This window comes from Sulfitobacter sp. EE-36, from assembly GCF_000152605.1.
GTDB lineage: Bacteria > Pseudomonadota > Alphaproteobacteria > Rhodobacterales > Rhodobacteraceae > Sulfitobacter > Sulfitobacter pontiacus.
Map to the genome: position 1 here is coordinate 1,525,810 of NZ_CH959310.1, position 115,343 is coordinate 1,641,152.

Consider the following 115,343-nt stretch of genomic DNA (forward strand, 5'->3'; position numbering starts at 1 on the left):
GTGTGGTTTAGAACTTCATGCTGACAGAGATGGAGGCAGAGCGACCCGGTGCCACGTAGACGAACGGCGTGCCGGAGCGGTACAGCGCGTCATAGTAGGTTTCGTCCAGCACGTTATCGATGCGGAAGTTGACCGAGGCATCATCCGTGATGTGGTAATCCGCCATCAGGTCAAAGCGCCAGTAGCTGGGCAGCTCGTTGCCGTTGGTGGCCGCGAATGTGCCGCCCTGAACGCTGCCGCGCCATGTGGCTTGGCCGCCAAAGCTCCACTGGTCGTTATAGTCGTAACGGGCCAGTACGTTGAACTGTTCGTGCGCGATATTCGCGAACTCTTCGCCAACGTTGTCGGGGTTGCTGCTTTTCAGCACTTCGCTGTCCATCAGGGTCGCACCGCCGAACAGGCTCAGCTTTTCGGTGATGTTGCCGCCAAAGCCCAGTTCGATCCCGCGGACGCGGTATTCGCCGGTCGCGGTGGTCACAACAGGTGCGCCGCGGCCGCCTGTGCTTTCACGGGCGTTGTCCTTGGTGGTCTGGAACAGCGCAGCGGTGGCGGTCAGATTGCCGAACTGCCATTTGGTGCCCAGTTCAATCGCGGTGTTTTCTTCAGGCTCAAGCAGCAGGTTCGAGGAATCGATCCCGTTGTAGCTGCCGCCGCCTGCGTCCAGTTCATCCCCGACAGGATTGGTTGAGGTGGCATAGGACAGGTAGATCGACCCGTTGTCGCGGGGTTTCCAGACAACACCGGCATTCCAGTTGAACATGGTGTCATCGCGCGACAGCGTATCGGCACCGGCTTCCGTGGTGGTCCGGCTGACGCTGTAGTCATCCAGACGGGCACCAAGGTTCAACTGCCACTGCGGATTAAAGGTGATCGTGTCGTTCAGATACAGCGACCGTGTGGTGACATCGGTCAGCGTCGCATCTGCGCTGCGGACAGGTGTCGCTGTGGAACATCCGCTGACATCGGGGTTGTAGATCGCGACGGAGCACCCTTCGAGACGGTCCTCGGCAGTGCCGCCCCCCACTTCGGAGGATAGGCCGACATAGCCACGCTGGCTGATCTCTTCACGCGAAAGCGCGAAGCCCGCAATCATGTCATGGCGCGCCGACCCGGTGTTGAAACCAAAGGAAAGCTCGCTGGTGTTCGACGCCACTTCGTTGACCTGATACCGGCTTTTGGGGGAGGCCGTCAGCGTCCAGTTCTGCGGATCGGCATCCGAGGTGTCAGGGCGCTCAGGTGCCGACACGATATAGTCGTTCTCGGTCCGGCTGAGACGGGAGCGGTTGGTGAATGTCATGCCCGGTGTGATTTCAAAGGTCGCGCCGAAGGTGGCAACGCTTTGTGTCGCATCGTGGAAATCGCGGTCTGGGTTGCCGTAGAAGGTGTCACGGTCCAGCGTTGGACGGCCTGCAGCGGATTCGGTGAAGGGCACGCCGTTGGTGCCATCCCATGGCACACCCCAGTCTGGCATCTGTTTCATCTGCAGCTGGTAGGCTTCGAAATCCAGTGTCAGACGGTCGGTCGCTTCGTATTCGGCAGCGATGGACAGACCCAGACGGTCGTCTTTGCTCCCGTCGCGGCCGGCAACGTCGCTGACTTGGGCGACGGCACCGATGCGGGTCTTGAAGCGGTCGTTCCAGACCTTGTTCCAGTCGACTTCCTGACGCGCCAGATCGGCGGTGCCAAAGGTCGTGGTGGTTTTGACAAAGTCCGTATCCTGCGCCTTTTTGGTCACCAGATTGACCGCGCCGCCGGTGGTCGAGCGGCCACCGATGGAGCCCGACGGGCCTTTGGTGATCTCGACCTGTTCGGCCATGAATGTTTCGCGCACGGCGACACCGGAATCACGCACGCCGTCGATGAAGACGTCGTTGGAGGACCGGAAGCCGCGGATGAACAGAACGTCGCCGAATGCGTTGCCGCCTTCGCCGGTGCCCAATGTGATGCCGGGGGTGGTGCGGGCGAGCTCACGCACCGATGTCGCGTTCTTGTCGCGCAGCACTTCCTGGGTGACTGCGGTAACGGTGCGTGGTGTATCGACCAGCGGTTGCGTCAGCAGCGAGTTGCCCGATTGAACGGCCTGATATCCGGCTTCGGGGTTGGCGTAGGGCGACAGACCGTTCTCGCCAGCGACGGGCGCGGCGGGGGCAGCAGCAACGGGGGCCTCGGCCACGACGGGTGCAGGGGCGGGTGCCGGTGTCGCGCGGGGGGCAGGGGCCGCCGCGGCGCGTTTCTTGGCGGGTTGTGGCTTGGGCTTCGCGGCCTGCGGCTCGGAGGTTTCAACCTCGATGCCGGGAAGCAGCAGCGGCTCGTCGCTGGATTGCGCATAAAGTGCTGCAGGAGACGTCGCGCCGATGGCGGCGGCCGTCATCATGCCGATGCTGCGGCTGGCCGTGTGGCCACGCAAGCTGTGTGGTGTTTTCGTCTGAGTCATATCGCCCTCGTCATTGCCCATTCGGGCTGTTTTTAGGGGGCTGGTCTGGACGATTGGCTACCTATTCACGGGCGGGTTACTAAGGCTGATAAAAACAATCAAGTATTAAACTTCGGCAACCTTACAAAAATTTCAATGGGTTGTAGCGTTGCACATAAGGCGTCAATCGGGCGCGGGAAACGCCCGTTAATGGAGTGTCGGTGCTGCTTCCATTTGCGCGACCTCGCTTGGTGCGCTCAGGCGCATCCGTTTGAGCGCCAGCCCGAAATCCGCAGCAAGCGATGCCACCAGCGGGGCCATATCGGCGCGTACCAGCAGGGTCGCGATCAGCATCGCGTCTTCGCGCTGTCCGTCCGTGGCTGTCGCGATGAAGTTCGCAAAGCAGGATTCGTCCGATCCCAGACATTTGCACGTGACCGAATGGCGCATCAAAGGCCGCCGCCCGAACCGTGCACAAAGCGAGCATAGCTGTTCAAATGTAGCGAGCGCCTTGCTCCCGTTGGTGTGGCCGAGGACGCTGGCGAAATCGCTGCTGACTTTTTCCTGTGCGTCAGGCCCGTCACACCACATCCGCAAATAGATGACCGACGCGGCCTGAAGGCTGTCCAGCTCTGTGATGAACCCTACCGGGGCACCGCCGGGGTGCTGATGTGCGTCATTCATTTGGTCAGGATCAATTTGCCAGCGCGTGTGATTCGCAAGGTGTAGGTCTGGGTATCCAGCACGATTTGCGCCAGATCTCCGCCTTCGGTCAGGTCACGGGCAGAGTAGGTCGGCAGCGCGTTCATCGGGGCTTGGGTCTTTGGGGGGGCATGAAATGTCATAGGGCTGCTCTATCAATGGTCATGGAAAAGGAACGTTGCACGCGGCACCGATCATCAGGCAGCCCTGCGGCTTGGTCCTGACGGTGAACGGCAGTCTGCGTTCTGGGGAATGGTCTCATCGTGGGACTCCTCACATCATATGTGTCGGGCGTCCCCGTGATCGCATGCGGGGTGGCTAGACGTTTCCATAAACCTGATTGAAATTATAGGGTATGTCAATCCGACAGTTTTAGTCGGAATACTTTGGGCAACTTTTTGTTTGTCTGTGCCGTGCAAAAGAATACCCCCCGCAGCACCGGGCGGCGGGGGGTATGAGGCGCTTTGACCGGCAAAGCACAAAGGTCGGTTAGGGGTGCGTTATTGCGTCTTCATCTCGGCGCGCAGGCCGCGGAAGATCGCGTAGCACATGAACAGCAGCACCACAGTAAACGGCAATCCGGTAGAGATAACCATCGACTGAAGCGACTTGAGCCCGCCTGCAGACAGCAGCAGCACAATCGCTACGGCACCTTCGAAGATGCACCAGAACACGCGCTGTGGCGCAGGTGCATCGACCTTGCCGCCTGCCGTGATCGTATCGATCACCAGCGAGCCGGAGTCAGACGAGGTCACGAAGAACACGATGACCAATACGATACCGATCAGCGATGTGATCCCGGCGAGCGGAAGCGCATCCAGCATGGCGAACAGCTGGCGTGGCAGCTCGGCTTCTTGCGCGGCGGTGTAGCCGTCGCTGATCACCTGATCGATTGCCATGCCACCAAAGACGCTCATCCACAGGACGCAAACGAGGCTCGGGATCAGCAGAACGCAGGTCAGGAACTCACGTACGGAACGGCCACGGCTGACGCGGGCGATGAACATGCCGACGAAAGGCGACCAGCTGATCCACCATGCCCAGTAGAACGATGTCCAGCCTTGCATAAAGTTCACGTCTTCACGGCCGATCGGATTGGACAGACCGGGCAGATATTCCACATAGGCCAGCAGCGATGACCCGAAGGTCGACAGGATCGCCAGCGTCGGTCCGACCAGCAGCACGAAGGCCAGCAGCAAGAACGCCAGACCCATGTTGATCTCTGACAGGACTTTGACGCCGCCATCAAGGCCGCGCAGCACGGACACGGTCGCAATCGCGGTGATGCCGGTGATCAGCAGAACCTGAGTTGTTGGACCAACCGCCACACCAAAGAGCTCGTTCAAGCCCGCGTTGGCTTGCGTGGCACCCAGACCAAGCGATGTCGCCAGACCAAAGAGCGTTGCAAATACGGCGAGAATGTCGATCACGTGACCGGGCCAACCCCAGACGCGTTCCCCCAGGATCGGGTAAAAGGCAGAGCGGATGGTCAGGGGAAGACCCTTGTTATAGCTGAACAGCGCCAGCGCCAGACCCACAACGGCATATATCGCCCAGGGGTGCAGGCCCCAGTGGTAGATCGTGGCCGCCATACCCAAACGAACCGCTTCGGCCTGATCGCCCGCGGCCGCGCCCAAAGGTGCCCAATCGGTGCGCAGGCCGTCTTCGCCAACAGCAGTGCCACCCATGGAGCTCGAGAAATGCGATAGTGGTTCAGAGACGCCATAGAACATCAGACCGATGCCCATGCCCGCCGCGAACAGCATCGAGAACCATCCAAGGTAGGTATAGTCGGGGCTTGCTTCGGCCCCGCCAAGACGCACACGGCCCAAAGGCGTGACGATCAGGAACAGGCAGAACAGCACAAAGATGTTGCCGGCAGAGATAAAGAACCAGTCAAAGCCCTTTGTCACCGACGAGAACAGCCATGTGAACAGCGCGCCAGACTGTTCGGGCAGCGCGAGTGTATAGAATACAAAGGCAACAATACACACACCCGAGATCGCGAAGACCGGGTTGTGAATGTCGAAGCCGAAGGGCCCCACGCTGCCTTCTTTGTTGTCTTGGCCGATCTCGTAATCCGTGTCGATTACGGCAGCGGCCCCGTCGGGTGTCGGGATACCCGGCGACGTTTCATCTGTCATTAGATGCTCTCCATTTTATGTATTTGCGACTAATCATAGCGCAACTCCGACAAAACGACCACCGCTGCGCGGGAAATAAGTAAATGAATATCATGGCTTAGCCCCCGGAAGCGGGCTTGACGCCCCGTTTGCGGGTCGCGGGCTATGCGTTTTTTCCGTGGTTTACCGCGAATCCCCTCTTTGGATTCGCGTGAAACACCGGGGCCGTTCCGCGTGCCACACTGCCCACGCCCGTCTGAACGGAGGGGGCAACCGCACCGCAGAATAGCGCCCTATCCCAAAAGATATGCCGGCCTATCCGTCCATGGCCCCGACCCACCTGCTTGCGCGAATGAAAGCGCGAGCGTCTGCGGTCACCATGGTCCCATGACAAATTTTTTCATCATGGGGGATGATATGAAAGTTACTTGCACACTACCAATTATCGCAACCGCGGCACTTCTGGCCGCTACCACTGTCAGCGCCGAAGGGTTCAGCCTGTCCGGTGCGCGCTCTGCCATGCAAAGCGACATCTCGTTCAACGTCATGCAATCCGCAGGGCAGGGTCAGATCAAGCTGCGCCATAAGGTCCAGCCCAAAGCGCAGGTCCGGTCCAAAACCGTGAGCAGCCGCAGCCGGTCTTTCCAAGAGCTCAGCGGGGTCAGCACGGCCGCGGACCTCAAAAGCCTCATCGCTTGGGCCGAGGCGGGTCCAAAGGGCTATGACGCCGTGCAGTACGGGGCCAAACGGCTGCCGCCACAGCGTCCGACGCAAATGACCATCGGCGAGATCTACCGCTGGATCGACCGCACGCCGGGCCAACCGCATGCCATCGGTCGATACCAATTCATTCCATCCACGCTGCGCAGTCTGGTGCGACAGGCGGGGCTAAGCAAGAATGACCGCTTTACCTCGGCGGTGCAGGACGGGCTGGCGGATATCCTTTTGGTCGATGCGGGGTTTAACGCGTTCAAGAAGGGCAAGATCAGCCGCCACCGCTTTATGGAAAACCTCGCACGTATCTGGGCCGGTTTCCCGACCTCTAACGGGCGGTCCTATTATCACGGCTATGCAGGCAACAAGGCCGTCATCTCGTGGAACGAGTTCGACGCCGTGATGAAGAAGATTTTCGCAACCAAACGCGGCTGATCCCCGCGTTAGGGCTTGTTCCGGGCGGACAGCCGTGGCCCAATGGCCGGGTCTGGTGTCCGCCTCGCGGAAGAATCGGGAAGCTGGTGAAACTCCGGCACGTGCCCAACGCTGTAATGGGGATGGTTTGCGCATAGGCCACTGGAATATTCCGGGAAGGCGCGCGGACCAGACGACCCTAAGTCAGAAGACCGGCCAGACAGTACAGCTTGCCCCGCATGGACAGCGGGATTGGCGCATAAACGTATTGTTGGGGACTGAACAATGCCGATACCCTCTGCGCTGGCACCCGCCGCGCCTTTTTCAGATGCTGAACGCGACGCCGTCTACAAGGCGATCTTTACCCGCCGCGATGTACGCGATCAGTTTTTACCCGATCCAGTGGCCGAGGATGTGTTGCACCGAATACTGACCGCCGCGCATCACGCACCGTCCGTCGGGTTGTCACAGCCGTGGAATTTCATCGTCATCCGCGATCAGGCCGCACGCGATCAGGTCTGGCACGCCTTCAACCGCGCAAATGAAGAAGCCGCACAGATGTTCGAGGGCGCCCGCCAGACAACCTACAGGTCGTTGAAGCTCGAAGGCATCCGCAAGGCACCGGTCAATATCTGCGTGACCTGTGACCGCAGCCGTGGCGGTAAGGTCGTGCTGGGGCGCACCCATAATCAAAGCATGGATCTGTATAGCACCGTCTGCGCGATCCAGAACCTCTGGCTTGCCGCCCGCGCCGAGGGTATCGGAATGGGCTGGGTCAGCGTGTTCCGCGATGCCGATCTGCGTGACCTGCTGAAGATCCCCGACCGGATAGAAATCGTCGGCTACCTGTGTCTGGGCCACGTGGACGAGCTTTACCAGACGCCCGAACTTGAGGTGAAAGGCTGGAGCAAACGGCTCCCCGTGGACGAGATGATCTTTGACGGTACGTGGCAGGGCGACCCGTAGTCACTGCCCGTCCCGCGCACGTTGTCATCTCCCGCAGTGCGGGTAATTTGCGCGGTCAGCGGAACTATGCCGGTTCCCTGACGTTGCCTTTGTGAAGCCAGTGCATCCCGCGTCTGGCACGCAAAGAGGAAGTATTCAAAATGGGCGGTATCATTTATCTCGTTGGTCTTGTGGTCGTGGTTATGGCGGTGCTGTCGCTGGTCGGCTTGGCGTAAGCAAACGCCGGGGAGGCATTTACATGAACACGACACTCACTGAAAAAACTGCCGATGGATCCTATGTCGACTGGCCCGCAATTTTCGCGGGTACCGTTGTCGCTGTGGCGATCGGCCTTTTGCTGACCACCTTCGGCGCGGCACTTGGCCTGTCGTCGATCACGCTGGACGGAACCGACAACTCATCGACGCTTGAACTGGTGCTCACCGCGCTGTGGATGGTGATCACGCTGGTCGCCTCTTATCTGGCCGGTGGTTATATCGCGGGCCGCATGCGCCGCCGCGTCGAGAGCGCTACGGATGATGAAGTCACTGCACGTGACGGGATCAACGGTCTGGTTGTTTGGGGCCTCGGCTCTGTGATCACCGCCGTAATGCTATCAAGCGCGCTGAGCTTTGCAGCCAATACCGCGGGCAATGTTGCTGCGGGTGCAGGCAAAGCAGCTGGTACGGTCGTCGAAGCTGCGGGCTCTGCCGTGGGAGGTGCTGCCTCCGGACTGGCCGATGCGGCGGGTGCTGCAATCCCGGATGAGGCCAAGAATGATCCGACAGATTACCTGTCGAACCAGCTTTTGCGCCCCAATCAGGTCGACCCCCTGACAGCCGATCCCGAGCAACTGGCAGAGCAGACCGCCAGCATCGTCGCCAATATTTACCGCACGGGTGAGGTCAGCGAGGAAGACCGGACCTATCTTGCCGGCGCTGTTGCCGCTCGCACCGATCTGACCCAGGCTCAGGCGAAAGAGCGTGTGGACCAGATCGTGACCCAAGCGCAGGAAGCGCGTCAGGAAGTCGAAGACGCTGTAGCCGCCGCCAAGGCCGAGGCTGAACAGGCCGCAGCAGAAGCGAAAGAAGCAGCGGTTGAGGCTGCGCAAACCGCGCGTAACGCCGGTATCCTGACCGCCTTTGTGCTGGCCGCTGCGTCGCTGATTGCCGGTGTGGCATCCGTTGCAGGGTCGGTCCACGGGGGTCGCCACCGCGATCAGGGCCGTCTGTTTGCCGGTCTGACATATCGCGGCTAAATTGCTTCACGTGAAAATCGAAACCCCGGCGGCGCAAGCGGTCGGGGTTTTCTTCTGCCATCGTGATTCGGGATGTTTCGGGGCAGGGGGCGCTGCGACGCCTTCAGGCGCATCCATGGCACATGCCAAAACCGCAACGCCAGATAAATAAGGCATCAGGGCGAAACGATATGCTTAAAGGGGGGATCTGGTGCTGAAGGGGAGGATTGAACTCCCGACCTCGTCATTACCAATGACGCGCTCTACCACTGAGCTACTCCAGCACTGTGGGCGGGTGATTAGACCCATTCGCAATATGGTGCAAGCGTAATCTGGACCATATCGGTCCGCTGCGCTAGACAATCGACATGTCAAAGGATACCGCCCCACAAAAGCCGCCAAAACCCAATGTATTGCGGGAAGACAGGCTGAAAGCCGCGCTGAAAGCCAATATGGGCCGACGCAAGGCGCAAGCGCGTGCGCGCAGCGACAAAAGCCAAAGCGACGACACGCAAAATAATAACGCGCAGACAGATAACGGGCCGACCGGCCAAACCAAGGAAGGCTGAAGGATGGATTCGATTGTGGTCAAAGGCGGCGGTGCGCTGTCGGGACAAATTCCGATTGCGGGGGCCAAGAACGCCTGTCTGACGCTTATGCCCGCGACCCTGCTGTCCGAAGAGCCGCTGACGCTGACCAACGCGCCGCGCCTGTCCGACATCCGCACCATGACCGAATTGCTGCGGTCCCTGGGGGCAGAGGTGACATCGATGCAGGACGGTCAGGTTCTGGCGATGTCGTGTCATGGCGAGATCAACACGCGCGCCGAATATGACATCGTGCGCAAGATGCGCGCGTCGAACCTTGTGCTGGGGCCGCTGCTGGCCCGCGAAGGGCACGCGCAGGTATCACTGCCGGGCGGCTGCGCGATTGGTGCGCGTCCGATGGATATTCACACCGATGGTCTGGCTCTGATGGGCGCAGAGATCGACTTGCGTGACGGTTATCTGCACGCCAAGGCGCAAGGCGGGGCATTGAAAGGTGCGGTCATCGACTTCCCCTTTGCCTCTGTCGGCGCGACCGAGAACATTATGATGGCTGCGACCTTGGCCAAGGGGACGACGGTGATCAACAACGCCGCGCGCGAGCCCGAGATCGTAGACCTCGCGGATTGCTTGCGTGCTATGGGCGCGCAGATTGATGGCGACGGCACCAGCCGGATCGAGATTCAGGGCGTTGACCGCCTGCATGGGGCCACCCACCGTGTTGTGACCGACCGGATCGAACTGGGCACCTATATGCTCGCCCCTGCGATGTGTGGTGGCGAGGTTGAATTGCTGGGCGGGCGCATCGACCTGCTGTGGGCTTTCTGCGAAAAGCTTGACGCGGCAGGGATCGACGTGACCGAGACGGACAAGGGTCTGAAAGTCGCGCGGCGCAATGGCGTGATCAACGCGGTGAATGTCACGACCGAACCTTTCCCCGGTTTCCCCACCGACCTGCAAGCCCAGATGATGGCGCTGCTGTGTACGGCGGACGGTACCTCGGTGCTGGAAGAAAAAATCTTCGAGAACCGCTTTATGCACGCGCCCGAGCTGATCCGCATGGGGGCCGATATCGAGGTCCACGGCGGCACCGCGACGGTTCACGGCGTCAAAAAGCTGAAAGGTGCGCCGGTCATGGCGACCGATCTGCGCGCATCGATTTCCTTGATCCTTGCCGGTATGGCCGCCGAAGGCGAAACACGCGTCAGCCGTGTCTACCATCTGGATCGCGGGTACGAACATGTGGTGGCGAAACTGCGCGGCGTGGGCGCAAATATTGAACGGATCAAAGACCAATGACCGAAGATGCACGTTTCGAAGACGGGCGCGAAGCCCCGCTGAACCTCGGCGCGCTGGATGCCGATGACCTCAAGGTGATCTCCTCGCTGGCGCAGGATGCTGTATTTCCAGGATCGGAAATGCGCTGGCTGCAAAAAGAGGGGCGCTTTGCCCTGTTGCTGAACCGCGTGCGGTGGGAAGACGCGGGCAAATCGCGCCACGCCCCGGAACGCGTGCAAACAATCTTGATGTTCAGCAACGTGCAGCGCGTGTCCAGCCAGGGCGTGAACAAGGGGGATGCGGATACCATCCTGTCGCTGTTGCAGATCGAATTTACCGAAACCGATGCGCCCTCGGGCGACGTGCTGCTGACCCTCGCGGGGGACGGTGTGATCCGGCTGACGGTCGAAGCGCTGGATGTGACCTTGAAGGATGTGACGCGCCCCTATGTGGCCCCGTCGCGCAAGCTGCCGGAACATCCGGCCTAAGCGTTCTTCCACATACTGTGCCGTGCGGGTCGCCCGTGTGGCATCCCTTCTCAGCCCATTGCACGTTGCAAAGGACATCCGATGCCTCAATTCCTAGACTTCGATCAGCCCGATTTCGAACAGGCGTTCACCGCGCTGCTTTCTGCCAAGCGTGAAGACAGCCCCGACGTGGACGACACGGTGGCCAAGATCATCGCACAGGTGCGGTCCAAGGGCGATGCCGCGGTGATCGAGCTGACCCAGAAGTTCGACCGCATCGCGCTGACCCCCGACACCCTGCGCATCAATGCTGCTGAAGTTGACGCCGCGGTTGCCGAAGTCTCGGACGCGGATCGCACAGCGCTTGAACTCGCTGCGGCGCGTATCCGTGCCTATCACGAGCGGCAGCTGCCCGAGGATGCGCAGTGGCAGGACGACGCCGGTGCCACGCTCGGCTGGCGGTGGAGCGCGGTATCCGCCGCAGGGCTTTATGTGCCCGGTGGTCTGGCAAGCTATCCTTCCTCTGTCTTGATGAACGCGATCCCGGCCAAGGTCGCGGGGGTAGAACGGCTTGCGATGGTCGTGCCCACGCCGGACGGGGTGTTGAACCCGCTGGTGTTGCTGGCTGCGCGGCTGGCGGGCGTTGACGAGATTTACCGCATCGGTGGGGCGCAGGCGGTGGCCGCACTGGCCTATGGCACCGACACGATCCCCCCCGTCGACAAGATCACCGGCCCCGGCAATGCCTATGTCGCTGCCGCGAAACGGCGGGTGTTTGGCAAGGTGGGCATCGACATGATCGCGGGCCCGTCCGAAATTCTCGTGATCGCGGATGGGGACAACGATGCTGACTGGATCGCGCTTGATCTGCTCAGCCAGGCCGAACACGACGAAAGCGCCCAATCGATCCTGATCACCACGGACAAGGCGTTTGGCCGCGCGGTGTCGGATGCTGTGGGTGCGCGGCTGGAAACGCTGGAACGGCGCGCGATTGCGGGCACCAGCTGGCGCGAGAACGGGGCGATCATTACCGTGCCGGATCTGGCGACAGCCGCCAAGCTGAGCAACCGTATCGCGCCTGAACACCTTGAACTTTGCGTCGCGGATGTGGATGCGCTAAGCGCGCAGATCACGCACGCGGGGGCGATCTTCCTTGGTCAATGGACCCCCGAGGCGATTGGCGATTACGTGGGCGGGCCGAACCACGTGCTGCCCACGGCACGCTCTGCACGGTTTTCCAGCGGGCTGTCGGTGCTGGACTTTATGAAGCGCACGACACTGGCACGGATGACGCCGGACGCGCTGCGCGCAATCGGCCCGTCGGCGGAACGTCTGGCGCGATCCGAAAGCCTTGAGGCGCATGGTCTGTCGGTCACCGCAAGGCTGCGCAAACTGAACGACTGACGCAACGGCCCTTTGTCCGGCCCGCCGATGTCAATTGTAGAACCCCGCCGCCCGGTCTAAGGTCGGCGGGATAGACACTAAATGAGACGTCCCCATGTCCCGGATCACGCATATCGCGCTTGACGACGCGAACCTGCCCCCGCCCACGCCCGAGATAGAGCAAGAGCGCAAAGTCGCCATGTTTGATCTGCTGGAGGACAACGTTTTTACCCTGCCGTCGCGCGATGATCGGTCGGTGCCACAAGGGCCGTACCATCTGGGCCTGTCGATCCGTGACAAACGGCTGGTCTTCGATGTGAACACCGAAAGCGCTGAAAAGGCGGCGGAATTCCATCTGTCGCTGGGGCCGTTCCGGCAGGTTGTCAAAGACTATTTCCAGATTTGCGAATCCTATTTCGAGGCGGTCAAGAAATCCGCCCCCTCGCAGATCGAGACCATCGATATGGCACGGCGCGGGATTCACAACGAAGGGTCTCGGGTGTTGCAAGAGCGGCTTGAAGGCAAGGCCGAGATCGATACAGATACGGCCCGCCGCCTGTTCACCCTCATCTGCGTTCTGCACTACGGCGGCTAGATGACCCAGAAACTGCCCCAATCGGTGCTGTTTTGCTGCGATCACAACGCGGTGCGGTCGCCTATGGCCGAAGGGTTGATGAAAAAGTTCTACGGCACGGGCACCTATGTGCAATCCGTCGGCGTTATGAACGATCTGGAAATCGACGGTTTCTCTATCGCGGTGTGCCAAGAGCTGGACGTGGAATTATCCCGCCACCGGTCCCGCAGTTTCGACGAGATGGAGAATTGGGGCGATGATCTGAGCTCTTTCGATCTGATCATCGCGCTGAGCCCCGCCAGCCAACGCCGCGCGCTGGAACTGACGCGGTTCTATCATCTGACTGTGGAATATTGGCCGATCCTCGACCCGACAGGGTTGGGGGAAACGCGCGATGCCAAGATCGCGCAATACCGCGCCGCCCGTGATCAGATCAAAGACCGTCTAATTGACCGTTTCGGCCCGCCCTCGCGGCCACAGATCTAGGGCAGGGGCGTGCCCCTGCCGCCGGTGTCACGGTCTTAGGTGGCGCTGCACAGGGTCGATGCTGTCTGGCCATAGGCTTTCCATACAGCCCAGAAATCATTGTCGCTTTTGCGGTTGGACTGGCGTGCCTCTTGCAGGCTGTGAGGGTCCGAGAAAACGCGTACGCCACGGCGCTGTTCTGACGAAGAAAGCTCTTTGTCGGCAACGGCTTGGATACAGCCGCAGCGCGCCGCGCTCGCCTGTTTGCGCCCCGATTTCATGCAGGCGTTGTGGATCGGCCCGGTGGCGAACAAGACAGCGCCCCGGCCAAAGCCGCCGCTGGGGTTATAGCCGCGCGGTCCGCCGCAAGCGGCCAGCGTGCCAACAACACAGATCATCGTGAAAAGTCGTACCATCGTTTTGCCTCATCTCTCGGACGCCGGGTTGATCCCGAGGCTGCCCTAACTGCTGCTGGCATTTATGCCGGAAAACTGCAGATTGAGCAATTCACGATTGAGGGGGCAAAACGGAAATGCCTTTGCCCGAACAGGTCGGGCAAAGGCGTGTGTTGCTTAGAACTTCCAGCGCGCACCAACGAAGGTCACGTCCAGATCCTGATAGGATGCCGACGGATCGTCGAAGTCATAGGTCCGGTGTGTTGCGTAAAGCTCGGTGTTGTATGCGTCGAGGCGCTGAACAACGGCGACACCTACGGAAGAGGTGCTGGATCCTGCAACAACAAAGTCGTTCCCGTCGTAGTAATCAACGGAGAAGGATGTCGAACCCGCCGCGATGTAATCACGGGTGATGCCCGCTTTGATGTAGGCGTAGTCTGCGTCACCCGCAACGCGGCGACCTGCGGAAACCGCGAGGTTCAGACCGGTTGGTTGGTGCAGAACAGCGGCGGAGCCCATGACGAGATCGTTGCTGGTGTCGCGGAACGAATAGCCCAAGCGCGCGTCGACCGAATAGTCGCCGTAGTCTTGAACGTAGCGTGTGCCGACATCGGTGTAGTCGTTGTCATCGCCCGAGCTCAGGACTTCCTGACCGTAGGAAACCGATGCGGAGAAGCCGTTGAACACAGGTGTGTCATAGCGCACGCGGAAACGGCGGCTGCCGTCGAAAGAGCCGTTGGTGTTCCCGATTGTGACGGTGGACAGGGTGCCATCCGCGAAACGCAGTTGCTGGCTGCCCGCGATGTCGCTGATGCCCACATAGGCGGCAACACCGGTGCCCGAGAAGTCAGCTTCGGCCGAGCCATCTGTCGACGTGCTGCCTTGACCAAACGAGAAGATACCCGCGTTTGGCGTGCGGTATGTCAGGTCCAGTTTGCGCAGTTCGGTGCGGTGGTAGTCGAAATCCAGGCTGTCGTCGTCGCCATTGATGGCGGAGGACCCGGTCAGGCCAAGGCCTGCTTCGAAGGTCAGACGCAGTTCGGACCCGTTTTGCAGCGCTTGGGTCATGGTCAGACCAACGCGGCTGTTGGAGTTGTCGTTGTCGATAAACGTGGTGTTTGTGTCTTCACCATCGTCAACGCTCAGAACGCCAAAGTTCAGTTGGCCGTAAACGTCCCAGACGGGGCCTTCTTGGGCCTGTGCCAGCGCGGGAAGCGACGCCAGACCAAGGGCTGCAACGGTCACTGTGCCAAGCGAGTGTTTCATCTTCATCTCAAAATTCCTTATTCGCCCGATCTGCAAGGGTGCAGACCATTTGAGAAGGCCGATCTAACGCCGCCGCCCGCGGGATAAAACCATAAGGCAGCCATACGAAATGTCGGTGTTGCAACATTGCTAAAGAGGTCGGTACCGCACAGTACTGCCAAGCGCCTTGATACATTGGCGTTGGCGGCGGTATGCGGTTTCTGCATGGCAGGTGACCGCGAAAAAATCACATCCCCCCTTTGACGTTTGCGATCAGAATGCAGGTAAATCCGCCGACGCGCGTCAAATGCCCTAAGGATCAAGGGGAACAGGCGATCCAGCCCATTGACCAGCGCTTGAATCCGCACCATATCCTTGCCTCATGACACCACTTTCACATATCCGCAATTTCTCCATCGTCGCGCACATCGATCATGGTAAATCCACGCTCGCCGATCGCCTGATCCAAGAGACGAACACCGTTTCCCTGCGCGATATGAAAGCGCAGATGCTCGACTCGATGGATATCGAGCGCGAGCGCGGGATCACGATCAAGGCCCAGACGGTGCGGATCAACTACACCGCCCAGAACGGCGAGGAATATATCCTCAATCTGATCGACACCCCCGGTCACGTCGACTTTGCCTACGAGGTTTCTCGCTCCATGCGCGCGGTCGAAGGATCGCTGCTGGTCGTGGATAGCACCCAAGGCGTAGAGGCGCAGACGCTCGCCAACGTGTATCACGCGATTGATGCGGATCACGAGATCGTGCCGGTTCTCAACAAGATCGACCTGCCTGCGTCCGACTGCGACCGCGTGGCGGAACAGATCGAGGATGTGATCGGGATCGATGCTTCCGAAGCGATCCGTGTTTCGGCCAAGACAGGTCAGGGCATTGTCGAAACGCTTGAAGCCATCGTGCATAAGCTGCCCGCGCCAAAGGGCACGCAGGACGCGCCGTTGAAGGCGATGCTGGTCGATTCATGGTACGACAGCTATCTGGGCGTCATCGTTCTGGTGCGGATCATGGATGGTCAGCTGAAAAAAGGCGACCGTATCCGCATGATGCAGAACGGGTCGGTGCACCATGTTGACCGTATCGGCGTCTTCCGCCCCGCCATGACCGAGATCGACAGCCTCAACCCCGGCGAGATCGGGTTTCTCACCGCATCGATCAAACAGGTCCGCGATACACGGGTCGGGGATACAATCACGCACGAGAAAAAGGGCACCGAAACCCCGTTGCCGGGCTTTAAGCCAGCGCAGCCCGTGGTCTTCTGTGGCCTGTTCCCGGTGGACGCCGCCGAGTTCGAAGACCTGCGCGACAGTATTGAAAAGCTGGCGCTGAACGATGCGTCTTTCAGCTTCGAGATGGAAACATCCGCCGCACTGGGTTTCGGTTTCCGCTGCGGCTTCCTTGGCCTGCTGCACCTTGAAGTCATTCGTGACCGGATCGAGCGCGAGTATGATATCGACCTGATCACCACCGCGCCGTCGGTTATCTATGACATCCACATGAAAGACGGCACGGTCGAGCAGCTGCACAACCCCGCCGACATGCCCGACCTGACCTTCGTGGACCACATCGAAGAACCCCGCATCAAGGCGACCATCCTTGTGCCGGATGAATATCTTGGTGACGTGCTCAAGCTGTGCCAGGACCGCCGCGGCATCCAGATGGACCTGACCTATGCGGGCAGCCGCGCGATGGTTGTCTATGATCTGCCGTTGAACGAAGTCGTTTTCGACTTCTATGACCGGTTGAAGTCGGTGACCAAGGGCTATGCCTCGTTCGACTATCAGATGATCGGCTACCGTCAGGATGCGCTGGTCAAGATGTCTATTCTGGTTAACGACGAACCTGTCGATGCGCTCAGCACTATGGTGCACCGCGACCGCGCCGAAATGCGCGGCCGTGCCATGGTTGAAAAGCTTAAAGATCTGATCCCGCGTCACATGTTCAAAATCCCGATTCAGGCGGCCATCGGCGGCAAGGTGATCGCGCGCGAAACCCTATCGGCGATGCGCAAGGATGTGACCGCGAAATGCTACGGCGGCGACGCCTCGCGGAAACGCAAGCTGTTGGATAAACAGAAGGCGGGTAAGAAGAAAATGCGCCAGTTCGGCAAGGTCGACATCCCGCAAGAGGCATTTATCTCTGCCTTGAAGATGGACAGCTAAGACGATTGTTGAAAGGGGCGCTTCATGCGCCCCTTTTTCGTTGGAACGACACCAAAGGTCAGGGCAGCCTTGTCATCTGTGCAGGCACCGCCCCACCGTCCAGCAGCCGCGCAAGACAAGCGTGGGTGAACCCCCAGATATCTTCGTCATGTACCAGGTGGTGGGTCAAAAACCCCAAGGGTTCCTGCGGGTCAGTCAGCCCCTTGCGGCGGTCCTGCAGCAGTTTGGTGATATCCGCAATCAGCGTGTCCGGTGGGACAAGGCTGCGGGTGCCGCGCCAGAAAATCGGGTCGATATGGGTGTTGATCTGCACCAACCCGGGGGCGGCAATCCGGTTATCCCGCGGCAGATAGGTCGACACCCCGACATAGCCTGCGTCTGCCAGCACCGGCAGCAACCCATCGTCCAACCGGTTCCACGGCGGCACAAAGATCGGCAGCAGGTCGTCGCCGAAAAGCCGTCGCATCCGGTTCAGCGCTTGGGCGAGCTCGTGGGCCGCATCGGGGCGCGGGTGTCCGAACTCTGCCTTTTTGGCCCCGTCGGGCGCGTGGCTGATATGCTGCCAGCCATGCACCAGCGGACGGATCAGCGGACGGTCCTTGCTATAGGCGGCAAGCGCGGGGTCTGCATGTTTAGGGATCACGGCGATATGCACGGGCAGGGACAGATCCTCCGCCAGTGCGGCAAGGCGATCCAGCGCGGGGGTTGGGGCGATGGCATCATCATCGCGCCACCAGATCGGCAGATGCAATCCTTCTGCGCGCCATATTGCAAGCTCGGCGTCAAGAGCGGTCCAATCCACGGTCATCGCGTGCCCTTTCGCATCGCCTCGGTCAGGGTGACCGTCCTCGCGGCCCCGTCAAACCCGTCTGTCTGTGCAGGTCGGGTCGGGGCGGCGTGCAGGGTTGCCAAGGCGGATAGCAACCTGTCTGGTGTCAGATCGGCGCTGCGCAGCACCTCGATCCCCGGTAGCGCGGACAGCGCATCGGCGCGCAGCCCTTGTTCCACCTCGTTGCCGGCGTCAAAGGGGACAAACAGCGCGCGCACCCCGCTTTGCAGCACATCCAGCGCGGTATTGTAGCCGCACAAAGAGACAGAGGCGGCGGCGTGATACAGCATCTGGCGGAATTCGGGGCGCGCCGGTTCGATCACCACATTCGCGGGAGCATCCTGCATCAGCGCGGCACTACGTGCGGCCGCATCCTGCCCCCCTAGCAGCAAGCGCCAGACCTGTCCCGCATCACGCGCGGCCGCGGCGCGGCAGGTGTCGAACACATGCGCGCCCACATCGCCGCCCCCTGCGCTGACGATAATCTCGCCCGCGCCAAGCCGGTCGGGATGGGGGCTGGCGGGGGGCGGTGCAACGAAACCGGTATAGCGCAGCTTGCCCTGCATCGCGCCGGACACCGGCCAGCTGAGCGAGAGCGGCGTCACGGCCTCGTCCGCATGGACCAGCACCGCATCGTAATACTGCGCAACCAGATCATCGGCCAGCTGCGCCTTGGCGGGTTTGGATGGCGGCGCGAGGATATCGCGTACCGATGCGCAGATCAGTGGGCGCGTGGGCAGGGCATCTGCGGCGTCAAGCAGGGCCAGGAACTCTGCCTTGAGGGTGCGGCGCCCAAAGGGGAACAGTTCGGTGATCAGCAGATCGGGCGCGCGGGTCTGGATGTGGGCGATCAGCATCTCGCGCCGCGCGGCCTTCAACGCTTCAGACGCGACCGCACCATGTTCATCCAGCAGCCGTGCGAAATCCACACCGTCAGAGCGCAGCGGCGGCAGTTGCACCATGTCAACGCCGTCGCTGTTCAACTGCGGTGCGGGCATCCCGCCCGAGACGACCTGCACATCATGCCCCGCCGCCCCATAGGCGCGGCCAAGGGTCAAGGCGCGGGCCAGATGGCCGGTGCCCAGCAGATGTGTGACGACGATGCTGACCTTCATAAGCGCGGTTCCAGTCGGATGGGATCAGGGTGGGCGGTCCAACCCTTGGGTGAAATATCCAGTAGATATAAGCGGTTGCGCTTGATCTGAAAGGGGGCGGGGCCAGCGAAACCCCAGCCGGTCGCATGGGCCAGCAAAACACGCATCACGCCGATATGGCAGACGGCGACAGTATCGCGCGTCAAGCTGTTGGCCCAAGGGATCAGCCGTTCGCGCAGGCTGTCGGGGCTTTCGCCGCCGGGTGGGGTGTAGCCCCAGCCCCAATCCTCGATATCGCGGAACCCGCTGGCGGGGTCTGCCTTAAGATCCACGCCGTGCAGCCCTTCCCACTTGCCCCAGTCCATCTCCATCAGCGCGGGCGCGGTTTTCGGCGCGCGGTCTGCGACCAGTCGGGCGGTTTCAGCGGCGCGAGACAGGGGGCTTGATACAAGATCGGCACGGTCCCAAGGCGCGGGCAATGCCAGCGCCGCCAGACCGGCGCGGGCGTCATCATCCAGCGGGATATCCGTGCGCCCTTGAATGCGGCCCGCACGGTTCCAGCCTGTATGCCCGTGGCGGAGCAGGGCAAGCCGGATCACGGGCGCACCCCGCAGCTTTCCAACCCCGCCAGCAAGGTCGCGGTGGCAGTGGGAAGCAGATGATGTTGCGCAACAAAGTCGCGGGCGTCATGGGCGCGTGTGTGGCGTAGGGTGGTATCCGCCAGCAGCGCTGTGATCTGTGCGGCAAGCGGGGCGGTGCCGCTTTCCGGCGCGGGATAGGGGCCGGGGGCCAGCACATCGCGCACGCCGGGGCGGTCTTGGGCCACGACGGGCAGGCCCGCGGCCTGCGCCTCCAGATAGGCGAGGCCAAAGGCTTCGTTCACCCCGGGCCAGAACAGCAGCGATGCATGGCGATAGGCGGCGGCCATGGCGGTCGTATCAAGTTCCCCAAGAAACCGAACCGCGTCGCCAAAGGGGGCCATCATCGTCTCTATCTCGGTGCGGGCGGGGCCGTTACCCGCGATATCCAACCGCCAGCTGTCTGTTGGCAGCAGCGCCAGCGTCTCCGCGATGATCTGATACGAGGCGCGTTTATCCCCGTCGCGCAGCATACCGACAGCCAGCATCGGGCCATCCAGCGCGGACGGCAGAGGCAAAGCGTCCTGTGCGAGAAACGGCGGCAGATGCACCAGCCGCTGCCCCGCGGTTTGATCGCGGCGCAGCGTTTCGGCATCGCGGTGCGTGAGGTAAAAGATTACATCCGCCGCGTCGCTTGCGGCCTCGGCGGCTAGGGCGAAACCGGCCCACGGGCCTGTCAGCCGTTTGCGCGCACGGCTGGATTCGACCAGCAGATAGGGGATCCCAAGGGCGCGGGCAACGGCGGGGCCGATCAGGTCGGGGGCCTTGTAATAGTTGTGATAGGTGATCCACGCCTGCCAGCCTTCGGTGCGACCGCGGGCGATGGCTTGGGTCACTTCGGTCTTGGCAGCATTTAACAGCATGGCCTGCGCCGCGCTGTCGCCCGCCCCGTCGCGGCTGCGCAGGGTGCTGGCGACTGTAACCGTCGCGCCCCCCCGTTGCATGGCAGTCATCAACCCACGCGCCATCGCCCGATCCCCCGAGGGTACCGGATGATCAGGCGACTTTAACGGAGCGTAGAACGCAAGCCGCATCAGCCGCCCTGTGCCAGCATCGCCGTCAGCCGTTTGTGTAGCTGACGAATGCCGGGGGCCATGGTGAACTCTGCATGCAGCCGGTCGTGGGCGGCTTCGGCCAGCCGAGGGCCAAGCGATGGATCCTCCGCAAAGCGCTGCATCGCCTCGGCAAGGGCGGCGGGGGCATCGTCGCTTAGTACGCCGGTGGTTCCGCTGGTGATGAACTCGGGGATGGCGGATACGGGCGTGCTGAGCAGCGGAAGCTTCTGGCTTGCCGCTTCCATCAGCACATTGGGCAGCCCGTCACGGTCACCGTCCTTGGCAATGCGCGAGGGCAGCACGAACAGATCGGCGGCGCGCATGGCGGCGATCACCTCTGGCTGGTCGCAGGCCCCGCGCCATGTGATCCGGTCGTTGATCCCGTGCGTTTCAGCGCGTGCTTTCATCGGTTCCGACAGGTCCCCGCCGCCGATATGGGTCCAGTGCCAGTCAAACTCATTCGGCAGCAGCGCCAGCGCGTCGATCAGGTTGTCAAAGCCCTTCTTCTCGACCATGCGCCCGACAGACATCATCTGGAACGGATCGCTTTTGGCCCGTTGGACCCGGGTTGGCGGTTCGGGGAAACGCGCCAGATCCAGCCCGTGGTAGACCAGATCAATCCGGCCCGGGGCGGTGGTTAGCTTACGCAGATGTTGCGCGTTAAAGTCCGTGCAGGTGGCGCCAAAGGCGGCACCGTGGCTGGCGGGGTCCAGCTTTTCGCGCAACTCCCATTCGGGCGAGGTCCAGATGTCCTTGGCGTGGGCAGAAAAGCTCCACGGTAGTCCGCGCAGGATCGCGGCATAGCGCGCGACCGAGGACGGGGTGTGCAGGAAATGCGCATAGATGCCGCGGGTCTCGGCGGGGAGCTCATGTGCCATGACGCAGGCCTGCCCAAAGCGGCGACGGCGGTTAGGGGTGTCATCGCGGGCAAGGTCTTGTTGGAAAACCTCCCATGCCGCGTCGTAACCGGGCATGGCTTTCGCGGCCTCTTGTGCTGCGGTCACACGTTCGGGATCGTCGCGCAGGTATTCCGGCAAATAACGCACGCGCGCTTGCAGCCGGTCGTGCAACGGGTGGGTTTTCGTATCGGTCGGGTGGCGCAGCGACCAGATGTCGAACCGCAGGCCGGCTTCTTCAAGGGCGACAAGTTCTTGTGCGATGAAGGTCTCGGACAGGCGCGGCCAGCCTTTGACCACAATGGCGAGAGGGGCAGGGGTGTCGGTCATGCGCCACCGCCCATCAGGGCGCGGCCCCGTTCAACCACCACGTCAAGCCCGTCCAGCAGCCCGTCTGCACCGGCTTGCGAGGGTTTGTTCTGATGCGGCAGGTTGCGGATTGCGGCGATCATCGCCTGCGGTGTCATGCCATCACGGGTTTCTTCCAGCATGCGGACGAGCCCGAGCTCTTCGGCGCGGCTGGCGCGGATCCATTGTTCCAACCGGGGCACGGTGCGCGGCACGATGACGGCGCGTTTGTCAAAAGACAGCACCTCGCAGAAGGTGTTGTAACCACCCATGCAAACCACGCCTTCAGCCCCGACATAAAGCTGTTCGATCCGGCTATCAAAGCCAAGCGCGGTCACCCGCCCGCCCAGCTTGGCCACCCGCGCGTCAAAGGCGTCGCGGACGTCGCCGGACAGGAAGGGGCCGTAGATCAGCTTGGCATTTGGCGTCAGGTCGGGGTCTTGCTCGTAGGCGTCCAGCACCAGTGACACCATCGCGGCACCGTCCCCGCCGCCGCCGGGGGTAATCAGCACATAGGGCTCTTCGGCGGGGGGCGTCTCGTCCGGGGCCTCGCGGCGCAGGTAGCCGGTCCAATGCATCCGGTCGTGGGCCGCCTGCGACAGGGGCAGCCCCTTGGTCGGATCATACACATCGCGCATGCCGTAGACCCAAATCTCGTCATAGTATGTCTCGGTCGCTTCAACCGCGCCCTTGCGTTCCCATTCGGCGGCCAGCACCTCGGGTTCGTCCAGCACGTCGCGCAGGCCCAGCACGACTTTGGTGGTGCCATTCTCGCGCAGCCAGTCAAGGCTGGGCAGCAGTTCCCCGCGAAAGCCCGTCGGCTCTTTATCCACGATCAGCAGATCGGGGGTGTATTCCTCGATCGCGGTGCGGATCAGACCGGCCCGCAGAGAGGTGACTTCGTCAATATCAAGGCCAAGCGTTTGCGCCACATAGCTGCCGTCGGCAAGCTTCGTCACGCCCGGAAGGCGGATGTGGTCGACGCCTTTGGGAAAGGTGAAACGCCCCGCGACGGGCGATCCGGTCAGGATGATGGCCGAGGCATCTTCGTCCCCGTCCATCAAGGCGGCAGCCAGCGCGCGCGACCGCCTTAAGTGGCCCAATCCAAAGGTGTCGTGGCTATAGAAAAGCACCCGCCGCGCTGGTTTGCCATTGCGGGCGTTGTTCGAGACCGTTTGGCGCATGGGCCGATCCTAACTTAGTCAAATATCCTTGGCCGCAGCTATCAGTCCGGCGGCTAGAAAGCGTTTATTGTCGAAGGCAGGTGAACCCGTCCCGCCCGATGCACCCAGAAACCGAATACACTCACATCACCTTGGTCTGCCGGTCGAACAGCCCAATAAGAATACCTTAGGCATCTATGGTGAACATGTCATGCATTTCAGCACCTTCCGCTGTCGCCGCCCCTGAATGGGCTGCGAAAACCGGCGTTTGAGGGGGCCAAGCCCGTGGGAAGATGCGGCGCGTGTCATATTCGGCGTCCTTCGCGGTTCATCGTCAGGGGGAGTAGGTGGGGCCGGGGGGTAAAGATTGCAATGGCACGGGGGGCGCCTTAGCGTCTCAAGACTGCTCCCCAAGGCCATGAGCGAGGACACATGCGGCATTTCATCTTCACCCTTCTTTTGTCGCTGTGGGTCTTGCCCTTTGCCAACGCCGCGACGGCGCAAGGGGTTCTGTCCCTTTTGCCAACAGCGCAGGAAACTGCCGTCAGCGATGCAGAAGGCGACGCCGCGCGACTGCAAGAGGTCATCAGGCAAGCCGCTGAAAGCGGGGTGAGCGTGGTGGTGGTCGATAGCGCGGGCCAGTTGTTGAACCAGCCCGCATCTGCCCAACCGACCGAGGGCGACCGGCAAGAGGCGGCGCTGGCCAAGGAAACCTCTGCGTTGATGCACCTGCAAGAACGGGGCAACCAGTTCCGCACTGCCCTGATCGAACGCATCGTGCAGTTGCCCGACGCGATCAACGAGGTGATCTATATCCTGCGGGCCGCCAGCCCGGACGGCACGCTTTGGGCCTTTGGTGAGACGCTGCTGGTGGCGCTCGCGCTGTTTGCCGTCGGGGCCGTGGTCGAGGTAGAGCTGTTCGGCAAGCGAATGGCACGCGGCTTCGTCACCGCCAAAGTGCAGGCGAACCCCGTTGGCTATACCGAAAAGATGCCGTTTCTGGTGTTTCGGTTCTTCATGGGGATCATCGGCGTTCTGGTGTCGATGGTGGTGGCCTATATTCTGGGCGCGCTGTTGTTTGGACCGCTTGAAGACACGGCGATCCAGTTCACTGTCACGCTGATCAACATCGGCTATTTCGTCTGTCGCGTGGCCGCGGGCCTGTGGCGGATGATCCTGTCACCCTTCCTGTCGCAATACCGCATCCCTGTGTTCAGCGACCGCGACGCCAAACGTCTGCACCGCTGGCTGTGGATGATGGCAAGCCTTGATACCGTCGCGATCCTGTTCGGCATCTGGATCGCTGAACTGGGGCTGAACTATGATGTCTATGCTTTCATCGCCTCCCTGATGTCGGCGGCGATCGTCGTGGCGAATATTCTGATGATCTGGGTCAACCGCCGCCCCATTTCAAACGCGCTGCGGCAGGGCAAGCCCGCGTCGGAATGCAGCGCCGTGGGGCGTTTTATGTCGCGGGCCTGGGCACCGCTGGTGGTGGCCTACGCGATTTTTGCCTGGTTCGAACTGACCTATGATCTGGTGCTCGAGAACCCGAGCTCCGTGCCTCTGATCGCGGGGGCCTATGGTATTCTGGTGTCGATCATCGTGGTCTACGGTGTGATCAACTATGCTATTGAACGCGGCTTTGCCCGCGCGCGCATGATGCGCCGCCTGAACGAGCTGCGCCGCGAAAAGCGCGCTGATGCCGCCCTGGACGAGGATGCGCACGAGGCCGCCGGCACAGCGCAAGCGGATGATACCATGTCGCTGGACGAGGCTGACAGACAGGCGGCAATGGTGCCACGCCAAAGTCTCACCAGCTTTGAAGGTCTGGCGCGGCGCGTGGCCGGTATCCTCGCCTTTGTTACGGGGGCCTATGCGTTCTTCTATATCTGGGACACAGAAGCAACGTTGATGGTCGAAAGCCACGCGGACAAGCTGCTGGACGTGATGGTGATCCTGTTTATCGGCTACGTCGTCTATCACGCCTTCCGCATCTGGATCGACAGCAAGATCGAGGCCGAAACCGCCGACCAGCCCGAGGCGGAACTGGGCGACGAAGGCAGCGGCGCGTCCTCTGCCAGCCGATTGGCAACGCTGCTGCCGTTGTTTCGCAACTTTGTCCTGATCGTTCTGATCGTGACCATCGCCCTCATCGTGTTGATGGAATTCGGGATCAATGTCGGCCCGCTGTTCGCCGGTGCAGGGATCGTCGGTGTTGCCGTCGGCTTTGGCAGTCAGGCGCTGGTGCGCGATATCTTTGCCGGCGCGTTCTTTCTGTTCGACGATGCCTTCCGCAAGGGGGAATACCTTGATGTGGGCGGCGTGAAGGGCACGGTCGAGAAAATCTCGGTCCGGTCGTTCCAGCTGCGCCACCATCTGGGCGCGCTGCACACCATTCCCTTTGGCGAGCTGCAGGTGATGACCAACTACAGCCGCGACTGGGTGATCATGAAGCTGCCGTTGCGGGTGACCTATGACACCGATGTCGAACGCGTTCGCAAGCTGATCAAAAAGCTCGGCATCGCGCTGCTGGATGATCCGGTGATCGGCGACAACTTTATCCAGCCGCTGAAATCGCAGGGCGTGATTGAAATGCAGGATTCCGCCATGATCATCCGGGTCAAGTTCATGACCAAACCCGGGGATCAATGGCTGGTGCGCAAGAAGGTCTATGAAGAAATCCGAGCCTTGTTCGAGCGCGAAGGAATCCGTTTTGCCCATCGGGAGGTCACTGTGCGTCTGGCCGACGGTAAGGTCAAAGACCTGAGCGACGAGGAACGCGACGCGGTGACCGCAGCGGCGCAGGCATCGCTGGAAGAAGAGGCACAAACCGGCCCGGAACCGGGCGGGGACGACCGATAGCCACGTCTCGCGCAGTTGTGACATTGAAACGGCGGCGGCGGGCGCTAGCATCATCTTCACCTGCAACAGGAGAATTCCCATGAAACAGTCCAGACGCCAATTCCTGACGACCACCGCCGCCACTGCCGGGGTTGTGACGCTACTGCCTTATGCCGCGCAAGCCGCGGCGCACGGTGGTAATATGTTCCCCATGACCGGCGGCGAGGTCAAAGTGCACCCCATCGACCACGCGTCCTTTGTGATGGAGACGCCAGCCGGCGTGATCTACTGCGATCCCGTGGGCGACGTCGCCAATTACAGCGATTTTGCCACCCCCGATCTGATCCTGATCACCCACGAGCACGGCGATCACTATAACGCCGAAACACTGGCCGGAGTGGTGGGCGAAAACACGCAGATCCTTACCAATCCTGCGGTCTACGACATGCTGCCCGAGGCACTGAAGGCAAAAGCGAATGCGCTGGCCAATGGCGAGCAGGCGATGTTCAACGAGGTCTCGATCGAGGCGATCCCCGCCTATAACACCACCGAAGAACGCAAGCAGTTCCACCCGCAGGGGCGTGACAACGGCTATATCGTGAACCTCAGCGATTTCCGCGTGTATATCTCTGGCGATACCGAAGCGACGCCGGAGATGCTGGCGCTAGAGAATATCGATCTGGCGTTTGTCTGTATGAACCTGCCGTTTACCATGGACGCGACCTCGGCCGCGGCTGCGGTGTCGACGTTCAAACCCTCCTTTGTCTACCCCTACCATTACCGTGGGCGCGACGACGGCACGCAGGACCCCGCCGCCTTTGCCGCCATGGTCGGCGAGGGGATCGAAGTCAAAATGGGCGACTGGTACTGATCCGGCGCAGCGGGGTTCAGCCCCCCGCATCCCCCGGGATTTAGACCATTTGGAACTGAAGGCCCCAGCGGGTCAGGATTTATACGGATCAAGACTTGCGCGCAGACCATTTCCCAGGAAGTTGAACGCCAGCACCACGACGATGATCGGCAGCATGGGAATGGCGGTCCACCAGTAGATTTCGATGCTCGCCAGATTTTGCGCGTCATTCAGCATGACGCCCCAGCTGACGGCGGGCGCGCGTAGGCCCAACCCGAGGAAACTAAGCGCGGTTTCCCCAAGGATCATCGCCGGGATCGATAGGGTCGCGCTGGCGATCAGATGCGACATGAAATTTGGCAACAGGTGTTTGCGGATCACCCGTGCGGGCGACGCGCCCATCATCTCGGCCGCTTTGACGTATTCCTCTTCACGCAGGCTCAGGAATTTTGACCGCACCGCCCGCGCCAGCCCGGGCCAGTCCAGAATGCCGAGGATGATCGAGATGATAAAGAACACCGACACCGGCCCCCAGTTCGACGGCACCGCCGCCGAAAGCGCGAGCCAGAGCGGGAGCTCTGGCAAGGACCGCAAAATCTCGATCGCGCGGTTGACCAGCCAGTCGGTCTTGCCGCCGAAGTAGCCGGCCAGCGATCCAAAGAAGATCCCCAGCACAAAGCTGACCGTGATGCCGATCAACCCCACCGTCAAGGACAGCTGCGCGCCATAGAGGATGCGGCTGAATACATCGCGCCCCAACCGATCAGATCCCCAGAGAAACACCGTCGCCCCGTCAGGCGCGCAGAACAGATGGGTGTCGCTGGGGATGACAGCGAAGAGGTGGTAGGTTTCACCCTTACAAAAATACTCAATCTTGCGCGGGTTGCTGGTATCGGTGTCGTATTCCCAGCGGAAATTCACCAGATCCGCAGTGCCCGTCGTCTCGTAGACAAAGGGGCCGATGAAACTGCCCTCGTGCCAAAGGTTGATGCTTTGGGGTGGCGCGTAGATGTGTTCGGCATTGCGCTCGTTTGGTGTGTAGGGCGCGATGAACCCCGCCACTGGCAAGATCAGATAGCAGAAGGCCAGAAACAGCCCGGATACCAGCGCCAGCTTGTGCCGCCGGAACTTGCGCCACATGAGCCGCGCGACAGAGGCGTCCATCTCGGCCCGCTCAAGCGCGGAAAGATCGGCGTCGTCGGTCCAGGGGGCGGTGTCGACAAAGCGGTTGTCCGGCTGGATGCTCATGAGCTGCGTGCCCCGTAACGGATGCGCGGATCAAGCAGGACCAGCAGCATGTCAGAGATCATCGTGCCGATCAGTGTCAGCAGAGCCACGAACATCAGGATGAACGCCGCGAGGAACTGGTCTTGGGACTTCAGTGCCACCAGCAGATAGGGCCCGATGGTTTGCAGGCCCAGCACCACCGATACCAGCACAGAGCCCGAGACCATCGCAGGCAACAGGTTCCCGATATCCGCGACAAAGGGGTTGAAGGCCACGCGCAACGGGTATTTCGACAGCAGACGCGCGGGGCCCATACCCTTGGCCTTGGCGGTCTCCACATAGGGTTTATCAAGCTCGTCGAGCATATTCGCCCGCAACCTCTGCATCATCGCGGCGGCTCCGGCGGTGCCGATCACGAAGGTCGGGACGATCAGGTGCAGCAGGACGGAGCGTACTTTTTCCCATGACATGGGCTGGCCCTCAAGCTCGGGGGCCATAAGCCCGCCAATCGGCAGGTCAAAGTATTTATGCCCATAGTAAAACAGGATCAGGGCCAGCAGGAAGTTCGGTGTCGCGAGCCCGAGGTAGCCCAGAAAGCCAGCGGTATAATCGACCCAAGTCTCGGATTTGGCTGCGGCGAGTACCCCAAGCGGCAAGGCAATAAGATAAACGAATAATACGGCGGCGAGATTGACCAGCACCGTCATCCAAAGCGCATCGCCGACGATTTCGCCCACGGGGCGGTCAAATTCGAACGACCAGCCGAAATTGCCTTGGATCAAGCCGGCAAACCCCTGCGGCCCCGGCACCATGCCGACCCAGATCAGGTACTGCTTCCAGATCGGTTCATCCAGCGCGTATTCGTGGCGCAGAAACTCGGCCTTGGCGACGCCTTCGGCCTGACCCGTCGCGCGCAACTCGGCGATCTGGTTCGACAGGTAGTCGCCGGGGGGCAGGTTGATGATGACGAAGACCAGAAGCGAGACCACCCAGAGGGTCAGTAGCATGGTGATGAAACGCCACACGGCGTATCGGAGGAAGATCATCGGCTTACCTGCACATGGGGGTCTTGGAAGTAGAATTCGTCGATGCGGTGAATGCCGAAATGCGCGCCGGGATCAAAGGCCCAGATTCCATGCTCCGGTACATTCATCAGATCGTTTGAGACGACGACGGGTTGCGGGGCCTCGGCCAGCACGCCGATGGCGAATTGCTGTTCGGCGTGGATCGCGAGCATCCGCTTCCAGATGTCTTCGCGCACCTGTGGGTCGTCGGTGTGGTTCCAGTCATTCGCCAGCAGCATCAGCCGTTTCGCGGGCTGCATATCGGGGGGCGACCCGGCCTGTCCGACTGTTTGGTAGTATTGTCCCCACATCGGCCAGGCAAAGAATTCCTGATTGGTGGGTGCCAGATAGGACGGAGAGGTCGACGGCCCCGGAAGCCCGTTGTCCCAGCCGAACCAGACCGAGGCCATGGTCCGCCCCGCATAGATCCGGTTGCGCAGGATATCGCGGTCCAGCGGGCGCATGATCAGGCGGATGCCCAGATCACGCCATGTGTCCGCGATGATCGCCAGCGCGTTTTCTTCCTCGCTGCGTTCGCCGGCGGTTTCGATCACGAATTCCATCGGGCGGCCATCGGGAAGCTTGCGGAGCCCTGCGGGGGTGCGGTCGGTCAGACCCATATCATCCAGCAACGCGTTGGCGTGGGCGAGGTTCATCATGGACCACGCATGTGTGTTGTCGTCGTTGTAAAGTGCGCTTTGCGACAGGGCGGACATGCCGCCTTCGCTGGCGAGGCCGAAATAGAGCGCGCGGTTGATCATGCGTCGATCGATGCCGAGGCTCAGGGCGCGACGAAACCGCACGTCGCGCATGACCTCGCGCCACACGAGGTCGGCGAAGTTCAGGTTGGGATAGATGGCGATCTGGCTGGCGGCGCCGTTGGCCCAAAGCAGGGTGCGGTATTTGCCGCCGTCCGCCTCGCCTTTCTTGAGGATCGCGACATCGGGGAAATCAAGCCCGCGCGCCTGCAGGTCGACCTCGCCCGCGTTGGCCTTGGCCGCGATCAGCCCACCGCCGACCACGGTCATCTGCACCACATCGATATAGGGCAGCTGCACGCCCCGGCTGTCGATACGGTGGAAATAGGGGTTACGCACAAAGAGCTTGCGCGAACTGTCCTTGTCCGAGGTGTTGATCCACGGCTGCAGGGTCGGCAGCGCGGGGTTGTCGAACTTGTACATATCGTCGCGCTTGTTGTGCAGCGCGGCCCAGCTTTTGACCCGCGCGGCTTTGACCTTTTCGACCAGCGCATCGGGATCGGCGAACTTCTTATGGAACTGCGACAGGTAGTGGGCGGGGCGATAGATGAACGGTGGGCTTGCTTGCGCCAGCAGCGGCAGGAAATTCGGATTGGGGATCTGCCATTCGAAGACGACCGTATGTTCATCGGGGAAGGTGACCTTTCCCAGGCGGTTGTCAACGATCATGAAGTCCGGCGGCCCGCTGGGGGTGATGTCCGGGTCGTTGGCAACATTTTCCCACCAATAGCGGAAATCATCCGAGGTAAAGGGCATGCCGTCCGACCAGCGGTGACCGGGGCGCAGGTGAAGCGTAAATTTGCGCCCTTCTTCCACGTCCACCGCGGCGAGGATATCGGGGGCAAGCGTGTAGTCAGGCTGATACCCCACCAGCCGCGCGTAGCCGTAAACGACCATCTGCCGCACGTCCTTGGTGCGCGAGATCAACGTGCGTAGCGTCCCGCCCTGACGCCCAAAGCTGCGGCCCTTGGCTTCGAGGTCGACGACCAGAGGCTCTGACGGGATGCGGTCCTGAACGTGGGGCAGGCTGCCGGCGTTGACCTCTTGCGCCCAAAAGCTGCTTTCTTGCAGCACGGGGCCGTCGCTATGCGCAGCAAGGGGCGCAAAGCTGAGGGTCGCGGCGAGGGCAAGGAGGAACTTACGCATGACAACGTACCTTATGGCCGGGCTCAAGCTCGCGCAGGGCGGGGGCGTGATGGCCTTCAAAGCGAAACTGTTCGGGCCAGAGCGTGGGAGAACCCGCGCCCTTGGCGACCAGATCAAGATCGATGGGCCGGCTGATGTCGGGTTCGGGCTGTGCCGCGATCAAGGCGCGGGTGTAGGGGTGTTGCGGATTGTAGAACAATGTGTCGGGCGGGGCCTGTTCGACGATCACGCCAGCGCGCATAACCGCGACCTCGTCCGCGATGCGGGCAACGACCGCCAGATCGTGGCTGATGAACAGGTAGCTCAGGTTGGCGCGGTCGCGGATGTCTTCGAGCAGGGTCAGAATTTGCTCTTGGACCGAGACATCCAGCGCGGAGGTGGGTTCGTCGCAGATCAGCAGTTTCGGATCGAGCGTCAGCGCGCGGGCAATGGACAGCCGTTGGCGCTGGCCGCCTGAAAACGCATGCGGGAAACGGCCAAGCATATCAGGGTTCAATCCGACCCACCGCAGCATTTCGGCCGCCTTTTCGCGGCGGTCGCGGGCGGTGCCAATGTTGTGCACCTCCATCGGTTCGGTCAGGGCTTGCTGCACGCGCATCCGCGGGCTGAGCGAGGAATACGGGTCTTGAAACACCATCTGCGCTTGCCGTTGAAATGCGGTGCGTTCAGTGGGCGACAGATCATGCACGGCCAGCGGTGCGGCGGCGGGGTCGGGGCGAAACAGCACTTCGCCGCCGGCATCGGGACGTTCGGCCCCCATGGCGATACGGGCGCAGGTGGTCTTGCCCGATCCGCTTTCGCCAACAATCGCCAGTGTCTTGCCACGGGGCAGGTGCAGGTCAACGTGCTGGCAGGCGGATACAGACACCGGCTTGCGCCAGCCGCCCGCCCGCATGGTGTAGGTCTTGGACACGTCGCGCAGATCAAGGATCACATCGTCTGCGGGCTTCGTGGATGCGGGGGCGGGGGCGGCCACGGCGGGGATCATCGGGGCGGCAGCGAAAAGCTTGGCGGTGTAGGGGTGGGCGGGGCTGCCCAACACCTCTTGCGCATCGCCCCGTTCCATCACGCGGCCCTTGTTCATCACCACGACCCGCTGCGCCATATTCGCCACGACGCCCAGATCATGGGTCACAAGGATCACACCCATACCGGTTTCTGCCTGAAGCGACCGGATCAGCCCGAGCACCTGCGCCTGGGTCGTCACATCCAAGGCGGTCGTCGGTTCGTCCGCGATCAACAGCTCGGGCTTGGCGACCATGGCCATAGCGATCATCGCGCGCTGGCGCATCCCGCCGGACATCTCGAACGGATAGCTTTTCCAAGCGCGCAGTGGATCGACAAAGCCGACCTTCTCAAACTGTTCGAGCACGGCACGCTTGGCTGCCCTTCGTCCCATATTGCGGTGCAAGCGCAGCACTTCGGCGACCTGATCCCCAAGCCGGTGCAGCGGCGATAGCGACCGCATGGGCTCTTGAAAGATCATCGAGATGCGATCCCCCCGAATGGCGCGCATCTTCTTTTCGGGGAGGGACAGCAGGTTGACGGCACCCTCGGCCCCGTTGAACCGGATCGACCCGCCGCGCATCTGTGCCGCATCGGGCAGCAGGCGCAAAACCGACCGGCAGGACAGCGTTTTGCCGGACCCGCTTTCGCCCACCAGCGCGAGGGTCTCGCCCGCGTTCAACGCAAAGCTGACGCCGTCCACGACCGACGGGCCGTTGCCGAAACCGATCGATAGATCATTTACTTCAAGAAGGGGGGCCATTGTCATCCCAAGCGGGTCAGAGCGATCATTACCTATCGAGTGAAGCCGATAAACACCCAAGCGTCTAGGGGGCAGCGCAAAAACCAAGCGTCAGCGGTACACAAAGGGGGGCGGCGTCCCCATGTTGCATCAGTACGACCCAACCCGAAGGAGAACCGCGATGAGCCGCCTGGACATTTTTATCAACCGTATGGTGTCACAGCGTGCGTGTATCGACCATGCCGCCGCCCTGACGCAGACAATGACGGGGCCGGTGTTCGAGCTGGGATTGGGCAATGGCCGTACCTTTCACCACATCCGTGAAACGATGCCCGACCGCGATATCTTTGTGTTTGAGCGCGCGGTTGCATCGAATCCCGATAGCACGCCCGAGGACCATCAACTGATCCTGGGCGATGTGCACGAAACCCTGCCTGCGGCACTGACGCGCTTTGGCGCGAATGCGGCTCTGATTCACGCGGATCTTGGCGGGCATAACCTTGCAAAAAACGATGCTTTCGCGCGTGAAATCTCGCCTTTGATTGAGCCGTTATTGGCCGTCGGGGGCATCATGGTGTCCAGTGACCGGATGTATTTCGACAATTTGATCGAAATCCCCTTACCACCTGAAGCTGTGGAGGGACGCTGCTTCATGTACCGCCGCGAGAAGTCGTGATCTGAATTAAGTACTTGATACGTAATGGTTAAATAGTAAGCGGCGTCGGTATTCCGGCGCCGCTTTAAGTTTCGCTTGCACGTTCCAAATCCCCTCCCTAGTGTGCGCCCGAGACATAGTGAAACGATGTTTCGCATGGTAAAACAATTCTTGGGAGGGAATTACATGTCCTTTTTGAAAAACCTATCTTTCGCTGCTGCAATGACTGTGGCTGCTTCCGTTGCCGGTGCTGAAACCGTGCTGATCCACGGCGAAGCAGGCCCGAATCGCGGTGCCCGTGCAGACGCGTTGCAGTGGTTCGCCGATCAGGTTGCCGAGCGGTCGGAAAACGATCTGCGCCTCGACATCCAGTGGGGCGGCGCGCTGTTCAAGGCGAACGCGGCCGTACAGTCCATCGGTGACGGTGTGGCGGATATGGGGTCGGTGATCGCGGTGTATTACCCGCAGGAAATGGCCGCCTATGGCATCGCTGACCTGCCCGTAAACAACCCAGACGCCTGGGTCGGTATGCGCGCCACGGACGAACTGATGCGGTCGAACCCCGCGATTGCGGAAAATCTGGCTGAAAAGAACCTCGTGTATATCGGGACATGGACCACCAGCCAGGTGAACATCGGCTGTAAGGGTGACGCGATCCGTTCGGTTGCCGATATCGCGGGCAAGAAAGTACGCGGCACAGGGGCCTATGGTAAGGTCTTTGGCGACGAAGGCGCGAACATGGTCAACATGTCGATCTATGACGCGTACCAAGGGCTCGACACCGGTCTGATCGACTGTAGCCAAGGGTATTCCTACGCTGTTGCCGCGCTGAAGCAGGCCGAAGTCATGGACAACTACACCCTGTTGAACTGGGGCCAGGTTGGCGGCGTCGGCATCTTCATGAACAAAGACATGTTCGATGCGCTGTCCGAAGATCAGCAAGCTGTGCTGTTGGAAACCGGTGCTGATCTATCCGATGAATTCGGCCGCATGATCACCACCGCGAACGACAACGCCATTGCCGCGATGAAAGAGCAAGGCGTCGAGGTGTTCGAACTGCCCGCGGAAGAGCGCGCCAAGCTGGTCGAAGGCGGCGAGAAGTATCTGGCCGAGTGGGTCGAGACAGCCAACCGCACCGGTCTGCCGGGCGAGCAACTGCTGGAAGACTACAAGGCGCTGATCGCCAAATACACGCAAGAGCGCGACGAGAACGGTTACCCTTGGGCAGCTGACAACAACTAAACACAAGCTTTGGGAGGAGCAGGGACCATGTTGGTACCACTTGAGAAAATCCTGTTGGGGTTGGGCGCGGCTGCGGTCATCCTTTTGGGGATCTTGATCACGTCCAACGTGGTCGCACGCGCCGTCTTCGCATCTAGCGTACCCGATAGCGTCACTTTGGTGCGGGAGCTGATGGTTGCGGCCATCCTCCTGCCTCTTGCGGCAGCGACCGCAAACCGCGCTCACGTTAGTGTGGCTTTTGTGTCCGACCGGTTCGGGCCCAAACTCCGGTCCTGGCTTATTGTGCTGGGGTCGGTCATGGGGATGATCGCCTTGGGCGGTCTGATCTATTCCGGCGGCCGCGAATTCCTGAGCGTTTGGGAAAAGGGCAGCTTTTTCTACGGTGACCTGAACCTGCCCAAATGGCCCGGACGTCTGTTGTTTGTGGTCGGTATCGCCGCCTGCTGGCTGCGTCTGGCGGAACTGGCGATCCGCGATGTGCGGACCATCCTGTCCGGGGGCATCGTTTCGGACGAAGAAAACCACACAATCGAGCTCGTTGCCGAAAAAGAGGTGCTGTAATGGATGCGTCGACCATCGGGCTGATTGCCTTTGCTGCCGTTCTGATCCTGTTGGCGCTGCGTGTGCCGATTGCCTTTGCGCTGGCCAGTGTCGCGACGATTGCGACCTTCTTTATCTTTGCCTTCCGCACTGGCACTTTCATGCCCGAACGTGCCATCCGTGCGACAACGTCGATGGTGTTCTCGAACTCCTTTGACTTGATACACTCCTACGATCTATCGATGATACCGCTGTTTGTCGCCCTTGGGCATATTGCCTATCGCGCGGATATCACGACCAAGATCTATCACGCGGCCAAGGTCTGGCTGACGCGTCTGCCCGGCGGTGTTGCCATGGCAAGTGTCATGGGCTGTGGCGGATTTTCGGCCATTACCGGCAGCTCTATCGCCTGTGCCTCGACCATGGGGAAAATCTGCACGCCCGAGATGCTGCGCATGGGCTATGACCCGCGTCTGGCAACAGCGTCGGTCGCGGCAGGGGGCACGCTGGGGTCGCTGATCCCGCCGTCGGTTCTGTTCATCATCTACGGTATCTTCACCGAGACCTCGATTTCGTCGCTGTTCCTCGCGGGTGTTTTGCCGGGGCTGCTGACGCTGGCGGGCTTTATCCTCGTGATTGCCGTCTGGGTCTGGCGTTCGCCCGAAATCGCCCCTTCGACAGCGACACGCTACTCCGCCAAGGAACGCTTTGCGGCGGCGGCTGAAAGCTGGCCTGCGGTCATGCTGTTCGTGTTGATCATCGGCGGTATCTACGGCGGTATCTTTACGGCGACCGAAGCGGCGGCTGTCTGCGTGGTCGCGGCGACGCTGATCGGTTTTGCGCAGCGCAAGCTGACCTTGCAGGGCCTGTGGGACGCGGTGAAAGAGACGTGCATCCAGACCGCAGCGATCTTCTTTATCGCGGCAGGGGCCAAGATCTTTGTGGCCTTTATCGCCCTGACCAACGTTGCCCCGATGATTGTGAACGTCGTGGCCGAGGCAGAGCTGTCCGTCGTGGTCCTGCTGCTGGCGATTGCCGCGATCTATCTGCTGCTTGGCATGTTCCTTGATCCCATCGGCATCATGGTTCTGACCCTGCCGCTGATGATCCCGCTGGTGGAAAGCTATGACATGAACCTGATCTGGTTCGGTGTTGTGGTGATTAAACTGCTGGAAATCGGGCTGATCACGCCGCCTGTCGGGTTGAACGTCTTTGTCATCGCCAATGTGGTGGGCAAAGAGGCTCCGATCGACAAGATCTTTGCCGGTATCACGCGCTTCCTGAGCGTTGACGTGATCGTGCTGGTGCTGATCATGTCCTTCCCGATGATCTCGCTGCTTATTCCTATGGCGGCGCGATGAGTGGGGACACCACAGACAGGAAGTTTGCCAACACTCTGGCGCGGGGGCTTGCTGTATTGCGGGCCTTTCGCGCCAGTGACAGCGGGCTGACCCACGCGCAGATTGCGGACCGGACGGGGCTGCCCAAGCCTACGGTGTCGCGGCTGACCTATACGCTGTGCGAACTGGGCTACCTCAGCCACGGCGGGCGCAATGACCGCTTTCGGCTGGGGCCGTCGGCTATCGCGCTTGGCTCGGTCGCATCGGTAGCGGTGAACTTTCTGGATTTGGTGTCCGACGCCATGCAAGAGCTGGCCGATAAAACGGGCACGCTATTGCTGGTCGCCGTGCGCGACGACGAGAAAATGATGTTGGTGCGCACATGGCGGCCACAGAACGCTTCGACCATCTGGCTGGAGCCGGGGCACCGGATTCCCGTGTTCGGATCGTCGTCGGGCATGGCCGTCGTGGCGTCACTTGGCGAAGAGCGCTTTGAGCAGTTGACGCCCGAAGCGGATATGCGAAGGTTCCGGGCGGAGGGATATTCGCAATTGATAGAACAAGGGTTCGCCTACGCGTCGGAGGGCACACGATATGCCAGTACGATCAACGCCGTAAGTGTCCCCTATTTTGCCGAAGAGTTCGGCGAACCGGTATCGTTCACCGCCGGGGCCATGCCACATGATTTGCCCGATTCCCGTATCGTGCAAGAGGTCGGCCCCGCGTTGCGTGAACTGGTGCGCGCGCTTGAGCAGCGCACCGGGCGCACCCCCGCGCTCAGCCGCCGGGACTGAAACAAGACTAGACCAAGGAATATGCTAAATGACTGACAAGATTGGATATACCCGCAAAGGCGACGTGGCCGTGCTGCGGATCAAGAACCCCCCGGTCAATGCGTTGTCCCATGCTGTTCGTGAAGGTCTGGTGGCCGGTATGGCGCAGGCCGAGGCCGATGACGGCGTCAAAGCCGTGGTTATCGTCGGCGAGGGCCGCGCCTTTATCGCCGGTGCGGATATCACCGAATTCGGAAAAACGCCGCTGGAACCTTTCCTGCCGGATGTGTGCAAACGGATCGAGGATTCCCCGCTGATCGTTGTCGCCTCCATGCATGGTGTGTCCTTGGGCGGTGGGCTCGAGATCGCGCTGTCGGCGCATTACCGCGTGGCACAGCCGTCGGCCAAAGTGGGCCTGCCCGAAGTGCATCTGGGCCTGATCCCCGGTGCCGGTGCGACCCAGCGTTTGCCGCGTCTGATCGGCGTGGACCCCTCGCTTGATCTGATTACCTCTGGCCGTCAGGTCAAAGCGGCCGAAGCGGAAAGCCTTGGCATCGTCGATCAGGTCACCGAGGGCGACCCCGAGGATGTGGGCGTCGCCTATGCCGAGAACCTGATCGCCACCAACGCACCGCGCCGCCCCGTCAGCGAGATGGCCGCACCCGCGCCGATCGACTGGGATGCGGCCTATGACGGGACGCTGAAAAAGGGGCGGGGGCAAATCTCTCCGGCGCAGGCGGTCCGCGCGGTTCAGGCCGCGGCAGAGCTGCCCTTTGACGAAGGCATGCTGGCCGAGCGCAAGATTTTCATGGAGTTGATGGAGACAGACCAACGTCAGGGCATGATCCACGCGTTCTTCTCTGAGCGTGCGGTAGGCAACCTGCCAGAACTGAAAGGCGTCGAACCCCGCGCGCTGCAATCCATCGGCATCATCGGCGGCGGCACTATGGGCGCAGGCATCGCCACGGCGGCGCTGTTGGCAGGCTTCAACGTCGTGCTGATCGAGATGAAGGAAGACGCCGCAGAGGCCGCACGCGGTCGCATCGCGGGCAATCTTTCCGGCGCGCTTAAGCGTGGCAAGATCACGCAGATGAAATATGACGCGATGACCAACACAGCACTTGAGGTGTCGATCAACTATGACAGCCTCGCCTCGGTCGATCTGGTGATCGAAGCCGTGTTCGAGGACATGGGTGTCAAGAAAGAGGTGTTCGGCAAGCTTGATGCCGTGTGCAAACCCGGTGCTATTCTGGCGTCCAACACATCCTATCTGGATGTGGACGAGATCGCGGCCAGCACCTCGCGCCCTGCCGATGTGATCGGGCTGCACTTCTTCTCGCCTGCGCATATCATGAAGCTGCTCGAAGTGGTCGTTGCCGAAAAGACCGCCCCCGATGTGGTCGCCACGGGCTTTGCCCTTGGCAAGGCGCTGAACAAGATTTCCGTGCGCGCCGGTGTCTGCGACGGGTTTATCGGCAACCGTATTCTGGCAACCTACCGCACCGCTGCCGATCACATGGTGCTTGATGGTGCATCGCCGTTCCAGATCGATAAGGCGCTGGTGGATTTCGGCTTTGCCATGGGCCCCTTTGCCGTGGGCGATCTGGCCGGACTCGATATCGGCTGGGCCACACGCAAGCGCAAGGCGGCGACGCGCCACCCTGCCGAACGCGTGCCGACATACCCCGACAAGATATGCGAAGCGGGCAACTTCGGCCAGAAGACCGGCAAAGGCTACTACATCTATGAGGCCGGATCGCGCGGCGGCGTGCCGAACCCCGAAGTGTCCGAGCTGATCGCCGCCGAACGCGCGGAGCGTGGCATCACCCCGCGTGACTTTACCGACGCAGAGATCGTCCGCCGCTATATGGCCGCGATGGTCAACGAGGCGGCAAAGGTCGTGGGCGAGGGTATCGCGAAGCGGCCCTTGGACGTGGATATGGTCCTGCTCTTTGGCTACGGCTTCCCGCGCTACTGGGGTGGCCCGATGAAATGGGCCGACCTGCAAGGGCTGCCTGCACTGCTGGCCGACATCGAAAGCTACGCCAAGGAAGACGCCTGGTTCTGGGAACCCGCGCCGCTGCTGAAACAGCTGGTGGCCGAAGGGCGCAGCTTTGACGACCTGAACAAACAAGCCGCTAAGTAAATGAACAAGGGCGCAATGCCCGACAGTATAAACCGGAGGAAGACAAATGGATCTGAGCTATAGCGACGAAGAAAAGGCTTTCCGCGCCGAAGTGCGGGCCTTTCTTGAGGAAAAGCTCCCCAAGGAAATGAGCGACAAAATCCGCAAGGGTGAAGAGCTGGGTAAAGACGGTCAGGAACAGTGGCATGCTATCCTGAACGCCCAAGGCTGGCTGGCCCCGAACTGGCCCAAGAAATTTGGCGGTGCCGAATGGAACGCGGTTCAGCGTCACATTTTCGAAGAAGAAGCCGCCGCCGCCTATGCGCCGCGCATTGTGCCTTTTGGCCTGTCGATGCTCGCGCCTGTGCTGCAAAAGTTCGGCTCGCAAGAGCAGAATGACTACTGGCTGCCCCGCATCCTGTCGGGCGAAGACTGGTGGTGTCAGGGCTATTCCGAGCCGGGTGCGGGGTCCGACCTTGCCTCGCTCAAGACCGAGGCGGTTCTGAACGACGAAGGCACGCACTACATCGTCAACGGCCAGAAGACGTGGACCACGCTGGGTCAGCACGCGAATATGATCTTCTGCCTTGTACGCACCGACAAGACGGTCAAGCAGCAAGAGGGTATTTCCTTCCTGCTGATCGACATGGACACACCCGGCGTCGAAGTGCGCCCGATCATCCTGCTCGACGGCACCCACGAGGTGAACGAGGTCTGGTTCTCGGATGTGAAAGTCCCGGTTGAAAACCTTGTCGGCAAAGAGAACGAAGGCTGGACCTACGCCAAATACCTGCTGACTCACGAACGCACCAACATCGCGGGCGTCGGGTTCTCGCAAGCGGGTCTGACCGCGGTCAAACGTATCGCCAAGGCAGAGATGTCCGGCGGCAAGCCGTTGATGCAGAACCCGCATTTCGCGGCACGTGTGGCACAGGTTGAAATTGACCTGATGGCGATGAGCACCACAAACCTGCGCATCGTCTCCAAGGCGGCAGCGGGTGCGGCACCGGGCGTTGAATCGTCGATGCTGAAGGTCAAAGGCACGATTATCCGTCAGGAGATCAACGACCTCGCACGTCGTGCGGCGGGTGCCTATGCGATGCCATTCGCATCCGAAGCGATCGAAGGGTCGAACCTGGCCCTGCCTGATCCGTTGAATGCCGGCCCCGTCGCCGCGCAATATTTCAACAACCGTAAACTGTCGATCTTTGGCGGCTCGAACGAAATCCAGCGCCAGATCATTGCCAAAACAACGATGGGAGGTGGAGCATGAACTTCGACCTGACAGAAGAACGCCAAATGCTGCAAGACAGTCTGCGCCGTTTCCTGCGCGACAAATACGATACAGCAGCCCGCAACAAGATCCTTGAAAGCGACACCGGCTTTTCCGCCGATATCTGGAACGGTCTGGCCGAACTGGGCGTCATCGGCGCGCTGTTCACCGAAGATCAGGGCGGCTTTGGCGGCGCCGGTTTCGACATCGCCGTCGTGTTCGAGGAACTGGGCCGCGCAGGCGTGGTCGAACCCTTCCTTGATACCGCCATTCTGGGCGGCGGTCTGATTGCCGACTTGGGCAATGAAGACCAGCAGGCTCACGTCGAAGAGCTGATCGGTGGCGCGTTGCAGGTGGCTTTTGCCCACGGCGAACCCACCAGCCGCTATGACCTGAACCAGGTGACCTCCACCGCCAAGGTCGATGGCGACAACGTGGTGCTGAACGGCCGCAAGGCGGTTGTGGTCAACGCTGAAAACGCCGACATGCTGATCGTTTCTGCCCGTGAAAGCGGCGAGGCAGGCGACGAAAACGGGATCTCGCTGTTCCTCGTGCCGGCAGATACCAAGGGCATCACGCTGCAAGGCTATGCGCTGCTGGCCGGTGGTCGTGCCGCCGAAGTCACGCTGGATGATGTGACCGTCCCTGTCTCCGCCCGTCTGGGTGAAGCGGGCAAGGCGTTCAAGGCGATCGAGGCGCGCGTCGCTGCGGCCAATGTCGCGATCTGTGCGGAAACACTGGGTGCGATGGAAACGGCAACCCGCCTGACCCGCGAATACCTGATGACCCGCAAGCAGTTCGGCAAGCCCATCGGCACGTTCCAGGCGCTTGCGCACCGCATGTCCGACCTGTTGATCGAGATGGAGCAGGCGCGCTCTGCGGTGATCGTTGCCGCGGGCAACCTCGAAGCGGAGTACAAGGCGCGCGAGACGCATATCTCTGCCGCCAAGAACCTGCTGGGTCGCGCGGGCCGTCTGGTTGCCGAAGACAGCATCCAGATGCACGGCGGTATCGCCATGACGCAAGAATACGAACTGGCCCATATCGCCAAGCGTATCATCATGGCAGACCACCGCTTTGGTGACACAGACCACCATCTGGAGCGTTTCATTGCCCTTGCAGCAGCCTGATGAAAGCCAGCTGATCCGGGACGAGACCGGCACCCAAACCCTGGTCGGATATGTCGTCGACATATCCGATCCGGCCCACGGGCGCTGCTTTCTTGATCTGGGTCCGCAACACTTCAACCGCCATGGGGTTCTTCATGGCGGTATTGCCGCCACATTGCTGGATAACGCCTGTGGCATGACCGGATCGCTAAGCGTGGATCCCACCGGCCAGCACCCGTTCCTCACGATCTCGTTGACGACGCAGTTTCTGGCCGCGGGCCAACCCGGACGCGTGACCGCGACCGGCACGATCAAGGGCGGTGGTCGCAGCCTGCTGTATATCGACGCTGAACTCGTCCACGAAGACGGCACGGTCATTGCGACATCCACAGGCGTGTTCAAGCGCGTCCCACAGGAGAAACTGAAATGAGCGCTCGGATCGAAGACAAGGGTGACCGGATCGTCATCTGGAACGGAAACGCGCATAAGCGGGGGGCTCTGTCGCCCGAGCTTTACGCCTGCATCGGCCAAGCGATTGAAATGGCCGCCGAGCCGCGTATCCGTGCCGTGATCCTCACCTCCGAAGGGGATTTCTTTTGCGCGGGCGGCGATCTGAATGTCCTGATCGCCCGCCGCGACATGCCCAAAGGTGAACGTCGGGGCAAGATCAACGAATTGCACAGCCTGATCCGCGCGATCCGGTCCTGTCCGGTGCCGGTGATCGCCGCCGTCGAAGGCGGTGCCGCGGGCGCGGGGCTGTCTTTCGCGCTGGCCTGCGATCTGATCGTTGCCGCCGCCGGTGCCAAGTTCACCGCTGCTTACGTCAAGGCGGGGCTGGTGCCCGACGGGGGGCTGACCGCCTCGCTCGCGCGTGCGCTGCCGCGGCAGCTCGCGATGGAGATGTGCTTGCTGGCGCAGCCTGTCACCGTTGAACGCATGCATGATCTGGGCGTGGTAAATGCCGTCACCGACAAGGGCGGCGCGTTCGAGGCCGCAATGGCGCTTGCCGACCGCTTGGCCGCAGGCCCCCGCGAAGCCCAAGGGGTGATCCGCGGGCTGGTGGCGCAGGGCTATGACGTGTCCGAGGCCGACCAGCTTGAAGCGGAATGTGACGCCATGGCCCATGCCACCGGCGCAGATGAAGCCGCCGAAGGCATCGCCGCTTTCCTCGAGAAGCGCACACCGAATTACGGCGGCTGACCCTCGGCCACCGATTTATTGACCCAACCCGCAGCCAGACGCGCTGACCGGGTTCTGAAAGACTGCGGGGAGGCAGAGAATATAATGGTACGTGTAGAGCAATTTCTGGCGGATCAAGTGGCCGCACGCGGGGACGCGCCCGCGCTGAGCGACAGCACAGGGGTACGCTGGACGTACAAGATGTTCGACAAGGCAAGCGACGACATCGCGCAGGCGCTCAAGGATGCCGGTGTGCAGCCCAACGACCGCGTGCTGATGCTGTCGGAAAACTGTGCCGCCGCCGTGGCCACTGTGTTTGGCACGTGGAAAGCCGGCGCCGTCATCATCCCCGTCAATGCACGTCAAAGCGCGGGCGAAATCCAGCGGATCATTGACCACGCGGCACCTGCTGCTGTGCTGATGACCTGCCACGCCTCACCGGATGCGACAGCCCATGCGGAACGGCTGGGTGCCGCAGAGATCACCGGTGCCTTCGGCGCGATGCATCTGGCCACGCCGATCGCCAGCAACCCCGATGGGGATCTGAGCGATGTGGCGGTGCTGCTGTATACCACCGGCACAACGGGCGACCCCAAGGGCGTCATGCTGACCCATGCCAACGTGCGCTTTGGCGGCAATGCCTCGGCGACGCTGCGGGGGATCAATCCGGGCGATGTGGTCTATGGCGTGTTGCCCCTGACCCATGTTTTCGGGCTGTGTTCAGTCATGACCGCCTCCTGCTGCGCCGGTGCCGAAATCCGGCTGGAAGCGCGTTTCTCGGCTGAAAAGCTTTATACCGCGCTGACCACGGGGGTGAATTTCCTGTCGGCCGTGCCGCAGATGCACGCGCTGCTGATGCAATACACGAAAGAGCAGGGGCTCACGCAGCTCAACTCCGAAACGCTGCGCTATGTATCTTCGGGGGCGGCACCGCTGGACCCCACGTGGAAGCGCAAGGCCGAAGCCTTTTACGGCGTCGCGATCCAGAACGGCTATGGCATGACGGAATCCACCGCCGGTATCTCGGCCACCAGCAACCCACTGGGATCGCCCGATATCTCGGTCGGTCCGTCCTTGCCCGGTGTCGAGACCAAGATTGATGATACCGTCGAAGGCGGCAGCAATGGCAAGGGCGAGGTCCTGACCCGTGGGGCCCACGTGATGAAGGGCTATTACAAGAACCCCGAGGAAACCGCCAAAGTCCTCGGCCAGGATGGCTGGCTGCGCACCGGTGATCTGGGGACGTTCGACGAACACGGTCACCTGCACATCCTGGGCCGCTCGAAAGAGCTGATCATCCACGGCGGGTTCAACGTCTACCCGCCGGAGGTAGAGGCCGCGATCAACGATCACCCGCAGGTCATTCAGGCCGCCGTGGTGGGCCGGTCCACCGGCAATGATGAAGAGGTGCTGGCCTTCGTCCAGATCGCCGAGGGCGATACGCTGGACCCGCAAGACCTGAAGGCCTTCGTCAAGGAACGGCTGACTGGCTATAAGCGCCCCAGCCAGTTTATTATCGGAACGGCCTTGCCTGCGGCCCCCACGGGCAAGATCCTCAAGCACAAGCTGATCGAGACATTCAAGGATCAGCTGGCCTGATTGGCTTCTGATTGTTCCCTGTGCGGTGTTAAGGAAAAGGCCGGTCCCCCGTGGTGGGGGCCGGCCTTTTCCTTTGTCGCTGGTGTGCGGCTGGCGCTTAGACGTAGACGCCTTCGGCAGCGGCGCGGATCGCGCGGATGTTTTCGCCGTAGGGGGCAGGGTTGCTGACAGACCCGCCACGGAATACCGCGGAGCCTGCGACCAGCACATCAGCCCCCGCCTGCGCCACGCTGGAAGCGGTGTTGACGTCCACACCGCCGTCGATTTCGATATGCACCGGGCGGTCGCCGATCATCGCGCGCAGGGTGCGGATCTTGTCGCTCATATCGATGAACTTCTGCCCGCCGAAACCGGGGTTCACGGTCATCACACAGACCAGATCGGCAACGTCCAGCAGATGCTCTACCGCTGCGGCAGGCGTGCCGGGGTTCAGCGCGACACCGGCCTTGGCACCGGCACCGCGGATCGCTTGCAGCGTGCGGTGGATGTGGGGGCCTGCTTCGACATGGGCCGTGATCACATCGGCACCGGCTTTGGCAAAGGCATCAATGTAGGGATCCACGGGTGCGATCATCAGATGCACGTCCATCACGCCCTTGATATGCGGGCGGATCGCGGCGCAGGTGGTCGGGCCAAAGCTGATGTTCGGGACGAAATGCCCGTCCATTACATCGACATGTACCCAGTCCGCGCCCTGTGCTTCGATGGCTTCGCACTCTGCCCCGAAATTGGCAAAGTCGGCAGCAAGGATGGAGGGGGCAATTTTGATCGAACGGTCGAAGGTCATGGGATTGGGCCTTTTGTGAAAGGGAGGGGGCTGATGCAGCGGTGACGCCCATATAGGCAATGTCGCGCGCGCTGGCAATCTGGGGAGCCTTCGGCGAGGATTTAGGGCCATTTGGAAGCGGGCGAGGCTGGGTGCCACAGGCGGTGACGCTTCGTTCGTGGGGGTGGTTTTCGGGGCGCGTGCGCTTGACACTACGTCATGCCACGACCCATTGTGCGCGCAAATTCAAGGGGAGGATATCATGACCACATTCAACCGCCGCCAGACATTGGCGACCATGGGGGCCGCTGCCGCGGTCGGGCTTGCTGCACCGGCTGTTGCGCAGGGCAAGAAGATCACTCTGGGCGCGCTGCGCTTTACCAGCCATTCCGGCACATTCGTGGCCTATCAGCGCGAGTATTTCAAGCAGGCCGGTCTGGATGTCGAGCTCAAGTTCTTTCAGGCCGCCCAACCGATGGCCGTGGCGATTGCCAGCGGGGATGTCGACTATGCCGTGACCGCGATCTCGGGCGGGCTGGTGTCGCTGGCGGATAAGGGTGCGATCAAGGTGATCGGCGGTGCCTTGTCTGAAGAGAAGGGCATTGACGGGCAGAAGTTTCTGGCCTCGGACGCGGCCTATCAGGCGGGTGTGACCGCGCCTGCGATGCTGGACGGGAAGAGCTTTGGCATGACCACGGCGGGATCGTCGTTCCATTATATGGGGTCAAAGATGGCGCAGGCCGAGGGGATCGAGCTGTCGTTCAAGCCGTTGCAGAAGGTGGGTGCCATCATCGGCGCGCTGAAAACCGGCCAGATTGATGGCTGGTCCATCGTGCCCCATATCGCCAAGCCACTGGCGGGCTCGGGTGCCGTGCATATCATCGGGAACGTCTCCGATTATCTGCCCGACTATCAGGTCACCACGGTCTTTACCTCGACCAAGAACGCGACCGACGAAAAGCAGCAGACGCAGGATTACCTTGCGGCCTATGCCAAGGGGGTGGCTGACTACAACGCAGCGATGATCGAACAGACCGCCGGTGCGGAAGGCGTGGCCGAGATGGTCAAGCTGATCCACAACTATGTCTACACCGACAAAACGCTCGAGGCCGCGACGCCGGGGATTGTCAACGGCACCATGCGTCTGAACGAGGGGGCCGCGTTGAACGTCGCCTCTGTGCGTGACCAGCTGAGCTGGTTCCAGTCCGAGGGGCTGGTGGATGCGGATATCACGCTTGAGACGTTGATCGACACGTCTTTCGTCGACACCATCGGCGCCTGATCGCGCCATCTATACCAACGACAGGTCGGGCAGGCTTTGCCCGGCCTTTGATATTTCAGGACGTTTCTCATGGATCTTAGGTTAGCGGGGGTCAGCCATACTTATGGCGAGACCGAAGTGCTGCGCGATATCAACCTTGATATCCCGTCAGGGCAGATTGTCTGCATCGTCGGGCCTTCGGGCTGTGGCAAGTCGACCCTGCTGCGGATGCTGGGCGGGCTGGAGCAGCCGACTTCGGGCGAGGTGCTGCAACTGGGCACGCCCCCAGCCGGCTGTCTGAACCCGCTCACCTACGTGTTTCAGGATTTCGCCTTGCTGCCCTGGCGCAGCGTGCGCGGCAATGTGGCGCTGGTGCTGGAGGATCACGGGCTGGACGCCGCCGCGCGGGCGCAAATCATCGACGATGTGCTGGCGCGCACCAAACTGACCGAATTTGCCGATGCCCTGCCCAAACAGCTTTCTGGCGGGATGAAACAGCGGGTGGCCATCGCACGCGCCCTGGCGGTGAACCCTGCGGTGATGTTGATGGACGAACCGCTCAGCGCCTTGGACAGCCAGACGCGCGAGTTGTTGATGGACGATCTGATCAGCCTGTGGACCCGTCAGCCTTTCACCGCCGTCTATGTCACCCACAATCTGGCAGAGGCCGTGCGGCTGGGGCACAGAATCGTGGTGCTATCTCGCCGCCCCGGGCAGATCCGCGAAGTGGTCGAGCTGACCACCCCGCTGGCAGAGCGTGCCTATGGCGATGCCGCCCTTGAGGCGCAACAACAACATTTGTGGGGGCTGATGCGCGAAGAAGCCGCCGCCGCCGATGCGGAGTTGATCCATGTCTGATGCAGCACATACAAACAGCCGCCCCGTGGCCTTTCGTGGCGGCGGTTTTGCCCCTAAGCAACGACGGGGCATGGGGGTCTTGGTCTTTGTCCTGCTGATCCTGCTGGCCGAATGGGGCACGCGCAGCGGCTTTATCTCTAACCTGACGTTGCCGCGCCCCTCGGATGTGGCGATGACCTTTGTCGAACTGTGGCAATCGGGGATGCTGTTCAAACATCTGGCCCCCTCGCTCAGCCGCTTGGCTGTTGGGGCGACGCTCGGGGCCTTGGTTGGAGTCGGCGTCGGGGTGATGATCGGGCTGTTCAGCTATGTGCGTGCCGGGCTGGTGCCCCTGGTTGCGGCGCTGTTCCCGATCCCCAAGATCGCGCTTTTGCCATTGTTCGTGATCTGGTTTGGCATTGACGAGGGCAGTAAATACGCGCTGATCGCCTTTGGGACGTTCACGCCGACGGTCGTGGCGACCTATGCTGCGGTGGACAATGTGGACCGCGGATTGATCCGCATGGGGCAGAGCTTTGGTCTGTCGTGGTGGTCGATCGTGCGCAAGATCGTACTGCCGGGGGCGATGCCGGGCATCCTGTCGGGGCTGCGCATCTCTTTGGCGATTGCGATCATCCTGTTGGTGGCTGCTGAAATGCTGGGCGCGGAATATGGCATCGGGGCGTATATCCTTGAGGCCGGCAGTCTTTATGATCTTGAACGTCTGTTTGCGGGTGTCGTGATCCTGTCGGTGCTTGGGGTTTGCGTGAGCGCCGTGATTGCCGCCATCGAAACCCGCGTGCTGCGCTGGCGGGTCTGACCGGAGGGAACCCGTTTCGGGCATAGATCGTTATCCTTTCACACCAAACAGTGCAGAGGGGACGACGATGTCAGGCATATCCAAGGGCACCAAGGTCAAATGGGACTGGGGGCAGGGCACTGCCAGTGGCAAGGTGACAGAACGCTTTACCAAAAGTGTGACCCGTACGTTCAAAGGGTCCGAAGTCACGCGCAACGGGTCCGATGATGATCCGGCGCTGTTGATCGAGCAAGACGATGGGGATGAGGTGCTCAAGCTGTCGTCGGAAGTCGAGGCCGCCTGACATATGGGCGGCGCGGGGCTGACCTATTATGGCGATGACCGCCCCGGCATTTCGCGTCAGCGGCGCGGGCGCGGGTTTACCTATAAGGCACCGGACGGCACTACCATTGCCCGCGGAGAAGAGCGCGCGCGACTCGAAGCGATGGCGGTGCCGCCCGCCTATGAAGACGTGTGGATGACGCCTTTGGCGAACGGGCATTTGCTGGCCACGGGGCGCGACACCCGCAATCGCAAACAATATCGCTATCATGAAAAATGGTCAGAGGCGCAGGCAGAGACGAAATTCGCAAGCTTGGTGGATTTTGCGCATGCTTTGCCGCGCCTGCGCCGCTTTGTCGCCCGCGATCTGGATCAGCAGGCAGGCGAGCGCAGCTTTGCCTTGGCCAGCGCCGTCACGCTGATCGATCGCGCGTCGCTGCGGGTGGGAAATCCGGACTACACGCGCGAGAATGGCAGCTATGGCACGCTGACCCTGCGGTCGAAACACGTAAAGCTCGACGGGAATGTGATCCGGCTGCGCTATACGGCCAAGGGCGGCAAGAAGGTGCGGCGGCAGATCAACGACCGGACGCTGGCCAAAACGCTGGAGAAAATTAACGACCTGCCGGGGGCGGAGCTGCTGACATGGGCCGATGCGCAGGGCGAGGTGCATCAGTTGAACTCAGCCGGATTGAACGCCTATATCTCCGAAGCATCGGGGTGCGACGACTTTACCGCCAAGACGTTCCGCACATGGGCGGGCACCGTTGCCGCCTTCGAGGCCGCCGAGAAGGGGCAGGCCACCATCAAGCAATTGGCCGAAGCCGCTGCCGCACAGTTGAGCAATACGCCGACCGTGGCGCGCAACAGCTATATCCATCCGGCGGTGATTGATCTGGCGGGCGAAGCCCCGCCCGAGATCAAGGTCGGGCGCAAGACCGGGCTATTCGCCTCGGAAGCGCGGCTGCTGACGTATCTGGAGCAGCTCTGAGACGCGTTTACCCGTCGTTGTCCGGTTTGCAGAACATATCATAGACGACTTCCATGATCTTTTGCGGACGGTCATCGGCCAGCCTGTAATAGATCGTCTTGCCGTCGCGGCGCGGCGTTACCAGGCCTTCAAGCCGCAAGCGTGACAGCTGTTGGGATACCGCCGCCTGACGGGCGGACAGCAGCTCTTCCAGCTCGGTGACGGATTTTTCGCCTGCGGAGAGGTGACACAGGATCATCAACCGCCCCTCGTGGCTGATCGCCTTGAGGAAGTTAGAGGCACGTGCGGCGTTTTCGGCCATACGGTCCCGATCGGCTTGGCTCATTTCTGTGTCGGAACCGGGGTTACCCACTGGTTAACATCCTTGGCTGAATAAAAGGGGATTGGCGTGCGCATATCGCAAGGGGCGCTAGCTTTTGGCGGGGTCTGGCATCAATTGGGCGTCGGATAGCATTTTTTCCAGAACGCCCCAAAAGAAATCTTCGCCCGGGTAGCCTTCGATGCGCGACACCTCATGGCCGTCGACCATCAACACGAACGTCGGCGTGTAATGCAGGCTGCGGGCAAAGTGCAGATCGGCGGGTTTGTCATCGTTGATATCAACGCGGCGCAGCGGGGCTGCCTTGCCCGCTTGGGTCTTGGGATAGATCGGAGCGATCTGGTCATCCCAACGGGCACACCACACGCAGCCCTGTTCCTCGACCATGATCAGCGCGGTCTGGGCCGCTGCGATCAGGGGGGAAACCGCAAGGCCTGTGGCCACCGAGAGGGACAAGAAAGCAGTGCGCAACCGCATAGGGAATTCACCTGTTGATTTCAAAATACTTAATGTGAATATGTGAATGGCACAAGATAAAGGCAACCTGCATGCTTGAAATCACCTTTCTGGGCGCGGCATTTGCCGGGCTTTTGTCCTTTTTGTCGCCCTGCATCCTGCCGATCGTGCCCTTTTATCTGAGCTATCTGGCGGGCGTCGGCATGAACCAGATCACGGCGGACGGGCCGGTGGATGCCGCCGTGCGCCGGCGCGCGGTGATCGCGGCGCTGTTCTTTGCGGCGGGGGTGATCACGATCTTTGTCGGGCTGGGGGCGGTGGCCACGACCTTTGGCCAGATCGTGCGAGACTATTTCGATGTTTTGCGATGGGTCGCTGCGGCTGTTATCATTGCGATGGGCCTGCATTTTCTGGGCGTGATCCGTATCGGTTTTCTATATCGCCAGTTTCGTGCGGATGCGGGGAACACGACGGCAACCAGTTTTCTGGGGGCCTATGTGATCGGGCTGGCCTTTGCCTTTGGTTGGACGCCTTGCGTCGGGCCGGTGCTTGCGGCCATCCTGTTCACCGCCGCAGGGGCCGAGACGGCGGGCTCGGGTGCGCTGTTGCTGCTGACCTACGGCGTGGGCATGACCGCGCCTTTCGTGCTGGCGGCGCTGTTCATCGGGCCGTTCATGCGCTGGATGGCGGGGTTCAGGCAACATCTGGGCACGGTAGAAAAGGCGATGGGGGTTCTGCTGATTGTCTTTGGCCTGCTGATCGCCACCAACTCGATCAACTATATTGCGCAGTGGATGCTTGAAACCTTCCCCGTTTTCAGCGCCATTGGCTAACAACCGGAGGGACTTTTGATGAAGATGATCCGAAACGCTTTGGCCGCGCTGGCGGCTGTCGCTTGTATGGTGACTGCGGGCAGTGCCGCGACCCTGGGGGATGACGGTTTGCACAAGACCGCCTGGATGCGCGAGACCTTCAAAGATCTGCGCGACGATCTGGCCGAGGCGACGGAGGAGGGCAAGCGCCTGATGGTCATCATCGAACAGCGCGGCTGCATCTACTGCAACAAGATGCACGAAGAGGTTTTCCCGCTGCCCAAGATCGATGCCTACCTGCGCGAGAATTTCTTTGTCGTGCAAATCAACATGTTCGGCGATGTCGAGGTCACCGACTTTGACGGAGAGACATTGCCCGAGAAGGACATGGTGCGAAAATGGCGTCAGATGTTCACGCCGACGCTGATGTATTTCCCCCAGACCGTGGACGAAGGGCAGACGGCCGTTGAAGCGGCGGTCGCGACGGTCCCCGGTGCCTTTGGTCCGGCGACGACCTTTCACATGATGAACTGGGTCGTCGACAAGGGATATGAGGGGGACGAGACGTTCCAGAAATATCACGCGCGTATGCTCATTGAAGAGCAGGAATAACGGCGGTAGGATCCGCTAAATGCCGTGCTGCTATAAGAAATTCAATAAATTGAATTTATAGTTGCGTCATTTTGGCGCGGGCAGTAGGGTTTTCAAAAGGAATGTCTGTGGGAGGACGCATGAAAGTTTCCGTATTTGCCTTGGTGGCCTCTGTCGGCTTTGCAGCGGCGGCGCATGCGGCCGACGTGGCCCCCGGTGACGTGGTCTATGATGAGTATGGCGCGGTTGAGCAATCGCTGACCGGTACCCCCGGCAACCCCGAAGAGGGGGCCAAGATCGTGGGTAGCAAAAAGCTTGGCAACTGCATCGCCTGCCATCAGGTCAGCGCTTTGCCCGATATCCCGTTCCAGGGCGAAATCGGCCCGATGCTGGATGGGGCGGGGGACCGCTGGACCGAGGCTGAATTGCGCGGCATCGTGGCCAACGCGAAGATGCTGTTCGAGGGGACAATGATGCCCGCATTCTACAAGGACAGCGGCTATGTCCGTCCGGGCAAGGGCTATACCGGCAAGGCGGCTGATGACACGCTGGGGCCTATTCTGGCCGCCCAGCAGATCGAGGATGTCGTGGCCTATCTTGCCACGTTGAAAGACTAAGAACCCCACCCAGCGGGATCTGATCAGGAGTGATGATAATGGAATTTACACGACGTAGTGCGATTGCGATGGGGGCAGGTGCCTTTGCCGCACTGTCCCTGCCCAAGCTGGCCGTGGCCGCTGCCGGGGATGACGCGATTGCTGCCTTCACCGGCGGTGCAGAGATGGCTGATACCGGCGTAACCCTGACCGCCCCCGAGATTGCGGAAAACGGCAATACCGTCCCGATCGAGGTCGACGCCCCCGGTGCCACTGAAATCATGGTGCTGGCGCTTGGCAACCCCACGCCGCCTGTGGCGAACTTCAAGTTCGGCCCGCTGGCAGCAACGCAGCACGCCTCCACCCGTATCCGCTTGGCGGGCACGCAGGATGTAGTGGCGATCGCCAAGCTGGCCGACGGCTCTTTCGCCAAGGCGACCAGCACAATCAAAGTAACAATCGGCGGCTGCGGCGGCTAAGGCGAGAGGAAGAAAAACATGGCATCTGGTGTAAAACCCCGCGTCAAAGTCCCCAAGTCAGCAGCGGCTGGCGAGACGATCACGATCAAGACCCTGATCAGCCACAAGATGGAATCCGGCCAGCGCAAGGACAGCGACGGCAACACGATCCCGCGGTCGATCATCAATCGTTTCACCTGCGATTTTAACGGCGAGAATGTGATCGATGTCGCGATGGAGCCCGCGATCTCGACCAACCCGTATTTCGAATTCGACGCCACCGTGCCCGAAGCGGGGACATTCACCTTCACGTGGTATGACGATGACGGCGATGTCTACGAGGAAACCAAAGACATCACGATCAGCTAAGCGTCCGCATCCTTGGGAGGAACAGGAATGAGCAATTTCACAAAAGGTCTGGGCGCGTGCCTTGCTGCGGCGCTGATGTCGACGGGGGCCTTCGCCGATCCCGTGGATGATACGCTGGTGATCAACGAAGAGATCGACATCGTGACCCGCACTGCCGCCCCCGCGCATATGGCGGACGCGGTAGACGAGGTCATGTCGGGCTGGCTTTTCCGCGGCACCGAGACCCGCGCGATGCAGGCCGATGATTTTGACAACGCCGGTATGATCTTTGTGGAACAGGCCGAAGATGTCTGGAACACCGCCGACGGATCAGAGGGTAAATCCTGCGCGGATTGTCACGGGGCCTCGGCCGAGATGGCGGGCGTGCGTCCGGTCTATCCCAAGTATGTCGAATCCGCGGGCGAGGTGCGCACGCTGGAAATGCAGATCAACGATTGCCGCGAGAACCGCATGGGTGCGGAAAAGTGGAAATACACTGGCGGCGACATGGTGAACATGACGGCGCTGATCTCCTCTGTCTCGCGGGGGATGCCGGTGAATATCGCCATCGACGGTCCGGCCCAATCCACATGGGAGCAGGGCAAAGAGATCTACTATACCCGTTTCGGCCAGCTTGAACTGTCCTGTGCCAATTGCCACGAGGACAATTATGGCAACATGATCCGTGCCGACCACCTGAGCCAAGGTCAGATCAACGGCTTCCCGACCTACCGTCTGAAAAACACCAAGCTGAACGCGGTGCAGGCCCGTTTCAAAGGCTGTGTACGCGACACCCGTGCCGAGACCTTTGACCCCGGCAGCCCCGAGTTTGTCGCGCTTGAGCTGTACGTCGGCTCGCGCGGGAACGGGCTGTCGGTCGAAGGGCCCTCTGTCCGGAACTAACCTGAAAAGACCCGTTTCGCCGATGCGAGGCGGGTCTTTTTATCATATTATTATTCAAATATGCGCATATGAATTGCGCGTCGAAAAGGCCAGCCTATGATCTCTCGTCGTGATTTCCTTCAGGCCAGCATGGCTGCAACGGCTTTGTATGGTGCGTCGTCCTTTGGCAACTGGGGCAAGCTCGCCGCGCAGCAGGCGTTGACGCAGGACAAGTTGCTTGAATTCGACACCTTCGGCAACGTCAGCCTGATCCACGTGACCGACATCCACGCGCAGTTGAAGCCGATCTATTTCCGCGAACCTTCGGTCAACATCGGTGTGGGCGAGAACCGCGGGAAGGTGCCGCATCTGACCGGCGCGGATTTCCGCAAGCTTTACGGGATCGCGGACGGCAGCCCCTCGGCCTATGCGCTGACCTATAACGATTTTTCGGCTCTGGCGCAGGGCTATGGCAGGATGGGCGGTCTGGACCGTGTGGCGAGTGTGGTCAACCAGATCCGCGCGGACCGGCCCGATGCGCTGCTGCTGGATGGCGGCGACACCTGGCACGGCAGCTACACCTGCTACCACACGCAAGGTCAGGACATGGTCAACGTGATGAATGCGCTCAAGCCTGACGCGATGACCTTTCACTGGGAATTTACGCTCGGCTCTGACCGCGTGGCAGAGATCGTCGAGGGGCTGCCCTTTGCCGCCCTGGGGCAAAACATCTTTGACGCCGAATGGGACGAACCGACAGAGCTTTTCCCGCCCTACAAGTTCTACGAGACAGGCGGCGTTAAAGTCGCGGTGATCGGGCAGGCTTTCCCCTATATGCCGATCGCCAACCCCGGCTGGATGTTCCCCGAATACTCGTTCGGTATCCGCGATGAACGGATGCAGGAAATGGTGGACGAGGTCCGCGCCAAAGGGGCCGAACTGGTCGTCTGCCTGAGCCACAACGGCTTTGATGTGGACAAGCAGATGGCGGGCGTAGTGACGGGGATCGACGTGATCCTGTCGGGTCACACCCATGACGCGCTGCCCGAGCCTGTGCTGGTGGGCGAGACGATCATTGTCGCCTCGGGGTCGAACGGGAAATTTGCCAGCCGCGTCGATCTGGATGTGCGCAACGGCCGCATGATGGGGTTCCGCCACAAGCTGATCCCGATCTTCTCTGACGTGATTGCGCCTGATCCGGCGATGACCGCGCTGATCGACGCACAACGCGCGCCATACCTTGACCAGCTGACCGAAGTCATCGGCACCACCGCCGAAGACACGCTGCTGTACCGGCGCGGCAATTTCAACGGCAGCTGGGATGACCTGATCTGCGACGCGCTGCTTTCCGAGCGCGAGGCCGATATCGCGCTGAGCCCGGGTGTGCGGTGGGGGCCGTCGATCCTGCCGGGGCAGGACATCACGCGCGAGGATATCTGGAACGTCACCTCCATGACCTACCCCGAAGCCTACCGGACCGAGATGACAGGTGAATTCCTGCATGTCGTGCTGGAAGATGTGGCCGACAACCTGTTTAACCCCAACCCCTATTACCAGCAGGGCGGTGACATGGTGCGCACAGGCGGGCTTGGCTACCGCATTGACGTGACCCAGCCGCAAGGCAGCCGCATCACTGAACTGACCTTGCTGAAAACCGGGGAACGTGTCGATCCGGCCAAGACGTATCAGGTTGCAGGCTGGGCCAGCGTGAACGAAGGCACCGAGGGCCCCGCGATCTGGGACGTGGTCGAAAGCCACATCCGCAAGCAGGGCAGCGTGTCGCTGGACCCCAACACCAGCGTCATCGTCAAGGGCGCGTAACAGGGCAGCATGAAAGGCAAGGCCATGGCACCACGGAAGACAGCGAACAGACGGGCCTTCTTGCGTGGCGCGGCGACTGCTGGACTAGGGGCGATGGCGGCCCGTAGCGCTGCCGCGCAATCGCCCGATCCCATGATCGTTGAACCGCAACCCTGGGCGCAGGGCTTGGGCGATGGGGTGGATGTCACGCCCTACGGTCTGCCCATCCGGTTCGAGCAAGACGTGGTGCGGCGCAATGTGCCTTGGCTGACGGCGGATACCATCAGTTCGATCAACTTCACCCCGATCCACGCGCTGGACGGTACGATCACCCCGCAGGGCTGCGCCTTTGAGCGGCATCACTCGGGCGCGATCGAACTGTCGAAACAGGATTACCGCCTGATGGTGAACGGGCTGGTGGACCGCCCGCTGGTGTTCACCTACGCCGATCTGGAACGTTTCCCGCGCGAAAATCACGTATATTTCTGCGAATGTGCCGCCAATTCGGGCATGGAATGGGCGGGCGCGCAGTTGAACGGGGCACAGTTCACCCATGGCATGATCCATAATATGGAATACACCGGCGTGCCCCTGCGGTTGCTGCTGGAGGAAGCCGGCTATGACCCCGCGGGCAAATGGGTCTATATCGAGGGCGCCGATGCGTCGTCGAACGGGCGGTCGATCCCGATGGATAAGGCGCTCGACGATGTGCTTGTCGCGTTCAAAGCGAATGGCGAGGCGCTGCGCAAGGAACACGGCTACCCCGTGCGGCTGGTCGTGCCGGGGTGGGAGGGCAACCTCTGGGTCAAATGGCTCCGCCGGATAGAGGTCACGGACGCGCCCGTCGAGAGCCGCGAGGAAACGTCGAAATACACCGATACGCTGGCCGATGGCACCAGCCGCAAATGGACGTGGGCGATGGACGCAAAATCCGTCATCACCGCACCAAGCCCGCAATCGCCGGTGCCCCATGGGGCGGGGCCTTTGGTGATCACCGGGCTGGCATGGTCGGGGCGCGGTACGATCACCCGCGTGGATGTGTCGACGGATGGTGGCGCAAGCTGGCAAACCGCGCGACTGGCTCAAGAGGGCACGCCGATGGCGCTCTGCCGCTTTTACCTCGATGTGCAGTGGGACGGCACAGAGATGCTGCTGCAATCCCGCGCGATGGATGACACGGGCTATGTCCAGCCGACGAAAACGCAACTGCGCGCGGTGCGGGGGCTGAACTCTGTCTACCACAACAACGGCATCCAGACATGGTGGCTGCACGCGGACGGGAGCGTTGAAAATGTCGAAGTTTCTTAACACCATTGCTACATGCGTCATCGCCACGGCCACGGCTTTGCCCTTGGCGGCGGCCCCCTACGGTCTGGGCCGCGCCGCGCTGCCGGAAGAGATCGCGGCCTGGGATGTGGACGTGATGCCCGATGGGCGCGGTCTGCCCGAGGGGCAGGGCGATGTGCTGACGGGCGAAGCGATTTTTACCGAAAAATGCGCCGCCTGCCACGGGGACTTTGCCGAAGGCCGCGGGAATTGGCCTGCGCTCGCGGGCGGGCAGGACACGCTGGCGGATGCCGATCCGGTCAAGACGGTCGGGTCCTATTGGCCGCATCTGTCCACAAGCTTCGACTATATCCGCCGATCCATGCCCTATGGCGATGCGGGAACGCTGACGGCGGATGAGGTCTATGCCATCGTGGCGTATATCCTCTATTCCAACGATCTGGTGGCAGAGGAATTTACCCTGTCCAAAGACAACTTCGCCACGGTCCGGATGCCCAATGCCGACGGTTTCCTCCGCGATGACCGCGACACTACGGAATTGCCGGGCTGGCAGATTGATCCGTGTATGGAAGACTGCAAGGAACGCGTGAACGTTACTATGCGCGCGCTGTCACTGGATGTGACGCCCAAGGACGCCGCCCCCGCGACTGTGCCGCAACAAACGCCCGTTGCCGATGTCGCGCCAGCGTCAGAGCCTGCTGCCGACCCCGCCTTGCTCGCCGATGGAGAGTTGGTGTTCCGCAAATGCAAAGCCTGCCATCAGCTGGGCAAACGGGCCAAAAACCGCGCGGGCCCGGTCCTGAACGGGATCGTCGGTGCGCCTGCCGGTGGGGTCGAGGGGTTCAAATACTCGCGCGCCCTGATGGCGCAGGCAGAGGATGGTCTGATCTGGACACCCCAGACGCTGGGTGCCTTTCTGGCAGCACCGCGCAGCTTCATGAAGGGCACCAAGATGGGGTTTTCCGGCTTGAAAAGCGATGCCGAGATCAAGGCGGTGATCGCGTATCTCAACAGCTTTCCGGCCCCGTGACGGTGCGCATGATTGGCGACGTACGGCGAGGGTGATAGGATAGGCCTGCGCCCGTTTGTGAAAGGACCAAGGATGAGACCGTTACAGATTGCCGCAGCACTTTGCCTTTGTGCCGCGCCGCTCGCCGCTCAGGATCAGGCCGTGACCTACGCCTATGACGGTAGCTTTGACGATGCGACCTTCGCGGTCGAGAACGCGATTGTCGGCAAGGGGCTGGTCATCGACCACGTCAGCCACACAGGCGAGATGCTTGCCCGTACCGCCAGCGATGTCGGCAGCGATGTCGAGATCTTTCGCGCGGCAGATGTGTTTCTGTTCTGCTCTGCCGTGGTGTCGCGCAAGGTGATGGAGGCGGACCCGATGAACATCGCCCATTGTCCCTACAGCATATTTGTCACCGACATCGACGGCGCGGTCTCTGTCGGGTATCCGACCTACCCGGACGGCCCCATGCAAGAGGTGCAGGCCCTGCTGGACGAGATCACGCAAAGCGCGCTGGACGGGTTTTGAATGCTCCCGCTGTTGCGTAGAAAAGGCGGCAATCACAGGACGCTTTGTCGCGGCGGTTCTGGCGGTCGGGCAGCACAATCCGCTTCCTTGATGAAAAATTCCATAGTATGAATATGTTCGACTCGACAACGGGGCGCAGGCTTCAGATGTCGGGCGAAAAAAGCGCAAACGGAGCAGGTGACCATGACTGAATACCCCGTGAATATGGATGTCATCCCCGATGTCTCGGGCCATTTTGATCCGGTGACCAATACGATCAGCTATATCGTGCGAGACCCGAACTCCAACGCCTGTGCAATCATCGATTCCGTGATGGATATCGACTATGCCGCCGGACGGATCACCTATGACCACGCGGACAAGCTCATCGCCGAGGTCGAAGCGCAGGGACTCGCGCTGGAGTGGATTATCGAGACACACGTCCATGCCGACCACCTGTCTGCCGCGCCCTATATCCAGCAAAAGCTGGGCGGCAAGATCGGCGTCGGAGAGCAGATCATGACCGTGCAGGACACTTTTGGGAAAGTGTTCAACGAGGGGACGGAATTCCAGCGCGACGGCTCGCAGTTCGACGCCTTGTTCAAGGATGGCGATCGCTACCGCGTCGGCGGCATGGAATGTTTTGCTATCTACACCCCCGGTCACACGCCCGCATGCATGGTGCATGTCATGGGCAACGCTGCCTTCACAGGCGATACGCTGTTCATGCCCGACGGCGGCTCTGCCCGCGCGGATTTCCCCGGTGGCGACGCCGGAGAGCTGTATGACAGCATCCAGAAGGTCTTGTCCCTGCCGGACGACATGCGCCTGTTTATGTGCCACGACTATGGGCCCAATGGTCGCGATATCCAGTGGGAAACCACCGTGGGCGAAGAGAAAGCGCATAACATCCATGTGGGCGGCGGCAAAACGCGCGAGGAATTCATCACCTTTCGCACCGAACGCGACGCGCAGCTGTCGATGCCGAAGCTGATCATCCCGTCGCTTCAGGTCAACATGCGCGCAGGGCATATGCCGCGCGACAAGGACGGGAACCTGATGCTCAAGGTGCCGGTGAACGGGTTGTAATCAGGTGCGTATTCCCGCCGCTGCCCGCCGCTATCTGCCCGTCCTCGACTGGGGGCGCGACTATGACAAGGCGGCCTTGTCCAATGATCTGATCGCGGCGGTGATCGTCACGATCATGTTGATCCCGCAATCGCTGGCCTATGCGCTGCTGGCGGGGCTGCCGCCCGAAGCGGGGCTCTATGCATCGATCGCGCCGATCTTGCTTTATGCCGTCTTTGGCACCAGCCGCGCCTTGGCAGTGGGACCGGTGGCGGTGGTGTCGCTGATGACCGCGGCCGCCTTGGGCAATATCGCCGATCAGGGCACGATGGGCTATGCCGTCGCCGCGCTGACGCTGGCCTTGCTGTCTGGGGTGATGCTGCTGGTGATGGGCGTGTTCAAACTGGGGTTTCTGGCGAATTTCCTGTCCCACCCCGTGATCTCGGGCTTTATCACCGCCTCTGGCGTGATCATCGCCGCCAGCCAGATCAAGCATATTCTGGGCATTGATGCCTCTGGCGGCAATCTGGCAGAGCTGCTGATGTCGATCTGGGCCAATCTGGGCACGGTGAACGGGACGACGGTGGTGATTGGCGTGTCCGCGACGCTGTTTCTGTTCTGGGTGCGCAAGGGGCTGAAACCTTTCCTGCGCGCGCGTGGCGTTGGCCCACGGGCGGCGGATGTGGCGACCAAGGCGGGGCCCGTGGCGGCGGTGGTTGTCACCACATTGGCGGTCTGGGCCTTTGATCTCGCCGGGCAGGGCGTCAAGATTGTGGGGGCCGTGCCGCAAAGCCTGCCGCCGCTGACGCTGCCGGACCTGTCGTTCGAACTGATGGGCAGCCTGCTGCTGCCGGCCTTTCTGATCTCTGTCATCGGGTTTGTTGAATCCATCTCTGTCGCGCAAACGCTTGCCGCGAAACGGCGTCAGCGGATCAATCCGGATCAAGAGCTGATCGGTCTGGGGGCGGCCAATATCGGCGCGGCCTTTACGGGGGGCTATCCGGTCACGGGGGGCTTTGCACGGTCTGTGGTGAACTTTGACGCAGGGGCGCAGACACCGGCGGCGGGGGCCTATACCGCCGTGGGGCTGGCCGTGGCTGCACTGGCGCTGACACCGCTGGTCTTCTTTCTGCCGCAAGCGACCTTGGCTGCGACGATCATCGTGGCCGTGCTAACGCTGGTGGATTTCTCGATCCTGAAAAAGGCATGGGGCTATTCCAAATCCGATTTCGCTGCCGTGCTGTCGACCATGTTGATCACCTTGGGCAGCGGGGTCGAACTGGGGGTGACCTGCGGGGTGGTGCTGTCGATCTTTCTGCATCTCTATAAAACCACCAAACCGCATATTGCCGAAGTCGGGCTGGTGCCGGGCACCGAACACTTCCGCAATATCAATCGCCACGAGGTAGAGACCTGCCCCACGGTGCTGACCCTGCGCATCGACGAGAGCCTGTATTTCGCCAACGCGCGGTTCCTGGAGGATTGCATCTACGACCGGCTGGCAGGCAATACCTGTCTGCGCCATGTCGTGCTGATGTGCTCTGCCATCAACGAGATCGACTTTAGCGCGCTGGAATCGCTTGAAGCGATCAACGCACGGCTGCGCGACATGGGGATCAAACTGCACCTATCCGAGGTCAAAGGCCCCGTCATGGACCGTCTGAAAAAGCAGCATTTCATCTCGGATTTGACAGGCAGCGTGTTCCTGTCCCAGCATGCAGCCTATGTCGCCTTGGGAAAAGCTGCCGCATAGTCACCCATCGTTTGCAAGTTTCTGTTTGATCGTTACAACTGCTGTCAGGGGCTGCGGAACGGCGTTCCGCAGCGGGGAGAGAACTATTTCAGGACAGTGATATGATACCGATCAATCCGCCGGCACCGGCGACGACACCCACGAAAACCATCGTCGAGGTCGTGCGCGACAACGCTAAAGCACATCCGGAAAAACCTGCGCTGGTCTGTGACGGGCAAACCGTCAGCTGGGGGGCATTCGACCAGCGCATCAACAAGATCGCCAATCTGCTGCTGTCGCTGGGGGTGAGCAAGGGCGACAACATCGCGATCATCTCGCCCAATTCCATCCCCTATGCAGAGCTGTTTATGGGCATCCTGCGGGCAGGGGCCTGCGTGACGCCGCTGTCGACGATGGCGTCCCCCGACGCGCTGCAAAAGATGCTGACCGACTGCGGCGCGCGCGCGATCTTTGTCGCGGCGCAATATCTTGAACTGGTCGATGGCTTTATCGCCGATCTGGATCTGGCGCGCTTTGCCATTGATTTCGACCATCCCGCGTTTCAGCCTTATGGCGCTGCGGTTGACGAGGCTTCGGACTCCGACCCCGAAATCCAGATCGAGATGTCGGATGCGTTCAACCTGATCTATTCCTCGGGCACGACCGGCACGCCCAAGGGCATCTTGCACAATCACTGGATGCGGTCGGCGCAGATGGACCGCGTGTCGCCCAACGGATATGACGATAACGCCCGCACGCTGCTGTCGACGCCGCTGTATTCCAACACAACGATCGTGTCCTTCCTGCCGACGCTCTATGGCGGCTCGACCGTCTATCTGATGCCGAAGTTCGACGCCCGCGGGTACCTCGAGATCGTGCAGCGTGAAAAGATCACCCACACGATGCTGGTGCCTGTGCAATACAAACGTATCATGGACGTGGCTGACTTTGACGCCTTCGACCTGTCATCGATGCAGGTGAAATTCTCCACCTCCGCGCCGCTGCGGGCCGAGGTCAAGGCGGATGTGCTGGCGCGCTTCCCCGGCAAGCTTCTGGAATACTACGGTCTGACCGAAGGCGGCGGGGTCACGGTACTGAATTCTGCCGAACACCCCGACAAGCTGCACACGGTGGGCCAGCCTGCGCCGGGCAATGAAATCCGCCTGATCGACGAGACCGGTGCAGAGGTTCCCAAGGGCACCGTGGGCGAGATTTGCGGTCGCGGGCCGACGATGATGGCGGGGTATTTCGGGCGCGATGACCTGACGGCTGACTACATCTGGCGCGACGCAGCGGGCAACGTCTTCTTCCGCTCGGGTGATATGGGCCGTTTCGACGAGGACGGCTTTTTGATCCTGTCTGACCGCAAGAAAGATATGATTATCTCGGGCGGGTTGAACATCTATGCCGACGATCTTGAACTGGTGCTGCTGGCCGACCCCGATGTGACGGATGCCGCCGTGATCGGCGTGCCCTCTGACGCTTGGGGCGAAACGCCTTACGGGTTGGTGGTGCTGCGCGAGGGGGCAACGCGTTCGGGCGATGATATCTGCGCTGACGCCAACGCCAAGCTGGGTAAAAGCCAGCGTCTGTCGGCGGTGGAACTGCGCGACGAGCTGCCGCGCAGCTCTATCGGGAAGATCCTCAAGAAAGAATTGCGCGCGCCCTTCTGGGCGGCGGTGTCTGCGTGAACAAGGAAGATGACATGAGCGACCAAGACGATACAGACCAGATGAATGGCGCCGATAGCCTTGTGCAGACGCTGCTCGATAGCGGGCTTGATACCTGTTTCACCAATCCCGGCACGTCGGAAATGCACTTTGTCGCCGCGCTGGACCACGTGCCCGGCATGCGGTCGATCCTTGTCCTGCAAGAGGGCGTGGCGACGGGGGCGGCGGATGGGTACTACCGTATGGCCGGCAAGCCCGCCTGCACCCTGCTGCACCTTGGGCCAGGGCTCGCCAACGGGTTGTCGAACCTGCACAACGCGAAAAAGGCAGGCTCGGCCGTGGTGAATATTGTCGGCGAACATGCGGTCACGCATATCGAGCTGGACGCGCCGCTGACCTCTGACATCGAAGGGATCGCGCGGCCCGTGTCCCATTGGGTGCATACATCCATGTCGGCGGCGGATGTGGGCGCGGATGCGGCCCGTGCGGTGCAGGCGGCAAATGTGGCACCGGGGCAGGTGGCGACGCTGATGCTGCCGAGTGACACCGCCTGGAACGAAGGCGGCGCTGTCGCGCCCGCGCGAGAGCCTGCGGAACGCCCTGCCTTTGACGAGGCTGCATTGGAGGAAGCCGTCGCCGCGCTGTCCGGCCCTGACAGCCTGCTGCTGTTGGGCGGTGCCGCGCTGAGCGCCGAGATGCTTGAGATTGCGGGGCGGATCGCGGCCAAGACGGGCTGCAAACTGCTAAGCGAATGGGCTAATGCGCGGCAGGAACGCGGGGCAGGGCGTGTGGTGGTCAACCGCGTGCCCTATCCCATCGATCAGGCGCTAGAGACGCTGGCCCCGTTCAAGCGCATCGTTCTGCTGGGCGCACGCGCACCCATCGGTTTTTTCGCCTATCCGAACAAGCCCGCGATCCTGACCGCCGAGGGCACGCAGATCACCAACCTCTGCACCACCGCGCAGGATATCGCGGGGGCGCTGGAGGCGCTGTGCGGCAATGTGGGTGCGGCGGACACTCCACCCGCCCATGTGGCCGAAGCCGCTACCCCCGACAAACCCAGCGGCCCGTTGGAGCCGGGCGGCATCGCGCAAGCCCTAGCGCGCACCATCCCCGAGGATGCGATTGTCATCGACGAGGCGATCACCACAGGCCGCGCGTTCTTCCCCGCAACAGCAGGGGCCCCCAAGCACACTTGGGTGAACAACTGCGGCGGGTCCATCGGCTATGGCATGCCCGTGGCGATCGGGGCGGCCGTGGCCTGCCCTGACCGCAAGGTGATGGCGCTGATCGGGGATGGCAGCGCGATGTACACGGTGCAAGCGCTTTGGACGATGGCCCGCGAGGGGCTGGACATCACCATCGTGATTTTCGCCAACCGCGTCTACAAGATCCTGCGCGGCGAGCTGACCAATGTCGGCGTCAGCAATGCGGGCCCCAAGGCGATGGATATGCTGTCGTTGGACCAGCCAACGCTTGAATTTGCACAGATGGCAAAGTCGATGGGGGTAGAGGCAACACAGGTCACAGATTGCGAAGCGCTTGAGCTCGCGATCGAGACAGGGCTGGCGCATAAAGGTCCGTATCTGATCGAAGCGGTGATGTAGCGCCTGCGCCAACTACCCGACACGACAAGGCCCCCGATCAGCGTTGATCGGGGGCCTTTTTTTGTCTCAGTCATCCGCGTCTGTTAGCGGTCTGCACCACCGTCGCCGTCGGCATCCTCGCTGTCCGGCACGTCGTCTGCCTCGATCGGCTTGGACACGGTTTTGGTCGGCGGCAGGCTTGTATCCTGCGCGGCGGGGCCTTCGATCTTGAACGGCTGGGTGGTGCCGTCCTTGTTCTCGCCCAGCCAGATGGTCTGCTGCGGGAAGGGTATCTCGATCCCGCGCTCGTCAAAGACCGTCTTGAGGTAACCGTTGTACATACGCCCGATGCCCCATTGCTTGCCGGGATCGGTCTTGATCCGCACGCGCAGCACCACGGCGCTGTCACCAAGGGATTGGACCCCAAACCATTCCAGCTCTCCCATGATGCTATTGGCGATCTCTGGTTCGTTATCCATCATGCGGTCGAAGGCGTCGAACATGGCCTGCTTGGCCTCTTCGACATTCTCGCGGTAGGCGATGCCCATGTCACAGACCGTGTAGGAGAAGCCGCGCATATAGTTGCTGACCACATCAACGGTAGAGAAGGGGATCATGTGGAATGCGCCTTGCACATCGCGCAGCGAGACAGAGCGCACCGACAGCTTTTCGACGGTGCCAGTGGTGCCGCCCACGGTGATCACATCGCCCACGTTGATGACGTTCTCGAACTGGATGAACACACCGGTGATGATGTCTTGCACCATCTTCTGCGCGCCGAAACCAATCGCCAGACCCAAGACCCCTGCAGAAGCGAGCAATGGCCCGATATCCAGCCCGATCTCGCTCAGCACGAACATCAGCGTGAGGATGATCAGCGTAATGGTCGCCGCATTGCGCAGCAAGGTCAGCAGGGTGGTTTCCCGCGAGGTTGGCACAGCCCCGTATTCAGGGTTCAGCTTGTAGTCGACAAAGGATGTCAGCGCGAGCCAGATGCCGAAGGCCACCGTCAGGATCAACCCGACAGAGATCAGCGCCTTGGTCACCGCCAGCCCGACCTGCCCCTCAAGCCAGCTGCGCATGTCGATCGTGCCGATTACGTCCAGCGTAAAGAACAGCACGCAGACCAGAAGGAACAGCCGCAAGGCGCTGAAGGCGCGGGGGACAAAGGTGTTGATGCGACGTTCCAGCAGCGGCAGCTTGGCGTTCACGTCCTCGGGCAGTGAAATGCCGCGGTGCACGGCCTGTGCCAACCAGCCCGACAGCAGGGCGGCGATGATGATCGCGGCAAGGATCTTGCCCGACCCGACAATCGCGTTCAGCGTGACCTCGGCGGGCTGGGTCATGACCACGATGAACATCACCGCGATATAGGCCAGCGCGAACCAGTGCCAGATGCCTGCCAACCCGTGCAGCGTGCGCGCGATAAAGCCGCGGCGCGCCTCTGCGATGTTGGCCGGATCGACACCCTCAGCGGCTTGCGCCTCGCTGGGGTCAGCCTCGCTTTGTAGCCAACGGGTGACGGCCTTGCGACGGCGCAGCACGATGTAGACAAAATACAGCAGTACGAGAACCGACAGAAGGGCCGACACGCCAGCGCCCGCGGCCGTGTTGACGCTTTGGTTGACGATTGGCACGACCAGCAGTTGCCCGTAGCCCAGAACACTGACCACGATGCTCAGATAGCGCGTCAGCGCCGCGGCGGCCTTGTCACCGACCGGCACCAGACGTAGACCCGACGCAACCGGCGAGAGGAACGACCGGATGACGACTTTGGTCATTTCGACCAGCAGGAAGGCGTTCAGATACATCGACTGGCGGATGCCGATCTGCCCGACTTCGCCAACGGCGAGGATGGTGATCAGATAACCAGCGGCCCAAGCCACGACCACGATAAAGGCGTCCAGCAGGTTCGACCCCAGAAACAGCCCGATAGAGCGGAAGAGGCCCACATGTTCAGCCGTGCGCCCCATGCGCGCATACAGCCCCCGCGCAAGGTAGCGCAGCACCACAAAGAGCGCGACGGTGATCGCAATGACCGCAAGCAGGCCGGGGATCGCTTCCAGTAATACGGTCACTTCCGCACCGCTGAGGCCAGAGAAAACCTTGCCGCCGCGTTCGAACCCGTTCCAGAAAGAGGTGAGCGTGCTTACCGTGTCTTGTCCGATCTGCTGGGTGATCAGGGCGATTTGCCGCCCGACCGATACGCCTTCGGCATCCGCGGCTTCGGTGATCGTTTCAATCGCGGGGTTTTCATCACCCGCGGGGTCGCCCGAGGCATCCAGCGACTTTTCAAGGTCCGCGATCAGCGCGGCGCGGGCGTCATCGTCCTTAAGCACTTCCAGCAGGGTATCCAGCGGTGCCTTCGCCTCTGCCTCGGGTGTCGTTTCGGTTGTTTCCGTGTCGGAAGATCCGCCACCGGTGAACAGCGATTGCGCCTGCGCCGCGAAGGGGGCGAGCGTCAGGAAGAGTGCCACCACAAGCCCCGTCAGTACGTAGAGCCACCCTTGGGTTGGCATCGCGATCTTTCCGGTTTTTGACATGGGGGCCTCTTTCAACACACTAAATTACACTACGAGATAGGGGACCATTCCCTATTTCCACTGTTTTTCGCTTATGGGCGGTCTTGGACGTAAAGAAAACCCGATGGCAGGGCAAGTCTGCGCATCGGGCGGTCTTTCGGTCATGGCACTAACGGGCTTGTTTACGCTGTGGAACTGCCGGTGATCACCTCGGCGCGCGGGGCCTCGGCTTTGGTCGGGGCGGGCTGCTTTGGCTGCGGCTGTTTGCGGGCGGCTTCGGCCAGCAGGGCGGCGGCATAGCACACAGCGATGGCGGCCAGCGGCAGGGTCCACGGCAGGGCGGTGACCGTAGGTTCGATATCCATCATGATCTGTCCGGCCAGTGCAAGGATTGTTCCTAGCCCAAAGACCAGCAGGCCGTGGCTGCCCATCAGACGCAAGGGGGCGGCATAGCGGTGTGCGCAGATGCGGGTCACCACGGGGAGGCACGAAAGCACATAGACCAGCGCGAGGATATGCACCAAGCGCGGCAGCGCGAGCATCGACTTGTTGTGCGTCGTGATGTTGCTGGGAAGGCCAAGCCCGCCAAGCTGCGCCATCTTGTGATTCATGAACGATCCCAGACCGGGCACGTAGCGCCAGGCAAAGATGAACAGCAGCAGACCGAGCGCCAGCTTGAACAGGATCGGAGAGTTGCGGACCAACCGTTCGTCCTTGCGATGACGCACGCCAATGGCAAGGCCGATGACAAAGATGAACTGCCAGGTGAGCGGGTTGAAGAACCAGCCGCCACCACCGGGGTGGTTAGGGATGGTCAGTTTGGTGGCACCTGCGTAAAGCCAGAGCGCCCCCGCAACAGCCAAGGTCGTGCGCGGCGCGTAAAGCACAGCGGCGATCAGGGCAGGGCCTGCCAGCAGCAAGACGGTATAGGACGGCAGAATGTTCACATAGCCGATCTGATATCCCAGCGTGACCAGCCCCGCCATCGCGGCACCGGTCTGATCATACAAGAGGGCAAGGTTGTGCATCACGCGAAATTCCGAGCGCACAAACGTATCTGCCGCCCAGGCATAAAGACCGATGGCCGCGACCGTCAGCACGATATGCACGATATAAAGCTGCCACGCCCGTCGCCACAGCGGGGCCATCGCATCCCAAAGACGCAGCTCGCCCGACATCCAGCGGCCAATGGCGGGGGAATAGGCGATGCCCGCCGCGATGCCCGACATGATAAAGAACGCCTCTGCCGCGTCGGAGAACCCGATGTTGCGGATGGTCAGATGCTCCCACGGGTTGCCGGGCATGTGGTCGATGATGATCATGATCAGCGCCAGCCCGCGAAACGCATCGATGCGGGGATCGCGGGCGCGGCGCGGCAGGTCGACCCCGCGCCGGATGGGAATAAGCTGGGCGTCAGGCCGGTTGTACGATTGTGTCATGCGACGATCCTTCTGGGGCGGCACCCGATCTCAGGTTGTCGCGATATGCTGCAATGACGGCGGGCGTGGCCCGTTCTTGCGGCGTGGTAAAGACTTGGCCGGTGCTCTCGTGCGAGGTCACGGCGATCAACAGCGGCGCGATGGACATGGGCAGCGTCACCGGCAAGAGCCAGAAGATCAGGTTCGGCACCCAGAGATAGACGGCAACAGTGACCGCGACCCCGAACAGCGATACCCAACGGCTGGCACGCCAGCTTTCGGCGAGGGTAAGCCGTCCTTCGCCGCGTGCGGTTGCAGGCCAGCCGCCATCCTTGCCGGCAAAGACCTCGGCGACGGCGCGGCTTTGATACATCAGCATCACGGGCGCAATCAGCGCGGTCAGCAGGATTTCAGACAGGACAGAGCCAAGCGCGCGCAGCGCCCCGCCAAACCCCTTGGCGCGGCCCGTTACAGCCGCTTCGCCAAAGATCGCGAGCTTGGGCAGCAACAGCAGCCCACCGATCCCAAAGGCAAGCGCCACGATCTGGAAGGTCTTGTCATCGGGGAAGACGGGGAAAAGCTGATAGGCGTTGGGGAAATAATCAGGGCTGGCATTGGTCGCAGCGGCCAGCAGCGACACGATCAGGAAGGCCCCCCAGGCGACCGATACCAGATAGGCCATGATCCCCTGGACAAAGACGAACCGGCTCCACCCGTGCAGCCCGGGGGCGCCGACGAGACGCATGTGTTGCAGGTTGCCCTGACACCAGCGGCGATCACGGCGCGCAAAGGCGAGCAGATTGTCGGGGCCTTCCTCGAAAGAACCGGCGATGCGGGGGTCCATCTCGACGCGCCAGCCGCCGCGTACCAGTAGGGCGGCTTCGACATAGTCATGGCTTAGGATGGTGCCGCCGAAAGGGGCGGGACCGCTGAGTTCAGGCAGGCCGCAGCATTGCGACAGGGCGCGCACACGGGCGATTGCATTATGCCCCCAGAAGGGGCCCGCGCGCCCCTGCATACGGGCCAGACCGCGTGCAAAAACCGGCGAGTGAAAGCTGGCAGAGAATTGCATCGCGCGGCCGAACAGCGACCCCGCGCCAAAGATCTTGGGCAGGGTTTGCAGCAGGCCAAGGCTCGGGTCTGCCTCCATCCGTGCGACAAGATGGCGGATCGTGTCGCCCTCCATCAGGCTGTCGGCGTCAAGGATCACGACGTATTCATAGGCCCCGCCGGATTTGCGGATGAAATCCTCGACGTTGCCCGCCTTGCGGCCATATCGGTCGGTACGGTTGCGGTAGTAGACCGGGTTCGCAGCGCTTTCATCGCCCAAGAGCGGGGCCAGCGCCGCGCGCTCTGCGATCAGGGCGTCGGGGTCAAAGGTGTCGGACAGAATGGCGAAATCGACGGGTACATGCGCTGTCTGCATGGATTGGCGCATTGCCATAATGCGCGCGCAAACCTCGGTCGGGTTTTCGTTGCAGATCGGCACAAGGATCGCCGTCGGGGGGAAATCCGCGTTGCTCAGGTCCATATCAGGGAGGGGATCGAAAGAAGGCACGCCCAAAAACGCCTGCCCCGCCCCCCAGGCCAACCAAGCCGTCGTCAGCGCGATAAGCGCCACGGCGAAGCCGTCCCAGATATCAAATCCGGTATTAAGCCCCGCTTGCGCCAGTGTCGCGGCTGCCGCAGTTGCGCATAGCAGGGCAAAGCAAATGGCACCAACGCGGCTGACCCGCGTGGCACCATCGCGTAAATAAGAGGGCATGTCAGGCATTACGCATGAAGATGCGGCTCACCACCTCGAACAGGGAGGGGCGGGCATCATGCTCTAGCACCTGCCGCGGCATATCCAGCGGGGCAGGGCGAGGCGCATAACGGTCAAAGTCGGTCATTTGTTCGGTGGTCGCAGGTGATGTCACAGACGTATTCATTCTTTCAGCCATTGGTATACCCAAGTCTCGGTCAAGCTACGGTCGCCCGCGACCAGATTGGCGCGCAGTTCAACCGTTGCATCAGTTTCGGCGACGACCTCTAGAACCAGTCGCCACATGTGATCGTGGCCGTCGATCTGCTGCAGTACTTGTCCTGCAACTGTGCCGCCGGCGATGTTTACATTGGCTTCAACAACGTTCTCGGCGTTTGGTTCCCCTAAAGTTGCACCTTCGAAGTCGATGACAAACTTTCGGCGATCATTGCGCGGTTTTACGCCCGCGATGCCCCCATTTCCGGCAAGAGTGCGCGATACTTGGGCAAGTGTCGAAGACGCGCCGGGCGGGTTCATCCCCCAGTTCAGACGGTAGGAAATGCTTTTGCTATCCCCCGCCGCGAACCCGTTCTTGTAGGTCCAGAAGGCGACGATATTGTCGTTCCCCTCCAGATCCGACGGGATCTCGATCAAGCGGACCATGCCTTCGCCCCAGTCCCCTTTTGGTTCGACCATCAGCGTCGGGCGCAGCTCGTAGTGGGCTTCGGCGTCCAGATAGTCGTCAAAGGCACGGTGGCGCTGCACAAGGCCAAAGGATTTCGGCGATTGCGCACCAAAGTATGAATTGGCGAGCTTGGGCGGGTTGTTCAGCACGCGGAACAGCGTGCCTTGGCCGGTGTTGACCACCAGCGCCTCACTGTCGTGGACGCGGGCACGGTAATCGTCAAAGCCACCCTGATCGTTCAGCCCGAACAGATACATCGATGTCAGCGGCGCGACGCCCAGTTGCTGCACGTCCTGGCGGAAGAACAGTTCGGTGGTCACATCCATCGTGGTGGTGGCACCGGGGGTCACGGTGAACTTGTAGGCCCCCACGACCGACTGGCTTTCCAGCAGGGCGTAAAAGGTCATCTTCGTCTCGCCGGGTGCGGGACGCTGCAGCCAGAAGGCGCTGAAACGGGGGAATTCCTCGGGCTCTGAGGTGGCAGTGTTCACCGCAAGCCCGCGCGCGCTGAGGCCATAGCGGTTCCCCGCCCCCAAGGCACGGAAGTAGCTCGCCCCGAGGAAGGACACGATCTCGTCGAACTGCTGCGGATCGTTCAGCGGCGCATTCATGCGGAAGCCCGCGACGCCGGGCAGCTCGGTACCGGTCGGGATCTTTTCAAGCGCTTTGGACTGGTAGATGAAATCATCCGAGGTAAAGCCAAGCGGCTGTGCCTTGCCATTGACGATCTCGTAGAGCGACACGGTGCCGTCAAACAGCCAGCCGGGGTGATAGGCATGTACCACCGCCTGCGCCGCGGGGCCTTTCCAGATCGCGCTGTCCTCGCGGAAGCGGATGTTGCGGTAGTCGTCATAGTCCAGCGTGGTAAAAGGCTCGCCCAGTTGCGTCGGCGCGGTGTACTCTTCACCCGCGAGGCTGCGTGCCCGTTCGATCAGAATATCAAAGGAAAAAGGCTCCGCCGTATCACTGGCCTGCGCCCAGGCAGCAGTGTCTTGCAAACCGGTTGCAGCGGCGAAAGCCAAAGCGGCCCCCCCTGCGCGCAATACTGACCGGCGAGACATCGGGCGGGAGCGAGACAAATGATGCATCAAAAATGATTCCTGTTCGTTGCTGCATTGCAGAATTCATATAATTACGCGGGAAGTTCAATAACATGAAGCATGATGCGCAAAATTTTGCTGCACAGTGCGGGGTTTACGCGAAAATTGCGAAATCAGCGCGGCATCATCCGGCAATATTTGCAAAGACATAGCGCCCCTGAGTGCAGGTTTTGTCTAGCCTCTTTGAAATACAGCGGAAAATTGCCGGAAATGACGTTCAATCGCCCTAGAATAAGATTGGTTGGCATCACAGGCCCGCAATGCCACCCTAAAGGGAATCTGTGTGTGTATCAGTAAACAAGAATACAAAAACGAGGACAAAATGGACAATAAAGACCTTCCATCGCTCCCGCTGGCGCTGCTGCCCGTCGTTCTGACGCTTGGCCTTCTGGCGCTGCAACTTTTCTACTATGGCGACTTCACGCCGCATATTCCCCTCATCCTCGGATTGGCCATCACGTCCCTGCTGGGTGTGTTTCGTGGGCAGACGTGGATGGATATCCGCGAAGGCGTGTTCCACGTGATCCACGTGTCGATGCCGTCACTGGCGGTATTGATCGTGGTCGGCATGATCGTCGGCGTCTGGATCGCGTCGGGCACGGTGCCTACGCTGATCTATTACGGGCTGACCTTGCTGACCCCGTCGATCTTTCTGGCAGCTGCGATGATCCTCTGTGCGGTGGTTTCCCTGTCGTTGGGGACCAGCTGGGGCACAGTCGGCACCATTGGTCTGGCGCTGATGGGGATCGGTGCGGGTTTCGGTATCCCGGCCTATTGGACCGCCGGTGCGGTCGTGTCGGGCGCATTCTTTGGCGATAAGGTATCGCCGCTGTCGGACACCACGAACCTCGCGCCTGCGGTGACGGGCACGAATGTATTCGACCACATCAAGAACATGCTGCCCACGACCGTCCCTGCGATGATCATCGCACTGGTGATTTATGTGGTCGTCGGCTTTATGCTGATCGAAGAGGGAGCAGGCGACGTCAGCAGCATCAATCAGATCACAACCGGTCTGGAGGAACGTTTTAGCCTCGGGATCATCCCGCTGACGCCTGCCTTGATCGTGATTGTGCTGGCGCTGATGAAAAAGCCGCCGCTGCCGTCGCTGTTTGCCGGTGTGCTGGCCGGAGGACTGGTGGCGATTTTCTGGCAGGGTGCGGGGCTGCATGACGTGTTCGCCTTTGCGCAGTCGGGCTATTCCATCGACACGGGCATCGCCGACATCGACAGCCTGCTGAACGCGGGCGGTATCCAGTCGATGATGTGGACCATTTCGCTGATGTTGATTGCCTTGGGCTTTGGCGGCGCGCTAGAGCGCACCGGCTGTCTGGAGGCGATCATTCTGGCGATCGTCAGCCGCGTGAAAAGCTTTGGCGCGGTACAAAGCTCGGCCATCGGGACGGCCTTTGCGACCAATATGGTTGCGGGTGATCCTTATATCTCTATCGCGCTGCCGGGCCGTATGTACGCGCCCTTGTACCGCGGGATGGGCTATTCGACCCTGAACCTCAGCCGCGCGGTGGAAGAGGGCGGCACGCTGATGAGCCCGCTGATCCCGTGGAACGCCGGTGGTGCCTTTGTGATCTCGGCCCTGGGGCTGGGGGTCATGGACGGTAACCTGACCAACCTGCTGTATATCCCGCTGGCCTTTGCCTGCTGGACGGCACCGCTGATCGGTGTGTTCTATGCGGTGACCGGTCTGTTCTCTCCCAAAGCCACGGACGAAGATCGGGCGGAGTGGGACAAATCCGGCGAAGACATCATGGACCTTGGCGACCATGAGCTCGCCTACGAGCAACCGGCCACGACCTGATCGCGCCTGCACCGACACAGATGAAAGCCGCAGCGCCAATGTGCGCTGCGGCTTTTTTCATGCCCTCAGGCCTGCGCCTTCAGCCTGTCGCGAAGCGTGTTCTTGACGATCTTGCCATTGGCGTTGCGCGGCAGGGGATCGGGGTCGAATGTCGCGAAATCTGGCGCTTTGTAGTCCGCCATCTTGGTGCGTGCGAAAGCCTTGATCGCATCAAGATCCAGCGCGGTATCCGTGGTGTGGATGAACACATGCATCTTCTCCCCCAGCACCGGATCAGGGCAGCCGATGGCGGCACATTCGATCACGGAGGGGTGGGCGGTCAGGGCGTTTTCGACCTCGGCGCTGTAGATGTTATAGCCGCCGCGAATGATCATATCCTTGCGGCGGTCGTGCAGACAGATGAACCCTTCGGCATCGCGTGACCCCATATCGCCGCTTTTCCAATAGCCGTCGTGAAACTCGGAGGCGGTGCGGTCGGGGTTGTCCCAATAGCCGGGCACGGTCATCGCGCCCTTGATCCAAAGCTCCCCATGGGTGCCGTCGGGCACGTCGTTGCCCTGAGGATCGACAATGCGGATGTCGGCGCAGGGCACGGCGATGCCGATGCTATCCGCGCGTTTGGTGCCGAACCCCATCGGCAGGATCGTCACGGCAGAGGTAAGCTCCGTCGCGCCATAGGCGTTCATCAGGCAGAGGTTCGGCAGCTTTTCCGACAGTTCGGTGATGGTGGATTGCGGCATCGGCGCGCCGCCGTAGCCCCCGATCCGCCAGTGTTGCAGGTCGTAGTCATCGACGTTGCAGCGCAGCAGGAACAGGTTGTACATTGCTGGCACCATCAGCGTCTGCGTGACCTTTTCATTGGCGGTCAGCGATAGGAATTCATGGGCACCGAAGACCTCCATCATCACGGTGCAGCCTGCGGTTTGCAGCATGGTAAAGACGGTGGCGACCAGCCCGGTCACATGGCTTGCCGGCACGCACAGCAGCGACCGTTCACCGGCCCCCAGCTCCATACAAAGCTCGAAATGCATCGCGGAATGGACGATGTTCAGATGGGTCAGCGTCGCCCCTTTGGGCTGGCCTGTGGTGCCGGAGGTATAGAGGATCACCGCGATGTCATCCTCGTGCAGCGGCACGGCGTCGGTCAGCGGGGTCTGCGCGGGCAGCGTATCGAAAGCGTCTGATCCCGCCACTGTGCCACCAACGCAAAAGCGGTGGGTCAGCCCGGGCAGATCGGCCGGTGGGGGCAGGCGGTCGGCGACATCCATGCCATGCACGGCGATCTTGGCCCCGCATTGACGCAGGATAAACGCCAGCTCTGGCGTGCCTTCGCGGATGTTGATCGGCACGGCAATCGCGCCTAGCCGCAGACAGCCCATCATTGTCGCGATGAATTCCCAGCGGTTCGACAGCAGCAGCGCAACGCGGTCGCCCTTTTCGACCCCACGGGCGCGCAGCCCTGCGGCGATGCGGCCCACGTGCTGGTCAAGCTCGGTATAGGTCAGTCTGGTCTCGCCGCTGACCACGGCCTCTTGATCGGGGGCGCGGGCAAGGGCCGCGGCGAGCATGGCGTTCAGGTCGGCGGGGCGATCCTTGAAGCATTTGATCTCGCGACCGTCAAAATGGGTTTCTGTTTGTATGCGATCCGTGATCGCCTGTGACCAATGTGGCATCTGCGCTCCTCCCGTAGCTTGGGGTAGTCATTGCGCAAACAATCAGGGGCTGCAACGCCCAAGCGCCGTGTTAGCGCCCGCAGTATGCCCCACCTGTGGGGTCCGGTTCGCCCTGCGAAACAAGGCGAACCGGGGCGTTTATCCCAGCACGGTTTTTACCGCATCCGCGGTCGCGGCGACGACGGTATCGACCTCGGCACGGGTGATGCAGAAGGGCGGGGCAAAGCCGGTGATGTCGCCTTGGGGCATGGCACGGGCGATCACGCCGCGTTCCAGCATCGCGGCAGAGATCGCGGCCCCCACCTTGGCAGCAGGATCAAGCGGGGTGGCGTCTGCCTTGTCGGCCACATATTCCACCGCGCAAAGCAGCCCTTCGCCACGGATGTCCCCCACATTTGGATGATCGCCAAGCGCCTCTTTCATCGAGGCATTCAGATATCCGCCCACCTCGGCCGCGTTGCTGACAAGGTTCAGGTCGTCGATGAGCTTGAGGTTCGCGACACCCGCCGCGGCACAGATCGGATGCGCCGAATAGGTCCAGCCGTGACCGATGGGGCCGTTCTCGTCCGTGCCCTGTTCCAGCACTTTCCACATCCGGTCCGATACGATCGACCCCGACAGCGGCGCATAGGCCGAGGTCAGACCCTTGGCAATGGTGATCAGATCGGGTTTCAGCCCATAGTGTTCCGACCCGAACATCGTCCCCAGACGGCCAAAGCCGGTCACGACCTCATCCGCGATCAGCAGGATGTCGTGGCGGTTCAGCACCTCTTGGATCGCGTCCCAATACCCGGCGGGCGGGGGCACGATGCCGCCGGTCCCCAATACGGGTTCCCCGATAAAGGCCGCGATGGTGTCCGGCCCTTCGGCTTGGATCAGGGCCTCAAGCGCGTTGGCGCATTGCGCGGTAAATTCCGCCTCAGTCTGGGTGCGGTCCTTGCGGCGGTAATAATAGGGGGCGTCCGTGTGGATCACGGGGTTCATCGGCAGGTCGAATTTATCGTGGAACAGCGACAGGCCGGTCAGCGATCCGGTCATCAGCCCCGACCCGTGATAGCCGCGCCAGCGCGAGATGATTTTCTTTTTCTGCGGGCGACCAAGGATGTTGTTGTAGTACCAGACGAGCTTGATGTTCGTCTCGTTCGCGTCCGAGCCGGACAGACCGAAATAGACCTTGGACATATGCGCCGGTGCGCGGTCCATGATCATCTTGGCCAGCGTGATAGACGTTTCTGTGCCGTGGCCCACATAGGAATGGTAATAGGCCAGTTGATGCGCCTGTTCGGCGATGGCGTCGGCGACTTCGGTCCGGCCATAGCCTGCGTTCACGCAATAGAGCCCGGCAAAGGCGTCCAGCATCCGGTTGCCATCGCGGTCCTCGATATGGACGCCCGACGCCCCAGTGATCACCCGCGTCGCGGATTCACCCCGCGCATGCTGTGCCAGATGCGTAGAGGGATGGAAAAAGTTTTCGCGGTCCCATGTGGCGAGTTGATCATCATTGCGAAGCATAGGTCAGGCTTTCTGTTTAAGAGAGTTTCAGGTGAGTTCGGTGGCCAGCACGGCAAGGCAATCGCCCGGCTGTGCCAGTCCGGGGTGGTGGCGCGCGATCACGATGCCCCCCATTTGGGCGCGGATCTCACGCGGGGGCAGGCCCGTATGCTGGCTGTCCCATAGACGCGCGATCAGGTCGCCTTCGGCCACTGTGTCGCCAAGGGTGACGTTGAAATCGACCAGCCCACCGTGGTTGGTGACGTGAAAACAACGGTCGTCGTCTTGCGACAGCATGCGCGATGGCGCAGTGACGGGCTGGCCTTGCAGGATACCGGCGTGGATCAGCAGATTGCGCACGCCTGTGCGGGCGATCTGCGCGGTTTCAGGCGTGGCAGTGCCGCCGCCGCCCAATTCGGTGGTGACGAATGTCTTGCCCATCACCTCTGCCGCGTCGTCATACATGCCAAGCGCGTCAATCTCGCGCATCTCGACACTGAAGGGCGCATTGAACGCATCGCGCGCGGCGCGGCAGCGGGCCTGCTGGTCAGGGTCGTCCAGCGTGTGACAGGCGGCGAAGGGCAGAAAATCCAGCGTCTTGCCACCCGAATGGAAATCAAGCACGACATCTGCCATCGGCAGCAGCACCCGTTGAAAGTAGTCCGCGATCTTCTGGGTGGGGGTGCCATCGGGGAGGCCGGGAAAGCTGCGGTTCATGTTCACCCCGTCCAGCGGAGACAGCCGCGTCCCCGCCATAAAGGCGGGGTGGTTCATGAAGGGGAGGATGATCACGCGACCCGTGACATCCTTGGCCTCCAAGGTCTGGGCGAGCTCGACCAAGGCCAGCGGCCCTTCGTATTCGTCGCCGTGGTTGCCGCCGGTCAGCAAGGCAGAGGGGCCGTCGCCGTTTTTCACTTGGGTCACCGGAATCTGGATCGCCCCCCAAGCGCTGTCATTGCGGCTATAGGGCAGGCGCAGATAGCCGTGCTGCACGCCATCGCACTCAAAATCGATGGTGGCCGAGATAGGATTGTCCCGCATGGCGCTATTCCTTGATCACAAGCGCACGCGGGGTGGTGCACAGGCATTCGACACCGGTTTGCGTGATGACAATCGGCTCTGTGATCTCGATCCCGCCGTCGTCAAGCCAAAGGGCGGGCATGAAGTGAAAGGTCATTCCGGGTTCCAGCACGGTGGTATCTCCTGCGCGGAACGACATGGTGCGTTCGCCCCAGTCCGGAGGGTAGGACAGTCCGATCGCATACCCGCAGCGGCTGTCTTTCTCGAACCCGCGGTTGCGCAGGGTAGTGTTGAAGGCGCGGGCGATGTCTTCGCAGCGGTTGCCGGGTTTGGCCTGCTCTAGCCCGGCATCAATCGCTTCGAGCACGGCATTCTCTGCATGAAGATACTTCTGCGGAGGTTTGCCCAAGAACAAAGTACGCGACTGCGGACATTGATAGCGTCGGTGCGCGCCCGCGATTTCAAAGAACGTGCCTTCGTTGTTGCGCAGGGGGGCATCGTCCCATGTGATATGCGGCGCGGTGGCATCCAGACCCGAGGGCGTCATGGGCACGCAGGCGGGGTAGTCGCCCCAATGCCCTTCGGCCCCGCTGACGGAGGCGTGATAGATATCCGCGATCAGATCGTTCTTGCGCATCCCGACCTCGGCCTTTTCGCGGATCACCTCGTGCATCCGTTCCACGATCCGCGCGGCGCGGCGCATATATTCAAGCTCGGTCGGGGATTTCACCGCACGTTGCCAGTTCACCAGCGCCGTGGCGTTCTGGATATTGACGCCCGGCAGCCGCGTTTGCAGCGTCAGAAACGCCGAAGCGGTAAAGTAATAGTTGTCCAGCTCGAACCCGATGCGTGCATTCTCTAGACCGCGGTCCGCGATGAGACGGGCGAGATCCTCCATCGGGTGTTTGTCGGGGTTCTGGACGTAGGTGTCATCGTAGCCGACGATATTGTCATCATCCAGATAGGTGGTGCGCTGGGCACCGGCGCTGTCCATGGCGCGACCCCACCAGACGGGCTGGCCTTCGTGGGTCAGCAGCACGCCTTGATGCACGTAGAACGACCACCCGTCATAGCCCGCCAACCACGCCATATTGGACGGATCGGTGACAAACAGCGCGTCCAGCCCGCGGTTGGCCATTTCGGCGCGTGTTTTCGCCAGACGTGCTGCATATTCGTGCTGTGTAAAAGAATGGTCGATCATGTGGGGATTCCTGCCAGGGTATTGTGCGAGTTTAGCTTTTCCGCGCTGTGCATTTATGCGAATAATGCGGCTACGCGGGTAAAAGCTGCAAACTTTTGTAAGATATGGGGAATTTAGGATGATTGACGCGATAGACCGGAAAATCCTGCATCACGTGCAACGCGACAATCTGCTTACCAGCGCGCGCCTTTCCGAACTGGTCGGGCTGTCGCAAACCTCGGTCCAGCGGCGCCTTGCGCGGTTGCGTGCGACCAAGGCGATCGAGGCCGATATCGCCGTCGTCTCGCCCGAGGCCGTGGGCCGTCCCCTGACCATGCTCATCGCGGTGGAACTGGCGCGGGAACGGTCCGATATCATCGACCGTTTCAAGCGGGCGGTGCGGGAGCGGGCAGAAGTGATGAGCGCCTACTACGTGACCGGAGAGACCGACTTTATGCTGATCGTCAGCGCCAAGGACATGCAGGATTACGAGGCGTTCACCCGCGATTTTTTCTACAACAACCCCGATATCAAAGGGTTCAAAACCACCGTGGTGATGGACCGGATCAAGGCGTCATTCACCTTGCCGGTCTGATCACCACAATGGGTTGATGAGCTAGGCGCTTTCTGCCTGCTTTTGCGACCATTCGGGCAGCGGAAAAAGCGTGTCGTAAATCAGGTTAAACACGTAGGAATAAACAAGGTAGAATGCCGCCAGTGCGATATCCAGCACGAAGGCATCCCACAAGCTGATCCCCAGATACCAAGCGATGAAGGGCAACAGAACCATCAGCAGCCCCGCCTCGAACGCCAGCGCGTGCAGCACCCGGACGATGCGCGATTTCAGGGTGGTTCCAGTCAGCCGTTGCAAGGCCAAGTCGAAAAGCACGTTATAGCCAAGGTTCCAAAGCGTCGCGAGCGTGGCGCTGACAATGCCCACGACACCAAAGTCATGTAGGGGCACGTTAAACAGGATCGCGCCTGCGGGGATCACAAGGATCAGCGCGATAACTTCAAAACTGATGGCGTGGCGAAGACGGTCAAATGCAGAGCGCATGTTATACCTCATTGAAGGGCCGGGTCGTCCCGACAGTTTTCCATTCAGGGGAGGTCGTCCTCACACTGCCATAGGTGGCAAAGCCGCGCGCGTTTTTCAAGAGCAATGGGGCCGCGGCCCTTTTTCCGAACAGTCCCGCGGGTTATCCGGCACTCTGGCGTTCTATCGATACAAATCGATTTGCTTGAATATTCATCATTGAGTAAAATACGGCGGATACATGGGCCCACTGCTGGAGTAAGGGCACCGTAAGAGTATGATACGAGTGGGGTGCAAGTAATGGGCGATCGTACCACTGGGGCGGCGCAGACGCGGCTGTCGACAGGGACGTCTGGTTTGGATGATGTGCTGTGTGGCGGGTTGACCCCGCATCGGCTGTATCTTGTCGAGGGGACGCCGGGGTCCGGCAAAACAACGCTTGCGTTGAAGTTCCTGATGAATGGTCGCGAAAATGGTGAACGCGGTCTTTATATCACGCTTTCCGAAACGGTTGATGAGCTCACGGCTGTCGCACAGTCCCACTCCTGGACGCTAGACGATATTGATCTGTACGAGCTGGTCGCGGAAGACGAGTACAGCTCTGATCGGGAGCAATCCTTGCTGCACCCAAGCGAAGTCGAACTCGGGGAAACCGTGCGTGGTATCATCAATCTGGTGGAAGAGAATAATCCGACCCGTGTCGTTCTCGACAGCCTGTCAGAGCTGCGCTTGCTGGCGCAGAACCCTCTGCGCTACCGTCGGCAAATCCTGGCGCTAAAGCATTTCTTCGCGCGGCGTAATTGCACGGTCTTGATGCTGGACGACCGCACGGCTGAACCGGGGGATCTACAGCTTCACTCCATCGCGCATGGCGTCGTCTCGCTTGAACAACTGGCCAATGATTTCGGGTCGGAACGGCGTCGGTTGCGTGTGATCAAGATGCGCGGCCTGAAGTATCACGGCGGCTATCACGATTTTACCATCGAAAAGGGCGGGCTGTGCGTCTACCCGCGCCTGATCGCGGCGGATCATGCACGCGATTTTTCGGCTGATGCGGTGACAACGGGGCTGGACGAGCTGGACGCTTTGCTGGGCGGGGGGCTTGTGCCCGGCACCAACGCCCTGCTGGCCGGTCCTGCTGGCGTGGGCAAGACAACGACGGCGGTGCGCTGCATGCTGGCCGCGTTGAACAGAGGCGAGAAAGCCGCGTATTTCCTGTTCGACGAACGGCTGTCGACGTTGCTTACCCGCTCGCGGGCGCTTGGCATGGATGTGCAGCCGTTCATCGACAACGGGCAGTTGGAAATCCGGCAAATCGATCCGGCGGAACTGTCGCCCGGTGAATTCGCCAGCGCGGTGCGCACGTCGGTGGAAAAGGACGGTGTAAGTGTTGTCGCGATCGACAGCCTCAACGCCTATTTGCACGCCATGCCAAGTGATAATTTTCTTGTGCTACAGATGCATGAACTGCTCAGCTATCTCGCGCAGCAGGGCGTGGTGTCGCTGATGATCCTTGGGCAACATGGTGTCACAGGGGAACTGCGGACCGACATCGATATCAGCTATCTTGCCGATACCGTCATGATGCTGCGGTTTTTCGAGGCCGAAGGCGAAGTGCGCAAATCCATCGCGGTGATCAAGACCCGTACGTCTGACCATGAACGCAGCATCCGTGAATTCAAGATCGACGCGACTGGTATCGTGATCGGCGAACCTATCCGCAGTTTCTCGGGTGTGTTGTCAGGGACGCCGGTGTTCACGCAGCGCTCAGACGCGCTTTTGCAGCTCGATCCTCAAACCAGCGACGGTACAAAGTGACACCACAAATGGCATCGTCATCCGAACCAGAGACCCCGGATGATGCGCTTTTGGTCTCTGTCGGTATTCTCGCGCCACGCGGACGGGATGCGGCTGTCGCCGGGCAGTTGCTCGACCAGCATGATATTGCATCGACATCCGTCGCCTCCCTTGGGGAGCTGGCGGGGCTCATCGGGCGGCAAATCGGCGCGATTTTGGTGACCGAGGAGGCGCTGGCAGGCGTCGGGGTCGATACCTTGCAAGAGGCGCTGGCCGCGCAGCCCCCGTGGTCGGATGTCCCGTTTATCGTGCTGGCCAATGGCACGTCCTCCAGCCGCAGCAACCACGCGGCGGCAAGGATTGACCAGCTGAGCAACGCGGTGCTCTTGTCGCGCCCTTTGCACGCAGAGGAGCTGGTACGCTCGGTGCGCTCCGCGCTCAAGGCGCGGCGGCGGCAGCATGAGGCGCGCAAACATCTGGAGCAGCTTGAACTGCGGGAGCGTCAGCTGTTCGAGAGTGAGGCAAAGTTCCACGCGATTGCGAATTCGGTCGATCAGATGATCTGGTCCACTTTGCCGGACGGGTTTCATGATTATTACAACGACCGCTGGTATGAATTCACCGGTGTGCCCGAAGGATCGACCGACGGCGAGGGCTGGAACGGCATGTTCCACCCCGACGATCAGGAGAAAGCCTGGGCGCGTTGGGGTCACAGTCTTGAGACCGGCGAGCACTATGAAATCGAATATCGCCTGCGGCACCGCACGGGGCAGTATCGATGGGTGCTGGGACGTGCCCAGCCTGTGCGCGACGAGGCCGGACGGATCACGCGCTGGTATGGCACCTGCACGGATATACACGAGATCAAGGTCGCCGAAGAACAGCGGCAGCTGATGCTGGGCGAGATGAACCATCGGGTGAAAAATACCCTTGCGATGGTCAATGTCATGGTGTCGCAGACGCTGCGTCAGTCCGAAAACCTGAAGGATGCGCAGGTCGCTATCCAGTCGCGTATCGGCATGATGGCGCAGGCGCATGACCGTTTGATCAAGGCCGCATGGGCACAGACGCGCATCCTCGAGGTGATCGAGGCCGCATTGGCCCCTCATCGGACGGGTGAGGGACGGTTTGCAATAGAGGGACCGGATATGCCGATCGGGTCCAAACAGGCGCTGGCCCTGACGATGGCGCTGCACGAACTGTCGACCAACGCCACGAAATACGGCGCTTTGTCCGGTGACGGGGACAACGGCAAGATTGCGGTGCAGTGGAAGGTCGCTCGGGCAGGCGATGGCGCAGAGGAGTTTCACCTCAGCTGGACTGAAAGCGGCGGCCCATTGGTCACACCGCCAAGCCGCAAGGGCTTTGGCAGCCGGATGATAGAACAAGCGCTTGCCGGATATTTTAACGGATCGGCGGAACTAAATTACGCGCCAGAGGGTTTGAGCTTTATGCTACAAGCTCCACTGGCAGGTTTGACGATCTAAGAATGGTGCTCTGCAAGCCCATTGATCACTAATGAAAGCTGTCCAAACGTGGATTATCAGAACCTACCCGCCGTGCTGATCGTAGAAGATGAACCGCTGATCCGTATGGGGGCCGTCGATATGATCGAAGAGGCCGGCTTTAAGACCTATGAAGCCGGATCAGCCGACGAAGCCATAGAAGTGATGCAGACGCATTCTGATATTGGCATCCTATTTACCGATATTGATATGCCCGGCACCATGAACGGGCTCAAACTGGCGGCCTATGTGCGCACGACCTGGCCTCCGGTGGTGATCATGATCGCGTCGGGCGTGATCGAACTTGATGAATCGGATGTGCCAAGCGGGGCTGCCTTTGTGCCCAAGCCCTATGCCACGAACCATGTGACCAAGATGTTGCACGAAGCCACAGGGCAGGCGGGGGCCTGACCACGCGGTCAGGTGCGTCTGGCGGCACGAAATCCCCGGATCAAAACTGGTAGAATGCGGCAGCTGCGCTAGCTCAGTCACAACCCCGACATGTCACGTGATTTCGTGACGCTGGAATGGAGAGTGATTTGAGCAAGCTACGATACCTCGCGGGTCTGATGGCCACCCTTCTGATTTTTGCGGCACCGCTTTCGGCGCAGGAGGAAGAGGAAGCCTGCGATACCGCCCGCTGGTATTGCGTCGAGGCATTGAACAGCGGTCTGCCCGCGGTCACGCCAGAAATCGACCGCGAAACACCCCGTGCGACGATGGAAAGCCTTGTGCGGGCCGTGCGCCGCGATGATTGGGTCGGTGCCGCGCATCTGCTTGACCTGTCCGATATCCAGCAGGATCGCCAGCAGGACGTGGGGACATCGCTGATCCGACAGCTTGAAACCGTGATCAGCCGGAAAACTGTGATCAACTGGGACAACCTGCTGGACCGGCCCGACGCGCTGGATGCGGCATCCTCCTCTGACAAGGCGATGGCGGGCACGCCGCGCAAATCGCTGTTGCTGTGGACGCTTGATATGGACGACTACCCCGCGTCCATCCGCCTAAACCGGATCAAGCCCGAAGGGGGCGACCCTGTCTGGGTGTTCTCGCGTCATACGGTGCAGAATATTCCGCGGCTCTACACCCGCTACGGGCCCGGTCGGCTTGAAACCATGCTGCCCGATGTGCTGACAGAAAACACGGTCGTTGATCTTGCGCTGTGGGAACTCATTGGCCTGCCGGTGCTGATCGCGCTGGCGATTTACGTGGCGCGACTGGTCTGGTTGCTAACGGGGTGGATCGCGGAGCGTGTGCCGTCGCAGCTGGCACGGCAGATATTCCGATCGGTGCGCGGGCCCGCCTGCGTGGGCGTGTCGACCCTGTTCGTCATGGTGGTCGAGGCCAAGATTTTCTCTTTCTCGGCAGAGCTTACGACAGTGCTGGTCCCGACCGCATGGCTGGGGCTGATCGGGGCGGGGCTGTGGTTTGTGGTTAATTGCGTCGAGGTTATCCTGGATCACCTGACGCAGGTCGAGGAAACCGATCTGACCCTCAAGGAAGAGGTGCACAAACGTACCACCGCAACGCGCATCTCGGCGGCGCGTCGGGTCTTTGTTGTGGCTGTTGTGCTGGTCGGCGGCGGTATATTCCTGTCGCAGACTAATGTGTTCCAGAACCTCGGGCTGACGTTGCTGGGGACGGCTGGGGCGGTCACCCTTGTCTTGGGCTTTGCCGCGCGCAGCATATTAAGCAATATCATGTCGTCGTTGCAGATCGCCTTGAACGGATCAGCCAAGATCGGCGACCGTATCGTGTTCAACGACGCGCTATGCCACGTGGAGCGGATCCATTTCACCTATGTTCAGCTGCGCGACTGGGATGGCACGCGGCTGGTCGTGCCGGTGACCGAATTCGTCTCTACCCCGTTCAAGAACTGGACCATGCAGGAGCCGGAAATGTTGCGCATCGTCAAGATCAAACTGTCTCACACCGCAGATGTGGATGCGTTGCGCGACGCTTTCGACAAGGTGATCGACGAGCTGGACGAGAAATACGTGGGCAATCGGGATGATGTTTGCGTGCGGGTCGCGGGGCAGGACGTACTGGGCAAGGACGTCTGGTTCCTCGTGCCCTGTGCCGACCCCAACACCTCGTGGGAGGCCGCCTGCGACGCGCGTGAAGGCATCATGGCAGAGATCCACAAGCTCGCCGAGAAAGAGGGGGTCGATTACTTCCCCCAAGCGACCGCGGCAGAGGCGAGCTGAAGCCGCGAAACGGTTCTTCGAGGTACGCGGACATGAGAAAAGCCCCGCTGATCCAGCGGGGCTTTTGCACATTGGTTGGGGGCTAACGCCCCAACTGTCGCAAACTTAGGCTGCGGCTTTATTCACGCCACCTGTCGCGATGTCAGTCATGCGGCGGTCACCGTCATAGGTCTGATCCAGACATTCCTGCAGGATGGCACCATCTTCGTCTTTGCCCAGACGGTTGGCAAAGGCGACAAGGCAGCCGTATCCGGCCAGCGCGTAATGCACCATGCGCTGATACTGTGTGATGATCATGGCGTCGCGTACGTCGTCGTCGCCGAAATCTTCTTCCAGCGCGTGGGCCTTCGCCTCGGCCACAAGCCCTTCCATCCCTTTGCAGTGTTCACCAGTGGGCGAAATACCGTGGGCGTTGCAAATCTCGGCAATCTTTTCCATGCCGTCGCTGATGCCGTTCGATCCGGCGATCAGGGCTTCGGAAAGCTCTTTATCCTTGGCGGCACGGCCTAGGGCGACGACCACATCCAGCGACTGTTTATTCGCGCTGTACAGGTCTTGGAGTTGGTCATGGTACACGTCTTTAAGGCTGTTCATCGGCATATCGATCTCCTTTGCGATGTGATTTGTATTCCCTGACCAACGCGGCGATGCGCCAATGCGTTCCACGCTGTCTGCGTGCGCGGCGGCTTCGCGCGTGCCTTTATATGCACCCCAAAATCACACCTGTTCCGACGCGAGTTTTATCGCCCCCAACGTCGGAAGCGGGGAACGAAATTCAACTCTGACGGTTGGGTCTTCAATAACAGGAACGTGACAAAAAAGGAGAAATTGAATGCATGGAATTTTCTACCTCATCGGCCTGATCGTGGTCGTTCTCGCCGTTCTCAACCTCATCGCCTAACAAAAGGAGCGCATCATGACTGATACAAAAAATAGCAATCCTGCCGGCGCGCAGGACCTGAATGAAAAAGTAAAAGCCACCGCCGCCTCCGCTACGGATGAAGCCAAAGCGCGGGCGAAAGACGTGGCCGACACCGTTGCCTCCGATGCTGCACGCTATGCAGACGAAGCCAAAGGTGCCGCCGCGAGCGAAGTCAGAGGCGTGGCCAGCGCATTGCGCACCGCCGCCGACGAACTGCGCAGCGGGTCGCCACAAGAACGCACCTTTAGCCAGCTTGCAGACGGGCTTGCGGATGCTTCTGACTCCATGCGCGACAAGGATCTGGGCGAGATGGTCGGCGCGGTATCTGACTTTGCCAAACGCAACCCCTTCGTCTTTCTGGGCGGTGCTGCCTTGGTCGGCTTTGCCGCGACACGGTTTGCCAAAGCGTCGAACACTGGCGCACGCGGCGAACGCTACGCCTACGAGGGGCGCGAGATGGAACGCCCCGTACCGGCAGAGCGCGCGCATAACCTTGATACAGGTGATGTCGCCAGCCCCGCCGTAAACACCACACCGAAAGGGAGCACAGTATGACCACCGATCCCAATAAATCCACCGGCAGCCTGCTGAGCGATGCGCTGACCCACGTCAGTTCGCTGGTCCGCAGCGAGGTCGATCTGGCCCGTGCCGAAGTAAACGAAAATCTGAAATCTGCGGGTGCGGCCATCGGTCTGATCGTCGGCGCTGTCGTTGTTGCCCTGACCGCATTGAACGTGCTGTCCGCGGCATTGGTCGCAGCCCTCACCGAAGCAGGCATCCCTGCGGGGTGGTCGGCCCTGATCGTCGGCGTTGCCTTTGCACTGATCGCCTATGTGATGGTCAACAAAGGGACCAATGCGCTGAAACTCAGCAGCTTGGCACCGACCCGCACTACCAAGAACGTAAAACGTGACGCGCAAGCCGTGAAGGAGGTTTACGATGACAAGTAATAACCGCAGCCCCGAAGAAATCGAACGCGAGATCGAGCGCGAGCGCGCCGGACTGACCAGCACGCTGGATGATCTGCAAGACAAGTTCTCGGTCGAAACCATTGCCCGCCAATTCTCGGATCAGTTCCGCGAGCACGGGGGCGACATCGGCCGCTCTGTCACCGATGCGGTAAAGCGCAATCCGATTGCGCTGGCGCTGACCGGTGTTGGCCTCGCGTGGTTGATGGCCGGCGACAAGATGCCAGGCCGCGACCGCTATGTTTCGCGCGATGATCGCGATTATCGCGACACCCGCGGGCGTGCAAACTATTACGGTGTCCGTCACGACGACCACGACCTTCCGGTCAGTGCGCAGCAGCATGGCGTTGTTCCAGTGGGCCAGCGTCGTGATCTGGGGCCACAGCCCGGCGATCCGTCCAAGCCATATTACTCGGGCGATGTTGCGCGGACGGGTGATGTGCCAACTTGGGCGCTTACCGAAGATGATGATCAAGCCGGTATCGCACAGCGTGCAGGCGATGCGGCGTCGCGCGCCGGTGACCGCGTCTCGGGCGCGGCGTCCAGCGTAGCGGGGTCCGCCCAAAACGCAGGCTCGGCCGTGGCAGACAAAGCCAAGGGCGCCGCAGGTGCGGTGTCTGATGCTCGTCATTCCGTCGCATCGGGCGCTCGCGACTTTGCATCCTCCGCCTCCGAACGCGCAGCGCAGTTGCGCCGCCGTCTGGCCGAGGGCACCGAAGACCTGTCAGAGCAAGCCCGCGAGCGCGTCATTGCCGCCCGTGAAAGCGCCGTTCGCGCCCGTGCGACAGCCGCCTCTTATGGCCGGGAGGGTCGGGATCGTGCCGTTGATATGTACGAAGAACAGCCGCTGATCGCCGGCGCGCTTGCGCTCGCCGTTGGGGCCGCCATCGGCGCCGCACTGCCCCGCAGCCGGACCGAGGACCGCTACATGGGTCAGCACAGCGACCAGTTGATGGCCGACGCTGAACGTATCTTCGCCGAAGAAAAGGCAAAGCTCGGCAAGGTTGCTCAGGCGGCCTCTGACGAGGCGAAGAAGGTGTTGCGCGAAACCAAAGAGGACGCGGACGCTGCGGCCTCGGGTGATACAGCAGCAGATGCGATTGTCGAGAAGGCCAAAGCCTCCGGCCAACGTGTTGTCGACGCTGCCGAAGCCGAGGCGGATAAACAGGGTGTCGGAGACGTCAAGAAGTCCTGATAACGCCGATATAGCTGATAAAAGCCCGCGCTTCATCGTGCGGGCTTTTTTGTGCCTTGTTGCTGGCGAAGGGGGCGGAGGGTACCACGACCGCCCCAGGGATCGGGATTGGACGATGCGCCACCCCCGTGCCGGATCTCCTGCCGGGAAATGGCCAAACATAGACAAAAGCCCACAAAAAAACCGGCGCAAGCTTACGCCGCGCCGGTTGCTTTGTTTGCGGATGCCGCCGCTTACATCTCTGGCAAACCTGACAGGATCTTGTCCATCGTCGCGGGCAGATCGCGTACCCGCACACCGCAAGCGTCGTAGATCGCGTTGATGATGGATGCGCCTGCGCCGCAGATACCCAGCTCTCCGATGCCTTTGGCCTGCATGGGGTTTGCCCAAGGGTCACGTTCCTGCACGAAGTTCACGGTCAGCTGTGGCACATCAAGGTTTACCGGCACGTGGTATTCAGCCAGATCGTTGTTCACCAGATGGCCGTCGCGTTTGTCGAACATCAGTTCTTCGGTCAGCGCCATGCCGATGCCAAAGGTCATGCCGCCCAGACATTGGGAGCGCGCTGTCTTGGCGTTCAGGATGCGACCGGCGGCGAAGCTGCCGTGCATCCGGCGCACGCGCGTCTCGCCGGTGACGCTGTTCACGCCGACCTCGGCAAAAAAGGCACCGAAAGTGGCTTGGCGGCGGTCGGTCTGGGTGTCACCCTTCTTGATCACGCCCTTGACCGTGAGCGGGCCATCCTTGGTGAATTCCGGCAGATCGGCGCGACGGTTGTTGGCGGTGGCGACACCATCTTGCAGGGTCAGGTCGCGTTCCTCTACGCCCATTGCTTCGGCGATCTTTTTGCGCAGGGCTTCGCAGGCGACAAAAACCGACCCGCCCGAGGATGCGGCACCCCAGCTGCCACCGGATCCGGCGGCTTTGGGCAGGCTGCTGTCGCCCAAACGCACGGTCACACGGTCCGAAGGCACGCCCAGCATCTCGCCCGCAATCTGGGTGAGGATCGCATAGGTGCCCGTGCCGATGTCGGTCATATCGGTTTCCACCAGCAGGCTACCGTCCTGATTCAGCGTCACGCGGGCATGGCTTTCGCCCAGCATATTGACGCGGGTGGCAGAGGCCATGCCGTAGCCGATCAGCCATTCACCATCCGTCTTGCCGACCTCGCGGCTGTCCCAGCCAAAGGTCTTGGCCCCATCATCCAGCGCCTCGGCCAGTTTGTGGGACGAGAATGCGCGCCCGTCTGACGGGTCGACATCGGGAATGTTGCGTTTGCGCAATTCGACAGGGTCGATGCCACTTGCGACCGCCAGTTCGTCCATCGCGATTTCAAGCGCGGTGATCCCGACCGCTTCCCCCGGCGCGCGGACAGAGCCTGCACACATGCGGTTGATCCGCTTGATGTGCATCCCGATCTCGCGGTTCTCTCCGCGGTAAAGGAATGGCGTGGCCTGGGCTACCGGCTCTGCAAAGCTTTCGTCCATCAGTTGTGACACGGTGGAATCGTGCCCGATGCCGGTCATGCGCCCGTCGGCATCCGCGGCGAGCTTGATGTGCTGCACGGTCTCGGATCGACGCATTGTCGCTTCTAGCACCTGCTGGCGCGTCAATACGACAGCCACCGGTGCCCCCAGCTCGCGCGCGGCGAGGGCTGCGGCCACGGCCTCGTGGCTGATGCCCAGTTTGGAGCCGAAGCCCCCCCCCACGAACGGGGCCAGAAGATGGACATTCTCTGGGTCGATCCCAAGGGCGTCGGCCAGTTCATTCACATTGTATTTGAGCATCTGGTACGACCCGCGCAGGGTCAGCTTGTCGCCGTCCCATTGCGCGATCGCGGCGTGGGGTTCCATTGCCGACGAGCTATGCCCGCCGGTGCGATAGGTTTCGTCCACGGTGTAGGCGGCTTGCGACAGGGCGGCGTCCAGATCACCTTGGGAGGATTGTTTTTCCTTCGGTGTCTCGATCTCTGCCGTTTCCAGGTCGGTGACCGCATCGTCGGGCGTGATCTCAAGCTCGACCATATGGGCCGCGTGGCGGGCCTGCTCGAACGTATCGGCGACCACCAAGCCCACGGGCTGACCGACATAGGAAATTTTGCCGTCCGGCTGCACCGGTGCTTCGTTCGCGGTGCCTTGGGCGGGATTACGAAGGAAGGTCTTGCCGTGGAACACACCACGCACCCCATCCAGCTTGCGGATCGCCTCGGCGTTCAGGCCGGTGACCTGACCGCCCGCGACAGGGGCGCGCACCAAAACGCCGGTCATCATGCCCGTGGGCTGATCCTCATGCGCATAGGTGGCGCGGCCTGATACTTTCAGCGGGCCGTCAGGGCGGTCCATGCCGGTGTGGATCAACCCCTGAACCGTGGCATCCAGCCGGTTGCGGTCATCGGGTTCATCCATCGTCAGTTCGGCGGTCGAAATATTGCTACCGTCGGTCATTGCTGTACCCCCGTGAGTTCCTTGAGTGTGGCGATAAGCGTGCGTCGCGCCAGCGGCACCTTGAACGCATTGCCTTCTTTCGGTGCGGCCTCCGCGACCAGAATATCGGCGGCTTTGCCAAACACCTCGCGCGCGGGTTCTTGCCCGATCAACGCGTCCTCGACCGCCGGATCGCGCCATGGCATTGAACCGATACCGCCGCAGGCAATTGCGGCTTGGGTGATCTTGCCATCCGTCACCTTGATCCGCGCCGCGACCGATACCATCGCAAAGGCGTAGGACGCGCGGTCACGTACCTTGCGGTAGGTCTGGCGACCCTCGGCGGGGGCGGGGAGGATCACGGCGGTGATCAACTCGCCGGGTTGCAAGACGGTTTCGACGGCGGGGTCGGTGGGGATCAGATAGAAGTCGGACAGCGGCACTGTACGGGTCACACCATCGGTGGCCTCTATCTCGACCTCGGCCCCTAACATCTGCATGGCCACCGCCATATCGCTGGGGTGGCTGGCGATACATTTGTCGGTCACACCAAGGATCGCGTGCAGACGGTTCGCCCCCTCCATCGCACCACAGCCGGAGCCGGGGTCGCGTTTGTTACAGGGCTGATCGGTGTCGTAGAAATAGTAGCAGCGGGTGCGTTGCAGCAGGTTGCCCCCCGTGGTCGCCTTGTTGCGCAGCTGACCGGACGCGCCCGCCAGCAGGGCGGCGGAGAGTGCGGCATAATCCGACCGTACGGTCATATCCGCCGCCAGATCAGAGTTGGTGACCAAAGCACCGATGCGCAGCCCGCCATCGCGGGTTGGGGTGATCTGTTTGAGGTCCAATCGCGAGATGTCGACCAGCCGGTCGGGAGTCATCACCTCTAGCTTCATGAGGTCCAGCAGATTGGTTCCCCCGGCGATGATCGTGGCATCTGGGGTGCCGGTGACATCGCTATTGGCGCCGGCGCGGATGTAATCGAACTGTTTCATGACTGCCCCTTCGCCGTTTCGCGGATCGCATCGACAATGTTGGGATAGGCGGCGCAGCGACAGATATTGCCGGACATCCGCTCTGATATCTCGTCGTCGGTCAGCTCGGGCGAGGCTGTCAGACTGCCGGATACGTTAGAGGGCCAGCCGGCTTTGAACTCTTCGAGCATGGCGGTGGCTGAGCAGATCTGACCCGGCGTGCAATAGCCGCACTGGAAACCGTCGTGTTTGACAAAGTTCTGCTGCATGTCGGACAGGTTGCGTTCGTCGCCCAGACCCTCGATCGTGGTGATCTCGTCGCCGTCGTGCATACAGGCGAGCGTCAGGCAGGAATTGATGCGGCGGCCGTTGACCATGACGGTGCAAGCACCGCATTGGCCGTGATCGCAGCCCTTTTTGGTGCCGGTGAGGTTCAGGTGATTGCGCAGCGCATCCAGCAGCGACGTGCGGGTGTCGGCGTCAAGACTATGGTCTTCGCCGTTAACGGTCAGTGTCGTCTTCATGAGGAGGGGGCCCTTTGTCTTGTGACATCTATGAAGAAGAACCCCCGCCAGCGGGTCAGGGTTCCGCTATGGGAAGGTTGCTTTCGTCGTTTGGAGTTAGGGCGGCCTCTGCCACGTCGTCGCGGGCGCGGCCCAGTAGCCAATCGCGGACATGAGCGGCGCCGCTTGGGGAGCCTTGCCGTGGGGACAAAAGGTAAAACCCGCTACCACCGCTCAATGCGCCTTCAATCGGTTGCACCAGCCGTTTCGCACGCAGATCACGCTGGACAAGAAACCGGTTGGCAAGGGCGATCCCCTGACCGGCAAGCGCCGCATCAAGGCTAAGCGTCGTCTGGTTGAACCGCAGACCGCGCGCCGTCGGGACATCTCGCCCAAAGACCGTTTTGATGAACTGCGGCCAAAGATCGTGCGTGTCATGCAGCAGTGTCGCCTCTGCGATACCTGCCGCGTCCATCGGCGTGTTCAGCGCTTCTGCCAAATGGGGGGCGCAGACGGCGACGATCTGCTGCTCGAACAACAGATCAGCGCGCAGACTCGCCCCGAATGGCGGATTGCCCTGCCGCACGGCAAGGTCGATTCCATCCGCGTGGAAGCTGGACACTCTTTCGGTCGCGGTGATGCGCAGATCAATGCCGGGGTGGGCTTGGGTAAAGGCCGCCAGTCGGGGGATCAGCCATTTCGACGCAAAGGTGGGGGTGACACTGATCGTGACGTGGGACGGCGCGGTGCGCAGCGCATCTGTTGCATCGGCCATTTGGTCGAAAGCGCGGGCAATCGCGATGTGATAGGCGCGCCCCTCTTCGGTAAAGGCCAACCCGCGCGGCTCTCTGAGGAAGAGACGCAGGTTCAGATGGTCTTCGAGCCCGCGCACCTGTTGGGCCACCGCACCTTGAGTCACGCCCAATTCATCAGCTGCGGCGCGAAAGGTAAGATGGCGGCCCGCCGCTGCAAAGGCGCGCAGCCCGTTCAGAGGGGGGAGGTCGTTCGAGGTCGGCACAGTAGAAATCCTATCGTCATGCAGCAGTATGTCTGGCTGGTCGAAGCGTTGCAAAGCGCTTACCTGCGTTGAAGCAGACGCACTAGCGCTGTCTAGCATATATAGGAGGCAAACGTCATGAGTGTAGAAAAAGTAGCGTTAATCACAGCGGGCGGCAGCGGCATGGGGGCAGGGGCTGCCAAAAAGCTTGCCGCCGATGGGTTCAAGGTCGCGATCCTGTCGTCCTCTGGTAAAGGCGAAGCGCTGGCCAAAGAGCTTGGTGGCTTCGGTGTCACCGGCACCAACCAGTCGGTTGATGATCTGACGCAATTGGTCGATGGCGCTATGGAACGATGGGGGCGCGTCGATGTGTTGGTGAACTCGGCCGGTCACGGACCCAAGGGCGACATCTTGGAGATGACGGATGACGACTGGCATCAGGGCATGGACGTGTACCTGATGAACGTGATCCGCCCCACGCGACTGGTGACCCCGATCATGGCAGCACAGGGCGGCGGCGCGATCATCAACATCTCTACCTTCGCGGCGTTCGAGCCCGACCCGCTGTTCCCCACATCAGGGATTTTCCGCGCGGGGCTTGCAGGGTTCGCCAAGCTTTACGCCGATCAATACGCAGACAAGAACATCCGCATGAACAACGTCTTGCCGGGGTTCATCGACAGCCTGCCCGAAACAGACGACCGCCGCGCGCGCATCCCCATGGGCCGGTATGGCACCGAGGCAGAGGTTTCCTCCCTCATCGGGTGGTTGGCGTCCGACCAAGGCGGCTATGTCACCGGTCAGAACTGGCGCATCGACGGAGGGCTGACCCGTGCCGTCTGATCTGATCGCCTTGCGCAGCAGCACCCGACTTGCGTTCTGGATCAAATGGGCCGCATCGATCGTGCAGATCCTCGGCTACGCCGCAACGGGATTCGGCTGGACGCCGTGGAACCTCTATCTGTTTATCGTCGGCGTCATCGGTTGGTTCATCGTGGGCACCCTGTGGAATGACAGGGCGATCATGCTGATCCACCTTGTCGCACTGGGGTCGATGATCGTTGGCATGGCCAGCCAATAGCGCTTTTGGCATCGCCGCTGTTGGCCGCATCGCCACCTGAGTATATGAAGCCGTTTGGGCCATGCCAGCTACACAGACTTAAGAACCCTCCCCAAGGGTTCTTTATGCTGCAGCTCGGCCACCTTGGGTGGCTGGGCACGGCAGGGACCTCGAGGGGGCGGGTGCCCCTGATCTCTCTCGCGTGCCTTTTCGTTACCGATGCCTATCCCCGGTAGCTCTCATCACCTCTGTCTCCAGTCGAGAACCAAGATTAGCCTGCTTGGGTATCGATCACGCTGGGGCGGAAACGGGGGCAATAATACCACCACCGGATGGGCCAGGTGCTTACGCTATTCATCTAAAGTGAAGTGGCTGGGATGGTAGGATGTTCTAACATAATATCAGTGCCTTGATAAAATTTGAAAGTTTGTCCGGTTTGTTTTCTTGAGAATAGGTTTGAGTCGAATGTGTGTCACAGTCAAGCATGTTGGATGAAGTGGTCCCACCTTTTCGGACAGGTTTGCAGCGTTTCTAAGGTGTATCGGGTTTAGGTTTCATGCTGCTTTTTGCTCTTCCAATCCGGCCCAATATGCGTCGTCGGGCGTTAACCGATCAAGCGCAGAATGGGGCCGCTCGGTGTTGTAGAATGTCATCCAGCCCTTGATGACGCGCCGGGCCTGGAAGCCATCGCTGATCTCTTGGAGATAGATCGCCTCCTGCTTCAGGCTCCGCCACAACCGTTCGATGAAGATGTTGTCGAGGTAGCGGCCCCGCCCATCCATCGAGATGCGCGCGCCTGCCGCGGTCAGCGTCGTGATCCACGCCGATCCGGTGAACTGCGATCCTTGATCCGTGTTGCATATCTCGGGCGGGCCGTATTTGACGATTGCCTCCTGCAAAGCCTCCACGCAGAAGTCTGCGTGCATCGTGTTCGACAGCCTCCAGCTCAGGACTTTGCGCGACGCCCAGTCCATGATCGCCACGAGGTAGAGGAACCCGTTGCGAACCGGCACGAAGGTGATGTCGGCACACCAGACCTGGTTCGGACGCTCGATCTGCAAGCTTCGAAGCAGGTAGGGATAGACCGGATGCTGGGGATGCGGCTGGCTGGTTTTGGGCCGTTTGTAGACTGCTTCCAAGCCCATCTTCGCCATCAGCCTTCTGACGCGATGGCGCCCGACAGCAATTTCTTCCCGGCGCAGATAGGCCGCGATCTGGCGACTGCCGAAGAACGGGTATTTGGTGAAGACGCGATCGATCTCTTTCATCATTGCCAGAGTGTCCGCATCGATCCCGACCGGCGTGTAATAGAATGCCGACCGCGACAGCCGCACCAGTTTGCATTGCTTGCTGATGCTCAACTCGGGATGGTCCCGTATAATCATCGCGCGTTTTTCCTCGGGGCTCACTGCTTCAGCCCTTCGGACAAAAAATCGTTCTCGACCGCCAACCTCCCGATCTTGGCATGCAGCTCCTTGACCTCTGCTTCTGTCGGGCCGCTTTGCTTGCCGCCAGAGAACACATCGGCCATCCCGTCGATAGCCTGCCGCTTCCAAGTGCTGACCTGGTTTGGGTGAAGCTGGTGCTTCGCCGCAATCTCCTGCACGGTCTTGTCGCCACGCAGCGCTTCCAACGCCACCTTGGCCTTAAACTGATCTGTAAAATTCCGACGCTTCGCCATTCTCGTATCCCTTCAAAGGTTTGGGATACACCTTAGCCGACTGTCCAGTTTTCTGGGACCACCTCAGGATACCCCCTTAGGACCTCTACTTCTCTTTCTTATTCTCCCTTCTTATTCATTACTTATACCTATTACCTAGATACCTCATGAATGATGGAGCGGGTCATCCCTAGCTATATCAAGGTAACCACTGATCCGTCCTAACCAGAGCCCCACCTGTTGCCCCAGAAAAATGGCCAAGTAGAGTAAAGGAAGGCCTACCCTAGGCGAGGGGCATTATCAGGGGCATTTCGGACCCTAAAGCGGCCCGAGGGCCTGATCTTAATAATGTCTAAAGTGAAGTGGCTGGGATGGTAGGATTCGAACCTACGGTACACTGTACCAAAAACAGTTGCCTTACCACTTGGCTACATCCCAACGTGTGGGCGTAATTAGTCCGGAGTGCGGGGGGGTGCAATACCTTTCTGGAGAAAAAGTGGGGAGAATCTCGGAATTTATTCTTGAGCCGGGTTTGGGGCAGAGCAGGCTGTGTTCTATTGGGGAGGATCAGCGGGGTCGCTCGGCCGCAGGGGGCCTATTGCCGCTGTATGTCTTGCTGCTGATATCCTGCATCCGAGCTAACACGTGATCGCGCGAAAGGGGGGACGTGGGGGCGCACCGCCGCCGTCCCCCTCGCTTCAAGGGTGCAATATATGTCGCGTGCGAGGGTTGTCAGCCTTCGCAGTTGATCAAGATCGCGCCGGCGCGGGCACCGGCTTCGACGGCTTCATGGGCTTTGACCGTGTCTGACAGCGCGAATGTCTGTTCGACAGGGCAGTGCAGCGCCCCTTCGGCCAAGGCTTGGTGGGTTTTCTTGATCGCGAGGGCTCGTTCGGCCTCGGTCAGCAGGTAGACGAGGATGATGTCGATGGTCACCGCCTTAAAGAGCAGGGGCAGGAAGGGGAGCGTCGGTTCCATCACCTTGGCAGAGCCATAGGCCGCGATGCGCCCGTTGGGTTTGATCAGCTCTGCATCCAGCGCGATATTGGCCCCGAATTCGACCTCGATAATCTGGTCGACGGGGGCACCACCGTTGGCATCAAGCACCTGTTGCGCCAGATCGGGGGCGCTATAGTCCAGCACGACCTGTGCGCCTGCGGATTTTGCGCGCTCGGCCCCACTGGCTCCGGTGGTGGCGATAACGCGCGCCCCTGCCCAAGCGGCGAATTGCACGGCGAGATAGCCGACGGTGCCCGCGCCCCCCTGGATCAGCAGCGTTTGCCCCGCGACATCACCGCCGTTGAACACGGCGTGGGCCGCGGTCAACCCGGGGATGCCAAGGCTGGCGGCAGTGTCAAAGCTCACGTCATCGGGCAGCGGGACGGCCTGCACTTGTGGCAGGACGATATGGGTCGCGGCAGTGCCAAAGGGGCGCTGCCATTGCCCGTTCCAGATCCAGACGCGCTGTCCCACGCGGGCTTGGTCCACACCGTCGCCCACGGCCTCGATCACGCCGGCACCATCGCTATGCGGGATCACTGTCTCGAAGGGCGGATGGGTCATGCCGGGGCGCCCGCGTCGGGATTTCACATCGGAGGGGTTCACCCCCGACACGGCCAGCCGCACCAGCACCTCGCCCGCAGCGGGGGCAGGGGTTGGCATCTCGGTCAGGGTCAGCACGTCGCGTGCTTCGCCAAGGGTGGAATAGGTGACTGCGCGCATGAGAGCTCCTGATCATGGGGACGGTGTTGTGCCACCTAAGCCCAAGACCGTGGCATGTGCAATTGCGCGGTCAGTCGCGTAGCTCTTTCGGGCCCACGCCCCAGAGCCGCGCTTTGGGGGCCCAGCCTTTATAGCCGCCGACCCGCAGGAAACACCATTCAAGGTCGCAGGCTCCGAGCCGCGCGATCACGCCCAGTTCAAGCTCTGCCTCGACGGGGGCTTTGGGGTCGGGGCGGACAAGCAGCTGCAGACGGTCCTGTTCGACCAGAACGGTGCGCGTGCCCGACAACAGCGAATAATGCACCCAGCCGCCCATACCGTCGCGGTCTTCGACGCGGCGCCAATGGCCATGCTCTGCCGTGATGCGCAGGGGCAGGTCGCGATGTTTGAACACCCAATCGATCCGGTGCGTCAGTGACGGCCCGCGCCGCACGTTCCCCTCGCTCGCTTTCATGGACACGAAACGGGGCACCGGCAGGTTGGTCACCTGGCCGACCTCTTGTGCGAAAACCGGGGTGGTGCACAGGTGAACGGCTGCAAGGGCGCCCAAAAGGACGGAACGTAACATCGGTTTCATGACTGCCTGTCTGGTCTGTTGCCGTTGATTTAATGCAGTTTTGCCCTGCGAGGTTCTTGTGCCTCGTCTCTGCTTGGGACACCATGCCACCAAGCACAGTGCAAAGCCATATTTGGGAGGCCCACAATGTCAAAGCAACCGCTAAGTGTTGTAGTCACGCGACGGTTGCCGGAAGTCGTCGAAAAGCGATTGACGGAACTGTTTCATGTGACGTTGCGCGCGGATGACACGCCGATGACCCGCTCTGAACTGGGCGAGGCGATGAAAACTGCGGATATCCTGGTGCCCACCGTGACCGATGAAATCGACGCGGCACTGATCGGGCAGGCGGGGGACCGGCTGAAACTGATCGCGAACTACGGGGCGGGGGTCGATCATATTGACGTGATGACAGCGCGGCAGCGCGGGATTCTGGTGTCCAACACGCCCGGCGTGCTGACGGAAGACACCGCCGATATGACCATGGCGCTGATTCTCGCGGTCACACGGCGCATGTCCGAAGGCATGGCACAGATGCAAAAAGGCGATTGGCAGGGCTGGGCCCCGACTGCGCTGCTTGGCGGGCGCGTCAGCGGCCGCCGTTTGGGTATTCTGGGGATGGGCCGCATTGGTCAGGCCGTCGCACGGCGCGCGGCTGCCTTTGGCATGCAGGTCCACTACCACAACCGCCGCCGTCTGCGCCCCGAGATCGAAGAGAGCCTTGGCGCGACCTATTGGGAAAGCCTGGACCAGATGGTGGCCCGCATGGACGTGATGAGCATCAACTGCCCGCACACCCCCAGCACCTTCCACCTGATGAACGCCCGCCGCCTGAAGCTGATGAAGCCCGACGCGGTGATCGTAAACACCTCCCGGGGGGAAGTGATCGACGAAAACGCCCTGACGCGGATGCTGCGCGCGGGCGAGCTGCAAGGCGCAGGGCTGGACGTTTACGAACACGGCACCGACATCAACCCGCGCTTGCGCGAGCTGACCAATGTCGTGCTCTTGCCGCATATGGGGTCTGCGACGCTCGAAGGGCGGGTAGAGATGGGCGAGAAGGTCATCATCAACATCAAGACCTTCGAAGACGGGCACCGTCCGCCGGATCAGGTCGTACCCTCGATGCTTTAGGCGCAGCGCCGGTGCAGTTCAATTTGCGCTGGCGCTAAAAACAAGTAGGTTGACCCCGAGCACCGGAACGGGGAGGGGACCATGCTTGCACATCACATTGTAAAATACATCGGGCGGACCTGCACAGCCATCGCCATAGGTGGTTTTGTAAGCGGGGCCGCTTTCGCGCAACAGGCCGCCGATAGTGTCGCGCCCGAAGGTGCCAGCCAAGGCAGCTTTACCGGCATGTCGCCGCAGATCACCGCCGCCTTCGAGGCTAAGGATGCGGGCAAACCGGTCATCGCCCAGAACTGGATGGTCGCCGCCGCCAACCCTCACGCGGTTCAGGCGGGGGCGGATGTGCTGGCACGGGGGGGCACCGCAGCCGATGCGCTGGTCGCCGTCCAAGCGATGCTGGGGCTGGTGGAGCCGCAAAGCTCTGGTCTGGGCGGCGGGGCGTTTCTGGTCTGGTATGACGCCGCATCGGGCTGGCTGACCACGCTGGACGGGCGCGAAACCGCGCCGCTGGCGGTCACGCCGCAATTGTTTCAGGACGACGAAGGTGTGCCGCTGGGGTTCTTTGACGCCGTCGTTGGCGGGCGGTCGGTCGGTACGCCGGGCACCCCTGCGTTGATGGCCGCAGCGCATGAGAAATGGGGCAACCAGCCGTGGGCCGAGCTGCTGGCCCCCTCTGTCGCCTTGGCCGAGAAGGGCTTTGCCGTGTCCCCACGTCTTGCGGGGCTGGTGGCTGATGACGCCGAACGGCTGGCAACGTCGGAAACGACAGCATCCTATTTCATGCCGAACGGCACGCCGGTTCAGGCAGGCGATACGCTCAAGAATCCCGATTATGCCCGCACGGTCGCGGCGATGGCTGAACGCGGGGTGGAGGCTTTCTATACCGGCGACATTGCGCGCGACATCGTGGGGGCTGTCCAAGGGGCCACCAACCCCGGTGTGCTGTCAGAGGTCGATCTTTCGATCTATCGGGTCAAGGAACGCGACGCCCTTTGCGCGCCCTATCACGGGCATGAGGTCTGCGGCATGGGGCCGCCGTCCTCTGGTGCGCTGGCCGTAGGGCAAATACTGGGGCTGCTGGAAAATGCGGACCTGAGCGCCGGACCGGCGGACGCGGATGTGCTGCGGCTGATCGGCGATGCCTCGCGGCTCGCCTTTGCGGATCGGGGGCGCTATGTGGCCGATACCGATTATGTGCCGGTGCCGGTGACCGGTATGCTCGACCAATCCTATCTGGCGGATCGCGCCAAGCTGTTGCAGGGCGACGATGCGCTGCCGGAAGTCACCGCGGGCGCGCCCGCTTTCGACCATGCCCTGAACTTTGCCGATGATATCTCTATCGAGCTGCCGTCGACCTCGCATGTGTCGATCGTGGACAGCATGGGCAATGTCGCGAGCATGACCACCACCATCGAAAACGGCTTTGGGAGCCGACTGATGGTGCGCGGGTTTTTGTTGAACAACGAGCTGACGGATTTCTCTTTCCGGTCGCATACCGATGGCGTGCCGATTGCCAATCGGGTCGAGCCGGGAAAACGCCCGCGCTCGTCGATGGCACCGACGATTGTGATGAAAGATGGCGCGCCGGTTCTGGCCGTGGGCAGCCCCGGTGGCAGCCGCATCATCGGCTATGTCGCGGGCGCGATCATCGCGCATCTGGATTGGGGAATGGATGTGCAACAGGCCGCAGCACTGCCCCATGCGATCAACCGGTTCGGTCCCTACGACCTTGAGGAAGGCACCGACGCCGCCGCGATGGCCGATGCGCTGACCGGCCTTGGCTACGAGGTGAACACCCGTGCGCTGACCTCGGGGTTGCATATGATTTCGATTGGCGATGACCTGCGCGGCGGGGCTGACCCGCGCCGCGAAGGCATCGCCCTTGGCGAGTGATCGCCCATTCTGAACCAAAGGAAAGACCATATGGCACAGGCCACCGACATGCCCCGCAACGAGACCGGGATCGACACCGCTTTGGGTATCCTCAAGCAGCAATTCGGCGAACGCTTCCAGACGGGCGACGCGATCCGCGAACAGCACGGGCATACGACGACCTGGATCAGAAATCAGGCCCCCGATGCTGTGGTTTTTGCCCGCTCGACCGACGATGTCGCGGCTGTGGTGAAGGTCTGCGCCGCGCATAAGGTGCCGGTCATCGCCTTCGGCACCGGCACCTCGCTTGAAGGGCATGTGAATGCGCCCGCGGGGGGCGTGTCGATCGACGTCACGCAGATGGACGCTGTGGTCGAGGTCAACGCCGGCGATCTGGATTGCCGCGTGCAACCCGGCGTCACCCGCGAGGCGCTGAACACCCATTTGCGGGATCAGGGTCTGTTCTTTCCCATTGATCCCGGGGCCAATGCCTCGCTTGGCGGGATGACGGCGACGCGGGCCTCGGGCACCAATGCGGTGCGCTATGGCACGATGAAGGACAACGTGCTGGCGGTCGAGGCGGTGATGGCCGATGGCACGGTGATCCGCACCGGGGCACGGGCGCGCAAATCATCTGCGGGTTACGATCTGACGCGTCTGATGGTGGGCTCTGAAGGGACATTGGGTGTGATCACCGAAATCACGTTGAAGCTACAAGGCATCCCCGAGGCGATCAGCTCTGCCCGCTGTTCCTTCCCCTCGGTCGAGGCGGCCTGTGAAACCGTGCAAAGCGTGATCCAATACGGGCTGCCCGTCGCACGGATAGAGCTGCTGGACGCGATGGTCGTGCGCGCGGTGAATGGCTATGCCAAACTGTCGCTGCCCGAAACACCGATGTTGCTGCTGGAGTTTCATGGCTCTGACGCCGGTGTGGTCGAACAAACCGAGACATTCGCCGCACTCGCCGATGAAAACGGCGGCACCGACTATCAGGCGACCACCACGATGGAGGAACGCAACAAGCTGTGGCAAGCGCGTCATGATGCCTATTGGGCGATGCTGGCCCTGCGCCCCGGCTGCAAGGCTGTGGCGACCGACGTTTGTGTGCCGATCTCAAAACTCGCCGAAGCGGTCGGGCGCGCGAACGCCAAAGCGGCGGAGCTGGGTCTGATCGCGCCCATCGTCGGCCACGCAGGCGATGGCAATTTCCACGCCTCGCTGCTTCTGGATATGGACGACGCGGATGAAGTCGCCCGCGCCGAAGACTTCATCAGCTGGCTCAACGAGCTCGCGATCTCGATGGAGGGGACATGCACGGGGGAGCATGGCATCGGACAGGGCAAACGCCCCTATCTGGTCAAGGAACTGGGAGCGGCAGTGGGCGTCATGGGCGCGATCAAACAGGCGTTCGACCCCGATAACATTATGAACCCGGGCAAGATTCTTCCCGAATCCCTAGCGTAGTCGGGGCGGCGCGCGCGGTATATCGATCCCTGCCATGGGCAGGGATGCGATGCCTCCGGCGGGGATTTTTAACCATTTGGAAGCGGCCTACGTGCGAGTTTTTCGACGTTGGTCGCATTTGTGCTGTCTTTGGTCGGCTGGGTTCTGCGTTTTGCGCGGGGGCTGCTAAATGTCGCTAAGACCTATTCTGGCGGAGCATTGGATTCATGAAAACTCAAGTCAAAGCACTGGTTGTGGGCGGCGGTGCCGTTGGCACGTCGATTGCCTATCATCTGGCCCGCGCCGGATGGGACGATGTGATGCTGCTTGAGCGGGACGAGCTGACCTCGGGGTCTACATGGCACGCGGCAGGGCTGTTGCCCTATTTCAACATGTCCTATGCGACGACCCACATCCACGACTATTCGATCAAGTTCTACAAGACGCTTGAGGAAGAGACCGGCCTGAACGCGGGCTTTGCCGTGGTGGGGAACCTGCGCATGGCGCAGACGGACGAGCGCATGGACGAATACATGCTCTATGCCTCGACCGCCGAGACCTGCGGCGTGCCCTATACCTTCATGACGCCGGACGAGATCAAGGCAAAATGGCCGCTGATCAAGACCGACGATCTGAAAGGCGCGCTGTACCACCAGACGGACGGCTACATTAACCCCGCCGATGTCACCATGGCGATGGCCAAGGGCGCGCGGCAGCGGGGGGTGGCGATTGAGCGCAAGTGGCAGGCGGATGCCTTTCACTGGAATGGCGAGGCGTGGGAGGTTACCATCACCAAGATGGTCGAGAAAGGCGGGAACCTAGTCCCCTCGGACGAGCAGGTCGTGATCACCGCGGAGCATGTCGTTACCGCCAGCGGCAACCACGCGCAGCGCACCGCCAAGATGCTGGGCATCAAGATGCCCGCCATTCCAGTCGAACATACGTTTATCGTGATGGATCAGGACCCCGAGCTGGTCAAATGGCGCGCCGACGGCAATCCGGAGCACCCGGTCGTGCGGGACGCCGACAATGAATCCTACGCCCGCGAAGAGCGGGGCGGCTGGATTTTGGGCATCTATGAGCGCGGCGCGCCTGCACGGTTCGAATATGGGGTGCCGGACAGCTTCCGGGCCGATCTGTTTCCGCTGGATCTGGACCGGATCGCGGATCAGTATATGGCGATGGCCGAACGCGTTCCGTCTTGTGCGGACTCCGGCCTCAAGGACGATTTCAACGGGCCGATCTGCTATACGCCCGACGGCAACCCGCTGGTTGGTCCGGCACCCGGCCTGCGCAATATGTGGCTGGCCGAAGGGTTCTCTTTCGGGATCACGGCTGCGGGGGGCACGGGCTACTACCTTGCGCAGATGATGGTCGAGGGCGAGGCCGAGATCGACATGGCGTCGCTGGACCCCAAACGCTATGGCGACTGGATGACCACCGAATATGCCGCGCGCAAGAACGAAGAGGCCTATGAGCACGTCTATATCCTGCACCACCCGGATGAGGAGCGCCCCGCGTGTCGGCCCTTGCGTACCTCGCCTGCCTATGACCGTCAGGCCGCCCGTGGCGCACAGTTCGGCCATGTGAACGGGTGGGAACGCCCGAACTACTTTGCGCCGCTGGGGTTCAATGACCACGACAGCCGGTCCTTCCGGCGCGGCGGCTGGTGGCAGCATGCGGTCGATGAGGCCAAGGCGATCCGCGAGGGCGTGGGCCTGATCGATGCGACCGCCTTTACCAAACATCTGGTCAAGGGGCCGGGGGCCACTGCCTTTCTGGATTGGTTCACCTGCAACAAGTTGCCCTCCGTCGGGCGCATCAACCTGACCTATGCGCTGACGATCAACGGCACCACGCGCACCGAATATACCATCGTGCGGCTCGCTCAGGATGAATACTACCTTGTGTCCGCCGGGGCCTGGACGGCCTATGACAGTGATTTCCTGCGCAAGGCCATTGCCGATAAAGCGCCCGAATTCGGGTATATCGAATGTCATGACGTGACCACGCAATGGGGTGTCTTTGCCATCGCGGGCCCCAAATCGCGCGATGTCCTGAAAGAGGTCATCAAGGACGCGGACCCCGAGACGGTGCTGAGCAACAAGCGGTTCCCCTGGTTGACCATGCGCAATATCGAGCTGGGGATGGTCCCCGTCCGCGCCATCCGCGTCGCCTATACCGGAGAGCTCGGCTGGGAGCTGCACCACCCGATCGAGATGCAGAACCACCTGTTCGATCTGCTGGAGAAGGCGGGCGAGAAACACGGGATGAAACTGGTGGGCGCGCGGGCACAGAACTGGCTGCGGCAAGAGAAATCCTACCGCGCTTTCGGCAATGAACTGGGCCGCGATGCCACCCCGCTAGAGGCCGACCTGCCGCGCTTTGTCGACCTGTCCAAGGACTTCCACGGCAAGGACGCAATGCAGGCCCATGGTATCCGCAGCAAATGTGTGACCTTGCTGATCGACGGGCCCGACGACGCCGACCCTTGGGGCCGCGAAGTGCTGTATCACGGCGACACCCGTGTTGGTCGCCTGACCTCGGGCGGGTATTCGGTGGCCTTCGGGAAATCCATCGGCATGGGCTACGTCAAACCCGACATCGCGGTGGTTGGCACAAAGCTGAAGGTCAAGATGTTCGACCAGCTATGGGATGCCGAAGTTGTGGAGGACAGCCCCTACGACCCGAAAAACGCGACCATCCGCGTGGATGGATGAGGCTCGAACCTAGTCGAGCGGCGGCATGCTCTGCCGCTCGGCCATGCGCTGCCGGTGATGTTGAAGATACGCAGGGTCGGGTAGGAACCGTTCTGGTAACTGTAACCTTTCGGAGGTCCCGGTAGCTAGTTTGCGTTTAGATTCGGCGGGCAAATCATCGGCCATGATCATGCGGTAATCATCGTCAAAACTGATCAGATGTCGGTCAAAGGCGCGATCATGAAGGGCGTTCAGGCAAATGCCATTTTCGGGGTAGAACCGTTGAGCATCGTCCTCTTGCCACCCGACGATATGGCTTGCGGTCAGCAGGCGTGTATCGTCGATACCCGTTAGTGCACAGCGAGAGCGATAGTTGTTCAGGATCATCTCGCGAAAGAAGCTTTGTCCGGGCCGCTGCACAACCGTACGTTCGGTGACTTCGGCTTGCTTTGCGATCCAGTTTGCCTGCCGCTGCTCGGAAAAACCGGGTGTCTGCTGGGGTGACGGCAAGATCTGCGCTTCATAGGCATTAAATACGATAGAGGGGTCTTGCCGGAACCGCGCCCAGACTTGCCGGTCCATCGCAGAAAGGTTGCCGAGCCCCCTTTGCGACAGTGTGTCATCCAGCGCGGCAAGATTGGACAGTTTCATTGCCACGGCCGATGGCGTGCGTCCGATCCGTTCTGCCATGCGGATGATCTGCGGTGTGCCGGAATGGAACTTGCCAAAAGGAAGCCGCAGATACAGTGACAAAGCCTCAGTGACCTCGTCTTCGGTCCAATTTCGACGTGTGGTCATATACCTGCCGTTTTCGCTCGGAAAATCCTGCCAGGTTCAATTTATAATTGCAATGTCAAAGGTCTTGCCCTGGTAGATTGTGGTGGTGATCTACGGCACCTGACGCCGCACGAGCCAGTTGTCCCAACTGCTGGGGCTGCCGGCATAGACGTTGATGTCGATGTCTCCTGCGGCACCCGGGACGCGGCCGGTGCTGGTGTATTGCCAGAAGGTCCAGCGCTCGTCGGGGTATTTCTCGGACGGGTGGGCGGCGGTGGAGCGGAGCCAGAATTCGACACCGCGCAGACGCCCCATGTCATTCTGGGCATAGAACTCCGGCGTGGTGTAGACGACGGGCTGCTGCCCGTAATGCGCGCGCAGGATGCTTAGGAACGTCTGCGCGTTGCGGCGGACGGTATCGGCGGGCGGGCGCAGGGTGCAGGTGGGGGAAAAGGGGTTCCACTCCAGATCCAGCACGGGGGGCAGCATGCCCGGCGCTTTGGGCACGTTTTCGATGAACCAGCGGGCCTGTTTCTCGGGCGTCGTGCAGAAATAATAGAAGTGATAGGCCCCGCGGGCGACACCGGCGCGGCCGGCACCGTCCCAGTGGTTCTGGAACATCGGGTCCAGCAGATCGCCGCCTTCGGTGGCTTTGATGAAGGCGAAGTTCACGCCGGAGACGCGGGCCTCGCCCCAGTTCAGCGGTTGCTGGAAGCGCGCCACATCGATGCCGTGCACCGCATAGCGTTCGGGGCTTTGGCCGGGCCAGTCGAACGGCTTGCGGTCGCCGAAATTGGCCGCCGTCACATCCCCCACAGGGACAGAGAGTTGCGGCGCACCACAGGCCGAAAGGGCAAGGGCAGAGAGGAGGGCAAGGACGCGAAGTCGGGGCATAGGGTCACGGCTTTCGTGCGATAAAGGCCAGATTATTGGCGGGCATGTCGATCCTGTCGATCGGGCTTAGTGCAGCATCGCTGAGCCAACGCGTGATGTCGACCGTATCCTTGTACCCGATCGCAGGATCGGCGGTGCGCAGCTCGGCGTCGAATTTCGCATCTCCGTCGGAGGTGAGCACACCCTCGCGGCGGAACGGACCATAGAGGATCAACGTGCCACCGGGGGCGAGCGCAAGCGCGGCTTCGGCGATGACCTGCTGTGCGGCACCCGTCGGGATCAAATGCAGCAGGTTGGCGAGGAAGATCAGGTCTTGCGGTGGCAATGGCTTGTGCCAGCCCGTCGCCGTGGCATCCAGCGGTGCGGCGGGGGCGACGTTGGTCAGCCCGGCCTCGGCGATATAGGCGTCGATGCTGGCGCGGCGGTCGGGGGCGGGCTCGGTCGGCTGCCAGTGCAAATCGGGTAGGGCGCGGGCGAAGGCGGCAATATGTTGCCCCGTCCCGCTGGCAATCTCGAGCGCGCGACCTGTCTGAGGTGCATGGTCACGCAGCAGGTCACACAGGGCGTCTTTGTTCCGGTCGGCGGCGGGGGCGTGCAGCATGGCACCGCGGGTGGGCAGAGCGACGCTGGCGCTTGGGGGAAGCTTGGCTGTCATGCGCGCAGCCTATCGGGGCGCAATGCCTCGACCACCGGATCGGGCAGCGACGGCGCGTTGCCAAGGGTCAGATCGGCCACCAGTTGCGAGGCGGCGGCGCTGGTCTGGAAACCGTAGCCGCCTTGTCCTGCGCTCCAGATGAAGTCGGGCTGGGCGGGATCGGGGCCCAGCACCAACGTGCGGTCCACGGCAAAGCTGCGCAGCCCCGCCCATGTCGCGATGGGTTTCGTCAGCGGCACGGCGACCATGTTCTGATACCGCTCCAGCCCTTCGGCCAGCACCATGTCGTCGGCCCATGCGTCCTGCGGTTCGGTCGCGTCCTCATCGGCGGGCGAGATCAACAGCGCACCCGCGTCAGGCTTGGCGTACCATGTTTCGCCCACGCCAAAGAACATCGGCCAGCGCGATAGGTCATGCCCCCCCGGTGCCGCAATGCGGGCCATGGACCGGCGGTAGGGGGTGATGCCGATGGGGGGCACACCGGCCAGAATGGCGATCTGGTCGGCCCAGGCTCCGGCGGCGTTGACCAGTTTTGCGGCGTGATGGATGTGCGGGCCTGCGGTGACCTTCCACGTATTGCCCGTGCGGGTGATGGATGTGACGGGATGCCCGGTTTCAATCCGTCCGCCATTGCCGCGTAGCTCTTTGGCGAAATCCTGCAGCAGACGGTCGGTATCAATATCATGGGCGTCAGCGTGGTAGCCGGCAAAGGCGATGCGCTCGGCGGCCAGGATCGGCACAAGGCGGAGCGCATCGTCGGGGGTGATCTGTTCGACCCCCATATGGGCGAGATCGCTGTGAAACGCCTCTTCCTCGTGGCGGTCGGCGATGATCATCAGGCCGCGCGGGGACAGGTAGCCGCCGTCGCGCAGATAGCCGACGGTGGCCTTGTTCAGCGCCCGCACGGAGGGGGCACCGTAATTCTCTTCGATCAGCGCGGCCGACCGGCCAGAGGCGTGATAGCCAAGCGCTTTTTCCCCTTCGATCACCGTGACTTTTGCATCACCGGACAGGCGCGCCGCGGCCGAGATGCCCGCGATGCCGCCGCCGATCACAAGGATATCGGATGTGCTTTCTGTCATAGGTACCCCCTGTCCCTTGCACTGGTTTCACGCAGGCCTGTCCCGCCGGCCCCACGTTCCGTGCTTATGGGTGACATGGGCCGGTGGGACGTGCAACCGCGCGGTTAGGCATCGGTTTTGCCGCGCGCGGTGGCGCGACCATAGGCGGGGCGCGCGTGGATCATCTCGACAAAGCCAGCGAGTGCGGGATAATCCTTGGCGCGGCCCTGCTGCATCGCGATCTCTGCCGGAAAGCTGAGCATGATATCCGCCGCCGACAGCGTATCCTGCACAAAATGCCCCGAGGCGCGCACGCGGCTGTTCATGTAGCTATAGTGGTTGTCCAGTTCAGACGCGATGCGCGGATGCAGCGGCGCACCGGCGTCGCCCAAACGGCTGACATAGAGGTTCAGCAGGATCGGCGTCATCGCGGACCCTTCGGCGAAATGCATCAGTTCAAGGTGCTGCAAATAGGCGGCGCTGTCACGATCGGGGATCATCTGCGGCGCGAAACGGGTGCAAAGCACCTCGGTGATGGCCGCGCTCTCGGCGATCAGCGTGCCGTCGATCTCGACCATGGGGGATTTGCCCAAGGGGTGCACGAGCTTTAGCTCGGGCGGGGCGAGGTTGGTCTTGGCATCGCGGGTATAGGGAATGACATCATAAGGCGCGCCGATTTCTTCGAGCAGCCACAAAATGCGATGAGAGCGGGACCGGTTCAGGTGGTGGATTTTGATCATGACGCTGATGATAGCGTGTTGCAGGCGGATGGGTAGTGGGCATGCATCCCCCGCGCCGTATTTGACAAGCGACGCGGGGGCTTGAGGTCATGTCAGACGGTGGCGCAGCGCGGGTAGGCGCGACAGGATCAACACATCGACCGCCAGCACGCTCAGCAGCACGGCCCCGGCCATGGGGAAGGCCATCGACACGAACAGCCCGACCAGCACGGCACCCTGCCACAACGGCAGCTCTGACGGCATGGGCGGGGCGGAGAGGCGGCCAGCGGCGGTAGGGCGACGCTTCCACCAAAGCACCAGCGCACTGACGCAGAGGAACAGCACCGACAGGCAGACCAGCGTATTGGCCAGCACGCTCAGCAGCCCCAAGGTGCCCATGTGCAGCGCAATCCCCACCGCCATGGCTTTGCCCGCAAGCGAATAATCGGCATAGCGCACATCGGCGAGGATATTGCCGCTGTGCTGGTCGATATGCACGGTGCGGTCCGACATCGGGTCGGTGCTGTCAGTGTTCATGGAATCGCGGCTCAGCGTCCAGACGCCGGTATCGTCCTGCGGCAGGTTCATCTGATAGCGCGCGTCAAAGCCGATCTCGCGCGCCAATGCATCGATGCTGTCAATCGTGACGGCCCCTGCAACCCCCGCAGCCCCAGCCGCGCTGCCAGAGGCAGGCATCGGCGTTTGTTCCAGCGCCCAAGGCACCTCGCGGCGGTGGTGGTTCATGCTGGCGTGGATGTCGTCCGAGAGGGGCACGGCATCCCATTTCTCGGCAGGGAACTGGCTCCAGGCTTGCACCATCTTGCCGCCCCAGATGCCCGCCCAGGACAGGCCCGAGATCAGGAACAGCACCAGAAAGGCCGATACCCAGATGCCCACAACACCATGCAGCGATTTCCACATCGCACGGCCCTTGGTGAAACGTGGCACCAGCGTTCCGCGCCAGCCTGCACCACGCGGCCACCACATATAAAGCCCCGTGGCAATCAGCACCAAGGCGATCGAGGCCGCGGCTTCTATCATGCGATCACCGGTCACCCCCAGCATCAGATCACTGTGGATGCCATCCGCGAAATCATACCAGCCGGACCGACGCGGAAAGCTCTCGATCACCTTGGCCGTATAGGGATCAACCGCAACCATCACCGCATCCCCATCGTGGTCCACGCGGAACAGGGCCGCCAGATCAGGCGCGCGTGGGGCCACATATTGCACCAGCGTGCCGCCGGGCACGGCCTCGACCGCGGCTTGTGACTGTGCCGAGACCGACAGAACGGTTTCCTGCACGGTCACCGGGGTAAATTCACCGTCGCGCCCGTCGATCCAGGCGATCCACAGCATCGCCATACCGGTTATGGCGAGAACCGACAGAAAGGGCAGCACGAACAGCCCCGCATAGAAATGCCAGCGCCATGCAGCAAAGTAGAGTTTGTTCACGCCGCCGTCGGGTTGCGTGGTTTGGGTAGGGGTCGTCATATGAGGGCTCCAAGCCTAAGGGCCTGCATCATCGGCAGGCGGAAAGAATGAACAGATGGGATGGATGTTCAGACTTGGGGCGGGGCGCGGGTCAGCCGGCTGGGGTCAGGCTTGCGTGTGTGCAGCAGCCGCTTCGCCACAAAGCGCAGGGTTTGCGTTTTCTCAAGCACGGGAACGGGCAGGCCGGTGACCGCTTCGGGCAGCGCCATGGCACCGATCAGGCGGCAGGTCTTGCAATCGGCCATATTGCCTGAGTGCGGGCTATCACCGGTGCCGCATAGGTCCGCCAGCGCGCCGCCATTGGCAACATAGGCTTGCAGCTCGGGCGACAGGTCTACGGGCGCGAAACGATGCGCAAACCCCGATGTCGCAAGCGACAGCAGCACCAGAACGGTGGCAAGCAGTTGGCAGGGGAAGGCGGGCAGAAAGCGCATGTACCTTCTGTAGGCAGCTTGGTCGCCCCGCACCAGATGCGTTTTGTCGCAAGACGGGGCACCGCGGTGATTTCGCAACAAAAAAGGCCCCGCGGATGCGAGGCCTTTGATCGTGTCAGGTCAGTGTCCGGCTTAGTTCGGAATGTCGCCCTTGATGCCTTCGACATAGAAGTTCATGCCCGCCAGCGTGCCGTCATCGGCTGTTTCGCCTTCCGCCAGGAAATCGGAACCGTCCTGCTTTTTCAGCGGGCCGGTGAACGGGTGGTAGGACCCATCCGCGATCGATGCTTTCAGCGCCAGCGCTTCTTCTTTCACGTCAGCAGGCACGGCGTCCGTAATCTCGCCGATACCAACCATGCCGGCACCGATGCCGTCCCATGTGTCTTTGCTTTCCCAGGTGCCATCCATGACCGCTTTGGTGCGGGCGATGTAGTAGGGGGCCCAATCGTCAATGATCGACGAGACGCGCGGCTTGGGCGCGTATTGCGCCATGTCGGACGCCTGACCAAAGGTGATCACGTCGCCCGCTTCTTGCGCCGCCGCCTGAGGTGCTGTGGAATCGGTGTGCTGCAGGACAACATCCGCACCCTGTTCGATCAGAACCTTGGCCGCATCTGCTTCTTTGGCGGGGTCAAACCATGTGTAGGCCCAGACGATCTTGAACTCGACATCGGGGTTCACCTTCTTGGCGTGGATATAGGCCGAGTTGATGCCACGGATCACTTCGGGGATCGGGAAGGACCCGATATAGCCGATGATGTTCGATTTGGTCATCTTGCCCGCGATGTGACCCTGAATGGCGCGACCTTCGTAGAAACGCGCGGAATAGGTCGACACGTTGTCGGCACGCTTGTAGCCGGTGGCGTGTTCGAATTTCACATCCGGGAATTTGCCCGCGACGTTGATGGTCGGGTCCATATAGCCAAAAGACGTGGTAAAGATCAGGTCCGCGCCGTCCAGCGCCATCTGCGTCATCACACGCTCGGAATCGGGGCCCTCGGCCACGTTTTCAACAAAGACGGTTTCGACCGCGTCGCCGAATTCTTTCTCGACTGCCAGACGGCCCTGGTTGTGTTCATAGGTCCAGCCGCCATCGCCGACGGGGCCAACAAAGACAAAACCGACTTTGGTCTTGTCTTGGGCATATGCGCCGCCCGCAAGCCCAAGCGCCAGTGCCGCGCTGGCCATAAGTGTGGTGAATTTCATAACGTAGTCCCCTGAGTAGCGCGCCTTTTATCCGGCGCTTGAAGATAGGCCCCTAGTGAGAGGCGTGGAAAGTGCGGCCCAGCGATGCCGGCGCAGCGCTTTTATCCGCGGAAAGGATCACCAGCACAAGGATGGTGATGAGGTAGGGCGACATTGCCAGATACTCGACCGGAATGGCAACGCCCGCGCCTTGCAGATTCAGCTGAAGCTGCGTGATACCGCCAAAAAGATAGGCACCCAGCAACAGCCGCCAGGGCTTCCAGCTGGCAAAAACCACCAGCGCAAGGGCGATCCAGCCCACACCGGCGGTCATGCCTTCTGTCCATTGGGGCACACGGATTAGGCTGATGTAGGCCCCGCCCAGACCGGCACAGGCCCCGCCGAACATGATCGCCAGCGTGCGGATGCGCACCACCTTATAGCCAAGGGCGTGGGCCGCCTCGTGGCTTTCGCCGACAGCGCGCAGGATCAGCCCCATGCGGGTGAATTTCAGCACTGCCCAAACGGCGACGACCAGCGCAAAGCCCAAGTACAGAATGATATCATGGGAAAAGAAGATCGGCCCGATGACGGGGATGTCATGCAGCGGGCCAAAGTTCACATCCGGCAGGCGCGGTGGTTTGATCCCGACATAGCTTTGCCCAAGCAACGCCGAAAACCCCAGCCCGAACAGCGTCAGCGCCAAGCCCGATGCGACCTGATTAGCCAGCGTGATCTGGGTCAGGAAGGCGAACAGCAGGCTCAGCAACGCGCCCCCCACGGCCGCGGCGGCAAAGCCCAATAGGGGCGATCCGGTTTCAACGGCGGTCGCAAAGCCGCAGATCGCGCCGATGATCATCATCCCTTCGACCCCAAGGTTCAGCACGCCGGATTTCTCGACCACCAACTCGCCCAAAGCGGCAAAGATCAGCGGCGTCGCCGCTACCAGAAAGCCCGCGACAAAGAGCACCGGATTGATTGCAGACAGATCCATTACGCGACCTCCGTCCGGCCAAGGCGCAGCCGGTAATGGGTGAAAAGATCAAAGGCGAGCAGGAAGAACAGCAACATCCCCTGAAACACCTGGATGGCAGCGGCAGGCAGTCCCAACTGGCTTTGCGCGATGTCGCCCCCGATATAGGTCAGCGCCATCAGACCACCGGCCAGCAGGATACCCACCGGGTGCAACCGCCCCAGAAAGGCGACGATGATCGCGGTGAACCCGTAGCCCACGTTGAAATCGATGGTGATCTGCCCCGCAGGACCCGCGACCTCGAACATCCCTGCCAGACCGGCCAGCAAACCCGACATGCCCATGCAGAACAAAACCAGTCGCGTCGGGTTCACGCCGGAAAACCGCGCCGCCCGCGGTGCCTCCCCGGTCACGCGGATGGCAAAGCCCAACCGGTGCCGCGCCAATAAGACATAGGCAAAGATCACCGCGATCAGCGCGGCAACCACCCCCCAATGCATCCCCGATCCCGCGATTAACTCACCATTATGGGCCGATGCATATTGCTGCAGGTTGCGGCTGCCCGGAAAGCCGAAACCTTCGGGGTTTTTCAGCAACCCAAGGCTGACAGAGGCGAGGAATTGTTCCGCCACATAGACCAGCATCAATGACACGAGAATCTCGTTCGTCCCGAATTTGACCTTGAGCACGGCAGGGATCATGGCCCAGACCCAACCGCCAAGCGCGCCTGCAAGCACCATCACCGGAAAGATAAAAACACTTTCTGCGGGGTAGAAGGCCAGACCTGCACCGGCACCGCAAATGGCCCCCATGATGTACTGGCCCTCGGCCCCGATGTTCCAGATCCCCGCCTTGAACCCCAGCGACAGGCCAATGGCGATCAAGACCAGGGGTGCCCCTTTCACCAGCAACTGCGGGCGATAGTAAAAGGCGAAATCGCCGAACAGCGGCTCCCAGAAAATCGTCATGATCGACGCGACAGGGTCTTTGCCAAGCACCGCGAACAGCGCGCCGCCAAAAACCATCGTGGCAATCACCGCCAGAACCGGCGTTGCATAGGAAAACGCCCAGCTGGCCTGCGGCCGTTTCTCAAGCCGCATCATGCCGCGCCCCAGTTCTTGTCATCTGCTTCATTTTGCAAGGAAAACTCCACGGGGGTGTGGGGGTGTGAAACCCCCGCAAGCAACGCGTCAAAC

The 115,343-nt window shown here is 61.4% G+C and carries 105 protein-coding genes, 2 tRNA genes and 1 riboswitch (1 of these 108 running past the window's edge); of the genes, 57 read left to right on the plus strand and 50 right to left on the minus strand.

Annotated elements, in window-relative coordinates; all coding sequences use genetic code 11:
* Positions 1-7 precede the first annotated feature (7 nt).
* The 4 genes from EE36_RS10000 to EE36_RS10010 form a co-directional block, all read right to left on the minus strand.
* Positions 8-2,434: a TonB-dependent siderophore receptor gene (locus EE36_RS10000; RefSeq protein WP_254655570.1), complete on the minus strand. Its 2,427-nt coding sequence runs from the start codon at positions 2,432-2,434 to the stop codon at positions 8-10.
* Positions 2,435-2,620: 186 nt separating this feature from the next.
* Positions 2,621-3,097 (minus strand): hypothetical protein, encoded by a 477-nt coding sequence (locus EE36_RS10005; RefSeq protein ID WP_005851872.1) that lies wholly within the window; start codon positions 3,095-3,097, stop codon positions 2,621-2,623.
* A complete protein-coding gene (gene hemP, locus EE36_RS17340) occupies positions 3,094-3,258 on the minus strand; it encodes a hemin uptake protein HemP (RefSeq protein ID WP_009826214.1) in 165 nt (54 codons plus the stop codon). The genes EE36_RS10005 and hemP overlap by 4 nt, the downstream gene beginning before the upstream one ends.
* Positions 3,259-3,615: 357 nt before the next feature.
* A complete protein-coding gene (locus tag EE36_RS10010; RefSeq protein WP_005851875.1) occupies positions 3,616-5,259 on the minus strand; it encodes a BCCT family transporter in 1,644 nt (547 codons plus the stop codon).
* Positions 5,260-5,625: 366 nt separating this feature from the next.
* On the opposite strand from EE36_RS10010, the gene EE36_RS10015 reads away from it, so the two are divergent.
* The 3 genes from EE36_RS10015 (at position 5,626) to EE36_RS10025 (ending at position 8,569) form a co-directional block, all read left to right on the plus strand.
* Positions 5,626-6,387, plus strand: a complete 762-nt coding sequence (locus EE36_RS10015; RefSeq protein ID WP_005851877.1) for a hypothetical protein — start codon at positions 5,626-5,628, stop codon at positions 6,385-6,387.
* A 36-nt stretch (positions 6,388-6,423) separates the two neighbouring features.
* Positions 6,424-6,602: riboswitch (cobalamin riboswitch) on the plus strand.
* A 49-nt stretch (positions 6,603-6,651) separates the two neighbouring features.
* Positions 6,652-7,332 carry a 5,6-dimethylbenzimidazole synthase gene (gene bluB, locus EE36_RS10020; RefSeq protein ID WP_005851879.1) on the plus strand — a complete coding sequence of 227 codons (681 nt, stop codon included), beginning with the start codon at positions 6,652-6,654 and terminating at the stop codon, positions 7,330-7,332.
* Positions 7,333-7,570: 238 nt separating this feature from the next.
* Positions 7,571-8,569 carry a hypothetical protein gene (locus EE36_RS10025; protein WP_005851883.1) on the plus strand — a complete coding sequence of 333 codons (999 nt, stop codon included), beginning with the start codon at positions 7,571-7,573 and terminating at the stop codon, positions 8,567-8,569.
* A gap of 188 nt (positions 8,570-8,757) precedes the next feature.
* Here EE36_RS10025 and EE36_RS10030 read toward each other — a convergent pair.
* Positions 8,758-8,832: transfer RNA gene (locus EE36_RS10030), tRNA-Thr, on the minus strand.
* Between the two features lie 84 nt (positions 8,833-8,916).
* On the opposite strand from EE36_RS10030, the gene EE36_RS10035 reads away from it, so the two are divergent.
* The 6 genes from EE36_RS10035 to EE36_RS10060 all read left to right on the plus strand — a co-directional run bounded on the left by EE36_RS10035 (position 8,917) and on the right by EE36_RS10060 (position 13,281).
* The gene (locus tag EE36_RS10035) at positions 8,917-9,117 is read left to right on the plus strand and encodes a hypothetical protein (RefSeq protein WP_009826219.1); all 201 of its coding nucleotides are present in this window, start codon (positions 8,917-8,919) and stop codon (positions 9,115-9,117) included.
* A gap of 3 nt (positions 9,118-9,120) precedes the next feature.
* Positions 9,121-10,392 (plus strand): UDP-N-acetylglucosamine 1-carboxyvinyltransferase, encoded by a 1,272-nt coding sequence (murA, locus tag EE36_RS10040; protein ID WP_005851888.1) that lies wholly within the window; start codon positions 9,121-9,123, stop codon positions 10,390-10,392.
* Positions 10,389-10,859 carry a DUF2948 family protein gene (locus EE36_RS10045; RefSeq protein WP_005851890.1) on the plus strand — a complete coding sequence of 157 codons (471 nt, stop codon included), beginning with the start codon at positions 10,389-10,391 and terminating at the stop codon, positions 10,857-10,859. Before murA ends, EE36_RS10045 begins: the two co-directional genes overlap by 4 nt.
* Before the next feature lie 81 nt (positions 10,860-10,940).
* On the plus strand, positions 10,941-12,242 hold the full coding sequence (gene hisD / locus EE36_RS10050; RefSeq protein ID WP_005851892.1) for a histidinol dehydrogenase: 1,302 nt from the start codon (positions 10,941-10,943) through the stop codon (positions 12,240-12,242).
* A 94-nt stretch (positions 12,243-12,336) separates the two neighbouring features.
* The gene (locus EE36_RS10055) at positions 12,337-12,816 is read left to right on the plus strand and encodes a UPF0262 family protein (protein ID WP_005851894.1); all 480 of its coding nucleotides are present in this window, start codon (positions 12,337-12,339) and stop codon (positions 12,814-12,816) included.
* Positions 12,817-13,281, plus strand: a complete 465-nt coding sequence (locus EE36_RS10060; protein ID WP_005851897.1) for a low molecular weight phosphatase family protein — start codon at positions 12,817-12,819, stop codon at positions 13,279-13,281.
* Positions 13,282-13,316: 35 nt separating this feature from the next.
* Here the strand turns inward: EE36_RS10060 and EE36_RS10065 are convergent, their stop codons facing one another.
* The gene (locus EE36_RS10065) at positions 13,317-13,676 is read right to left on the minus strand and encodes a hypothetical protein (protein ID WP_005851899.1); all 360 of its coding nucleotides are present in this window, start codon (positions 13,674-13,676) and stop codon (positions 13,317-13,319) included.
* Positions 13,677-13,832: 156 nt separating this feature from the next.
* Positions 13,833-14,927 (minus strand): porin, encoded by a 1,095-nt coding sequence (locus tag EE36_RS10070; RefSeq protein WP_005851901.1) that lies wholly within the window; start codon positions 14,925-14,927, stop codon positions 13,833-13,835.
* 355 nt (positions 14,928-15,282) lie between these two features.
* On the opposite strand from EE36_RS10070, the gene lepA reads away from it, so the two are divergent.
* Entirely contained in the window at positions 15,283-17,082 is a 1,800-nt protein-coding gene (lepA, locus tag EE36_RS10075; RefSeq protein WP_005851903.1) for a translation elongation factor 4, read from the plus strand.
* Positions 17,083-17,140: 58 nt separating this feature from the next.
* On the opposite strand, the gene EE36_RS10080 is transcribed toward lepA, so the two are convergent.
* Genes EE36_RS10080 through EE36_RS10105 form a run of 6 tightly spaced genes read right to left on the minus strand, consistent with a single transcriptional unit; the run spans position 17,141 to position 23,126 of the window.
* Positions 17,141-17,890, minus strand: coding sequence for a polysaccharide deacetylase family protein (locus EE36_RS10080; protein WP_005851905.1), 750 nt, complete (start codon positions 17,888-17,890; stop codon positions 17,141-17,143).
* Positions 17,887-19,026 carry a glycosyltransferase family protein gene (locus EE36_RS10085; protein ID WP_005851907.1) on the minus strand — a complete coding sequence of 380 codons (1,140 nt, stop codon included), beginning with the start codon at positions 19,024-19,026 and terminating at the stop codon, positions 17,887-17,889. Before EE36_RS10085 ends, EE36_RS10080 begins: the two co-directional genes overlap by 4 nt.
* Positions 19,023-19,604: a histidine phosphatase family protein gene (locus EE36_RS10090; protein WP_005851909.1), complete on the minus strand. Its 582-nt coding sequence runs from the start codon at positions 19,602-19,604 to the stop codon at positions 19,023-19,025. The genes EE36_RS10085 and EE36_RS10090 overlap by 4 nt, the downstream gene beginning before the upstream one ends.
* Entirely contained in the window at positions 19,601-20,677 is a 1,077-nt protein-coding gene (locus EE36_RS10095; RefSeq protein ID WP_338460485.1) for a glycosyltransferase family 4 protein, read from the minus strand. Before EE36_RS10095 ends, EE36_RS10090 begins: the two co-directional genes overlap by 4 nt.
* Positions 20,677-21,924 carry a glycosyltransferase family 4 protein gene (locus tag EE36_RS10100; RefSeq protein WP_005851913.1) on the minus strand — a complete coding sequence of 416 codons (1,248 nt, stop codon included), beginning with the start codon at positions 21,922-21,924 and terminating at the stop codon, positions 20,677-20,679. The genes EE36_RS10095 and EE36_RS10100 overlap by 1 nt, the downstream gene beginning before the upstream one ends.
* Entirely contained in the window at positions 21,921-23,126 is a 1,206-nt protein-coding gene (locus tag EE36_RS10105; protein WP_005851915.1) for a glycosyltransferase family protein, read from the minus strand. Before EE36_RS10105 ends, EE36_RS10100 begins: the two co-directional genes overlap by 4 nt.
* Positions 23,127-23,537: 411 nt before the next feature.
* On the opposite strand from EE36_RS10105, the gene EE36_RS10110 reads away from it, so the two are divergent.
* Both EE36_RS10110 and EE36_RS10115 read left to right on the plus strand, forming a co-directional pair.
* Positions 23,538-25,970, plus strand: coding sequence for a mechanosensitive ion channel family protein (locus EE36_RS10110; RefSeq protein WP_005851917.1), 2,433 nt, complete (start codon positions 23,538-23,540; stop codon positions 25,968-25,970).
* Between the two features lie 79 nt (positions 25,971-26,049).
* Positions 26,050-26,820 (plus strand): MBL fold metallo-hydrolase, encoded by a 771-nt coding sequence (locus tag EE36_RS10115; protein ID WP_005851918.1) that lies wholly within the window; start codon positions 26,050-26,052, stop codon positions 26,818-26,820.
* A gap of 72 nt (positions 26,821-26,892) precedes the next feature.
* On the opposite strand, the gene EE36_RS10120 is transcribed toward EE36_RS10115, so the two are convergent.
* From EE36_RS10120 to EE36_RS10135, 4 genes are read right to left on the minus strand one after another with little or no spacing between them, the layout of a single operon-like run.
* A complete protein-coding gene (locus tag EE36_RS10120) occupies positions 26,893-28,047 on the minus strand; it encodes an ABC transporter permease (protein ID WP_005851920.1) in 1,155 nt (384 codons plus the stop codon).
* Complete coding sequence (locus EE36_RS10125) at positions 28,044-29,072, minus strand: ABC transporter permease (protein ID WP_005851921.1); 1,029 nt, start codon at positions 29,070-29,072, stop codon at positions 28,044-28,046. The genes EE36_RS10120 and EE36_RS10125 overlap by 4 nt, the downstream gene beginning before the upstream one ends.
* A complete protein-coding gene (locus EE36_RS10130) occupies positions 29,069-30,994 on the minus strand; it encodes an ABC transporter substrate-binding protein (protein WP_005851922.1) in 1,926 nt (641 codons plus the stop codon). Before EE36_RS10130 ends, EE36_RS10125 begins: the two co-directional genes overlap by 4 nt.
* Positions 30,987-32,762, minus strand: coding sequence for an ABC transporter ATP-binding protein (locus EE36_RS10135; RefSeq protein ID WP_005851923.1), 1,776 nt, complete (start codon positions 32,760-32,762; stop codon positions 30,987-30,989). Before EE36_RS10135 ends, EE36_RS10130 begins: the two co-directional genes overlap by 8 nt.
* A gap of 160 nt (positions 32,763-32,922) precedes the next feature.
* Here EE36_RS10135 and EE36_RS10140 point away from each other — a divergent pair, with 160 nt between their 5' ends.
* The 11 genes from EE36_RS10140 (at position 32,923) to EE36_RS10190 (ending at position 44,576) form a co-directional block, all read left to right on the plus strand.
* Complete coding sequence (locus EE36_RS10140; protein WP_005851924.1) at positions 32,923-33,417, plus strand: class I SAM-dependent methyltransferase; 495 nt, start codon at positions 32,923-32,925, stop codon at positions 33,415-33,417.
* Positions 33,418-33,582: 165 nt separating this feature from the next.
* Entirely contained in the window at positions 33,583-34,638 is a 1,056-nt protein-coding gene (locus EE36_RS10145) for a C4-dicarboxylate TRAP transporter substrate-binding protein (protein ID WP_037943567.1), read from the plus strand.
* A gap of 27 nt (positions 34,639-34,665) precedes the next feature.
* Positions 34,666-35,199 (plus strand): TRAP transporter small permease, encoded by a 534-nt coding sequence (locus EE36_RS10150; protein ID WP_005851926.1) that lies wholly within the window; start codon positions 34,666-34,668, stop codon positions 35,197-35,199.
* Positions 35,199-36,539 (plus strand): TRAP transporter large permease, encoded by a 1,341-nt coding sequence (locus EE36_RS10155; protein WP_005851928.1) that lies wholly within the window; start codon positions 35,199-35,201, stop codon positions 36,537-36,539. Before EE36_RS10150 ends, EE36_RS10155 begins: the two co-directional genes overlap by 1 nt.
* Complete coding sequence (locus EE36_RS10160; protein ID WP_009826240.1) at positions 36,536-37,312, plus strand: IclR family transcriptional regulator; 777 nt, start codon at positions 36,536-36,538, stop codon at positions 37,310-37,312. The genes EE36_RS10155 and EE36_RS10160 overlap by 4 nt, the downstream gene beginning before the upstream one ends.
* A gap of 28 nt (positions 37,313-37,340) precedes the next feature.
* Positions 37,341-39,437 carry an FAD-dependent oxidoreductase gene (locus tag EE36_RS10165; RefSeq protein ID WP_005851932.1) on the plus strand — a complete coding sequence of 699 codons (2,097 nt, stop codon included), beginning with the start codon at positions 37,341-37,343 and terminating at the stop codon, positions 39,435-39,437.
* Between the two features lie 46 nt (positions 39,438-39,483).
* Positions 39,484-40,689: an acyl-CoA dehydrogenase family protein gene (locus EE36_RS10170; protein WP_005851934.1), complete on the plus strand. Its 1,206-nt coding sequence runs from the start codon at positions 39,484-39,486 to the stop codon at positions 40,687-40,689.
* Positions 40,686-41,819 (plus strand): acyl-CoA dehydrogenase family protein, encoded by a 1,134-nt coding sequence (locus EE36_RS10175; protein ID WP_005851936.1) that lies wholly within the window; start codon positions 40,686-40,688, stop codon positions 41,817-41,819. Before EE36_RS10170 ends, EE36_RS10175 begins: the two co-directional genes overlap by 4 nt.
* Entirely contained in the window at positions 41,770-42,228 is a 459-nt protein-coding gene (locus EE36_RS10180; RefSeq protein ID WP_235208512.1) for a PaaI family thioesterase, read from the plus strand. The genes EE36_RS10175 and EE36_RS10180 overlap by 50 nt, the downstream gene beginning before the upstream one ends.
* Positions 42,225-42,998, plus strand: a complete 774-nt coding sequence (locus EE36_RS10185) for an oxepin-CoA hydrolase, alternative type (RefSeq protein ID WP_005851940.1) — start codon at positions 42,225-42,227, stop codon at positions 42,996-42,998. Before EE36_RS10180 ends, EE36_RS10185 begins: the two co-directional genes overlap by 4 nt.
* Positions 42,999-43,082: 84 nt before the next feature.
* Positions 43,083-44,576, plus strand: a complete 1,494-nt coding sequence (locus EE36_RS10190) for a class I adenylate-forming enzyme family protein (RefSeq protein ID WP_005851942.1) — start codon at positions 43,083-43,085, stop codon at positions 44,574-44,576.
* 97 nt (positions 44,577-44,673) lie between these two features.
* On the opposite strand, the gene rpe is transcribed toward EE36_RS10190, so the two are convergent.
* Positions 44,674-45,363, minus strand: coding sequence for a ribulose-phosphate 3-epimerase (rpe, locus tag EE36_RS10195; RefSeq protein WP_005851944.1), 690 nt, complete (start codon positions 45,361-45,363; stop codon positions 44,674-44,676).
* Between the two features lie 241 nt (positions 45,364-45,604).
* Between rpe and EE36_RS10200 the strand changes: the two genes are divergently transcribed.
* The 5 genes from EE36_RS10200 (at position 45,605) to EE36_RS10220 (ending at position 49,512) form a co-directional block, all read left to right on the plus strand.
* Positions 45,605-46,624: an ABC transporter substrate-binding protein gene (locus EE36_RS10200; RefSeq protein ID WP_005851945.1), complete on the plus strand. Its 1,020-nt coding sequence runs from the start codon at positions 45,605-45,607 to the stop codon at positions 46,622-46,624.
* Positions 46,625-46,693: 69 nt separating this feature from the next.
* On the plus strand, positions 46,694-47,461 hold the full coding sequence (locus EE36_RS10205; RefSeq protein ID WP_005851947.1) for an ABC transporter ATP-binding protein: 768 nt from the start codon (positions 46,694-46,696) through the stop codon (positions 47,459-47,461).
* On the plus strand, positions 47,454-48,260 hold the full coding sequence (locus tag EE36_RS10210) for an ABC transporter permease (protein ID WP_174226599.1): 807 nt from the start codon (positions 47,454-47,456) through the stop codon (positions 48,258-48,260). Before EE36_RS10205 ends, EE36_RS10210 begins: the two co-directional genes overlap by 8 nt.
* A 67-nt stretch (positions 48,261-48,327) precedes the next feature.
* The gene (locus tag EE36_RS10215; RefSeq protein ID WP_005851951.1) at positions 48,328-48,543 is read left to right on the plus strand and encodes a DUF2945 domain-containing protein; all 216 of its coding nucleotides are present in this window, start codon (positions 48,328-48,330) and stop codon (positions 48,541-48,543) included.
* A gap of 3 nt (positions 48,544-48,546) precedes the next feature.
* A complete protein-coding gene (locus tag EE36_RS10220; RefSeq protein WP_005851953.1) occupies positions 48,547-49,512 on the plus strand; it encodes a DNA topoisomerase IB in 966 nt (321 codons plus the stop codon).
* Positions 49,513-49,519: 7 nt separating this feature from the next.
* On the opposite strand, the gene EE36_RS10225 is transcribed toward EE36_RS10220, so the two are convergent.
* Both EE36_RS10225 and EE36_RS10230 read right to left on the minus strand, forming a co-directional pair.
* Positions 49,520-49,837: a helix-turn-helix transcriptional regulator gene (locus EE36_RS10225; protein WP_005851955.1), complete on the minus strand. Its 318-nt coding sequence runs from the start codon at positions 49,835-49,837 to the stop codon at positions 49,520-49,522.
* Between the two features lie 84 nt (positions 49,838-49,921).
* Positions 49,922-50,308 carry a hypothetical protein gene (locus EE36_RS10230; protein WP_005851957.1) on the minus strand — a complete coding sequence of 129 codons (387 nt, stop codon included), beginning with the start codon at positions 50,306-50,308 and terminating at the stop codon, positions 49,922-49,924.
* A gap of 71 nt (positions 50,309-50,379) precedes the next feature.
* On the opposite strand from EE36_RS10230, the gene EE36_RS10235 reads away from it, so the two are divergent.
* The 14 genes from EE36_RS10235 to EE36_RS10300 all read left to right on the plus strand — a co-directional run bounded on the left by EE36_RS10235 (position 50,380) and on the right by EE36_RS10300 (position 64,657).
* Positions 50,380-51,120, plus strand: coding sequence for a cytochrome c biogenesis CcdA family protein (locus EE36_RS10235; protein WP_005851958.1), 741 nt, complete (start codon positions 50,380-50,382; stop codon positions 51,118-51,120).
* Positions 51,121-51,138: 18 nt separating this feature from the next.
* Positions 51,139-51,711: a thioredoxin family protein gene (locus tag EE36_RS10240; protein WP_005851960.1), complete on the plus strand. Its 573-nt coding sequence runs from the start codon at positions 51,139-51,141 to the stop codon at positions 51,709-51,711.
* A gap of 119 nt (positions 51,712-51,830) precedes the next feature.
* On the plus strand, positions 51,831-52,307 hold the full coding sequence (soxX, locus tag EE36_RS10245; RefSeq protein ID WP_005851961.1) for a sulfur oxidation c-type cytochrome SoxX: 477 nt from the start codon (positions 51,831-51,833) through the stop codon (positions 52,305-52,307).
* Between the two features lie 38 nt (positions 52,308-52,345).
* A complete protein-coding gene (gene soxY / locus EE36_RS10250; RefSeq protein WP_037943596.1) occupies positions 52,346-52,765 on the plus strand; it encodes a thiosulfate oxidation carrier protein SoxY in 420 nt (139 codons plus the stop codon).
* 18 nt (positions 52,766-52,783) lie between these two features.
* Complete coding sequence (soxZ, locus tag EE36_RS10255) at positions 52,784-53,113, plus strand: thiosulfate oxidation carrier complex protein SoxZ (protein ID WP_005851964.1); 330 nt, start codon at positions 52,784-52,786, stop codon at positions 53,111-53,113.
* Positions 53,114-53,140: 27 nt separating this feature from the next.
* A complete protein-coding gene (soxA, locus tag EE36_RS10260; RefSeq protein ID WP_005851966.1) occupies positions 53,141-53,995 on the plus strand; it encodes a sulfur oxidation c-type cytochrome SoxA in 855 nt (284 codons plus the stop codon).
* Positions 53,996-54,091: 96 nt separating this feature from the next.
* Complete coding sequence (gene soxB / locus EE36_RS10265; protein WP_005851968.1) at positions 54,092-55,795, plus strand: thiosulfohydrolase SoxB; 1,704 nt, start codon at positions 54,092-54,094, stop codon at positions 55,793-55,795.
* Positions 55,796-55,819: 24 nt separating this feature from the next.
* Positions 55,820-57,082: a sulfite dehydrogenase gene (gene soxC, locus EE36_RS10270; RefSeq protein ID WP_039912232.1), complete on the plus strand. Its 1,263-nt coding sequence runs from the start codon at positions 55,820-55,822 to the stop codon at positions 57,080-57,082.
* Entirely contained in the window at positions 57,066-58,091 is a 1,026-nt protein-coding gene (locus tag EE36_RS10275) for a c-type cytochrome (RefSeq protein ID WP_005851972.1), read from the plus strand. The genes soxC and EE36_RS10275 overlap by 17 nt, the downstream gene beginning before the upstream one ends.
* A gap of 72 nt (positions 58,092-58,163) precedes the next feature.
* A complete protein-coding gene (locus EE36_RS10280; protein ID WP_005851974.1) occupies positions 58,164-58,601 on the plus strand; it encodes a DUF302 domain-containing protein in 438 nt (145 codons plus the stop codon).
* A 183-nt stretch (positions 58,602-58,784) separates the two neighbouring features.
* On the plus strand, positions 58,785-59,669 hold the full coding sequence (locus tag EE36_RS10285; protein ID WP_005851975.1) for an MBL fold metallo-hydrolase: 885 nt from the start codon (positions 58,785-58,787) through the stop codon (positions 59,667-59,669).
* Between the two features lie 4 nt (positions 59,670-59,673).
* Positions 59,674-61,401: a SulP family inorganic anion transporter gene (locus EE36_RS10290; protein WP_005851977.1), complete on the plus strand. Its 1,728-nt coding sequence runs from the start codon at positions 59,674-59,676 to the stop codon at positions 61,399-61,401.
* Positions 61,402-61,502: 101 nt separating this feature from the next.
* Positions 61,503-63,071: a class I adenylate-forming enzyme family protein gene (locus EE36_RS10295; protein WP_005851979.1), complete on the plus strand. Its 1,569-nt coding sequence runs from the start codon at positions 61,503-61,505 to the stop codon at positions 63,069-63,071.
* Between the two features lie 14 nt (positions 63,072-63,085).
* The gene (locus EE36_RS10300) at positions 63,086-64,657 is read left to right on the plus strand and encodes an acetolactate synthase large subunit (protein WP_254655571.1); all 1,572 of its coding nucleotides are present in this window, start codon (positions 63,086-63,088) and stop codon (positions 64,655-64,657) included.
* An 83-nt stretch (positions 64,658-64,740) separates the two neighbouring features.
* On the opposite strand, the gene EE36_RS10305 is transcribed toward EE36_RS10300, so the two are convergent.
* The 5 genes from EE36_RS10305 to EE36_RS10320 form a co-directional block, all read right to left on the minus strand.
* A complete protein-coding gene (locus EE36_RS10305; protein ID WP_005851982.1) occupies positions 64,741-67,179 on the minus strand; it encodes a mechanosensitive ion channel domain-containing protein in 2,439 nt (812 codons plus the stop codon).
* 161 nt (positions 67,180-67,340) lie between these two features.
* A complete protein-coding gene (locus EE36_RS10310) occupies positions 67,341-68,597 on the minus strand; it encodes an OpgC family protein (RefSeq protein WP_005851984.1) in 1,257 nt (418 codons plus the stop codon).
* Entirely contained in the window at positions 68,572-70,341 is a 1,770-nt protein-coding gene (gene mdoH, locus EE36_RS10315) for a glucans biosynthesis glucosyltransferase MdoH (protein WP_254655572.1), read from the minus strand. The genes EE36_RS10310 and mdoH overlap by 26 nt, the downstream gene beginning before the upstream one ends.
* A 1-nt stretch (position 70,342) precedes the next feature.
* Complete coding sequence (locus EE36_RS17605) at positions 70,343-70,507, minus strand: hypothetical protein (RefSeq protein WP_005851989.1); 165 nt, start codon at positions 70,505-70,507, stop codon at positions 70,343-70,345.
* Positions 70,504-72,027 carry a glucan biosynthesis protein gene (locus tag EE36_RS10320; protein WP_005851991.1) on the minus strand — a complete coding sequence of 508 codons (1,524 nt, stop codon included), beginning with the start codon at positions 72,025-72,027 and terminating at the stop codon, positions 70,504-70,506. The genes EE36_RS17605 and EE36_RS10320 overlap by 4 nt, the downstream gene beginning before the upstream one ends.
* Positions 72,028-72,427: 400 nt before the next feature.
* Here EE36_RS10320 and nhaC point away from each other — a divergent pair, with 400 nt between their 5' ends.
* A complete protein-coding gene (gene nhaC / locus EE36_RS10325) occupies positions 72,428-73,921 on the plus strand; it encodes a Na+/H+ antiporter NhaC (protein ID WP_039912237.1) in 1,494 nt (497 codons plus the stop codon).
* Positions 73,922-73,986: 65 nt separating this feature from the next.
* Here nhaC and EE36_RS10330 read toward each other — a convergent pair whose 3' ends face one another.
* The 4 genes from EE36_RS10330 to doeA all read right to left on the minus strand — a co-directional run bounded on the left by EE36_RS10330 (position 73,987) and on the right by doeA (position 79,306).
* Positions 73,987-75,594 carry a class I adenylate-forming enzyme family protein gene (locus EE36_RS10330; protein ID WP_005851995.1) on the minus strand — a complete coding sequence of 536 codons (1,608 nt, stop codon included), beginning with the start codon at positions 75,592-75,594 and terminating at the stop codon, positions 73,987-73,989.
* Positions 75,595-75,732: 138 nt separating this feature from the next.
* Positions 75,733-77,106, minus strand: coding sequence for an aspartate aminotransferase family protein (locus tag EE36_RS10335; protein ID WP_005851997.1), 1,374 nt, complete (start codon positions 77,104-77,106; stop codon positions 75,733-75,735).
* 27 nt (positions 77,107-77,133) lie between these two features.
* Positions 77,134-78,126, minus strand: a complete 993-nt coding sequence (doeB, locus tag EE36_RS10340) for a N(2)-acetyl-L-2,4-diaminobutanoate deacetylase DoeB (protein ID WP_005851999.1) — start codon at positions 78,124-78,126, stop codon at positions 77,134-77,136.
* Positions 78,127-78,130: 4 nt separating this feature from the next.
* Complete coding sequence (doeA, locus tag EE36_RS10345) at positions 78,131-79,306, minus strand: ectoine hydrolase DoeA (RefSeq protein ID WP_005852001.1); 1,176 nt, start codon at positions 79,304-79,306, stop codon at positions 78,131-78,133.
* A gap of 118 nt (positions 79,307-79,424) precedes the next feature.
* Between doeA and EE36_RS10350 the strand changes: the two genes are divergently transcribed.
* Positions 79,425-79,880: an Lrp/AsnC family transcriptional regulator gene (locus EE36_RS10350; protein WP_005852003.1), complete on the plus strand. Its 456-nt coding sequence runs from the start codon at positions 79,425-79,427 to the stop codon at positions 79,878-79,880.
* A 21-nt stretch (positions 79,881-79,901) separates the two neighbouring features.
* Here EE36_RS10350 and EE36_RS10355 read toward each other — a convergent pair whose 3' ends face one another.
* Positions 79,902-80,342, minus strand: coding sequence for a PACE efflux transporter (locus tag EE36_RS10355; protein WP_005852005.1), 441 nt, complete (start codon positions 80,340-80,342; stop codon positions 79,902-79,904).
* A gap of 279 nt (positions 80,343-80,621) precedes the next feature.
* Between EE36_RS10355 and EE36_RS10360 the strand changes: the two genes are divergently transcribed.
* The 4 genes from EE36_RS10360 to EE36_RS10375 all read left to right on the plus strand — a co-directional run bounded on the left by EE36_RS10360 (position 80,622) and on the right by EE36_RS10375 (position 85,833).
* Positions 80,622-82,139 carry an ATPase domain-containing protein gene (locus tag EE36_RS10360; RefSeq protein WP_005852007.1) on the plus strand — a complete coding sequence of 506 codons (1,518 nt, stop codon included), beginning with the start codon at positions 80,622-80,624 and terminating at the stop codon, positions 82,137-82,139.
* A gap of 8 nt (positions 82,140-82,147) precedes the next feature.
* Positions 82,148-83,605, plus strand: a complete 1,458-nt coding sequence (locus tag EE36_RS10365) for a sensor histidine kinase (RefSeq protein WP_005852009.1) — start codon at positions 82,148-82,150, stop codon at positions 83,603-83,605.
* Between the two features lie 48 nt (positions 83,606-83,653).
* A complete protein-coding gene (locus EE36_RS10370) occupies positions 83,654-84,034 on the plus strand; it encodes a response regulator (protein WP_005852011.1) in 381 nt (126 codons plus the stop codon).
* A gap of 128 nt (positions 84,035-84,162) precedes the next feature.
* Complete coding sequence (locus EE36_RS10375) at positions 84,163-85,833, plus strand: mechanosensitive ion channel family protein (protein ID WP_254655573.1); 1,671 nt, start codon at positions 84,163-84,165, stop codon at positions 85,831-85,833.
* Between the two features lie 105 nt (positions 85,834-85,938).
* Here EE36_RS10375 and EE36_RS10380 read toward each other — a convergent pair whose 3' ends face one another.
* On the minus strand, positions 85,939-86,433 hold the full coding sequence (locus EE36_RS10380; RefSeq protein ID WP_005852015.1) for a ferritin-like domain-containing protein: 495 nt from the start codon (positions 86,431-86,433) through the stop codon (positions 85,939-85,941).
* Between the two features lie 316 nt (positions 86,434-86,749).
* On the opposite strand from EE36_RS10380, the gene EE36_RS10385 reads away from it, so the two are divergent.
* From EE36_RS10385 to EE36_RS10395, 3 genes are read left to right on the plus strand one after another with little or no spacing between them, the layout of a single operon-like run.
* A complete protein-coding gene (locus EE36_RS10385) occupies positions 86,750-87,310 on the plus strand; it encodes a hypothetical protein (protein WP_005852018.1) in 561 nt (186 codons plus the stop codon).
* Complete coding sequence (locus EE36_RS10390; RefSeq protein ID WP_005852019.1) at positions 87,307-87,705, plus strand: phage holin family protein; 399 nt, start codon at positions 87,307-87,309, stop codon at positions 87,703-87,705. The genes EE36_RS10385 and EE36_RS10390 overlap by 4 nt, the downstream gene beginning before the upstream one ends.
* A complete protein-coding gene (locus tag EE36_RS10395) occupies positions 87,695-88,918 on the plus strand; it encodes a DUF3618 domain-containing protein (protein WP_005852021.1) in 1,224 nt (407 codons plus the stop codon). The genes EE36_RS10390 and EE36_RS10395 overlap by 11 nt, the downstream gene beginning before the upstream one ends.
* A 233-nt stretch (positions 88,919-89,151) precedes the next feature.
* On the opposite strand, the gene EE36_RS10400 is transcribed toward EE36_RS10395, so the two are convergent.
* The 4 genes from EE36_RS10400 to EE36_RS10415 are packed head-to-tail and all read right to left on the minus strand — an operon-like array spanning position 89,152 to position 93,833.
* Positions 89,152-91,362 (minus strand): xanthine dehydrogenase family protein molybdopterin-binding subunit, encoded by a 2,211-nt coding sequence (locus EE36_RS10400; RefSeq protein ID WP_005852024.1) that lies wholly within the window; start codon positions 91,360-91,362, stop codon positions 89,152-89,154.
* The gene (locus EE36_RS10405) at positions 91,359-92,333 is read right to left on the minus strand and encodes a xanthine dehydrogenase family protein subunit M (RefSeq protein WP_005852026.1); all 975 of its coding nucleotides are present in this window, start codon (positions 92,331-92,333) and stop codon (positions 91,359-91,361) included. Before EE36_RS10405 ends, EE36_RS10400 begins: the two co-directional genes overlap by 4 nt.
* Positions 92,330-92,836, minus strand: a complete 507-nt coding sequence (locus EE36_RS10410) for a 2Fe-2S iron-sulfur cluster-binding protein (protein WP_005852029.1) — start codon at positions 92,834-92,836, stop codon at positions 92,330-92,332. Before EE36_RS10410 ends, EE36_RS10405 begins: the two co-directional genes overlap by 4 nt.
* 55 nt (positions 92,837-92,891) lie before the next feature.
* On the minus strand, positions 92,892-93,833 hold the full coding sequence (locus EE36_RS10415; RefSeq protein ID WP_005852030.1) for a LysR substrate-binding domain-containing protein: 942 nt from the start codon (positions 93,831-93,833) through the stop codon (positions 92,892-92,894).
* 117 nt (positions 93,834-93,950) lie between these two features.
* On the opposite strand from EE36_RS10415, the gene EE36_RS10420 reads away from it, so the two are divergent.
* Positions 93,951-94,655 (plus strand): SDR family oxidoreductase, encoded by a 705-nt coding sequence (locus tag EE36_RS10420; RefSeq protein WP_005852032.1) that lies wholly within the window; start codon positions 93,951-93,953, stop codon positions 94,653-94,655.
* Positions 94,645-94,893 carry a DUF6552 family protein gene (locus EE36_RS10425; protein ID WP_005852034.1) on the plus strand — a complete coding sequence of 83 codons (249 nt, stop codon included), beginning with the start codon at positions 94,645-94,647 and terminating at the stop codon, positions 94,891-94,893. Before EE36_RS10420 ends, EE36_RS10425 begins: the two co-directional genes overlap by 11 nt.
* 533 nt (positions 94,894-95,426) lie before the next feature.
* On the opposite strand, the gene EE36_RS10430 is transcribed toward EE36_RS10425, so the two are convergent.
* The 4 genes from EE36_RS10430 to EE36_RS10450 all read right to left on the minus strand — a co-directional run bounded on the left by EE36_RS10430 (position 95,427) and on the right by EE36_RS10450 (position 98,831).
* Positions 95,427-96,553 (minus strand): IS3 family transposase gene (locus EE36_RS10430; RefSeq protein WP_198005472.1). Its coding sequence is split into 2 segments (ribosomal slippage): positions 95,427-96,283 and positions 96,283-96,553, totalling 1,128 coding nucleotides; the frame shifts between segments, so codons are not numbered across the junction.
* 342 nt (positions 96,554-96,895) lie between these two features.
* Positions 96,896-96,970, minus strand: a tRNA-Gln gene (locus EE36_RS10440).
* 294 nt (positions 96,971-97,264) lie between these two features.
* Entirely contained in the window at positions 97,265-98,254 is a 990-nt protein-coding gene (locus EE36_RS10445; RefSeq protein WP_005852037.1) for an NADPH:quinone reductase, read from the minus strand.
* A 70-nt stretch (positions 98,255-98,324) separates the two neighbouring features.
* Positions 98,325-98,831 carry an SH3 domain-containing protein gene (locus EE36_RS10450; RefSeq protein ID WP_005852039.1) on the minus strand — a complete coding sequence of 169 codons (507 nt, stop codon included), beginning with the start codon at positions 98,829-98,831 and terminating at the stop codon, positions 98,325-98,327.
* Positions 98,832-98,957: 126 nt separating this feature from the next.
* On the opposite strand from EE36_RS10450, the gene EE36_RS10455 reads away from it, so the two are divergent.
* From EE36_RS10455 to EE36_RS10470, 4 genes are all read left to right on the plus strand, one after another.
* Positions 98,958-99,944, plus strand: coding sequence for a D-glycerate dehydrogenase (locus tag EE36_RS10455; protein WP_037954222.1), 987 nt, complete (start codon positions 98,958-98,960; stop codon positions 99,942-99,944).
* 81 nt (positions 99,945-100,025) lie between these two features.
* Positions 100,026-101,834 (plus strand): gamma-glutamyltransferase, encoded by a 1,809-nt coding sequence (gene ggt / locus EE36_RS10460; protein WP_005852043.1) that lies wholly within the window; start codon positions 100,026-100,028, stop codon positions 101,832-101,834.
* A 30-nt stretch (positions 101,835-101,864) separates the two neighbouring features.
* Positions 101,865-103,277: an FAD-binding oxidoreductase gene (locus tag EE36_RS10465; protein ID WP_005852045.1), complete on the plus strand. Its 1,413-nt coding sequence runs from the start codon at positions 101,865-101,867 to the stop codon at positions 103,275-103,277.
* Positions 103,278-103,483: 206 nt separating this feature from the next.
* Positions 103,484-105,976, plus strand: coding sequence for an FAD-dependent oxidoreductase (locus tag EE36_RS10470; protein ID WP_005852047.1), 2,493 nt, complete (start codon positions 103,484-103,486; stop codon positions 105,974-105,976).
* A gap of 9 nt (positions 105,977-105,985) precedes the next feature.
* Here the strand turns inward: EE36_RS10470 and EE36_RS10475 are convergent, their stop codons facing one another.
* The 11 genes from EE36_RS10475 to EE36_RS10525 form a co-directional block, all read right to left on the minus strand.
* Positions 105,986-106,753: an HNH endonuclease gene (locus EE36_RS10475; protein WP_005852049.1), complete on the minus strand. Its 768-nt coding sequence runs from the start codon at positions 106,751-106,753 to the stop codon at positions 105,986-105,988.
* A gap of 90 nt (positions 106,754-106,843) precedes the next feature.
* Positions 106,844-107,626 (minus strand): GH25 family lysozyme, encoded by a 783-nt coding sequence (locus EE36_RS10480; RefSeq protein ID WP_005852051.1) that lies wholly within the window; start codon positions 107,624-107,626, stop codon positions 106,844-106,846.
* Between the two features lie 4 nt (positions 107,627-107,630).
* The gene (locus EE36_RS10485; RefSeq protein ID WP_005852053.1) at positions 107,631-108,281 is read right to left on the minus strand and encodes a DUF938 domain-containing protein; all 651 of its coding nucleotides are present in this window, start codon (positions 108,279-108,281) and stop codon (positions 107,631-107,633) included.
* Positions 108,278-109,363, minus strand: a complete 1,086-nt coding sequence (locus EE36_RS10490; protein ID WP_005852055.1) for an FAD-binding oxidoreductase — start codon at positions 109,361-109,363, stop codon at positions 108,278-108,280. Before EE36_RS10490 ends, EE36_RS10485 begins: the two co-directional genes overlap by 4 nt.
* Before the next feature lie 104 nt (positions 109,364-109,467).
* Positions 109,468-110,082 carry a glutathione S-transferase family protein gene (locus EE36_RS10495; protein WP_005852056.1) on the minus strand — a complete coding sequence of 205 codons (615 nt, stop codon included), beginning with the start codon at positions 110,080-110,082 and terminating at the stop codon, positions 109,468-109,470.
* Between the two features lie 87 nt (positions 110,083-110,169).
* Positions 110,170-111,555 carry a PepSY domain-containing protein gene (locus EE36_RS10500; RefSeq protein WP_005852058.1) on the minus strand — a complete coding sequence of 462 codons (1,386 nt, stop codon included), beginning with the start codon at positions 111,553-111,555 and terminating at the stop codon, positions 110,170-110,172.
* A gap of 68 nt (positions 111,556-111,623) precedes the next feature.
* Positions 111,624-111,989: a hypothetical protein gene (locus EE36_RS10505; protein WP_005852060.1), complete on the minus strand. Its 366-nt coding sequence runs from the start codon at positions 111,987-111,989 to the stop codon at positions 111,624-111,626.
* A gap of 132 nt (positions 111,990-112,121) precedes the next feature.
* Positions 112,122-113,195 carry a BMP family ABC transporter substrate-binding protein gene (locus EE36_RS10510; RefSeq protein WP_005852062.1) on the minus strand — a complete coding sequence of 358 codons (1,074 nt, stop codon included), beginning with the start codon at positions 113,193-113,195 and terminating at the stop codon, positions 112,122-112,124.
* Between the two features lie 52 nt (positions 113,196-113,247).
* On the minus strand, positions 113,248-114,168 hold the full coding sequence (locus EE36_RS10515) for an ABC transporter permease (RefSeq protein ID WP_005852064.1): 921 nt from the start codon (positions 114,166-114,168) through the stop codon (positions 113,248-113,250).
* Complete coding sequence (locus EE36_RS10520; RefSeq protein WP_005852066.1) at positions 114,168-115,250, minus strand: ABC transporter permease; 1,083 nt, start codon at positions 115,248-115,250, stop codon at positions 114,168-114,170. Before EE36_RS10520 ends, EE36_RS10515 begins: the two co-directional genes overlap by 1 nt.
* An 87-nt stretch (positions 115,251-115,337) precedes the next feature.
* On the minus strand, positions 115,338-115,343 hold the 3' end of the coding sequence (locus EE36_RS10525; protein WP_005852070.1) for an ABC transporter ATP-binding protein. Its footprint extends 1,515 nt past the window's final position; 6 of the gene's 1,521 nt are visible here — the last part of the coding sequence; its start codon lies off the right edge, out of view — the gene reads right to left on this strand; its stop codon occupies positions 115,338-115,340.

Bases quoted from the DNA above. Each gene is read 5' to 3' on its own strand.
- EE36_RS10000 (WP_254655570.1), bottom strand. From the start codon at position 2,434: ATGACTCAGACGAAAACACCACACAGCTTGCGTGGCCACACGGCCAGC.
- EE36_RS10005 (WP_005851872.1), bottom strand. From the start codon at position 3,097: ATGAATGACGCACATCAGCACCCCGGCGGTGCCCCGGTAGGGTTCATC.
- hemP (WP_009826214.1), bottom strand. From the start codon at position 3,258: ATGACATTTCATGCCCCCCCAAAGACCCAAGCCCCGATGAACGCGCTG.
- EE36_RS10010 (WP_005851875.1), bottom strand. From the start codon at position 5,259: ATGACAGATGAAACGTCGCCGGGTATCCCGACACCCGACGGGGCCGCT.
- EE36_RS10015 (WP_005851877.1), top strand. From the start codon at position 5,626: ATGACAAATTTTTTCATCATGGGGGATGATATGAAAGTTACTTGCACA.
- bluB (WP_005851879.1), top strand. From the start codon at position 6,652: ATGCCGATACCCTCTGCGCTGGCACCCGCCGCGCCTTTTTCAGATGCT.
- EE36_RS10025 (WP_005851883.1), top strand. From the start codon at position 7,571: ATGAACACGACACTCACTGAAAAAACTGCCGATGGATCCTATGTCGAC.
- EE36_RS10035 (WP_009826219.1), top strand. From the start codon at position 8,917: ATGTCAAAGGATACCGCCCCACAAAAGCCGCCAAAACCCAATGTATTG.
- murA (WP_005851888.1), top strand. From the start codon at position 9,121: ATGGATTCGATTGTGGTCAAAGGCGGCGGTGCGCTGTCGGGACAAATT.
- EE36_RS10045 (WP_005851890.1), top strand. From the start codon at position 10,389: ATGACCGAAGATGCACGTTTCGAAGACGGGCGCGAAGCCCCGCTGAAC.
- hisD (WP_005851892.1), top strand. From the start codon at position 10,941: ATGCCTCAATTCCTAGACTTCGATCAGCCCGATTTCGAACAGGCGTTC.
- EE36_RS10055 (WP_005851894.1), top strand. From the start codon at position 12,337: ATGTCCCGGATCACGCATATCGCGCTTGACGACGCGAACCTGCCCCCG.
- EE36_RS10060 (WP_005851897.1), top strand. From the start codon at position 12,817: ATGACCCAGAAACTGCCCCAATCGGTGCTGTTTTGCTGCGATCACAAC.
- EE36_RS10065 (WP_005851899.1), bottom strand. From the start codon at position 13,676: ATGGTACGACTTTTCACGATGATCTGTGTTGTTGGCACGCTGGCCGCT.
- EE36_RS10070 (WP_005851901.1), bottom strand. From the start codon at position 14,927: ATGAAGATGAAACACTCGCTTGGCACAGTGACCGTTGCAGCCCTTGGT.
- lepA (WP_005851903.1), top strand. From the start codon at position 15,283: ATGACACCACTTTCACATATCCGCAATTTCTCCATCGTCGCGCACATC.
- EE36_RS10080 (WP_005851905.1), bottom strand. From the start codon at position 17,890: ATGACCGTGGATTGGACCGCTCTTGACGCCGAGCTTGCAATATGGCGC.
- EE36_RS10085 (WP_005851907.1), bottom strand. From the start codon at position 19,026: ATGAAGGTCAGCATCGTCGTCACACATCTGCTGGGCACCGGCCATCTG.
- EE36_RS10095 (WP_338460485.1), bottom strand. From the start codon at position 20,677: ATGCGGCTTGCGTTCTACGCTCCGTTAAAGTCGCCTGATCATCCGGTA.
- EE36_RS10100 (WP_005851913.1), bottom strand. From the start codon at position 21,924: ATGACCGACACCCCTGCCCCTCTCGCCATTGTGGTCAAAGGCTGGCCG.
- EE36_RS10105 (WP_005851915.1), bottom strand. From the start codon at position 23,126: ATGCGCCAAACGGTCTCGAACAACGCCCGCAATGGCAAACCAGCGCGG.
- EE36_RS10110 (WP_005851917.1), top strand. From the start codon at position 23,538: ATGCGGCATTTCATCTTCACCCTTCTTTTGTCGCTGTGGGTCTTGCCC.
- EE36_RS10115 (WP_005851918.1), top strand. From the start codon at position 26,050: ATGAAACAGTCCAGACGCCAATTCCTGACGACCACCGCCGCCACTGCC.
- EE36_RS10120 (WP_005851920.1), bottom strand. From the start codon at position 28,047: ATGAGCATCCAGCCGGACAACCGCTTTGTCGACACCGCCCCCTGGACC.
- EE36_RS10125 (WP_005851921.1), bottom strand. From the start codon at position 29,072: ATGATCTTCCTCCGATACGCCGTGTGGCGTTTCATCACCATGCTACTG.
- EE36_RS10130 (WP_005851922.1), bottom strand. From the start codon at position 30,994: ATGCGTAAGTTCCTCCTTGCCCTCGCCGCGACCCTCAGCTTTGCGCCC.
- EE36_RS10135 (WP_005851923.1), bottom strand. From the start codon at position 32,762: ATGGCCCCCCTTCTTGAAGTAAATGATCTATCGATCGGTTTCGGCAAC.
- EE36_RS10140 (WP_005851924.1), top strand. From the start codon at position 32,923: ATGAGCCGCCTGGACATTTTTATCAACCGTATGGTGTCACAGCGTGCG.
- EE36_RS10145 (WP_037943567.1), top strand. From the start codon at position 33,583: ATGTCCTTTTTGAAAAACCTATCTTTCGCTGCTGCAATGACTGTGGCT.
- EE36_RS10150 (WP_005851926.1), top strand. From the start codon at position 34,666: ATGTTGGTACCACTTGAGAAAATCCTGTTGGGGTTGGGCGCGGCTGCG.
- EE36_RS10155 (WP_005851928.1), top strand. From the start codon at position 35,199: ATGGATGCGTCGACCATCGGGCTGATTGCCTTTGCTGCCGTTCTGATC.
- EE36_RS10160 (WP_009826240.1), top strand. From the start codon at position 36,536: ATGAGTGGGGACACCACAGACAGGAAGTTTGCCAACACTCTGGCGCGG.
- EE36_RS10165 (WP_005851932.1), top strand. From the start codon at position 37,341: ATGACTGACAAGATTGGATATACCCGCAAAGGCGACGTGGCCGTGCTG.
- EE36_RS10170 (WP_005851934.1), top strand. From the start codon at position 39,484: ATGGATCTGAGCTATAGCGACGAAGAAAAGGCTTTCCGCGCCGAAGTG.
- EE36_RS10175 (WP_005851936.1), top strand. From the start codon at position 40,686: ATGAACTTCGACCTGACAGAAGAACGCCAAATGCTGCAAGACAGTCTG.
- EE36_RS10185 (WP_005851940.1), top strand. From the start codon at position 42,225: ATGAGCGCTCGGATCGAAGACAAGGGTGACCGGATCGTCATCTGGAAC.
- EE36_RS10190 (WP_005851942.1), top strand. From the start codon at position 43,083: ATGGTACGTGTAGAGCAATTTCTGGCGGATCAAGTGGCCGCACGCGGG.
- rpe (WP_005851944.1), bottom strand. From the start codon at position 45,363: ATGACCTTCGACCGTTCGATCAAAATTGCCCCCTCCATCCTTGCTGCC.
- EE36_RS10200 (WP_005851945.1), top strand. From the start codon at position 45,605: ATGACCACATTCAACCGCCGCCAGACATTGGCGACCATGGGGGCCGCT.
- EE36_RS10205 (WP_005851947.1), top strand. From the start codon at position 46,694: ATGGATCTTAGGTTAGCGGGGGTCAGCCATACTTATGGCGAGACCGAA.
- EE36_RS10210 (WP_174226599.1), top strand. From the start codon at position 47,454: ATGTCTGATGCAGCACATACAAACAGCCGCCCCGTGGCCTTTCGTGGC.
- EE36_RS10215 (WP_005851951.1), top strand. From the start codon at position 48,328: ATGTCAGGCATATCCAAGGGCACCAAGGTCAAATGGGACTGGGGGCAG.
- EE36_RS10220 (WP_005851953.1), top strand. From the start codon at position 48,547: ATGGGCGGCGCGGGGCTGACCTATTATGGCGATGACCGCCCCGGCATT.
- EE36_RS10225 (WP_005851955.1), bottom strand. From the start codon at position 49,837: ATGAGCCAAGCCGATCGGGACCGTATGGCCGAAAACGCCGCACGTGCC.
- EE36_RS10230 (WP_005851957.1), bottom strand. From the start codon at position 50,308: ATGCGGTTGCGCACTGCTTTCTTGTCCCTCTCGGTGGCCACAGGCCTT.
- EE36_RS10235 (WP_005851958.1), top strand. From the start codon at position 50,380: ATGCTTGAAATCACCTTTCTGGGCGCGGCATTTGCCGGGCTTTTGTCC.
- EE36_RS10240 (WP_005851960.1), top strand. From the start codon at position 51,139: ATGAAGATGATCCGAAACGCTTTGGCCGCGCTGGCGGCTGTCGCTTGT.
- soxX (WP_005851961.1), top strand. From the start codon at position 51,831: ATGAAAGTTTCCGTATTTGCCTTGGTGGCCTCTGTCGGCTTTGCAGCG.
- soxY (WP_037943596.1), top strand. From the start codon at position 52,346: ATGGAATTTACACGACGTAGTGCGATTGCGATGGGGGCAGGTGCCTTT.
- soxZ (WP_005851964.1), top strand. From the start codon at position 52,784: ATGGCATCTGGTGTAAAACCCCGCGTCAAAGTCCCCAAGTCAGCAGCG.
- soxA (WP_005851966.1), top strand. From the start codon at position 53,141: ATGAGCAATTTCACAAAAGGTCTGGGCGCGTGCCTTGCTGCGGCGCTG.
- soxB (WP_005851968.1), top strand. From the start codon at position 54,092: ATGATCTCTCGTCGTGATTTCCTTCAGGCCAGCATGGCTGCAACGGCT.
- soxC (WP_039912232.1), top strand. From the start codon at position 55,820: ATGGCACCACGGAAGACAGCGAACAGACGGGCCTTCTTGCGTGGCGCG.
- EE36_RS10275 (WP_005851972.1), top strand. From the start codon at position 57,066: ATGTCGAAGTTTCTTAACACCATTGCTACATGCGTCATCGCCACGGCC.
- EE36_RS10280 (WP_005851974.1), top strand. From the start codon at position 58,164: ATGAGACCGTTACAGATTGCCGCAGCACTTTGCCTTTGTGCCGCGCCG.
- EE36_RS10285 (WP_005851975.1), top strand. From the start codon at position 58,785: ATGACTGAATACCCCGTGAATATGGATGTCATCCCCGATGTCTCGGGC.
- EE36_RS10295 (WP_005851979.1), top strand. From the start codon at position 61,503: ATGATACCGATCAATCCGCCGGCACCGGCGACGACACCCACGAAAACC.
- EE36_RS10300 (WP_254655571.1), top strand. From the start codon at position 63,086: ATGAGCGACCAAGACGATACAGACCAGATGAATGGCGCCGATAGCCTT.
- EE36_RS10305 (WP_005851982.1), bottom strand. From the start codon at position 67,179: ATGTCAAAAACCGGAAAGATCGCGATGCCAACCCAAGGGTGGCTCTAC.
- EE36_RS10310 (WP_005851984.1), bottom strand. From the start codon at position 68,597: ATGACACAATCGTACAACCGGCCTGACGCCCAGCTTATTCCCATCCGG.
- mdoH (WP_254655572.1), bottom strand. From the start codon at position 70,341: ATGCCCTCTTATTTACGCGATGGTGCCACGCGGGTCAGCCGCGTTGGT.
- EE36_RS17605 (WP_005851989.1), bottom strand. From the start codon at position 70,507: ATGAATACGTCTGTGACATCACCTGCGACCACCGAACAAATGACCGAC.
- nhaC (WP_039912237.1), top strand. From the start codon at position 72,428: ATGGACAATAAAGACCTTCCATCGCTCCCGCTGGCGCTGCTGCCCGTC.
- EE36_RS10330 (WP_005851995.1), bottom strand. From the start codon at position 75,594: ATGCCACATTGGTCACAGGCGATCACGGATCGCATACAAACAGAAACC.
- EE36_RS10335 (WP_005851997.1), bottom strand. From the start codon at position 77,106: ATGCTTCGCAATGATGATCAACTCGCCACATGGGACCGCGAAAACTTT.
- doeB (WP_005851999.1), bottom strand. From the start codon at position 78,126: ATGCGGGACAATCCTATCTCGGCCACCATCGATTTTGAGTGCGATGGC.
- doeA (WP_005852001.1), bottom strand. From the start codon at position 79,306: ATGATCGACCATTCTTTTACACAGCACGAATATGCAGCACGTCTGGCG.
- EE36_RS10350 (WP_005852003.1), top strand. From the start codon at position 79,425: ATGATTGACGCGATAGACCGGAAAATCCTGCATCACGTGCAACGCGAC.
- EE36_RS10355 (WP_005852005.1), bottom strand. From the start codon at position 80,342: ATGCGCTCTGCATTTGACCGTCTTCGCCACGCCATCAGTTTTGAAGTT.
- EE36_RS10360 (WP_005852007.1), top strand. From the start codon at position 80,622: ATGGGCGATCGTACCACTGGGGCGGCGCAGACGCGGCTGTCGACAGGG.
- EE36_RS10365 (WP_005852009.1), top strand. From the start codon at position 82,148: ATGGCATCGTCATCCGAACCAGAGACCCCGGATGATGCGCTTTTGGTC.
- EE36_RS10380 (WP_005852015.1), bottom strand. From the start codon at position 86,433: ATGCCGATGAACAGCCTTAAAGACGTGTACCATGACCAACTCCAAGAC.
- EE36_RS10385 (WP_005852018.1), top strand. From the start codon at position 86,750: ATGACTGATACAAAAAATAGCAATCCTGCCGGCGCGCAGGACCTGAAT.
- EE36_RS10390 (WP_005852019.1), top strand. From the start codon at position 87,307: ATGACCACCGATCCCAATAAATCCACCGGCAGCCTGCTGAGCGATGCG.
- EE36_RS10395 (WP_005852021.1), top strand. From the start codon at position 87,695: ATGACAAGTAATAACCGCAGCCCCGAAGAAATCGAACGCGAGATCGAG.
- EE36_RS10400 (WP_005852024.1), bottom strand. From the start codon at position 91,362: ATGACCGACGGTAGCAATATTTCGACCGCCGAACTGACGATGGATGAA.
- EE36_RS10405 (WP_005852026.1), bottom strand. From the start codon at position 92,333: ATGAAACAGTTCGATTACATCCGCGCCGGCGCCAATAGCGATGTCACC.
- EE36_RS10410 (WP_005852029.1), bottom strand. From the start codon at position 92,836: ATGAAGACGACACTGACCGTTAACGGCGAAGACCATAGTCTTGACGCC.
- EE36_RS10420 (WP_005852032.1), top strand. From the start codon at position 93,951: ATGAGTGTAGAAAAAGTAGCGTTAATCACAGCGGGCGGCAGCGGCATG.
- EE36_RS10445 (WP_005852037.1), bottom strand. From the start codon at position 98,254: ATGCGCGCAGTCACCTATTCCACCCTTGGCGAAGCACGCGACGTGCTG.
- EE36_RS10450 (WP_005852039.1), bottom strand. From the start codon at position 98,831: ATGAAACCGATGTTACGTTCCGTCCTTTTGGGCGCCCTTGCAGCCGTT.
- EE36_RS10455 (WP_037954222.1), top strand. From the start codon at position 98,958: ATGTCAAAGCAACCGCTAAGTGTTGTAGTCACGCGACGGTTGCCGGAA.
- ggt (WP_005852043.1), top strand. From the start codon at position 100,026: ATGCTTGCACATCACATTGTAAAATACATCGGGCGGACCTGCACAGCC.
- EE36_RS10465 (WP_005852045.1), top strand. From the start codon at position 101,865: ATGGCACAGGCCACCGACATGCCCCGCAACGAGACCGGGATCGACACC.
- EE36_RS10470 (WP_005852047.1), top strand. From the start codon at position 103,484: ATGAAAACTCAAGTCAAAGCACTGGTTGTGGGCGGCGGTGCCGTTGGC.
- EE36_RS10475 (WP_005852049.1), bottom strand. From the start codon at position 106,753: ATGACCACACGTCGAAATTGGACCGAAGACGAGGTCACTGAGGCTTTG.
- EE36_RS10480 (WP_005852051.1), bottom strand. From the start codon at position 107,626: ATGCCCCGACTTCGCGTCCTTGCCCTCCTCTCTGCCCTTGCCCTTTCG.
- EE36_RS10485 (WP_005852053.1), bottom strand. From the start codon at position 108,281: ATGACAGCCAAGCTTCCCCCAAGCGCCAGCGTCGCTCTGCCCACCCGC.
- EE36_RS10490 (WP_005852055.1), bottom strand. From the start codon at position 109,363: ATGACAGAAAGCACATCCGATATCCTTGTGATCGGCGGCGGCATCGCG.
- EE36_RS10495 (WP_005852056.1), bottom strand. From the start codon at position 110,082: ATGATCAAAATCCACCACCTGAACCGGTCCCGCTCTCATCGCATTTTG.
- EE36_RS10500 (WP_005852058.1), bottom strand. From the start codon at position 111,555: ATGACGACCCCTACCCAAACCACGCAACCCGACGGCGGCGTGAACAAA.
- EE36_RS10505 (WP_005852060.1), bottom strand. From the start codon at position 111,989: ATGCGCTTTCTGCCCGCCTTCCCCTGCCAACTGCTTGCCACCGTTCTG.
- EE36_RS10510 (WP_005852062.1), bottom strand. From the start codon at position 113,195: ATGAAATTCACCACACTTATGGCCAGCGCGGCACTGGCGCTTGGGCTT.
- EE36_RS10515 (WP_005852064.1), bottom strand. From the start codon at position 114,168: ATGGATCTGTCTGCAATCAATCCGGTGCTCTTTGTCGCGGGCTTTCTG.
- EE36_RS10520 (WP_005852066.1), bottom strand. From the start codon at position 115,250: ATGATGCGGCTTGAGAAACGGCCGCAGGCCAGCTGGGCGTTTTCCTAT.